Consider the following 115343-nt stretch of genomic DNA (forward strand, 5'->3'; position numbering starts at 1 on the left):
AGATTCAAATGTTCATGTTTTGTCAATTATAGGACAAGTAGAAGGACATATACAATTACCGCCACAAAATAAGACAACAAAATATGAACACTTACTTCCCCAACTCATTGCAATCGAACAAAATCCTAAAATTGAAGGGCTTGTAATTTTGCTTAATACAGTGGGGGGAGACGTGGAAGCGGGCCTTGCGCTATCCGAAATGATTGCTTCCATTTCAATACCAACAGTATCCATCGTGCTCGGTGGGGGTCATTCTATCGGTGTTCCAATTGCAGTAGCAACAGATTATTCCTATATTGTCCCTACCGCTACAATGACTATTCATCCGGTAAGGTTAACTGGAATGGTTATTGGGGTTCCTCAAACCTTTGAATACTTGGACAAAATGCAAGAAAGAGTTATCAATTTTGTTACAAATCACTCAAATATAAAAGAAGAGAAGTTTAAAGAACTTATGTTTGCGAAGGGAAATTTAACGAGAGATATTGGTACGAATGTAGTGGGGTCTGATGCGGTTGAGTACGGTCTTATTGATGATGTAGGCGGTGTTAAGGAAGCGATGAAAAAAGTAAACGAATTAATTGAAAATGATAATGACAACAACAAGACGGTGATACAATGATTTTATACACGCCATTATCACAGACAGATATTTTTCCGGATTCTAATGATTCTTTCAACAATCGCCAATGGGTTTCTTATCACGGTATGGAATTATATGTAGAGAAAAGAAAAGATGGATCTTATCAATTATTGCAGCTTCTTTCCACTGATCCCCAAGATTTTTTAAATTCCAATTTTACTCCGGGAACTATTTTATCCTAAGGTGCAAACATCTTTATGGAATATGATATAATGGATATAATTTATAATTAAGTAAACCCTTGCCAATTTTTATAGGGCAGGGGTTTCATGTTCATGCCGGAAACTGAGGTGATAGCTGTGGCAAAGAAAAAACGAAAAAAAAGAAAAAAGCACTTAAAAAAACAACTGAAAACTGAGTTATTAGGCCTTCTATTTATTTTCCTAGCTGTTTTTGGCAGTGGTGCAAGTGCTATAAGTGATGGTGCGATTCCTGGAGGATTAGAATATCTTTTTCATTTCTTTTTAGGTATATGGTATTTTATTGCATCTGTTTTTTTATTAGTTACTGGAATTTTTTTATTAGTAAAGCGCCGTTATCCTGATTTTTTTAATAGAAAATTAGTCGGTTTCTATATTAGCTTTCTGGGCATCTTGCTTTTAACGCACATTCAAACATTTGAGAGATTGCTAATGGAGGCAGACAATCCTTCTATTATCAAAGCAACATGGGATAATCTATTAGTTTATGTAAATGGACATGGTACGTCAGCACAGACGGGTGGGGGGATGCTAGGAGGAGTTTTGTTTGCTTTTTGTTATTATCTTTTTTCCTCGATAGGTGCGAAAATAGTTGCTGTTTTTTCTGTAATTATAGGATTCATCTTTATGACTGAATTTTCTTTAGGAGAGTTTTTCGCGAAGATTGGAAAAAGTATTGCCTTGATGGGAAAAAAATTCAAGTCGCGTTTAATTGAATTTCGCGATAATAGACAAGCTGCTCCTGGAGAAGAATTAGATAAACTGCTTGAAGATGATCAGGATTTACAAAATAACAGTGATGAATCTGCAATACCGGTTATTCAGGATTTCACCGATGTTGCCAGCTCCTTTGATCCACCTTCTAGTAAATCTGAAAATATAGTTTCAGAAGATAAAAATGCGGAAGATTCTTCGGATGAGGAGAGTATCCCACTTCCAATGACTGAAACGGAAAACTATGAATATATTCTTCCACCACTTGATTTGCTGACTGAGCCCGCAAACAATTCGCAGCAGCATGAAAAATCTCACATTCAATCTACTGTTCGAAAGCTGGAGCGTACATTTCATAGTTTTGGGGTAAAAGCAAAAATTACAAAAGTGCATGTTGGACCGGCCGTGACAAAATATGAAGTCTATCCTGACGCAGGTGTAAAGGTTAGTAGAATTGTCAGTTTGCACGACGATTTAGCGCTTGCTTTGGCTGCAAAGGATATTCGAATAGAAGCACCAATACCTGGTAAATCAGCAGTTGGGATTGAGGTGCCAAATCAAGAAGTTGCAATGGTTTCTTTGCGAGAGGTTCTTGAAGTTACGACAAAACAACCGTCAAAGTCAAAATTGCTATTTGCATTAGGGAGAGACATATCAGGAGAGGCTATTGTAGGAGAATTAAATAAAATGCCTCATATGTTAATCGCAGGTGCTACAGGCAGCGGAAAAAGTGTTTGTGTGAATGGTATTATTACTACCATACTTATGCGCACAAAACCACATGAAGTAAAATTGATGATGATTGATCCTAAAAAGGTGGAGTTAAACGTTTATAATGGTATACCTCACTTATTAGCCCCCGTTGTGACAGATCCAAAAAAGGCATCAAGAGCATTGAAAAAAGTAGTATCTGAGATGGAGCGACGATATGAATTATTTTCAGAGACCGGAACGAGGAACATTGAGGGCTATAATGAATATATCAGAAAGCAAAATCAGGTTACGGATGATGAGCAGCCTCATTTGCCATATATAGTAGTTTTAGTAGATGAACTAGCTGATTTAATGATGGTAGCTTCAAGTGATGTAGAAGATTCTATTACACGTCTTGCACAAATGGCGAGGGCTGCAGGAATACATTTAATTATTGCTACACAGCGTCCATCTGTAGACGTTATAACGGGTGTGATTAAAGCTAATATTCCATCCCGTATAGCTTTTAGTGTTTCTTCAGCTACAGATTCAAGGACTATTTTGGATTCCGGCGGCGCAGAAAAGCTCTTAGGTCGTGGAGATATGCTGTTTATGCCAGTAGGAGAATCCAAACCAACACGTGTACAAGGTGCATTTTTATCAGATGAAGAGGTAGAGCGCATTGTAGATCATTGTATTGATCAACAAAAAGCTTCCTATCAAGAAGAAATGATACCTGAAGAAATAGATGAGGTTACTGCTGAAGTGGATGATGAATTATACGAGGATGCTGTCAGGCTTATAACTGAAATGCAAAGTGCGAGTGTCTCCATGTTACAGAGAAGGTTCAGAATTGGTTATACAAGAGCGGCCCGTTTAATTGATGCGATGGAAGATAGAGGAATAGTAGGACCTTATGAAGGAAGTAAGCCAAGAACGGTATTAGTTTCACAGTCTTCAGATGAAAATCAACTTCACGTCAAATGATAGAAGCTTCTTTTATCTGAAGTAGATAAGTAAAAGGACAGTTTATTTCTTCATCTACCTGTCCTTTTTTAGTTGTGGTCTACTTATTCCAAACACTTTTTCATAAATTTTAAAAATAGGTAAAATCAGCTTTATTTAAATAAGTAAACATGTTATATTTAACGGTATAATAGTCTTGGGTCAAAAGTCTTGATTTTGTAAGAGGTTGAAGGAAGGGATTCTTTATAGCGATTAAAAATAATTCACGCCATTTATATTTGCAAGTTATCGATCAAATTAAACGGGATATTGAGAATGGTACCTATAAAGAGAGGGAAAAGCTGCCCTCTGAATTTCAACTATCGAAATTACTAGGGGTTTCTCGGGCTACATTACGAGAAGCGCTAAGAATACTAGAAGAAGATAATATTATTATTAGACGGCATGGGGTTGGGACTTTTGTTAATCCGAAACCAATTTTTTCATCAGGTATCGAAGAACTAAACAGTATTACGTATATGATTGAACAATCTGGAAAAGTGGCCGGAACGCGGTATTTAAGTTCAGCGTATCAAGAACCAACTGAAGAGGACCGAAAAAAATTTTCCTCAACAAAACTGGATCGTATCGCAAAAATTGAACGTGTACGTACTGCGGATAATCAGCCTGTTGTGTTTTGTATTGACAAGGTACCCAAAGGGCTAATTCCCATAGACACTGTCCATAAAGAAGATTCTTTATTCGGAGTGATGGAAGAATATGCAAACAAACAAATTGCTTATGCTGTAACATATATTGAACCAATTGGCTATCATGATCGAATTTATGATTATCTTGATTGTGACCCTGAACAGCCACTTTTATTGCTAAAACAAATGCATTACACCGCAGACGATGAAGCGGTCTTATATTCAGCTAACTATTTTCGGCCTGATATTTTTAGTTTTCATGTTTTAAGGAAACGTATGGAAAAATTATAATATTGCAAGAGCGGATTTGTTATTCATGATGATAACAAATCCGCTTTTTAATGTTTATTAACATTGGATGATAGAAATTATATCCATACGTAGCTTATAATGATTAGTAGATGGAAAAAAAGTGCAGACTATAGCAGTAATGATAATTACCTTTCATATTGCGAAAAGAACTGGAGGATTTAGGATGAATAAAATTACTGAAGAGGTATCAGAACATCATGGAGTAAAATTACATTTAGTACCTAGTAAAAAATATAAAACAATGAATATTGTTGTTAAATTTAAAGCTCCTTTAACTCGCGAGACAATCACCAAGCGAGCTCTTCTCCCTTATATTTTAAGACAAGGGACAAAGAATTATCCAAGCAGAAAAGCGATACAGTCAAAATTGGATGATTTATATGGCGCCGTCCTATCCATTGATGGAGCAAAAAAGGGAGATAACCATATTCTTAGTATGCGTATGGAATTGGCCAATCCGAAATTTATTCCAAATGAATCTTCTATTTTCGATGATGCGATCGAATTATTAACTGAAGTAATATTCCATCCAAACGTACAGGGAAATGCGTTTAATACCGATGTTTTTAAATGTGAAACAGAAACCCTAAGACAGAAGATGAATGCTATTATCGATGATAAAATGAGTTATGCTAATATGCGGCTGATTGATGAAATGTGTAAAGGAGAAGCATATCAATTACATGTACATGGTTACGAAGAGGACCTTAACTCCATAACGCCTGAAAATTTATACGATTACTATCAACAGTTAATGAGGGAGGATCACCTTGATATTTATGTATTAGGGGACTTTGATCAGGAAAAAATTAAAAAGCATATTACAACAACCATGCTGCAAAGAAAGCGAAGTGAGCCGGTCGTACAACACTCAAGTTCACTTTCTGTAGACAAACAAGAAAAGCCTAATGTAGTTATAGAAAAGCAAGATATACAACAAGCAAAACTACATATTGGATATCGAACTCATTGCACCTATCAAGATGATGATTATTTCGCATTACATGTTTTTAATGGAATTTTTGGCGGTTTTCCTAGTTCTAAATTATTTATTAATGTTCGAGAGAAAAACAGCTTAGCTTATTATGCTGCTTCCAGAATTGAAAGTCATAAAGGTTTATTGCTTGTCTTTAGTGGCATTGCCGCAGAAGATTATGAAAAAGCAAAAGAAATTATTGAATTACAAATAACTGCAATGAAAAATGGAGAATTTACAGAAGAAGAACTACAGGAAACGAAAGAGTTAATTATCAACCAATTGCTTGAAACAATGGATCATCCTCAAGGGATGATTGAACTTCTATATCAACAAGTATTAGGAAATAAAGAAATCACACCTGATCAGTTAATTAATAATATTAAGCAAGTAACTAAAGAACAGGTCATCAATATAGCTGAAAAAATCGAAGAAGATACAGTTTATTTATTAACAGGTAAGGGAGGAAAATAGATTGGATAGAAAAAAGTATGATATCATTGATGAAGTGTTGTATTTTGAAAAATTAGAAAACGGACTTACCGTTTTATTATTACCTAAACAAGAAATGGCCAAAACGTATGGCTTGTTTTCTACGAATTATGGCTCCATAGACCAAACTTTCGTACCTATTGGAGAAGAAAACCAAATAACAGTGCCTGAAGGTGTTGCTCATTTTTTGGAACATAAGCTATTTGAAAAAGAAGATCGTGATGTATTTGCAGATTTCGGGAAACAGGGAGCATCTCCAAATGCATATACTTCTTTTACAAAAACAGCTTATCTATTTTCAGCGACAAGTAATATTCAAGAAAATGTAAAAACACTATTAGATTTTGTTCAAGATCCTTTTTTCTCAGAACAATCCGTAGAAAAAGAAAAGGGAATTATTGCACAAGAAATAGAGATGTATAATGATCAGCCTGATTGGCAATCTTTTATGGGGACGCTTAGAAGTATGTTTCAAAATCATCCGGTTAACATTGATATAGCTGGTACAGTGGAGTCTATCCACTCTATAACAAAAGAAGACTTATACACATGTTATCATACATTTTATCATCCAGAGAACATGACTCTTTGTATCGCAGGGAATTTCGACGCAGAAAACATGATGGATTTCATAAAACGTAATCAAGCAGAAAAAGAATTCACTAAAATGAAAGGTCTTAAGCGCGAATTTCCAGATGAACCAGTCAATGTTGCTAAGAAAAAAAGTATAATCAACATGCCGGTTTCAATTCCTAAGTGTGCAGTAGGTATCAAAGAATCCTCAGAGGAATTTAATTCAAAAGAGTTTTTAGTAAAAGACTTATTGCAAGGGATGGTTTTGGATTATTATTTTTCAAAAGGTGGAAGATTTTATCAGGCGTTGTATAATGAAGCGCTTATAGATGAGAGTTTTTATTTTGAATCCACTTTAGAAAAAAATTTCGGTTATTCCATCATTGGCGGCAATACACATCAGCCAGAACAATTTGCACAAAAAGTAAAACAAATGCTATTAAGTACCAAAACAGCTTCCTTCACATCTGATGAATTTATGGTAATGAAGAGAAAGAAAATAGGTCAATTATTACGGGCCATGAACTCATTAGAGTATATTGCGAACCAATGTATTCACTATCATACACAGGGAATTGATTTTTTTGAGTTAATACCTTTTATTCAGTCATTGACACTTGATGATGTGAATTCCTTTGTTCAAAATTGGATAGATGAAGAGCGTCTGGCTGTTTGTGAAATAATAGCGGAATAAGGAGTACTTATGGGGAAAAATGTATTAATCATTGGAGCTAGTGGTGACATTGGAATAGCAATTGCTGACAGACTGGCAATGGACGGTTATCAATTATTGCTCCATTATAATAAAAACCGGGAAAAGATTGATGAGTTTATCAATAAACTTGATCATAATTGCGTTTTAACAACGATGCAAGCTGATCTCTTTAATAATGAAGAAATAAAGAACTTGTTAATTCAAATTGTTTATCCTGTTGACTATATTATTTTTGCAAGTGGTGCAGCTTTTTATGGGTTATTTCAAGATACATCGGAAAAAGCAATGGATGAAATGTTAACCTTGCATGTAAAGGCGCCTTGGATGATTGCACGGCATCTACTCCCAGCAATGATTCAAAAAAGAGCTGGAAAAATCATTTTAATCACATCTATCTGGGGTAGTGTTGGCGCGAGCTTTGAGGTTATTTATTCAGCGGTTAAGGGGGCGCAAAATAGTTTTGTTAAAGCATTGGCAAAAGAGGTTGCTCCATGTGGGATATCTGTAAATGCTGTTAGTCCGGGTTTTATTGATACAAAAATGAATCATAACTTATCAAAAGAAGAGAAAAAAATGGTTTTATCAGAAATCCCAATGAACCGTGCGGGAACGCCCAGTGAAATTGCACATACGATTAGCTTTTTATTAGATGAAAATGCTAATTATATCCAAGGAGAAATAATTGGTATGACTGGCGGATGGTAAACTTAAAAAACTCCTTCATCCTGTATAAATTGATTATAAATTCAAATACTATATGTGAAAAAAACTGAAGGAGGCAGATGGATGTCAGTCTTAGATAATTTTGAAACGTGGAAGGAATTTTTAGCTAATAAGCTCAATCAAGCGCAAGCACAAGGAATGAGTCAAGAAACAATTACGAATGTGGCTCATGAAGTAGGAGACTATCTTTCGCAAAGTGTTGAAGCTAAAAATGAGGAAGAAGCAGTTTTAAGAGAACTTTGGAATGCTGCTTCAGAAGATGAACAGCAAGCTCTTGCTAGTGCGATGGTGAAGCTCGTACAAAATGAAGGAAATTCACAATGATATAGGAAAAGAAGCCGGATAGCTATTACGGCTTCTTTTTCATTTTTAAAAATAAATGAAAAAAACTATCATTTAAAATCCATAATCCTTTTCACTAACTGAAAAATCATTTATTATATAATATAGATTGCTTTCATACAAATGATTGAGTATCATAAAATGAATGTATAAAATAAAGGAGTTAATTATGGAAAGAACAGAATGGTACCTTGAATATGAAATTCAATATAACCGTCCTGGTTTACTCGGGGATATCTCTTCTTTATTAGGAATGCTGTCTATAAATATTATTACCATAAATGGGGTAGAGCATTCAAAGCGGGTTATGTTGTTGCTCGCAAAACATGATGAACAAATCACCCGTTTAAAATCGGTCTTAGACATGATGGAAATTATTAAGGTGACAAAATTACGTAAGCCTAAACTGAGAGATAAATTAGCCGTTAGACATGGCAGATACATCCACAGGGATGCTGACGATCGTAAAACAGTACGTTTTGTTCGGGATGAATTAGGATTATTAGTCGATTTCATGGCTGAATTATATAAAAAAGAAGAGCATAAACTCATCGGATTACGCGGGATGCCTCGTGTGGGGAAAACAGAATCTGTTGTCGCAGCGAGTGTTTGTGCAAACAAGCGCTGGTTGTTTGTATCAAGTACCTTACTAAAACAAACAGTGAGAAGTCAGTTAATTGAAGGCGAATATGGCAATGACAATATTTATATTATCGATGGTATTGTCTCGAAAAGGCGTTCCAATGAGAAGCATTGGCAACTCATTCGGGAAATTATGCAACTTCCCGCTATCAAAGTAGTTGAGCATCCAGATATTTTTGTGCAGGCAACGGAGTATACGTTAGATGACTTTGATTATATAATTGAATTGCGCAGTCATGAGGATGAAGAAATTACATATGAACCGATTGAAAATAATCCATTCGGTCAAGGGAATAGCTTTTCTATGTTTGACTTTTAAAATGGATGGTGTTGGATATGGAAATAGGAACAAAATTAAAGGAAGCCAGAGAAGAAAAAGGGTTATCTTTAGAAAGTTTACAAGAAACAACAAAAATTCAAAAAAGATATTTAGAAGCTATAGAGAAAGGCGATTTACATATTTTGCCTGGGAAATTTTATGCTAGAGCTTTTATAAAAGAATATGCAAATGCAGTTGGTTTAAATCCGAGTGAATTACTGGAAGAACACAAAAGTGAAGTACCTTCAACAGAAGAAAATGAGATTGAATATACACGCTTGCAGCGGTCAAATCGAGAAAAACGTCGTGGAAGAAGCAACCTGTTTAATTTTTCTTTTATACCCACATTAATTGTTGTTTTACTTGTTATAGCAATTGTTTTTGCTGCGTGGGTTTTTTATCAAAAAACTACTGCAAATAGTAATCCTGACCCAGTACCGGAACAAAATGATGAAATTATTTACAGTGAAGATGCTGAAGGCGAAAGTAATGATAATCAAACAGATGTAGATGATGAAGATGAAGGAAACGATGACACAGAAGATAAAAAAAATGATTCCGAAAAACCTGAGTTTAGTGTGGTTGAAGAAGGAAGTGGAGGCTCTCCTGAATCTGAACTTGATTTAAATAACTTGAAGGACAATGTCAACATTAAGTTATCTTTAGATGGGGATACTTATATTCAAATTGATGGTGAAAGTGGCGAAAATTATTTAGAGGGCATGATTAATCCAGACGAGTCTCCAGAAGAAATAGATATTAGTGATGAAGAAAAAGTTTATTTTAATATTGGAAATGCACCTGCACTAACGATTGAAATAAATGGGACAGAGTTAGAATACCCAGTAGATCCGGAAGAATACGTACACCAAAAAATTTGGGTTAATTTAAACAAAAAAACTGAATAGAGTGCTGTATTATAAGGGTCTGACTTCCTTTTGAGGGGTCTGACCCTGTGCTATTAAGACAGCCCTTAATTAGGAGGAAAAGACATGAATATACCTAATAAGATTACATTATCACGCATATTTTTAATTCCGATTTTTATTTTACTGCTTAGCATCCCATTTGAATGGGGGCAATGGAATATTGGAAATGCCGACCTTCCGATATCCCATTTTGCATCTGGCCTGCTGTTTATCTTTGCATCTTCTACTGACTGGGTAGATGGTTATTATGCCCGCAAGTATAATCTTGTGACAAATTTAGGGAAATTTTTAGATCCGCTTGCAGATAAACTACTTGTTTCTGCTGCCTTAATTTTACTAGTTGAATTAGGATTAGCACCAGCTTGGGTTGTTATTATTATTATCAGTAGAGAATTTGCAGTGACAGGACTTCGGCTCGTGGCAGCAGGTGAAGGAATTGTGCTTGCAGCAAGTAAACTTGGAAAACTGAAAACTGTGACACAAATTGTTGCAATTGCAGCACTGTTACTTCATAATTTTCCCTTCTCTTATTTAGCATTTCCGTTTGATACAATTCTTTTATATATAGCTTTATTCTTTACAGTCTTATCAGGATATGATTATTTTGCTAAAAATTGGCATGTAATGAGGGATACAAAATGAGTAAACAATTAAAAACAGAAATTATCGCAGTGGGTACAGAATTATTGCTTGGGCAAATTGCAAATACAAATGCCCAGTGGTTATCTGAGCAATTATCATTATACGGTATTAACGTTTATTCTCACGCTGTAGTTGGCGACAATTTAATGCGTGTAGAAGAGATATTCAGCCAAGCTCACCAACGCTCAGACGTTATTATCGTAACGGGTGGACTAGGTCCGACGGAAGATGATATGACACGTGAAGCGTTTCAACGTATTAGTGAACTTGATATGGAAGAACACACGCCTTCAATGAAAAAAATCGAGAAGTTTTATGAAAAACAAGGTACTGAAATGACTCCTAATAACCGCAGGCAAGCACGTGTTTTTCAAGGAGCCCAAGTCCTTCAAAATAATGCAGGAATGGCTCCGGGAATGATTGTTTCGCATCAAAATAAATCATGGATTTTTTTACCTGGGGTTCCTCGAGAAATGAAACAAATGACAAAGGATCATGTAATACCCTATTTAAAAAAGTTGACCGGTGAAGAAATGATTATTAAATCGATGGTATTACGTTTTATAGGTATCGGTGAATCTAGGCTAGAGCATGAATTAAGTGATATTATCCAAGCACAGACAAATCCAACGATTGCTCCTTTGGCTCAAAATAATGGAGTGATTATTCGCCTTACTGCTAAAGAAAGATCAAAAGAGAAAGCAAATCTTTTATTGCAGCGAATCAAAGAGCAAATTCTTTCAAGAGTCGGTACTTATTTCTATGGCATCGATGAGGAAAGCATAGAATCGAAAGTTTTTTCTTTGCTAAAAGCTCAAAAAAAACGAATCGCAGCTGCAGAGAGTTTAACAGGAGGCATGTTTACAGAAAAGCTAATCTCAATAGAAGGTGCCTCACAAGTATGTCTTGGAGGAATTGTTTGCTATGATACCAATGTTAAAAAGAATTTACTTGGTGTTTCTTCCGAAACAATAAAAAGCAAAGGTACTGTTAGCGAGGAATGTGCAGTGGAAATGGCTCAAAATATATGTAAAAAATTAGATGCACATATTGGAATTAGTTTTACTGGGGTGGCTGGGCCTGAACCTGTTGAGGGTCACGATGCTGGAACTGTTTATATTGCTATTTGTACAGAAGACGGAGATCAAAGAGTGGAGAAGATGTCATTTCAAGGTGGTCGAAATACGATACGAAAAAGAGCAACCTTAAAGGGATTTGAATTAATATTTGAATTTCTAAAATAACAATTTTAAAGCGAGAAAAGTTTTAAAAATGAATTTTCAGGTAGAAAGATTCACATATATTTCATTTTTGATGGCCAAATGTTCTAAAAAAACAGGAACATTTATTCGTTTTATTCTTGGCAAATAGAAAAAAACAAGGTATCATAGTAGATAGTCAATTAAAGGAGGTAGTTTCGTTGAGTGATAGAAAACAAGCTTTAGATATGGCTTTGAAACAAATAGAGAAACAATTTGGCAAAGGGTCCATCATGAAATTAGGTGAACAAGCGGAAAAAAGAATTGCAACAATTCCAAGTGGATCCCTGGCATTAGATGTAGCACTTGGAATTGGTGGCTATCCCAGAGGACGTGTTGTTGAAATATATGGACCAGAATCATCTGGTAAAACGACAGTAGCACTGCATGCGATTGCAGAAGCGCAGCGACAAGGCGGTCAAGCAGCATTTATTGATGCTGAGCACGCTCTTGATCCAAATTATGCACGGGCACTAGGCGTTAATATTGAAGAACTATTGTTATCGCAGCCTGATACGGGTGAACAGGCATTAGAAATTGCTGAAGCCCTTGTACGAAGTGGTGCAGTCGATATTATTGTTGTTGATTCAGTTGCTGCATTAGTTCCTAAAGCAGAGATTGAAGGAGAGATGGGAGATTCACATGTAGGTTTGCAAGCACGTCTGATGTCTCAAGCTCTAAGGAAACTATCTGGTGTCATTAATAAATCGAAAACAATGGCTGTTTTCATCAACCAAATCAGAGAAAAAGTAGGAGTTATGTTTGGGAATCCTGAGACAACTCCAGGTGGGCGTGCGCTTAAATTTTACTCTTCTGTTCGATTAGAAGTCCGACGTGCAGAAACTCTGAAGCAAGGAAACGATATGGTAGGGAATAAAGCGAGAATAAAAGTAGTTAAAAATAAGGTGGCACCACCATTTAAGCAAGCAGAAGTGGATATTATGTATGGAGAGGGTATTTCAAAGGAAGGAGAAATACTCGATATGGCTTCTGGATTAGACATCATTAAAAAAAGCGGCTCCTGGTATTCTTATAATGAGGAGAGGCTTGGACAAGGTCGCGAAAATGCAAAACAATTTTTAAAAGAAAATGAAGATATGATGGCAGAAATTCATGATGCAATTCGTCAACATTACAATCTGGATGAAACAAAAGAAGATGAATCTGCTGAAAAAACCGAAAAACCAGAGCAGGAAAGTTTAGACTTTTAAAGGAAAAATAGAGTGATGTACTTTGGAAAACCTTTGCTACTCATGTTTCATCAGCAGAGGTTTTTTGCTGTATAATATGAAAAAGTATTTTCATTGAATGAGAACTTGTGACGTTTCCTTGACATTGGGTTTATGGACAATTAAAATTAATATGTATAATTTTATATTTCCTATTATACATTTACTATTTTTTTCATTTGAATATGGTACATGCCGACAATAATGAAGTGAAAATTTTATAGCAATAGGAGGTGAAATCATGGACAATCCTTTAATCATCTCCATTTTGCTTGCCTTAATCCTAATCGTCGGTATTGTTGTTGGTTATCTGATTCGTAAATCTATTGCAGAAGCTAAGATTTCCAGTGCAGAAACTTTAGCAAAACAAATAACTGAAGAAGCACGTCGAAATGCAGATGCCGCTAAAAAAGAGGCACTTCTTGAAGCGAAGGATGAAAATCATCAACTTCGTCAGCAGTCAGAAGAAGAATTACGTGAACGACGACTAGAAATACAAAAGCAAGAAAATCGTCTGATGCAAAAAGAAGAAAGTCTAGATAGAAAAAGTGAAATGCTTGATAAGCGTGAATTAATGTTAGAAGAAAAGGAGCAATCACTAGCAGAAAAACAACAACAAATTGAAGAAATGGAAAGCAAAGTGGAAGCTATGTTACAGAAGCAGCAAACTGAGCTTGAACGCATTTCAGGATATACAGCTGACCAAGCAAAACAGGTTATTTTAGATAAGATTGAAAAAGAAGTTTCACATGATGCCGCTCTAATGATTAAAGAAGCGGAAAATCATGCCAAGGAAGAAGCTGATAAAAAGGCAAAAAATATTCTTTCATTAGCCTTACAACGCTGTGCTGCAGATCACGTAGCTGAAACAACTGTATCTGTTGTGAATCTTCCCAATGATGAGATGAAAGGTCGTATTATTGGTCGTGAAGGTCGTAATATAAGGACGTTGGAGACGTTAACAGGTATTGATTTAATCATTGACGATACACCGGAAGCGGTGATTTTGTCCGGTTTTGATCCAATACGTAGAGAGACAGCACGTATTGCACTTGAAAAACTCGTCCAAGATGGCAGAATTCATCCAGCAAGAATCGAAGAAATGGTGGATAAAGCTAGACGTGAAGTTGATGAGTATATACGTGAAGTTGGTGAGGAAACGACGTTCGAAATTGGAATACATGGTCTACATCCAGATATGATTAAAATTCTTGGCCGTCTAAAATATCGTACAAGCTATGGTCAAAATGTGTTAAAGCATTCTACAGAGGTCGCCTACCTTGCTGGTTTGCTTGCTGCTGAACTAGGCGAAGATGAAAAATTAGCAAGAAGAGCTGGTTTACTTCATGATATTGGTAAAGCAATTGATCACGAAGTAGAAGGTAGCCACGTAGAAATAGGTAAAGAGTTAGCAATAAAATATAAAGAACCGGAAGTGGTAATTAATTCAATTGCTTCCCACCATGGTGATGAAGAGGCTACTTCTATTATTTCTGTTTTAGTTGCTGCAGCTGATGCATTATCTGCTGCTAGACCTGGAGCAAGAAGTGAGACGCTGGAAAACTACATTAAACGTTTAGAAAAACTTGAGGAAATTTCAGAATCTTTCTCAGGAGTCGAAAAATCATTTGCTATTCAGGCTGGAAGAGAAATCAGAATTATTGTAAAGCCTGATGAAATCGATGATATTGAATCTGTTCGTGTTGCTAGAGACATTCGAAAACGGATCGAGAACGAGCTCAACTACCCAGGTCATATAAAGATAACAGTCATTCGAGAAACTAGATCAGTTGAATATGCAAAATAAAGATTTAATTTTCTTAAAAAGCGGTCATTGTACCGCTTTTTATTTTTAAGGCAGGATTTTGACAATGTAAATTCCTTATGAAACACTATGAGTAATCAATGAAATAGGGTGATTAACAAAATGAAAATTTTATTTATTGGAGATGTAGTAGGTTCTCCGGGCAGAGATATGGTGCATGATTACTTACCGAAATTAAAGGAAAAGTACCGTCCAAACATTACCATTATTAATGGAGAGAATGCCGCTGCAGGAAAAGGTATTACAGAAAAAATATATAAAGAATTTCTTGAACATGGTGCCCAAGTAGTGACATTGGGAAATCATACATGGGCAAAAAAAGAAATCTTTGAGTTTATAGAAGATGCAAAGTACATGGTTCGCCCAGCTAATTTTCCACAAGATACTCCTGGTAAGGGGAGCGTTTTTATTAATGTAAACGGAACGGAAGTGGCAGTTATTAATATACAAGGCCGCAGTTTTCTCGACCCATTGGACGATCCCTTCCGTAAAGCTGATGAAATCATCAAGGAAGCAAGAAAGCGAACAAATATCATTTTTCTCGATTTTCATGCTGAAGCAACAAGTGAAAAACAAGCAATGGGAATGTATGTTGATGGGCGTATAAGTGCAATGGTTGGAACACATACACATGTGCAAACTGCAGATGAGCGTATTTTGCCAAAAGGTACAGGCTATATAACAGATGTTGGAATGACCGGACCTTATGATGCAATATTAGGTGTTGAAAAAGAAGCAGTAATGAAGCGGTTTTTGACTAGTTTACCCGTGCGTTTTGAAGTCGATAAAAAGGGAAGAGCCCAATTAAATGGTTGTTTAGTTACTATTGATAAAAATACTGGGAATACCAAAAAAATAGAACGCATATTAATTAACGACGATCATCCTTTTTTTAGTTGATGTTTACTATTTGAATTTTTAGAATTATTGATGCATAATTAGGTAATAAGCCATCATCTCCAAGAATATAGTAGCAGTAGAACTACATTAGCAAATGAAGGAGGAACTAGTAATGGACATATTAAAAGTTTCAGCAAAATCAAATCCTAATTCAGTCGCAGGTGCACTTGCAAATGTTCTACGTGAGCGTGGATCAGCAGAAATCCAAGCAATTGGAGCGGGTGCAATAAACCAATCTGTTAAAGCGGTAGCTATTGCGAGAGGGTTCGTAGCACCTAGTGGAGTTGATTTAATTTGTATTCCAGCTTTTACCGATATTATGATTGATAATGATGAACGTACTGCAATTAAATTAATTGTAGAACCTAGGTAAGTCAATCTAAATGAGGCTATCTCAAAAAAAGAGTCGTTTCCCGCAACAGAAGGAATCGGTCTCTTTAGAGATAGCCTCATTTTAATTTTGGTTTATGACAAATTTAGTACCTTTATTTAGGCTGTGTAAGTCATGTATTGTTAAATTGTTGGATAAGCTTTATACTGTATTAATGTATATTGAATTGAAGGTGAATGTAAGTTTTAGATAAAGAAAGGAGTTTCATGTATGAATGAGCAACAGCGAAAAGAAATGTCGCAAATCATTCAAGGAGATGCCGCGGACAGAAAATCCGGTCAGGACAAACCATTAAAAGAAAAAACGAGTGAAGATTTCGCGAAATATTTCGAAACAACCTATGAACCGCCGAATCTTAATAAGGCACGCAAACGTGGACGTGATGAAATAAATGTTCATTATAATTTTCAAATTCCAGAAGATATAAAAAACATCGGTAACGGGAAAAAATTTCTTATCCGTACCTATGGCTGCCAAATGAATGAACATGATACGGAAGTGATGGCAGGAATCTTAACCGAAATGGGATATGAGTCAACATCAGACACAAAGGAAGCCGACATTATCTTATTAAATACTTGTGCAATAAGAGAGAATGCTGAAAATAAGGTATTTGGTGAAATAGGCCATTTAAAACCGCTTAAACTGGAAAAACCAGACCTAATTTTAGGTGTATGTGGTTGTATGTCACAAGAAGAATCGGTAGTTAATCGGATTATGCAAAAACATCAGCATGTCGATTTAATATTTGGTACACATAACATTCATAGACTACCGCAGTTAATTAAGGAATCAATGTTTAGTAAAGAAGCGAATGTTGTTGAAGTGTGGTCTAAAGAAGGAGATATTATTGAAAACCTTCCGAAAGTGCGCCACGGTAAGATAAAAGCATGGGTGAATATTATGTATGGATGTGATAAATTCTGTACGTATTGTATTGTTCCTATGACGCGCGGAAAAGAGCGGAGCCGCAGGCCAAAAGATATAATTCAAGAAGTACGTCATCTAGCTGCACAAGGGTATAAAGAAATTACGTTACTCGGTCAAAATGTGAATGCTTATGGAAAAGATTTTGGGGATATTACGTATGGTCTGGGTGACCTTATGAATGATATTCATAAAATAGATATTCCAAGGGTTCGTTTTACAACCTCACATCCAAGAGATTTTGATGATCGTTTAATTGAAGTGCTTGCTCAAGGTGGTAATTTACTTGATCATATTCACCTACCTGTTCAATCTGGCAGCAGTGAAGTGCTTAAACGCATGAATCGCAAGTATACAAGGGAATCTTATCTAGAATTGGTGTCAAAAATACGTAAAGCAATGCCCAATGCAACACTTACAACAGATATTATTGTTGGTTTTCCGAATGAAACAGAAGAGCAATTTGAAGAAACATTGTCTCTTGTTGAAGAGGTCGGTTTTGAGTCGGCATATACATTTATATATTCACCTCGTGAAGGGACACCTGCAGCTCGCAAAAAAGATGATGTTCCAATGGAAGTGAAAAAGCAACGTCTATACCGTTTAAACGATCTTGTAAACAAACAGTCAGCAGAGGCGATGAAAGCCTATAAAGATAAAGTAGTAAAAGTGCTAGTGGAAGGGGAAAGCAAAAATAACCCAGATGTACTTGCTGGCTATACGGAAAGAAATAAACTGGTAAACTTCAAAGGCCCTAAGTCATCAATAGGTCAAATTGTTGATGTGAAAATAACGGAAGCCAAAACATGGTCTTTAGATGGTATTATGGTAGAAAATACAGTAGAGGTGAATCACAATGGCTGAATATACAAGGAAAGAAATTTTAGACGAAGCTAAAAAGCTAGCAAATATGCTCGCAAACACGGAAGAAATTGACCGTTTTAAACAAGTGGAAGCGAAGATTAACGAAAACAAAAAAGTTCAAAGTCTTATTAAAAAAATAAAAGCATTACAAAAACAAGCAGTTAACTTTCAAGCATATGAAAAAACAGAAGCATTAAAAAGAGTAGAGACAGAACTTGATCGTCTCCAGGCTGAAATTGATGCAATCCCAGTAGTACAAGAATTTAAGGAAACACAATTAGTGGTGAACGATGTATTACAACTTGTTACAGGTACAATTGCAAGGGAAGTAACGAACGAAGTAATTGAATCTACAGGTGGAGACATTCTTGCGGGTGAAACAGGATCCAAGAAACAAAATAGTTCGGCTTGTGGTCAGTGATTTCTCCATTTAAATAGATATAAATTGAAAAGCCGAGTCGGGAAAGGAACTTCTGACTTGGTTTTTCTTTTGTTTGAAGCCGAAAACCAGTATTAATATTAAAAAGTATACCTTCTTTCTGTTTTCATGGAATCATTTATGCACTTTAGGTATTTGTCTTGCATAAAATGACTATGACAAAAGAGGAGGTAAGCATAATATGAGTTTCCACGATAAAGAATATAGAGAAGTCATTACGAAAGCGGTAATTGGAAAGGGAAAAAAGTTTACAAAAGCAACCCATTCCATTTCGCCATCACATCAACCGTCAAGTATACTTGGTTGCTGGGTAATTAATCATTTGTATAATGCTAAGAAAAAATCAGAGGACACAGTAGAAATTAATGGAAGTTATGACATAAATATTTGGTATTCGTACAATGATAATACAAAAACGGAAGTAGTTACGGAAAGAATTACCTATTGCGATTATGTGCCGTTATCAGTAAAGGATGATAATTGCCTAAATGATGATTATGAAGTAATTGCGAAGGTTGTACAACAGCCAAATTGTTTAGAGTGTAAAATTGCTAAAAAAGGGCATAAGATTGAGGTAGAAGTTGAACGGGAATTCCTTGTGCAAGTGATTGGCGAGACAAAAATTTGGGTTAAAGTGGATCCGCATGGATATCATCGGAAGTACGAGGATGATGAGTGGGATTACGAATTAACAGAAGATGAACTTGATGATGTTAATCCGCATTTTATTGGCGGGAGAAGAGACTAAGAAAATTACGAGGGAACTTTCTCTCGTAATTTTTTTGGTTTTTATAAAGCTCTATGTTGCCTCATTTAAGTCGCTTCCTTTTTTCTTTTTATGTTATAATCGACAATATATTCGTTTTATGGAGGACTTTAAGCATGTCAAAACATACACCAATGATGGAACAGTATTTAAAAATAAAATCAGAACATAAAGATGCCTTTTTATTCTTTCGTCTGGGCGATTTTTATGAAATGTTTTATGATGATGCAATTATTGCTGCAAGGGAATTGGAGATAACGCTTACAAAACGGGATTCAGGTCAAAAAGAACCAATTCCTATGTGTGGTGTACCATATCACGCTGCTACAACTTACATAAAATCATTAGTAGAAAAAGGATATAAAATTGCAATTTGTGAACAAGTAGAAGATCCAAAGACAGCCAAGGGTGTAGTGAAAAGGGAAGTTGTCCAGCTTATAACACCGGGAACTGTAATGGAATCAAACATGCTTAACGAACGTGAAAACAATTATATTGCCAGTCTATCCCATTTTCAGGACGGAACCTATGTTATCGCTTATAATGATTTATCAACAGGTGAAAACAGACTAGCTGTTGTAAATAATGGATGGGACGGTGTCATTCATGAGTTATTTAACCAGCCAATAAGAGAAATTGTCATATCTTCTGATCTTAAAGAAGAAGCACAAAGGCAATTGAAAGATAAGCTTAACGTAACATTGTCCTATCAAGATGATGTGAAATTTAACGGTGAATTTCGAAACTTATGCGGTAATCTTAATAATGATGAACGCTTATTGGAAGCATTTAGCCGATTATTAAATTACATAAAAGAAACTCAAAAACGTTCACTGGACCATTTACAAGAAGCTGAAATCATTCATTTAAATGACTACTTAGCCCTTGATATGTATTCCAAGCGCAATCTTGAACTGACAGAAACGATTATTAAAAAAGGAAAACATGGCAGTTTATTATGGGTTCTTGATCAATCAGTGACAGCAATGGGCTCAAGAATGCTTAAAAAGTGGCTGGAACGCCCATTATTAAACAAAAAAGCAATTGAGAACAGACTTGAAATCGTCGAGGGTTTTTATCAAAGCTTTATGGAAAGGGATACTTTACGAGAAACATTAAAATCCGTTTACGATTTAGAACGGCTTACTGGAAGAATTGCTTTTGGAAATGTGAATGCACGTGATCTTATTCAGTTAAAACAGTCATTATCCAAAATTCCTGAGTTAAAATCTATTTTAAATCAATTTGGACGGGAACAAATAGTAGATTTAAACAATAAACTAGTCTTACCTGAAAATGTACTTATATTATTAGAATCAAGTTTAGTAAATGATCCGCCAGTATCTATTAAAGAAGGTTCGATCATTAAGGATGGATATAACGAAAAGCTGGATCAATATAGAGATGCAAGTAAGAATGGAAAGCAATGGATCGCAGCATTAGAAAAAAAGGAAAAAGAAGAAACAAAAATTAAATCGCTAAAAATAGGCTTTAACCGTGTGTTTGGATACTATATCGAAGTTACTAAAGCAAATTTGCATTTATTACCGGAAGGAAGGTATGAACGCAAGCAAACATTAACAAACGCTGAGCGATACATTACCCCTGAATTAAAAGAGAAGGAACAGCTTATATTGGAGGCTGAGGAAAAAAGTGTAGAACTAGAGTATCAGATATTTTTAAACATACGTGAGCAAATGAAAGAACATATAGCTGATATACAACAATTAGCAGAGGTTGTCAGTGAAATTGATGTTCTACAGGCTTTCGCCACAGTAAGTGAAGCGAATAACTATAAGCGTCCTCAATTTGTAGAGAAGAACTTAGTCATTACAAACGGAAGACACCCAGTTGTCGAACAGGTAATGAAAGATGGATCCTTTGTTCCGAATGATGTTTCTTTAGATCAAGATAAAAATATTTTATTAATAACCGGACCGAATATGTCTGGAAAAAGTACTTACATGCGACAGGTGGCATTAATCGCTATTATGGGACAAATAGGGTGTTTTGTGCCGTGTGATAAGGCTGATTTAATTATTTTTGATCAGATTTTCACCCGTATTGGAGCTGCTGATGATTTAGTTTCCGGACAAAGTACGTTTATGGTGGAAATGCTTGAAGCGAATCATGCTATTGCTAATGCTACCGATAAAAGCCTTATTTTATTGGATGAAATTGGCCGTGGAACAAGCACGTACGATGGGATGGCTTTAGCACAAGCAATTGTAGAGTATATTCATGATTATATTCACGCTAAAACACTCTTTTCTACCCATTATCATGAATTAACGTCTTTAGAAGAATCGTTAAAAAAATTAAAAAACATCCATGTCCGAGCCGAAGAATATGAGGACAATGTGGTCTTCTTGCACCAAATAAAAGAAGGTGCTGCGGATAAAAGCTATGGTATTCATGTAGCAAAATTAGCAGATTTACCAAATGATTTAATATACAGGGCGAATGAAATTCTTGAGCATCTGGAAAACAATACTCAATCATCATCAAATACGGATGAAATTGAATCGGCACAATTAGCTTTTTTTGTTGAGGAGCAAAGTATTGATAAAGAGAAAAGGCCAAAGAATGAAAAATTGATCAGTGATTTAAGGCATTTAAATTTGTTAGAAATGACCCCATTAGAAGCATTGAATGAACTGTATCGCTTGCAAAAAGAAGCTACCAAGACGTAAATGAAAGGATTTTTTGAATGAACATATTCCAACTGCCGGATTCACTTGCTAATAAAATTGCGGCTGGAGAAGTAGTGGAGAGACCAGCTTCCGTTGTGAAAGAATTGGTTGAAAATAGTATTGACGCGGATAGCACCTGGATTAAAATAGAAATTGTAGAAGCAGGATTGCAACAAATAAAGGTAATTGATAATGGAGAAGGTATGTCAGAAGAGGACTGTGAAACGGCTTTTCTAAGACATGCAACGAGTAAGATTAAGAATGATGCAGATCTTTTTCATGTCAGGACATTAGGCTTTCGAGGAGAAGCATTAGCAAGTATTTCTTCTGTCAGCAAGCTAACGATAAAGACTTCCCAAGGCGATGCAGCTGGAACGCTCCTAAAATTAGAAGGCGGCAAAGTAAAAGAGAAACAAAAAAGTGATGCTCGTAAAGGTACAGAGATTTCAGTAGAAGATTTATTTTACAACACTCCAGCAAGATTAAAATATATGAAAACCATTCACACGGAGTTAGGCCATATTACCGATTTGATCAATCGATTAGCACTATCACATCCACAAATACGTTTTGAAGTTATCCATAATGATAAAACATTATTTAAAACAGCTGGTACAGGAGATTTATTACATGTAGTGGCTCAAGTATATGGAATGGAAACAGCCAAAAAAATGTTGCCGATTGAAAGTGAATCACTCGATTTTTCAATTAAAGGATATATAGCGAAGCCGGAAGTAACGAGAGCATCTAAATCTTATATATCAACAATCATTAATGGACGTTATATTAAAAGTTACGTATTAAATCAAGCGATCATTCGAGCATATCATACGTTGCTTCCAATTGGCCGTTTTCCGATTGTTGTAATAGCTATTCAAATGGATCCTATCTTAGTAGATGTCAATGTGCATCCAACAAAACTTGAAGTTCGTTTTAGTAAGGAAAAGGAACTCTTTTCGATCATTGAAGAGACCATTAAGAGTAAATTTCGAGAAACTACATTAATTCCAGAAATAACAAAGCAAGAGAAGCCAAAGAATGAATCTTTTCAGCACACATTTCAGTTTGATCACTCACCAACGAGGAAGGATAACTGGAAGCACGAAGAAAGAATGAATACGGGGTCTGTCCTCCAAAATGAGAATATAAATGAAAAACAACCGGAAATATATGTTGAACCGTCTATCGATAAACCGGATGAAACATTTATTGAACAGCCAACTGAGACGTTTGATGAACCACGATCAATACCGCAGCAAGAAATAAATCAGCCTATAAATCAATCTGTTAAGGTTCGTGATCGTATTCCTCCTATGTATCCAATAGGTCAATTACAGGGAACTTACCTATTAGCACAAAATGAAAATGGTTTATATATGATTGACCAACATGCTGCCCAAGAGCGCATTAAATATGAATATTATAAAGAAAAGCTAGGAAATGCAATGAAAGAGTCACAAGAATTATTAATACCACTGACATTTGATTTTTCAAAACAGGAATCGATTTTTATTGATCGATATAAAAAGGACCTAGAGGAAGTTGGTTTATTTTTTGAGGAATTTGGTAACCAAACCTATATCATACGTTCTCATCCTACGTGGTTTCCGTCCGGTTTTGAAGAGGATATTATTCGGGAAATGGTTGAGCAAATTATGCAAAATGAAAAAATTAATATAGAATTAATAAGAGATGATGCAGCTGCATTAATGGCCTGTAAACGTTCCATTAAAGCAAATCATCACTTGAACAAGGATGATATGTTTCGCTTACTAGAAGATTTACGTCAAACGACAGACCCATTTACTTGCCCGCATGGGAGACCAATCATTGTTCACTTTTCTTCCTATGAGCTTGAAAAAATGTTTAAACGTGTAATGTAATTATGTATAAATCCATCAAGCTTTGCAGAAACTATGAAAAAAGGCGAGGTGTGTTATTCATATGGAAAACCAAAAACTTGTAAATTTTTTAAATCAATTACTGTCAAATCAATTTGTAATGTATGTAAAGCTGCATCGTTATCATTGGTTTGTACAAGGTAGGCATTTTTTTCAGTTACATGAGAAATTTGAAGAAATGTACAATGAATTTGCTTCTGACCTAGATGAAGTAGCAGAACGTATTTTAATGATCGATGGCAAGCCATTAGCAACGATGGTGAAATACTTAAAAGAAGCAACATTAGAAGAGGCAAATGCAGACGACAAAGAGAATGAGATGATAAGCAAATTAAAAGAAGATTATAAACAAATCATCAGAGAAGTACGTGATGAAGGGATGCCCCTTGCAGAAGAACAAAATGATGAACCTACGCTTGATTTGCTTATTTCCATTCAAGCCAAACTGGAGAAATATGTTTGGATGTTAACAGCATACCAGGCATATGAATAAAGAATGTAATTAGGGGAATACGAATGAAGCAAACTGTAATTGCAATTGTTGGTCCAACAGCGATAGGAAAAACAAAGCTAAGTATAGAAGTTGCCAAAAAATTTAATGGCGAAATTATTAGTGGGGATTCCATGCAAGTGTATAAAAACATGGATATAGGTACAGCCAAAGTTACCAAAGAGGAAATGCAGGGAATATCCCATTATATGATTGATACAAAGGAGCCAAGTGAAGCGTATTCCGTGGCAGACTTTCAAAGAGATGTACAAGCATCGATTAAGAAAATTGCATCTCATCAAAAAATACCTATTATTGTGGGTGGCAGTGGCCTATACATTCAAGCAGCACTCTACAATTATAACTTTTCTAATCATAAAAGAGATCAACAAATAACAGAACAGTTAGAGAAATATGTGAATAAGGAAGGAATTAATCCATTATTTGAACGCCTAAAGGAAATTGATCCCGAACAGGCAGCAAAAATTCATCCAAATAATCATCGTCGTGTCATTCGCGCACTAGAAATCTATGAAACAACCGGTACAACAATGACAGCTTATCAACAAAATCAAAATTCAGAATCACCTTATAAGGTCCTATTTATTGGGTTAGAAATGGATCGTTCTCTTTTATATAATCGCATAAATAAACGAATTGATCTTATGATGGAGAAGGGTTTATTAAAGGAAGTAAAAAGTTTATATGAGCAAGGACTTGAAAATTGCCAGTCCATGAAGGCAATAGGTTATAAGGAATTCTTGCCTTACTTTAAGGGAGAACAGGATCTTGACAGAGCGATTGAATTATTAAAACGGAATTCAAGGAGATATGCAAAAAGACAATATACTTGGTTTAAAAATAAAATGGACATTCATTGGTATACCATTGCGCCTTGTTCAATCGATGAAAGTTTTCAAACAATTTTAAAAGATCTTGCAGGATTATTAAAAGAAAAGTAGAAATTATATATACGGAATATTAACCGTGCATTCCTGCGCACGTATAGACAGAAAAGAGGAGGAATACGATGGCTCAGTCTGTAAATATTCAGGACCATTATTTAAATCAAATAAGAAAGAACCACATTCCAGTTACCATCTTTTTAACAAATGGATTTCAATTACGGGGCGTATTGAAGGCCTTTGATAATTTCACTATTTTATTAGAAACAGATGGCAAACAGCAGTTGATTTATAAGCATGCTATTTCAACATTTGCACCAATTAAAAATGTAACTCTGGATAAAGAAGAATAACGATGGCGGACACTTTTATCGGTGTCCGTTTTTCTTATAGTTAGAGGACACGTACTTTTAGGAAAAATAATACTTAGGCGTTTGTCACAACTTCTTACATATAACGTATAATAAAAATGACTAAGGGGTGATGGATTGAATACACAATTGGTTCGTAATAAAAATGGGCAGATCAATATTATTCTCCAGGATCATAAAGATGTTCAATCAGAATGTAGTACCAATTCCTATTATGTTGAAAACAATCCATTTGATCATATAGACCAAGATTTTTCATCATTTGTAGGGATGGAAAAATTAAAAAGAACAATAAAAGAAATATATGCAACGGTAGTTATTAATGACAAACGAAGGCAAATGGGGTTAACCTGTTCAAAGCAGGTGCTTCATATGCTTTTTAAAGGAAATCCAGGTACGGGTAAAACAACGGTTGCACGGAAATTAGCGAAAATGTATTTTGATATGAATATTTTATCAAAAGGTCATTTTATTGAAGCGGAAAGAGCAGATCTAGTTGGAGAATATATTGGTCAAACCGCGCAGAAAACAAGATCTATTATACAAAAAGCGATGGGTGGTATTTTATTTATTGATGAAGCATACTCGCTTGCCCGTGGCGGTGAGAAGGATTTTGGCAAGGAAGCAATCGATACACTCGTAAAACATATGGAAGATAATCATAATGATTTTGTTTTAATCCTTGCAGGATATCCTAATGAAATGGAACGATTTTTATTATTAAACCCAGGTTTGAAATCAAGATTTCCTTTTATATTGGATTTTAAAAATTATGATGTTAGCCAGTTATTAAAAATTGCAAAGCAAATGGTTACTGAAAGGGAGTACCAATTATCGAAAGAAGCTGAATGGAAGTTACGGGCACAGCTAGTGAAGCAAATACAAGAAAATCAGCGTAATTTTTCCAATGCGAGATATGTTCGTAATGTCATAGAGCATGCTATTCGTATGCATGCGGTAAGGTTAATATCCAAAAACAAAATCTCTGCTGATGAGCTAGTAAGGTTACACGAAGTCGATTTTCATTTTGAGGAATAATTGTTTGACTGTTGTTTTTGTAGTTAAATACCTTTTTTGCTATGATGAAAATAGCCACAATAGGGGAATACTGTGTATAGGCAAGTATAGAAAGAGGTATTAAAATATGGCAGATGAAAAAATATTGATCATAGCAGTGAAACAACCAAATCAAAAAGAAAAGCGATTTGAATCCTCCTTAGAAGAATTAATTTCGTTAAGTAAAACGGCAGGTGGAACGGTTGAAAAAATTATGAAACAAAATCGCAACCGCATCCACCCTGCTACTTATATTGGAGAAGGAAAAGTTAATGAGATCAAACAATATATCGATATGTTAGAAATTGATTTAGTAATATCAAATGATGAACTTTCAGCAGGACAATTAAGAAATTTAGGCAATAAATTGGGAATTCCCATTATTGATCGCAGCCAGTTAATTTTAGATATTTTTGCACAACGAGCTAAAACAAAAGAAGGGAAGCTTCAGGTAGAACTAGCACAGTTAGAATATTTATTACCTAGGCTCCATGGGCAGGGGCTGGCTATGTCTCGTCTTGGAGGAGGGATAGGGACTAGAGGGCCTGGTGAAACAAAACTAGAAACAGATCAACGTCATATAAGAAAAAGGATACATGATATAAAAAGGCGTTTAAAACTTGTCGTCCGTCAACGAGAGCAATATCGCAAACGAAGAAAAACAAATGATGCGTTTCAAATTGCTATTGTAGGTTATACAAATGCTGGAAAATCTACATTATTTAATCGGTTAACCAATAGTCATTCCTTAGAGGAAAATCAGCTGTTTGCAACATTAGATCCACTAACAAGAGAAATTCAATTACCAGCTGGATTTCATACACTGATTACTGATACAGTAGGCTTTTTACAAGACTTGCCGACAACTTTAATCGCATCGTTCAAGTCTACATTAGAGGAAGTTTCGGAAGCGGACTTTATATTACATATTGTTGATAGCTCTCATCCTGAATTGGATCAGCATCAACAAACAGTAATAGAATTGTTGGAAGACCTTCATGCTAATACCATTCCAAGACTAACTGTTTATAATAAAAAGGATTTGCTTGATAAGGATGTAATACCGATAAATCATCCTTATCTATTTATTAGTACATATGACCGAGAAGATATCCATCATTTATTGTTGAAAATAGAATCAATGTTAAAAGCAGAATGGGATCGTTATATGATAAACTTAAACCCTGATGAGGGAAAAATGCTTCATCGATTGGAATATGAAACCATTATTACGAATAAAACATTTGATGATAAAAAAAATAAATACGTCATACAAGGATATATGCAACAAGAACATCCGTTGCAAAGTTTAATAAAGGAGCATTAATTGAAATGATTGAGCAACTAGTAAAGCAGGCAGAAGTAGATTGTGAGCGGGAATACCAACATATCAATAAAATTGTGGAAGCAAATCAACGTAGCGTCCTAGAAGCCTTTAAAAACAATCGAATCAGCGAAGGTCATTTGAGTTCGACAAGTGGTTATGGCTATGATGATATGGGACGAGATGGCTTGGAAGCCGTCTATGCGGAAGTGTTTGGAGGTGAAGCTGCACTTGTTAGACCGCAAATAGTCTCGGGAACACATGCGATTTCTACTGCATTATTTGGATTACTAAGACCAGGGGATGAACTCGTTTATATTACTGGTAAACCTTATGATACGTTAGAAGAGGTAATTGGTAAACGTGGGAATAGTGCAGGGTCGTTAAAGGATTATCAAATCCATTATAATGAAGTAGATCTTAATCCGGATGGAAGCATCGATTATCTGAGAATAAAAGAAGCAATTTCATCCAAGACAAAAGTGATAGGGATACAACGTTCAAAAGGGTATGATGACAGACCTTCATTTACAATTCAAGAAATGGAGGAAATGATCACCTTTATTAAAGAAATAAGTCAAGATTTAATCGTCTTTGTTGACAATTGCTACGGTGAATTTGTGGAGGAAAAGGAACCTTCACATATTGGAGCAGATATTATTGCAGGTTCGTTAATAAAAAATCCAGGTGGAGGAATCGTCCGTGCTGGGGGATACATTGTTGGCAGGGAAGAACTAGTTGATTATTGTGCAAACCGGTTAACAGCACCAGGTTTAGGCAAAGAAACAGGAGCTACTTTAAATATGCTGCAGGAAATGTATCAAGGCTTCTTTTTAGCTCCGCATATTGTAGGTGAAGCATTAAAAGGAGCAGTCTTCACAGCTCGATTATTGGAATTGGTTGGTTTTACAACAACACCACATTATCAAGCGGAGCGTACGGATCTAATTCAGTCTGTAACGTTTAACGACCGCGATCAAATGATTGCCTTTTGTCAAGCAATTCAAGAAAATTCGCCTGTTGACTCATTTGTTATGCCGTATCCGAGTGAAATGCCCGGCTATGATGATGAAGTAATTATGGCAGCAGGAACATTCATTCAAGGTGCAAGTATAGAATTGACAGCAGATGGACCGATTAAACCGCCTTATATGGCGTTTGTACAAGGGGGATTAACCTACGCACATGTGAAGATAGCCTTAACTGAATCTGTAAAAAAGCTGATTGATAAAGGTTTTTTAAAACGTAAACAGGGTATATACTAAATAGTTGGATTATTAGGAGGAAAACAATGGGTTCGAGATTGACAAAAGAAGATATTATGAAACAAATCGAAGAAGAAAATGTACGATTTATACGCTTGCAATTTACGGATATGCTTGGCACCATCAAAAATGTTGAAATACCTCTTGGACAGTTGGATAAAGCATTAGAGAATAAAATGATGTTTGATGGATCCTCTATAGAAGGCTTTGTGCGCATCGAAGAATCAGATATGTATTTACATCCGGATTTAGATTCATTTGTTGTATTCCCATGGACTTCTGATAAGGGAAAAGTAGCACGGTTTATTTGTGATATTTATAATACAGACGGAACTCCTTTTGAAGGGTGCCCGCGTTATAATTTAAAACGAAATCTTAAAAAAATGGAGGAGGCAGGTTTTACTGCGTTTAACATAGGTACGGAACCAGAGTTTTTCTTATTTAAACTTGATGAAAAAGGAGATCCTTCGTTAGAACTAAATGATCGTGGTGGTTATTTTGACTTAGCCCCAACGGATATGGGAGAAAATTGCCGACGTGATATTGTTCTTGAATTAGAAGAAATGGGATTTGAAATCGAAGCTTCACATCATGAAGGCGCTCCCGGACAGCATGAGATTGATTTTAAATTTTCAGATGCCATTAGGCATTGCGACGATATACAAACATTCAAGCTTGTAGTAAAAACAATTGCCAGAAAGCATGGGCTCCATGCTACATTCATGCCTAAACCTCTGTTTGGAGTACAAGGATCAGGGATGCATGTAAATATGTCTTTATTTCAGAGTGACCAAAATATTTTTTTCGATCAAGACGGAGATATGCAACTCAGTGAAAAAGCTTATCAATTTACAGCAGGATTAATAAGACATGCAGCAAACTATACAGCTGTCACAAATCCTACTGTAAATTCATATAAGCGACTTGTCCCAGGATATGAAGCACCTAGTTATATCGCTTGGTCTGCACATAACCGCAGTCCTCTTGTTCGTATCCCTTTCTCAAGAGGGATAAGTACTAGAGTAGAATTAAGAAGTGTTGATCCGACAGCGAATCCTTATATGGCTGTAGCCGTCCTACTCGGTGCTGGGTTGGATGGAATTAATCATAAACTAACACCGCCAGAATCTGTGGATTGCAATATTTATGATATGAATGAAGCGGAGCGCGAAGCAAATGGTGTTAAACATTTACCGACTACCTTAATGGACGCTTTAAAGGAATTAAAGAAAGATGAGGTAATTCGGAGTGCTTTAGGTGATCATCTCTACAAAAATTTTCTTGCCACAAAAAAAATAGAGTGGGATATGTTCCGCACTACTGTACACCCATGGGAGAGGGAGCAGTATTTAACAAGCTATTAAGATTGATATATTGATGGGATAATTCTGTGGAAAAGGAATTAATTTATAAATGTATAGATGAGCAAAAGTATTGGGCTCTGTATGTTTTATCTGCTTCATAATACGAAAGTCTCTCTAAATTACGTTAACACATTTTAAGTTGTTTCTGAATGTTCTATACAATTTTAACAAGTGGCTATGTTTATTAAAAAAGTCATTTTCACAAGGAAGGAGATTATAAATGCGAAAAAATGTTTTTACAATGAAATTAGGCTAGGCGATACAGAAGAGAACGACATAGTTTCTAATAATAGAAATTACCATGATATTTATGAAGATAAAAAGATGTTGAATTTTTTGAAAAGTAAATAATTACAAAGAAAAACCCTTTTCTTTTTACAGGCAAGGGTTTTCTTCGTTCCATCTCATATACCAGTGAATGTATTAATGGAGGGATATATTGCGAGAAAAATACAACGTTCAATTTACTTGTGAAATTAACTAAAAAATAGCATTGCAAAAGAGGCTGAGCAAATGAGCGCTAGCGCTACTTCTGCACCGGTGTCCAAACTAGATATGGATGCCGCAGCGATCGCTAATAAAATTAAGATAGGAGAAATAACAAGTTATATTGCAAACAGTGTGCCTTTACATGTATTTTCTGTTTGACTGTCCATTTCAAGAGCCTCATCTAAAGCTTTTGTAAATCGGTCTTCTACCATTGCATTGATGACAGGATTGATTTGTTTAATATGATCGATATAAGCGGATACCCGCTTTTTGATGCATTCAACTGGCAAAATATAGTGATCTGTTGTATTTATTACAATACTCGTGACTTTAAGTGGCAGCCCGTTTATCATTAAGCAGTATGTTTTATATCCATTGATGACTTCCATTAACACCAGGAAGCCATTTACCAGCACAAGGTTAACGCAGGTGTTAAAATTGGCGCAAGTAAAGTTGACGACAGCAGTTACTGAACAGAAAGAGCTGTATTTTCCTTTGCTAAAAATGCCATGACATTAGATACCGTATCCCCTGGACAACAACCAATCAGTATAACTCCAATAGCTACTTTGATGGTAATTAAAAAAGTATAGCTAGTCTGAAAGTGAACAGCGGTGTAATTGTAAATTTCATATGTTGCAATGCTCACTTTGCGAGTCGAAAAAGACGAGATAAAGCAGATATTAAATGGGATTATTGAGGTTGTTTAGTTTGAAATTTAAATGATGAAGTCTGTTTTGTAAAATTAAAGGAAGCTGTCCCAAATATAAAAGGAACCGTGAAATATAGTACATCATAATGTGTTAAATTCACGGTTTTTTGAAGTTAAAAGCTACGAAAAATATATTGAAAAAGATTGCCTGATACATGTTAGGTACATTCACAATATATACATAAAATTTGTTTTTTAATTAATAATAAGTCTATCCTTATATTTTTATAGGAGGGTTTATAATGCATGATCGGAAGGTTCGTTTAACATCTGGAGAAATAGCTTCACTATGGACTGCATATATGAATAACAGTATGTCGAAATACATTTTAAAATTTATGCTTAAATATATTGAAGATCAGGACATAAAACCAATCATTCAAAAAACGTATAATAATGCAAGTAAAAGTATGGAGGATTTAGCGTCTATTTTTGAAAATGAGCAGTATGCTATTCCAAATGGATTTACAGAAAAAGATGTAAACATGAATGCTTCGTGGCTCTTTTCAGATACATTTTGTTTAACTTATGTCAATCATATGGCAAAAGTAGGGATGATCGCTTATAGTGGTTTTATTTCCATGAGCAACCGCGAAGATATTTGCGACTTTTTTTCAATCGGGTTAACCGAAACGAATAATACCTATAATGAATCACTTAAACTTGCCCTTTATAAAGGAATTAGCGCTAGGCATCCATTTATTGAAACTCCGAAGCATACAGATTATGTAGATAGCAAAAAATATTTAAGTGGTTTAAATCCATTTAGTGATAAACGGCCTGTCAATGCGGTAGAAATTTCACATTTATATATGAACATATTAACAAATGCAGTAGGTGCAAAATTATGCTTGGCTTTTGCTCAAACTTCTACAAACAAAGATGTGCAAGATTACATGCTCCGTGGAAAAGAGATTTCACAAAAACATATGAAAATTTTTGTAGATACGCTTATGAAAGATAACGTTGATGTTCCTCAAGTACCGAATGTAACAATCAGTAATTCAACAACCCCAACGTTTTCCGATAAGTTAATAATGTTTCATATGAATTTAATCATTTCTTCAGGAACTGGTAATTATTCTACCGCTGCTTCAGCGAGTCAACGAAGTGATTTAATGGTCAATTATGAACGGCTATCATTTGAAGTGATGCGACTAGCTAAAAGTGGAGCTGATATTATGATAAAGTATAGCTGGCTGGAACAGCCTCCAGGAATTAAGGATCGTGAAAAATTAGCTAAAAATAAAGAGAAAAATTAAGTCAATTCGATCAAAAGAGTAAGTCATAAACCGGTCTCAGGATAAGAAATAAATTTTACTTGACAACGCTTTCATGATCGGTTAATATAAAAAGTAAGTTAATATTTAAACAATGTGTTGAGATAAGAGACCTACATTGCAGTGTTGTGTATATATTAGTAATTTACACATCGCCAAGCCAATGTGGGTCTTTTGTATTTTGTAAAATACGGAATATTAACTTTTTTATATACAATTTCTTAAAAAGATAGGAGTGGTTGAACTTGACTGAGTTTATGGCTGAACTTTTAGGCACAATGGTCTTGATTATCTGTGGAGTTGGCGTCGTTGGCGGAGTTTTGTTAAAGTGGTCTAAAGCAGAAGGGGCAGGTTGGATTGTCATTACCATTGGATGGGGTCTCGGAGTGGTAATGGGAGTTTATGTATCCGGAACAGCATCGGAGGCACATATTAATCCTGCTGTTACACTTGGATTTGCTGTTATTGGAGAATTCCCTTGGAGCAAGGTGCCAACATACATTACTGCACAAATGATTGGCGCTATGATTGGTGCTGCGATTGTCTTTTTAAATTATTTACCTCACTGGAATGAAACAAAAGATAAAGGAGCTAAACTTGCTATTTTTTCAACTGCACCAGGTGAGTCAGTTAAGGTAAGAAGTTACGTTTCTAATTTGCTAAGTGAAATAATTGGTACATTTGTTCTCTTGCTTGGGTTATTGTTTATTGGTGCAAATACGTTTTCTGAAGGTTTAAATCCGTTAGTAGTAGGATTGCTTATTGTTGTGATAGGTATGTCTCTTGGAGGAGCAACCGGTTACGCTATTAATCCTGCACGTGATCTGGGGCCAAGAATCACACATGCATTGTTGCCGATTCCGGGGAAAGGAGGCTCAGATTGGAGCTATAGTTGGATCCCTGTTATAGGTCCAATTATTGGAGGAACATATGGAGCGGTATTTTATCAAGCAGCCTTTCAACAAGAAATTTCAGGTCTTTTTTGGGTATTAAGTATATTTCTTGGTTTATTAATCATTGTTGCAACAGTGAAAGAGTTAAAAAATGCTAAAATGGTAGAGGGAAGAACGAGTCAAAAGATTTCATAAGGAGGACATGAAAATGGATGAGAAGTATATTTTATCGATAGATCAAGGGACAACAAGTTCAAGAGCAATTCTTTTTAATCACAAAGGGCAAATTGTAGCTACCGGGCAACGGGAATTTGAACAATTTTTTCCAAAACCAGGTTGGGTGGAACATGATGCAAATGAAATATGGACATCTGTCCTAGCATGTATATCGGAAGTATTAAGAATTGCTGATATAAGTCCTATCCAGATAGAAGGTATTGGAATAAGTAATCAGCGTGAAACTGCTGTCGTATGGGATAAAAATACTGGAAAGCCAATTTACAAGGCGATTGTCTGGCAATCACGTCAAACGGAAGAGATTTGTAAGCAATTGCGTGGAGAAGGATATAATGACATATTCAGGAAAAAGACGGGGCTTCTTCTTGATCCGTATTTTTCAGGTACAAAAGTGAAATGGATTTTGGATAATGTGGAGGGTGCAAGAGCAAAGGCCGAAAATAATGAACTTTTATTTGGAACCATTGATACATGGCTTGTTTATAAGTTATCTGGAGGCAAAGCCCACGTTACGGACTATTCCAACGCTTCAAGAACACTGATGTTTAATATTTACGATTTAGAATGGGATGATGCGCTGCTTGATATTTTAAATGTACCTAAAACGATGCTGCCAGAAGTAAGACAATCTTCAGAAGTGTATGCAACAACCGTTGACTATCACTTTTTTGGCTATGAAATTCCGATTGCAGGAATTGCTGGAGATCAACAAGCCGCTTTATTTGGTCAGGCTTGTTTTGAAGAAGGAATGGCTAAAAACACATATGGTACCGGATGCTTTATGTTAATGAATACTGGAGAAAAGGGTGTATCATCTGATAATGGTTTACTTACGACCTTAGCATGGGGTTTAAATGGTAAAGTAGAATATGCGTTAGAAGGGAGTATTTTTGTAGCAGGATCGGCAGTACAATGGCTGAGGGACGGACTAAAAATTATTAATACTGCTCCAGAGAGTGAGAAATATGCAACAACCGTTGATTCGACAGAAGGGGTCTATGTTGTGCCAGCATTTGTTGGTTTAGGTACTCCTTATTGGGATAGTGATGCACGTGGGTCTATACTTGGATTAACACGAGGAACGAAAAAAGAGCATTTAATACGTGCAACACTTGAATCACTTGCTTATCAAACAAAGGATGTCCTAAACGCAATGATTACTGATTCAAAGATTGATTTAAAGACATTGCGGGTAGACGGTGGTGCAGTTAGAAATGATTTTTTAATGCAATTTCAAAGTGACATGCTTAATGTTCCAGTGGAACGCCCTGTGGTACAAGAAACAACAGCATTAGGAGCGGCTTATTTAGCTGGTTTGGCTGTTGGATATTGGAAAGATCAAGATGAAATAGCTGAGCAATGGAATATTGAGCAAACATTTACAAGCGAATGTCCAACCGAAAAACGCAGTAAATTATATGATGGTTGGAAAAAAGCTGTAGAAGCTACAAGAGTATTTAAATAATGTTATATTATAAAAAGAGATGAGACTTACTTTTTTAGTAATATCGTCTCTTTTTACTTAATAGAAGCATTATTGAATTGAAGTTATTTCAAGATGAAGGAGCTGGATTGGGATGGAGATACCTACTGGAATAATACCGGCAATTCGAAGGATGAAACACTTTGAAAAAGGATTGGAGACGAAATCTGATTGGATCATCATTTTAGATACTCGACTTTCACAACTTCGTCACTTAGTAAAATATTGTAAACAAGCGAATAAAAAGATATTAATTCATTTTGATTTGATAAAAGGATTAAAGTCAGATGAGTATGGTTTGGAATTTTTAATTCATGAGATTAAGCCGGATGGTATTTTATCGACAAGAGGAAATATTATTGAACTATCTAAAAAAAATAAATTACTAGCAATTCAACGAATATTTTTATTAGATAGCTTAGCATTGGAACAAAATTTGAAACAAATAAAAAGAGTTCAGCCTGATTTTATAGAAGTTATGCCAGGATTAATGACTGATGTGCTTAAACAAATTCAGGTTAAAACAGATATACCAATTATTGTAGGTGGATTAGTGACAACCAAAAAAGAGGTTGAACTAGCTTTAGATGCTGGGGCAGTTGGAGTTTCTACCTCCCATGTTGATTTATGGCAAATTTAAATAGAAAGAAAACAGCCATTTCTATATATAGAGGGGCTGTTTTTACTTGATGTATAAGCCTTTATGGGCATGATTCTTCATTAGGAATGCGAGTGAATGATCTTATAAAGAATCATGCCCAAGTTTCTTTATAAAGGCATCCGATCTATTATTTTTCTAATATAGTAGCCTCATCTATCGCCTTTTGTAATTCTTTCGTATAATTGACTTCTTGAGCTTTAGACCAATGTAACGATTTGCTCATATAGTTAATTACAGCTTTTTGGTGTTGGTTTACCCAATCAATATCAAAAAATAATGCACCTGTACGGCGGATGAAAAAATCAATTGGCTTATAGACAAGTTCGTACTCCATGCTATAAATAAGTTTGGTTAAAACAAACGGATCCAAGTGCTCTTTTGTTGCTTTTTCTTTGTTTGCTTGGTAAATTTTAAAGATTGTATCAATGTTTGATCCGTATACTGCGATCAGGTTATTAAGTGTATCTTCAGGTATATCAAGTGCTAATCCTTCTTCTGTTTTTTGTTGCTTGAATCGCTCAAATCCTGTTGAACCGCCAACTTCTCCACCGGAAATCGGTAAATTTCTGGTTTCTGATTTTGAATAAAGAATATTTTCTTCTTCTTTCAATTGTTTTACTACTTCATCGACAGCTTCTTCAGCCATTTTCCGATAACCGGTCAATTTTCCGCCTGCCATTGAGATCAATCCGGATTCAGAAATGAAAATTTCATCTTTACGTGAAATTTCTCCGGGCTTTTTGCTGTCGCTATCAGCGATGAGCGGTCTTAGTCCTGCCCAACTTGATTCAACATCACTAGCAGTTATATTCATGGACGGAAACATATAATGAATTGCATTCAAGATATAATCACGATCTTCTTCTGTTGTAACAGGGTGTGCTATATCACCATTATAGTCTGTATCGGTAGTACCAACATAGGTTTTATTACCACGTGGTATAGCAAAAATCATCCGGCCATCTGGTGAATCAAAGTAAACGGCTTGTTGTAGTGGAAATACATTTTTAGAAAATACGAGGTGAATACCTTTTGTCAAATGTAAAGACTTTCCTTGTTTGGAACCATCGATTTCTCGTAATTCGTCAACCCAAGGACCGCTGGCGCTAATGATCTTTTTGGCAAAAATATCATGTGTTTCTCCGCTAATTTCATCTTTGACCTTTGCACCACAAACTTTTCTGGATGAATCATAAAGAAAATCTATCACTTTTGAATAATTTATAGCATGGACGCCTCTTTCCACTGCTTTTTTCATTACTTCAATCGTTAATCGGGCATCGTCTGTTTTATATTCTACATAATATCCCGCCCCTTTTAAATTTTCTTTTTTAATAAGTGGCTCTTTTTGTAAGGCTTCTTTAGGATTTAACATTTTACGTCGTTCTTCTTTTTTTACGTTTGCAAGGAAATCATATACACGTAATCCAATGTTTGCGGTAAATGGACCTAGAGTACTTCCTTTATGAAATGGAAGCATCATCCATTCAGGTGTAGTCACATGGGGGCCGTTTTCATAAACAATTGCTCGTTCTTTTCCCACTTCTGCGACCAGTTTGATTTCAAACTGTTCCAAATATCGTAGTCCACCATGTACTAATTTTGTTGATCGACTGGAAGTACCGGCTGCAAAATCTTGCATTTCTACTACTGCTGTTTCTAATCCACGTGTTGTGGCATCCAAGGCAATTCCAGCTCCTGTGATTCCTCCGCCAATAACGAGAACATCCAGTTTTTTTTGCTGCATTTTTTTAAATATGTCATTGCGATGATGACTTGAAAAGGTCGACATCATTCATCTCTCCAATCTTTTATCTGCCTATTGCATGATCTATCCCTGTTTATAATGTGTTATGCATCTTCCACTGAAATTTGACATTTAAAAAAACCACAAAACATACTTGTGTCCTTTTGACGCAAGTGTTTGTGGTTTCTCCATCTCTCTGTCCAAAATATTAACTTATCTATAATATAGCATACCTAGTTATTCTAGGCAAGAGATAAGAACTTTAGAAGTTTATTTTCTAAATAGAAATACGAGCTTTTTTCCTCTGATTTAGTAAATGTTTCTGTACAATCCCACTACTTTGCCTAAAATCGTTACATCCTGATAGATTAATGGTTCCATCGTAGCATTTTCAGGCTGCAAGCGAATATGGTCTTTTTCCTTGAAAAATCTTTTTACAGTAGCTTCATCCTCCTCCGTCATTGCTACTACAATTTCACCATTATGTGCTGTGTTTTGCTGCTTGATAATTACCATATCTCCATCTAAAATTCCTGCTTCAATCATACTTTCCCCTTCAATGACAAGTACAAATAAATTATCGTCCGGTCCGGCACTTGAGTTCGGTAGTGGAATAAATTCTTCAATATTTTCAACCGCAGTTATTGGAAGACCAGCTGTTACTTTTCCTATGACTGGAGCATAACGTGCAGCCTCTCTTGGGATATCACTATCAGCTGATTTTTCTAAAATTTCGATTGCTCTTGGTTTGGTTGGATCTCTTCTGATATAGCCCTTTTTTTCGATACGTGCTAAATGGCCATGAACAGTAGAACTGGATGCAAGCCCCACGGCTTCTGCTATTTCACGGACTGATGGCGGATAACCCTTTTTATTTACTTCATCCTTAATAAAATCGAAGATCATTTGTTGCCTTTTAGAAAGTTTTGTCATCTAGTAGACACCTCTTGCATAGGATTTATTAATTATAGTTTATCATCTCAGATAACAATTAGCAAACATTCGTTCGAAAAACCATTGACAAGATCAAGTGTTCGTAGTAAGCTAAAAATAGAACAAAGGTTCTTGGTGAAAGGGCTGGTGTTAAAATGTTTGAAAAAATTACAAAAACAGATATATTTTATTTAGTTGCATTTGGATTTATGTTAGTATTTTTATACTTTTCCATGATAAATGCATAATCTGTCCGTTTAAATTAGGGAGTTTTTCATTTTGAGAGCTATCATATATTGTAGGGTTAGTACGGATAAAAAATCTCAGGAAACTTCACTGGAGAGGCAGAAACAAGAACTTATGAAGCTTGCTGAGAGACATGGGTTTATTATTGTTGATTGTATTGAAGAACAAGAAAGCGGATATGAAATAAATCGAGATGGTATTTTTCAAATGCTTGATTATTTTTCAACGAAGCAAGCTGATTGTCTATTAATACAGGATGAAACTAGATTGGGACGAGGAAATACTAAAATTGCTTTATTTCGTCAGTTGCAGAAATTAAATGTGTCTATCTATACTATCATCCATGATGGGCAATTGGAGTTATCGGAATCTGACTCAATGGTGTTGGACATTGTTAGCATTGTGGAGGAATACCAACGCAAGATTCACAATGCAAAAATCAAAAGAGGGATGAAAAAAGCAATAAATGAAGGATATAATCCTAGTAAAAATTTTAAAAATCGTAACCATGCACCAGGTAGGGAGAGAGTATCATTTCCAATAGAGGAAGTGATACGATTACGGCAAAAAAAATTAACTTTTGAAGAAATTACCACTATCTTAAATGGATTGGGTTATTCCGTGTCAAAGGCAACGGTACATAGACGATATAAAGAATATCAAAAGGCTTGAAAACAGTGTATAATAAGGGTAACATAAACAGACAAGAACTTAGGTTGTTCTTGTCTGTTTTTGATAAAAACTTATAATCCTTTTAGATAAATAGAGAATTTTTAGATTGGAGTTTTAGTATGATTACAAAGGAGAAATTAGCACGTATTAATCAATTGGCTAAAAAGGCAAAAGAATCAGAATTGACCAACAAGGAAAAAAAAGAACAGAAACAACTAAGACAAGAGTATTTACAAAATGTACGCAAATCCTTTAAGAATCAGTTTAAAACAATGACGGTATTAGATCCTAAAGGGAACGATGTTACACCGAAAAAAGTGAAAAAGATGCAAAAACGAAAATAAAAAATCAATCGTATTGTTCACCTATCGGACATCGTGATTTTACTTGTTACAAGTGATGTTTCAATATAGAATAACATAAGAGTAAACGTTCAATAATCGGAAGGGGAATACTATGACAAAAAATATTGAAAACTTATCAATTAATACAGTTCGAACATTAGCTATTGATGCAATTGAAAATGCTAATTCAGGTCATCCAGGACTTCCTATGGGTGCTGCTCCAATGGCGTACACGTTATGGACAGATTTTATGAACCATAACCCTAAAAATTCAAAATGGTTCAATCGAGATCGCTTTGTGCTTTCAGCTGGACATGGTTCGATGCTCTTATATGCTTTACTTCACTTATCTGGATACGATGTTCGTTTGGATGATATAAAAGCATTTCGTCAGTGGAATTCAAGAACACCCGGTCATCCTGAAGTACATTATACAGACGGTGTTGAAGCAACAACTGGTCCGTTAGGGCAAGGGATTGCAATGTCTGTCGGAATGGCAATGGCTGAAGCTCATCTTGCAGCTAAATTTAATAAAGACGATTTTTCCATTGTTGATCACTATACGTATGCACTTGTTAGTGATGGCGACTTAATGGAGGGAATTTCTCATGAAGCTGCATCTCTTGCCGGTCATTTGGGATTAGGTAAACTGATCGCACTATATGATTCGAATGATATATCTTTAGATGGGGATTTAAATCGTTCATTCTCAGATAACACCGAAGAACGTTTTAAAGCCTATGGCTGGCAAGTACTTCGTGTAGAAGATGGTAATGATGTAAATGAATTAAGAAATGCAATAAAAGAGGCGAAGGCAAATATAGATCAACCAACTCTTATAGAAGTTAAAACTGTTATCGGTTATGGTTCTCCAAATAAATCAGCTAAAGCAGATTCTCACGGGGCGCCACTCGGCGTGGATGAAGTCAAATTAACAAAGGAATTTTATAATTGGACACATGAAGATTTTCACATTCCGGAAGAAGTATATGCTGATTTCAAGGAAAAAATCGCAGATCAAGGAGAGGAGGCAGAGTCGAAATGGAATCAATTACTTGCTCAATACAAAGAAAAGTACCCTAAGATTGCAAGTGAATTTGAACGTGCAATGAATGGTGAATTACCAGTAAATTGGGATAAAGATTTACCAGGATATGAGGCTGGCAAAGACAAACTTGCAACTAGAGCCTCTTCAGGTGAAGTTCTTAATGCAATTGCTAAAGCTGTACCTAACTTTTTCGGTGGCAGTGCCGATTTAGCAGGCTCTAACAAAACAACAATTAAAAACGAAGAAGACTTTAGCCGCAAAAATTATGCGGGAAGAAATGTTTGGTTTGGTGTGAGAGAACACGCAATGGGTGCTGCTTTAAATGGAATGGCCTTACACGGTGGCTTAAAAGTTTATGCGGGTACATTCTTTGTGTTTAGCGATTACTTACGTCCGGCAATCCGACTATCATCGATTATGCATACGCCAGTTACCTATGTATTTACACATGATTCCATTGCTGTGGGTGAAGATGGACCAACACATGAACCAGTTGAACATTTGGCTTCATTGCGTGCAATGCCTGGTTTGTCTCTTATTCGCCCGGCAGACGGCAATGAAACGCAAGCAGCATGGCGTTTGGCTTTAGAATCAAAAGATCAGCCGACAGCACTTGTTCTAACAAGACAAGGTCTCCCTACTTTGGAAGGAACGAAAGAATTGGCCTATGAAGGTGTGAAAAAAGGTGGTTATGTTATCAGTAAAGGGGATAAGGAAACACCAGATGCACTCTTATTAGCTACCGGTTCGGAGGTACAATTAGCTGTTGCATCCCAGAAAGCCTTGAAAGAAAAAGGAATTGACGTGAATGTGGTGAGTATTCCTTCATGGGATCGTTTTAACGCTCAAGACGATTCATACAAAGATCAGGTTATACCACGCAACGTAAAAAAACGTGTGGCTATTGAAATGGCTTCTTCATTCGGTTGGGAACGATATGTTGGAGATAGCGGTAAAGTACTTGGTATCGATAAGTTTGGTGCGTCTGCCAAAGGTGAAAAAGTAATTGAAGAATATGGATTCACAGTAGAAAATGTTGTAAAACATGTAGAATCATTAGTAAAATAATCATATGGAAAGACGGCTCTATCATGGAGTCGTCTTTTTTTACATTTTATTCGTAGATGTGATAACGGTTCGACAAAACTAGTGTGAAAAACTACCGCAATCTGACATTCTTTTAAAGAGAATTGCGTATAATAAGTAGTAGATATACGTTTAATAGATTCTATAGGGAAAATAGATCTCTTGTGTTTTATTCTTGGCTATTTTTAGTGATAGTAGAGGAGGGGTTTTGTTGAATACGTATACTGGGTTTTGGATAAAAAAGCCGGTTGCTTATCATTATTTTCATAAAAGTGAGATTTTATATCGGTTTATAAAGAACTATCAACAAAATAAATCGAGGAAAGATTTAATCATGCAATATCACTATATTACAAAAAAGTTCTCAAAATCTACTTTGACTTCTCACTTAAAAGATCAAAATCTAAAGATAAATACCAGTGGGAATCAACTTGACATTCTTAATAACAATTATTCTTTAAGTCTACAGATACACGAGAAACAATTAGACTTTTGTTGTGAAACATTACATGATGCGGAAAAATTTCTATTCCCGGCCTTGCGATCATTCCACCCTTTCATTTTTATTATCGACACTAATATGGATAACTTCGGATGGATCTCCCCCATTACAATGAATAGGGAACACAAAAAAGAACAGGTATTGTATTCTTTTCTTTGATTTACTATACTGTATGAGAGACAACACGAAGGGGGAAAGCTTGAAATGAGCACGATTTGGGTCGTATTAATTGCTATTGTGGCATTAATTGCTGGCGTTGCTCTTGGATTTTTCATCGCTAGAAAATATATGATGAACTATCTTAAGAAAAATCCACCAATTAATGAGCAAATGTTACGTACTTTAATGATGCAAATGGGCCAAAAGCCATCACAAAAGAAAATCAATCAAATGATGCGTGCAATGAATAATCAGCAGAGTAAATAAAAATGTGATTATTAACATAAAGTGTTTTTCCGTCAGAAGGCTTTACTGATAGGGACTTGAATGTAAAATCATGTGAACATTGCACTACACCCCTTACGAATTATGATATATTCAGTAAGGGGTATTTCTTTAGAACCATATACATACCATCGATAATTTCTTTTAGCATGTTTCAGTTAATTGTCATATTTATTATCCCTATTATATCATTTTTCTGCTAAAATAGATAAAAATCATTTTAAATAGGAGGGGTATTGTGTCTGAGATCAATATATTTATTGCTTTTGGCGCAGGATTTTTATCATTTATATCTCCTTGTGTCTTACCACTTTTTCCGGCCTTTTTGTCTTATATCACCGGAATGAGTGTAAGTGAAATCAAAGATAATAAACAGTTTAACAGTAAAAGTGTTATACATACAATCTTGTTCTTACTCGGTTTTTCCAGTGTGTTTATTATGATTGGATTTTCCACCTCCTTTGTCGCAGAATTTCTTACAACTTATAAAGATTTAATTAGGCAAATAGGTGCAATTGTTATCGTATTCTTTGGGCTGGTTATTGTTGGTATACTAAATTTTCAGTTTTTAATGCAAGATAAGAAAATCACTTTTAAAAACCGTCCTACAGGATTTATAGGATCATTTCTTATTGGTATGGCTTTTTCTTTGGGCTGGACACCATGTACAGGCCCGATACTTATGGTTGTATTTTCATTAGCCGCTACCAATCCTGAAATAGGTATGGTGATGATGATTAGTTATATATTAGGTTTCTCTGTACCATTTTTAGTGTTATCATTCTTTATAGGTAAACTAGATTGGATTAAACGCCACAGTCAAAAGCTTGTGAAAATTGGCGGTTACATTATGATATTTATGGGAATTGCTTTGTTTTTTGACTGGATGACGAAATTAACATCATTTTTAGCAGGTTGGTTTGGATTCTCTGGCTTTTGATGGATTTTCTTCAAATTTTATATTATTATATTATTTACAATCGTATGAAGGGATATTTATAAATGTACAAACCAAATAATCTTGTCTTACGTACAACTACATCTTTGATTGCTTTTATTCTATTAGGGTTCGCTGTTTATTTATTGTTGGCCGGACACAACTTACCAGGTGGTGGGTTTGTTGGTGGCTTAATGACTTCAGCAGCGGTTATACTTATGTATATGTCATACGGAATAGAAACAGTAGAAAAAGTACTTCCGATTAATTTTCGTACGTTAATTCCTATTGGATTACTTATTGCTGTATTAACAGGGGTAGGTTCCTTTTTATTTGACGCACCTTTTTTAACTCAAACATTTGGTCATTTTAATTTCCCTATTTTTGGAGATATCGAGCTAGCGACAGCAATGCTTTTTGACATCGGTGTCTATTTAACAGTTTTAGGTGTAACAATTACAATTATTATGACAATTGCTACTGATCGATAATCAGGAGGCTTCCCTTTATGGATCATGAGAAAGAGTGATTAACATGTTTTGGTTAGTAACTAGTACTGTGGTGGCAGCCTTTATGGCAACAACAATGATCTTTGTTCGTTTAAAAGCCGCACAAAAGCCAGCTTCTGTAAAAAAAATTATTTTGCCACCTTTATTTATGAGTACTGGTGCACTAATGTTTCTATTTCCTGAATTTCAGGTAAAATGGACACAGGTCCTTGAGGCGGTAAGTGTTGGAATGATATTTTCAATATTACTCATCAAAACTTCAAGATTTGAGATACGAAAACAGGAAATCTATTTAATACCATCAAAGGCATTCGCATTTATCTTGTTTGGTCTTTTGCTTGTCCGTGTTATCATCAAATTGATCATTGGAGGATCTTTCTCATTGGGAGAAACAAGTGGCATGTTTTTTCTGCTCGCATTTGGGATGATTATTACTTGGCGATTTGCTATGTTATATAAATATAAAAAACTGGAAAAAGAATTAAAGGAATTAAATTATTCGTATACGAATAATTAAAAATACACCTTTCCGTACAGGATAAGGTGTATTTTTATTCATTCATTTTATGCCTTGCCCTCCAATTCTTTGAATAGTCGTCTTGCGACTGATGGAAAAATTGTTCATAAGGTGTGATATCAATGTTTTTTTGATGTAATTTTTTTCTTAAAAATTTATGATCTCTTTTGGGTGTTGCAATGATATAACCTTCAATAAGAACATCTCTTGTTATTTTGTCTTTTTTCTTTTCTAATGCTATTTCACCTATTTTGCTCGCTATTTTGTGCTTAGCTACATCCCTAAATAGCTCAGGAACTGGAGATACAAGCTCTTCTAACAGCATTTTTTCATTTTCATTCCACATATGTTGTGTTTTATCCATATAATATCTTTCCCAATCCATAATTGACTTTCCATCTTGTTTAGGCAATTGTTTTAGGAATTTACGGAACATAAAAAACCCACCAATTGCCATTAAACCTATTAATAAAAACCCCCATAATATAATTAAGTAATCAACAATAACCGACATAGCCTCACCTATTTCTAATATAATAAAATAAAGGAAAATGGTAAATGTTGTAATCCTGTTACCATAATGGATTTATTTTTAATGTTTTTTATAGTACCATTATTAGTGAAATGTTTTCTAAATAAAGAAACTATTGTACATTAATGTAATTTTATTTTATAAATCAATTATAATAGCATAACATTATGTATACAAGTAGCATATTCTAATGAATTGTGTCATATCAATTATACAAAGGAGGTTTTAGTATTGCTAAATTGGGCGAAAAGGGGTGGGATATAGTGGATAGTAGTTTTAAAGATAGATTGTACAATAAAGATCATGAACAAAATGCAGCTTCAGTAACCTTGAAGCATAAGGATCGTTTTAGTGATTTGGGATCCTTACCGAACTTCATGTTGAAATGGATTGATTCTGTAAGTAGTGATATCATCATTATTGTCAATGAAGAGGGGAATGTGCAATTTATATCTAGAAATGTAAAAGCATTGCTAGGCTATGAAGCATCAGAGATTATGGGAACAGCCTGGAAAAACAATCTTCAAGAGGAGAATATCGTCTCAATACGTAAACATTTACTTGAAGAAACTGGTGAGAATCAGCGATTTAATATTAATATCCGGAATAAATATGGAAAATATATTTCTTTTGACTGCTCCATGTTAAAGGTAAAGGATGAACAAAGTGATGACCACTACTTCCTTGCCACGCTAAAGGATATAACAAGTAAAAAAGAAGCTGAAGAAATGATGATCAGATCTGAAAAAATGTCCATAGCAGGACAACTTGCAGCTGGAATTGCGCATGAAATTCGCAACCCATTAACATCCATGAAAGGGTTTTTACAATTGTTGCAAGCGGGAATTGATCGAAAAGAAGAATATTATAACATAATGATTGATGAGATTAATAAAATTGAGACAATTACTTCTGAATTACTCTTTTTATCAAAGCCACTTACCGATAATAAACAAAATGAGTATGTCTATCAAATGGTCGAAGATGTGATCGTACTATTGAGACCACAGGCAAAGTTGAAAAATATCGAGCTTAAGTGGGAGAAAACTACGGATGAAGCAATATATTGTGATCGTTCTCAAATAAAACAGGTGCTTATTAACTTAATTAAGAATGCTATTGAAGCGACTACTGAACCCGGTGACATAGAAATTGAACTTAACGAATCATCTAATTATTTAAAAATTAATGTGATTGATGAAGGACCTGGTATATCTGAAGAACTTTTACATAAGTTGGGCGAACCTTTTTTTACAACAAAACAAAATGGAACCGGTTTAGGGTTAATGATTACAAAACAAATCTTGGAGCATCATCACGGACACTTACAAATATTTCAAAATGAAGAAAAAGGAAGTACATTTCAAGTCCTACTTCCAAAAAAGGATCAGTAATTTTGCACTCCATGCTTCTATTAGGAAAAGTAATGATAATTTATCATATAGTATAACTAAAAGTAATCACTTTAAATAACCTTTTCATATATAAGAAATAACTCTAAACATTTGTCTTATGCACTTATTTCATATACTATATATTAGTAGAGTTTAATAGTCTTTGTCTTATTTTGAAGACAAGAGCTAAATGTTTCTTAATATAATGAATCTAGACAGAAGCGTGAACGAAGGGAGTTAGCAACATGGGAGAGAACAATGCATTTCATGCAAAGAAACAATTTGAACTAAACGGAAAAACGTATAACTATTACCATTTAAAAGCTTTAGAAGAAGGAGAATTAGGCGAAGTATCTCGTTTACCTTTTTCAATCCGTGTCTTGCTAGAATCATTATTACGTCAACATGATGGGCATGTCATTAAAGATGAGCATGTTAAAGGCCTGCTGAATTGGGGAATAAAAAACGAATCAGTAGATGTACCTTTTAAACCATCTCGTGTTATTCTACAAGACTTTACAGGTGTTCCAGCAGTAGTAGATTTAGCCTCATTACGTAAAGCAATGGTTGATATGGGCGGAGAGCCTGATAAAATCAATCCGGAAGTTCCAGTTGATTTAGTAATTGACCATTCTGTGCAGGTAGATCAATACGGAACATCGAATGCGTTGCAAGCAAACATGGATTTGGAATTTCAGCGAAATGCAGAGCGCTATGAATTCTTACACTGGGCACAAAAAGCGTTTGAAAATTATCGTGCAGTTCCACCTGCAACAGGAATTGTTCACCAAGTAAACTTGGAATATTTAGCTGATGTTGTACATGGTATTAAAAATGAGGAAGGAACCTATGATGCATATCCTGATACACTTGTAGGTACAGACTCTCACACAACAATGATTAATGGTTTAGGTATCCTTGGTTGGGGTGTAGGAGGTATTGAAGCTGAAGCAGGAATGCTTGGACAACCTTCTTATTTCCCGGCTCCTGAAGTAATTGGAGTTAAATTTACAGGAAGCTTCCCACAAGGGACTACAGCAACTGATTTAGCCTTAAAAGTAACGCAAGTTTTACGTGAGAAAAATGTAGTAGGTAAATTTGTTGAGTATTTCGGTCCTGGGTTAAAAGATATGCCACTGGCAGATCGTGCAACTATTTCAAATATGGCACCAGAGTACGGAGCAACTTGTGGTTTCTTCCCAGTTGATGAAGAGTCATTAAGTTATCTGCGTTTAACAGGACGTAGTGAAGAACAAATTGAACTTGTAGAAAAATATTGTAAAGAAAACAATTTATGGTATTCTGCTGATCAAAAAGATCCAGAATATACTGAAGTAGTAGAAATTAACCTTTCTGAATTGGAACCAAATCTATCAGGACCTAAACGTCCACAAGATTTGATTTCACTATCCAATATGAAAAAGGAATTTAACAAGGCAATTACCGCTCCTGAAGGGAATCAAGGTTTAGGATTAGATAAATCAGAATTCGATAAAGAGGTAACTATTGAACATCAAAACGGCGAAAAGTCTGTTATGAGAACAGGTTCTCTTGCAATTGCTGCAATTACTTCTTGTACGAATACATCCAATCCTTACGTAATGTTAGGTGCAGGCTTACTAGCTAAAAAAGCAATTGAAAAAGGTCTGCAAGTACCAGCTTATGTTAAAACATCCTTAGCTCCTGGTTCTACTGTTGTTACTAGATATTTAGAAGACGCAGGATTGATGAAATATCTTGATCAATTAGGATTTAATTTAGTTGGTTATGGATGTACAACTTGTATCGGTAACTCTGGTCCATTGCGTGAAGAGATTGAAGAATCCATTGTTAAAAATGATCTAGTTGTATCTTCTGTATTATCAGGTAACCGTAACTTTGAAGGACGTATCCATCCACTAGTAAAAGCTAACTACTTAGCTTCACCACCACTCGTTGTTGCCTATGCATTAGCAGGAACTGTCGATATTGACTTAACAAAAGATGCCCTAGGTACAGATAAAGATGGTAAACCTGTTTACATGAAAGATATCTGGCCAACTATGGATGAAATTAAAGAGGAAGTAAACAGTGTTGTTAATCCAGAAATTTACCGAAAAGAGTACGAAAGCGTATTTGATTCGAATGAAAAATGGAACCAAATTAAAACAACGGATGAGCCTTTATTTGAATGGGATAAAGAATCAACATATATCCAAAACCCGCCATTCTTTGAAGGATTGTCAAAAGAAGCAGGTAAAGTAGAAGCTTTAACTAACTTGAGGGCAATTGGTAAATTTGGTGATTCTGTAACAACAGACCATATTTCACCAGCAGGTGCAATTGCAAAAGATATGCCTGCAGGTCAGTACTTGCAAGATAAAGATGTTTCTCCAAGAAACTTTAACTCATATGGATCACGTCGTGGAAATCATGAGGTAATGATGCGAGGAACATTTGCTAATATACGTATTCGAAACAAGCTTGCACCTGGTACTGAGGGCGGATATACAACATATTGGCCAACAGGTGAAATCATGCCTATTTATGATGCAGCTATGAAGTATCAAGAAGACAATATCGGTTTAATTGTTGTAGCTGGTAAAGATTACGGTATGGGCTCTTCTCGTGACTGGGCAGCTAAAGGAACTAATTTATTAGGTATTAAAACAGTTATTGCAGAAAGTTATGAGCGTATTCACCGTTCAAATTTAGTAATGATGGGTGTATTGCCGTTACAATTTGAAAAAGGTCAAAGTGCTGAAAAACTTGGTTTAACTGGAAAGGAAACATTTCATGTTGAAATCGATGAAAATGTTCGTCCACATGACCTTGTAAAAGTAACTGCAGTTAATGAAGAAGGAAAAACAACTGAATTTAATGCAGTTGCACGTTTTGATAGTGACGTTGAAATTGATTACTATCGTCATGGCGGAATTTTACAAATGGTTCTACGTAATAAATTAGAAGTTGTGAAAAACTAGAGATAAGAATTTAAATAAGTTCTTACACTTCATTTTAGAGTGTAAGAACTTATTTTTTCATTTTGATTTTTATCATTTCCAATGGGTATATCTATATACAATGAATAAACATAAAAATTTGATTTGTTTTAACAATTTTATTATAAAACTTGGAAAAAATGGCCATACTTCATAAAAAAGGAGTGAAGAGCCATTTCTTTAAAGAAAAGATTTACATTTGATGAACTTGTTAACGAAAATAAAAGACAAATTATGCAGGATCGTTCGCAAATCGAAGAAATTGAGAAAAGCATGGAAATGCGAATGCATAATTCATTAAAAGCGTCGTCTGCACCAAAGAAGGAATAATAAAAAAGTCTGTTTCAGCTGACTAGGATGTCAGAGGGAATAGACTTTTTATGTTTGGAGATTAAACATTAATGTTTATTAAAGGGATGTCCAACATTTTCCAGTATTTTTCACTTCGATTAGGAAAAAATACTTTTTGAGAAATATTTAATTGAAAAGAAAGGAGTATTCTAATTGGGGTACGATAATAAGCCTAATCCAGATGATCGTAGTGATAATGTAGAGAAACTACAAGACATGGTACAAGATACGATTCAAAACCTTGAAGCGGCTCATGAAACAATGAGATTTTCTTCAGGTGAAGAAAAAGAAAAAATAAAAGCTAAAAACAAAAGACGTGAAGAAGCAATTGAAGGTATGCGACAAGAAATTAAGGATGAAGCAGAACACAATAAATTGGACTAACTTAAATCCAAAGCCTCAAGACCTCATAAAGGTTTGAGGCTTTTTTAAGGCCAAACATGAAATGCTAAATTATTTCTCAAGTATGATAAAATATGAAAAGAAATAAGGAAGAACAAGGGGGATTTATATTTGAATACAGTAAGAGCACCTATTGAGGTAAGATATCAGGAAACCGATCAAATGGGGGTAGTCTACCATGCAAACTACTTAGTTTGGTTTGAAATAGGTAGAACAAAATTGATTGAATATCTAGGTTTTAAATATGCGGATATGGAAAAATATAATATTGTTTCTCCTGTAATTGATGCTCAGATCTCTTATAAGAAGCCAGTAAGATACGGAGAAAAAGTAGTCATTGATACTTGGCTCGAAAAGTATGATGGGATACGAACCGTTTATGGCTATAATGTTATCGGAGAAGATGGTCATATTGCAGTAACAGGGACAACAACACATGTAATTGTACAGAAAGACAGTTTCCGGCCTTTATCTCTCAAAAAAGCGTTTCCTGATTGGCATAAGGCATACATAAGTCAAATCAAAGGGGAATAATAATGGCATTTGGGATCACTAAAAGTGAATTGAAGCGATGGAAAAACGGGGTAAAAAATGGACAGATTACCTTTTTAACGCACTACTGGCTAGATAACCGTTTTCCTGATAGTTTTACAGTTACAAAGGTCGGTTGCGTAAATTTAAAAAAACTGAAGGAATGGGGGCATAAATATGGACTAAAATCAGAATGGATTCATTCGGATCCAGAGTTTCCGCATTTTGATCTGTTTGGGGAAAGGCAAAAGGAGATTTTAATGAGTGAAAATAAATGGGATCATATTAATAAATTTAATTTATAAATATAAAGGCGTTTTGATTAAAACGCCTTTAAACGTAATCTGATCTCACCTTTTCTTATGCATAAGTAAATTCAGGTTCACCTGTATCTTTATTTAATGTAATGTTCAAATCTTTTCCCTCAAAATACCACTCATCCTTTGATTCAATAAAAAACGTTATATCCTCTTTTTTCGTAAGAGCATCTGCTTCATTGGGTATATCGTGTTTAAGTGCCAATGAAAAACCGGGAATGTTTCCACCCACGCCGCCGTATCTTACATAGAATCGGATTTGCGCAGATTCTTCAATATCCAGTTCATTTTTATACCATGTAGCTGCTTCTTCACTTACATGTAATTTCACAAAACCAGCTCCTTTTGCAATTCATTAGTTGTCTTTTTTTCCCTCTTTTTCAGGTACTAAATCGATTCCGCCAGGGTGAAATGGATGACACTTAAGAATTCGTTTTACTGTTAAATATCCGCCTTTAAAAGCTCCAAATCGTCTTATAGCTTCCAAACCGTATTCAGAGCATGTTGGAAAAAACCTGCATGAAGGAGGTTTAAAAGGACTAATTGCCTTTCTGTAAAATTTGATTAGTCCGATAAAAATGTATTTCATAATTCGAAGCCTTTCTTGATTTATTTATTTTACAGCAGTAACGCGTTATAATAGATGCACGTTGTTTCCAATAGTAGGAATCCTATTTTAAGTATACTTAAGAGCCGCTTATTATTCAATTACTGGCTTTTGACAAAATTGCTACATCCAGGTGATTTTTGGTTCGGTTTTATTTTTGATTCGTTTAATGTTATCGGAATGTCGATAAAACACAAAAATAGTTAAGACAGAAACCACAATAATAAGACCAATATCTTTTAGAAGAACAGAAGCAATAATAGATACAATTCCAGTAACCATGGAGGAAAGAGAAACATATTTGGATAAATATAACGTAAGAATAAAAGTTACTACCATAACAATAAACAATAAAGGACTAACACCTAAAATAATACCACCTGAAGTAGCAACTGCCTTACCACCTTTAAATTTGGCAAATAAAGGATATGTATGACCTAAGACTGCAAAAAGCCCAATTACAAGGGGATAAACATCAGCATTAAATACTGTTATTGCTGGAAGCAATGTTGCAAATGTTCCCTTTAATATATCAGCCAGCATGACAATTGCACCGGCCTTTATACCTAAGACGCGAAATGTGTTCGTTGCACCGAGATTTCCACTTCCATGTTCTCTAATATCCATTTTATAGCCTAACTTTCCAACAATTAACGCTGAAGGGATAGAACCTATTATATAAGCCAAAATTGCAAATATTACGTAATTCATACTTATTCCCACTTTCGTAAATTAATAAACCGATCTCTATTCTCTATTAATTGAATCACCTATATGTATTTTACCACGAAGTATGAAAGGAAAGAACCTTAAATCAATGGGAAACTTTATTATTTATAACTGTTTCATGTTGACGAATCTCGGGTAATGAATAAAACACTAAAAAATACCTCTAAACAACAAAGGACGAAATGAAATGATTGAATTTGACAATGTGAAAAAGATGTATAATGATGGTACGCTAGCAGTATCTGATTACTCTATAACAATCAATGAGGGAGAATTAGTAACTCTTATTGGACCAAGTGGCTGTGGCAAAACGACAGTATTAAAAATGTTGAATCGATTAATAGAACCTACAGAAGGAGCAATATACATAAATGGTACTGAAATTAATAAATACAATATTCATGAATTACGTTGGAATATAGGGTATGTATTACAAGAAATTGCATTATTTCCACATCTGACGATTGAAGAAAATATATCAATTGTACCAGAAATGAAAAAGTGGAACCGTGAAACGATAAGGAAACGTACGCATGATCTATTATCCATGGTAGGGCTGGAACCTAGTACTTTTCGAAAAAGAATGCCAAGTGAGCTCTCTGGAGGACAACAACAACGAATAGGAGTGGTGCGTGCTTTAGCTGCAGATCCGGATATTATTTTAATGGATGAGCCATTTAGTGCACTGGATCCGATTAGCAGGGAACAACTACAAAAAGATATACGAAAACTACAAAGAGAAATAAAAAAGACCATCGTCTTTGTGACACATGATATGGATGAAGCAATAGCACTAGGGGATCGAGTTTGTTTAATGAAAAAAGGAAAAATTGTACAATATGATACACCGCCACGTTTAATGATGCATCCGAAAGATCAGTTTGTTAAAGATTTTATTGGTGAAAGAAAATCACCATGGCAAACATCTGTAGAAATGGTAGCCAACCAAAGCGGGGACCATGTTATATCCGTCAAAAAAGCTGAAAACGTTTTTCCAACAGCTGGAAAGTTTATTTTAAAAGACGGCCAAAATAGGTATGCAGGTGCTATTGATAATGGAAGGTCTATTCAACTTAAAACAATTAATCATGATGTGCCTTTATATAAAGCAACTGAAATGTTACAAGAGAACGACCAGCAATTACTTCCTGTATTAAAAAAGCAAAGACTCGTTGGAGTCTTAAATTATAAATCGATTGTTGACTTTTTAAAGCGTCAAACGAAGGCTAATAACGAGGAAACTATGTATGAATGAGTTTCTTTCCGTTTTTCAAAAAAGACAGGATGTATTGCTTGAAGCACTATGGGAGCATTTACAAATCTCGCTTCTTTCCTTAATTATTGCAATTGTTATAGCTGTTCCGCTGGCACTTATTTTAACAAGATATAAGAAAGTAGCGGAACCAATAATAGGAATGTCAGCTATTATGCAAACAATTCCGAGTTTAGCTGTTCTGGCTTTTCTTATTCCTTTTTTTGGAATAGGAACACCCCCGGCCATTATTGCACTCACGGCTTATGGGCTTTTACCGATTTTAAGAAATACCTATACTGGAATTAATGAAGTTAATCCATCTTTAAAAGAAGCGGCTACAGGCATGGGAATGAATTCTTTAAAAAGGCTTACAAAAATTGAATTGCCATTAGCTATGCCGGTCATTATGGCAGGAATTCGGACTTCAATGGTTTTAATCGTTGGGACCACAACAATCGCTGCTTTGATTGGGGCAGGAGGTCTCGGAGAATTAATTTTACTCGGTTTGGACCGTGGCGCAGATATCAACTTAATTTTGCTTGGGGCAATCCCAGCAGCATTATTAGCTATCGTTTTAGATTTAATTTTACGAGGTTTTGAATATATATCGAAACGTACTGGATTTAAATCATTAGTTTCGATGCTAATGATTGCTATACTTGTTGTTACCCTTCCGTTTATGTTCAATAAAGGAAAACAAGCGGATTTAGTAATTGGGGGTAAGTTAGGTGCTGAGCCTACGATTTTAATCAATATGTATAAGTTATTAATAGAACAAGAAACCGATTTAAGAGTAGAGCTCAAACCAGGGTTAGGGAAAACAGACTTTAATTTTAGTGCATTAAAACAAGGGAGTATTGATATATATCCCGAATTTACCGGGACTGCAATTGTCTCTTTATTAAATGACAAAACGTCCAGCAATGATGCTGAAGAGGTTTATAAACAGGCGAAAAAAGGATTGGAAAAAGAGTATAACATGGTGTTTTTAGAACCGATGGAATATAATAATACGTATACAGTTGCAACAACTGCAGAAGTAGCAAAAAAATATCATCTAGAAAATATCAATGACCTTAAAAAATTCGAACATCAGTTGACAGCAGGTTTCACATTGGAATTTAAAGATCGGTATGATGGTTATAAGGGAATGCAGGATCTTTATAATCTTGATCTGAAGAATATAAAAACAATGGAACCTGGAATCCGTCAAGAAGCATTAGAGAAAAATGAAGTGGATATTATCGATGGATATGCAACAGACAGCTATATGGAAGAGTTAAACTTAAAGATTCTTTCTGATCCGAAAAATTTATTTCCTCCGTATCAAGGAGCACCATTGCTTAGGAAGGAAACGCTCGATAAATATCCTGAATTAGAGATGATTTTAAACCAGCTTGGTGGAAAAATCACAGATGATGAGATGCGTAAGATGAACTATCAGGTTGACTATGAGGATAGAGCACCAAAAAAAGTTGCAGAGCAATTTTTGAAAAATAATAATTTACTTAAGTAAAGGGGCTGAAAGAAATGTCTTGGAAAAATCCAGAGAATGAACAGGTGAAATCCATTTTGGAAGAAGCGACGACGATAGCTGTAGTAGGTTTATCAAATAATCCGGAAAGAACTTCTTATCAAATATCGAAGGCTATGCAAGATAATGGCTATAAAATAATTCCGGTAAATCCCAAGGTTGATGAAGTATTAGGTGAAAAAGCATATGCATCCTTGTTGGATGTTAAAGAAAATATAGATATTATTAATGTATTCAGACGATCTGAACATCTGCCATCCATTGCAAAAGAGGCAGTACAAACAAATTGTCGTGTCTTTTGGGCTCAGCAAGGTGTTGTAAATGAAGAAGCATACCAGTATTTAAAAGAACATGATTTCACCGTGATGATGGATTTATGTATTAAAGTAGCACACGCAGTTTTAGTGAAAAAGTAATGCTGAAAAAGGATGACACAAAGAGTCATCCTTTTTATATGGATGAATAATATAGGAAATAAATAATCCAAAGCTCGCATATTCTAAACCGCTATACAAGCGATATTTAATTGTAGTATACTATTTACCACGTTTTAAGTAATAAATTAGTATGCGTACAGAAAATGAAAAATAATAATTTACAATAACAAACGTTTGTTCTATCATTATTAGTAGTAGTTCGAATCGTATAGAAGGGAGTTGACGATTGATTGGTTAAACAATCAATGCACTATACAGACGATTCTATTCAAGTATTAGAAGGTCTTGATGCAGTTAGAAAAAGACCTGCTATGTATATAGGTAGTACCGATATCCGCGGCTTGCATCACTTAGTATTTGAAATTGTCGATAATGCCGTTGATGAAGCATTAGCCGGTTATGGTGAAAAGATAAAAGTAACCATACATAAAGATAATAGCATTTCTGTAGAAGATAATGGCAGAGGTATACCAACCGGTATGCATAGTACTGGAAAACCTACAGCCGAAGTTATTCTTACTGTACTTCATGCTGGAGGAAAGTTTGGCCAAGGAGGCTATAAAACAAGTGGTGGTCTACACGGTGTTGGAGCTTCTGTTGTAAACGCACTATCGGAATGGTTAGAAATCACTATTTTTCGTGAAGGATATAAATACCATCAGCGCTTTGAAAATGGTGGTCAACCGGTAGGATCATTGGAAAGAAAGGAAAAAACAAGAAAAAAAGGAACCATTATTCACTTTAAGCCAGATACAAAAATTTTTTCTAGTGTCGTATATGATTTTGAAACATTATCTGAACGATTAAGAGAGGCTGCTTATTTATTAAAAGGTTTAAAAATAGAATTGATTGATAATAGGTATCAAATAAAGGAAGAATATCAGTTCCCTGATGGTTTGAAATCATTTGTTCATTATTTGAATGAAGAAAAGGATATATTACATGATGTCGTATCTTTTGATGGAGAAAATCAGGAGATTGAAATTGACTTCGCTTTCCAATTTAATGATGGTTATGCTGAAAATATGCTATCATTTGTAAACCATGTACGAACGAAAGATGGCGGGACACATGAAATGGGGGCGAGAGCAGCAATAACAAGAACATTTAATGACTATGCAAGGAAAATGGCTATATTAAAAGGCAAGGATAAAAATTTAGAAGGTACAGATATTCGGGAAGGACTTACCGCTATTATTTCCGTACGCATTCCTGAAGGAAAACTGCAATTTGAAGGCCAGACAAAAGGAAAACTGGGGACATCAGAAGCACGTATTGCAGTTGACGCAGTCGTTTCTGAACAGTTATCCTATTTCTTGGAGGAAAACCCTGATACTGCTAGCTTATTAATTCGTAAATCCATAAAAGCAAAAGAAGCCCGCGAAGCAGCAAGGAAGGCTCGAGAGGACGCAAGGTCAGGTAAGAAAAAAAGAAGAAAAGATGCGATGTTAAGTGGAAAATTGACACCAGCACAATCAAAAAATCCAAAACGAAATGAATTATATCTTGTGGAGGGAGACTCTGCAGGTGGCTCAGCAAAACAAGGAAGAGACCGAAAGTTTCAAGCTGTATTGCCTTTAAGAGGAAAAGTTATCAACACTGAAAAGGCCAAATTAGAAGATGTTATGAAAAATGAAGAAATTTCTACAATTATTCATACAATTGGTGCTGGCGTTGGGGGAGACTTTGATTTAGAAGATGTCCAATACGATAAAGTAATCATCATGACGGATGCCGATACTGATGGTGCACATATCCAAGTATTACTGCTTACCTTTTTCTATCGCTATATGCGACAATTAGTTGAAGCAGGGAAAATTTATATTGCATTACCACCTCTTTATAAGATTTCTAAGGGAAAAGGAAAAAAAGAGCAAATCATTTATGCTTGGAATGAGGAAGAATTACAAGAGGCAATTAAAACCCTCAAAACTGGCTATATGGTGCAACGTTACAAAGGGCTCGGTGAAATGAATGCTGAGCAATTATGGGAAACAACAATGAATCCTGAAACACGTACCTTTGTACGCGTCACTATTGATGATCTCGCCAGAGCTGAAAGACGGGTTACTACTTTAATGGGTGATAAAGTGTCGCCAAGAAGAAAATGGATTGAAAATAATGTTGAATTTGGTATGAGTGAGGACGCTAATATTTTAGATAATGATAAAATTCATATGTAATAAGGGGGGGTTAGTTTGCAAAACCCAGAAACATTTTTAGATCTTCCACTAGAAGAAGTAATTGGTGACAGATTTGGAAGATATAGTAAATATATTATCCAGGATCGTGCTTTGCCTGATGCGAGGGATGGATTAAAACCCGTACAGCGAAGAATATTATATGCAATGTATGAAGATCGAAATACGCATGATAAAAATTTTCGTAAAGCAGCAAAAACGGTCGGTACTGTAATTGGAAATTACCACCCTCATGGAGATACTTCTGTATATGACGCAATGGTTCGCTTAAGTCAAGACTGGAAAGTACGCAATGTCTTGGTACAAATGCATGGAAATAATGGGAGTATAGACGGTGATCCTCCCGCTGCCATGCGATATACAGAAGCAAGACTATCAAGTATTGCTTCTGAGTTATTGAGAGATATTGATAAAGAAACGGTAGATTTCATACCCAATTTTGACGATACCATTACAGAGCCTGTAGTATTGCCAGCCAAATTTCCTAATTTGCTAGTGAATGGATCTACAGGAATATCTGCTGGCTATGCAACAGATATTCCTCCGCATAATCTGTCTGAAGTCATTGATGCGGTTATTATGAAAATTGATAAACCAGCTGCAAGAGTAGAAGACGTGATGAAAGTTTTAAAAGGCCCTGATTTTCCAACAGGCGGAATCATTCAAGGAGTAGACGGAATAAAAAAGGCTTATGAGACTGGGAAAGGTAAAATCGTTGTTCGTGGTAAAACAGCTATAGAAAATTTACGCGGGAACCGTCAGCAAATTGTGATTGATGAAATTCCATATGATGTAAACAAAAGCAATATGGTGAAGAAAATAGACGAGTTACGCATAGATAGAAAAGTCGAAGGGATAGCTGAAGTACGTGATGAAACGGACCGGTCGGGGCTAAGAATCGTTATTGAATTGAAAAAAGATGCGAATAGTAAAGGTATCTTACATTATTTGTATAAAAATACTGACTTACAAGTTGTCTATCATTTAAATATGGTGGCAATTCAAGATAAGACTCCTAAATTATTATCTTTGCCTCAAATTCTCGATGCTTATATCGCACATCAAAAAGAAGTTGTAACAAGACAAACAACTTACGATTTAACAAAAGCAAGGGAACGTTCGCATATTGTAGAGGGGCTAATCAAAGCGATTTCCATTTTAGATGAATTAATCGCTACCATTCGAGCATCTAAAAATAAGCAAGATGCAAAACGGCGTATAATCGATAAATATGACTTTAGTGAGCAGCAAGCGGAAGCAATTGTTATGCTGCAGCTATATCGTTTAACAAACACGGATGTTTCAGCACTTAGGCAAGAGGCTGATGAATTAAAAAAGAGAATAAATGAATTAGAAGCAATTCTAGGAAGCGAAAAAAAGCTTTATCAAAAAATAAAAAAAGAATTAAGACAGATTAAAAAGACCTATAGTGATAAAAGACGTACTGCGATAGAAAATCAGATAGAAGAATTGATGATTAATATTGATGTAACCGTTGCTAGCGAGGATGTACTTGTATCTATAACGAAAGAAGGTTATGTAAAACGAACAAGTCTGCGTTCATATGCAGCATCGAATGGGGAAGATTTGGCAATGAAAGATGATGATCATTTGGTGCGTTTAATTGAATTAAATACAACTGATAAGGTCCTCTTATTTACAAATAAGGGGAAGTATTTATGCATCCCGGTACATGAGCTTCCGGATATTCGCTGGAAGGATATTGGACAGCATATTTCAAATATCGCTGCAATAGAAAAAGATGAGTTTATCATTCAATGTATTCCAGTTCGTCAATTTAAGGATGAAAACTACCTTCTATTTTTCACAAAAGAAGGCATGATTAAGCGAAGTGAATTAAAATTATATGATGCACAGCGATATTCAAAAACACTAATCGCTATCAATCTAAAAGAAGATGATGAGCTAGTAAATGTTTTTCATACAACAGGACATTCAGATGTTTTTATTGCTTCCAATAAAGGATATGGCCTATGGTTCCATGAATCAGAGGTTTCTGTTGTCGGACAGCGGGCAAGAGGTGTAAAGGCTATCCAGTTGAAAGAAAATGAATATGCTGTAAATGGACAGGTTTTTGATGATTTAGCGGAACCTTCTTTAGTTGTGATGACACAGCGTGGAGCTTGTAAACGAATGCGATTAAGCGAATTTACGATGTCAAGCCGTGCTAAGCGTGGTTCGATGATGCTGAGAGAATTAAAGAACAAACCGCACCGCATTACCGGTTTCTTTATATTAAATGATAATGAAACGGTATGTTTCCAAACGAAGGCGGATGAGATACATTCCGTAACTCCAATAAAACTACCTGCAAGTGACCGTTATAGTAATGGATCATTTATCATTGATTCGGATAATCACGGAGAAGTATTTAATGTATGGAAAAAGGCAGCGTATGAAAAAGCATTTGAACAATCAACTGAATAATAATCGGTATAAAACAGGCAGCCATTAGTGTAGTTGCCTGTTTTTATTACGAAAGGGTTGCTTTACAATAGAAAAATAGAAAAATCATAGCATTTGACGTATAATAATTAGTAGTATACATAGAAACATTTGATAAAGAAAGTTAATAAGTAAGCGTATCCATCAATTATAGGAGGATTACGATGAATTTTGAACTTACGAAAGAACAACGAATGATCCAAAAAATGGTGCGAGATTTTGCAGAAGACGTAATAAAACCTAGAGCAATTGAAACGGACATAGAAGCTAAATTCCCAGAAGATATATTTAAACAGATGGGTGAGTTAGGACTAATGGGAATTCCTTTTCCCGAAAAGTATGGTGGCTCCAGCGGTGATACAGTATCGTATGCGATTGCTGTTGAAGAGATTGGCAGAGTATGTGGCAGCACAGGGTTGAGTTATGCTGCAGCTGTCTCATTAGGAGCAAGTCCTATCTACTATTTCGGAACGGAAGAGCAAAAAGAAAAATTCTTAACCCCTTTAGCAGAAGGAACTGCTTTAGGATCATTTGGATTGACAGAACCGAATGCAGGTTCGGATGCAGGTGGAACAAAAACAACAGCAATAGAGGATGGAGATCATTATATCATTAATGGGGAGAAGTGTTTTATTACCAATGCAAGCTTTGCAAAAACAATAATTGTTACTGCTGTAACTGGTAAAAACGAAAATGGAAAAAACATTATTTCCGCAATAATTGTACCGACAGATACAAAAGGAATAACAATAAAAGGTAATTATGACAAAATGGGAGTTCGTGGCTCAGATACTGCGGAAGTTGTATTAGAGAATGTATGTGTACCGAAGGAAAATCTTTTAGGTGATCCTCAAAAGGGATTCAAGCAATTTCTGTATACATTAGATGGCGGTAGAATTTCCATTGCTGCTCTTGGTCTAGGGATAGCTCAGGCCTCATTAGATAAAGCGCTTACCTATGCGAAGGAACGTAAACAGTTTGGTAAACCTATTTCCAGTTTTCAAGCGATTCAGTTTAAATTAGCAGATATGGCAATGGAAGTAGAACTTGCAAGAAATATGGTTTATAAAGCCTCTTGGTTAAAAGATAATAATAAACCTTTTTCTAAAGAATCCGCCTACGCTAAATTATATGCAACAGAAACAGCTTTTCGAGCTGCCAATCAAGCTATACAAATCCACGGGGGCTATGGTTACATGCGCGAATATGAGGTTGAAAGGTACCTGCGGGACGCCAAGCTTTTGGAAATAGGAGAAGGAACGTCAGAAATTCAGCGATTAGTAATAGCTAGACAATTAGGTTTATAAACCACTATATTTCCAGAAAGATATTACGCACACCTATAAATCCAAGGAGTGAGTATATGATTGAAAAGATATTAATCGCAAATCGGGGAGAAATTGCATCACGTATCATTCGTACATGTAAGAAATTAAAACTCCGAACTGTTGCAGTATATTCAGAGGCAGATCAGTATGCTCCGTTTGTTTCGATGGCTGATGAAAATTATTTGCTCGGTCCTTCCCGCGTGAATGAAAGTTATTTAAATGCGGATAAAATAATCGAAGTAGCTAAAAAAGCTGAAGTAGATGCAGTACATCCAGGTTATGGATTTTTAAGTGAAAACGCAACGTTTGCAAAAAAGTGTTTTACAGAAGGACTGATTTTTATTGGACCTTCAAGCAATGTTATTGAAATGATGGGAAGTAAAATAGCTTCTAGAAAAGCGATGCAAGAAGCCGGTATTCCCGTGATTCCTGGAACGGATGAAGCTGTTGCGACCGAAGAGGAAGCAATACAGGCTGCGCAAAAAATTGGCTATCCCATTATGTTAAAAGCCTCTTCTGGAGGCGGAGGAATCGGAATGCAGGTTGTTTATTCTGATGAAGAGTTAGGAAAAGCTTTTGAAAGCAACTCTAAACGAGCTCAAATGTTCTTTGGAGATGGAGCAATGTTTTTAGAAAAGAAACTTGAAAATACGAGACATATAGAAATGCAAGTTTTAGCTGATCAATTTGGTAATGTTGTTCACTTATTTGAACGAGAATGTTCGATTCAGCGCCGTAATCAAAAAGTAATTGAAGAGGCACCTTCCCCTTTTATTTCTCAAAAAACACGAGCTGCAATGGGAGAAGCTGCAGTTAACGCGGCAAAAGCTCTTTCATATCGTAATGCAGGTACAATAGAGTTTTTAGTTGATGAGCAGGAAGAGTTTTATTTTCTGGAAATGAATACAAGAATTCAAGTAGAACACCCTGTTACCGAGGAAATAACGGGGCTGGATATTGTGGAACAACAAATTAGCATTGCTAACGGAAGAAAATTAAATATCAATCAGGATGCGCTAGAAATGAAAGGCCATGCGATTGAAGCACGTATCTATGCTGAGGACCCTGTAACATTTTTCCCTTCTCCAGGACATATTGATACATTTACTATACCACTTGGTGAAAACATTCGAAACGAAACATCTGTAACTAATAATTATGATGTTACTCCATTTTATGATCCTATGATTGCAAAATTAATTGTTAAAGGAAAAACAAGAAATGAAGCGATTTTTTTAATCGAGGATGCACTTCAAGCATATTGTGTTGACGGAATAAAAACGAATATACCAATGTTAATAAAAATTGTCGGAAGCAAACAATATAAAGCGGGGAATACAACAACTTCCTTTGTTGATAAATATTATTTACCTGCAGTGAAAAATTAATTGGGAGGAATTAGAATGCAAGAAATAAAAGCAAGTATGGCGGGAAGTGTTTGGAAAATTACAGTAAGTGTTGGTGAAGAGGTTGAAGAAGATCAAGACATTGTTATTTTAGAATCTATGAAAATGGAAATTCCGATACCTGCAGAGGAGAAAGGAACAGTCAAGGAATTAAAGGTATCTGAAGGCGACTTTGTTAATGAAGGGGATCTTATTGCTATAATAGAATGAAATAGTAAAAAGCATATTGACAAATCTATGATATGAGACTTTAAAAATACATTTAAATTAGCATATGAAAATGAAAACAATAGTAAATTTACGTTTATATGCTAGAAGCTGTACTAAAAGAAAACTCGGGTATTCAGACAAATAAGCGGGAGGGCTCATTATGTCGTATGTTGAAGAATTACAAGATAAAATTAAGAAAATAGAAAAAGGCGGAAAAGAAAAATACCATCAAAAAAATGAAGAAAAAGGAAAACTTTTTGTTCGAAAAAGACTAGAACTTTTATTTGATAAAGGTTTAGATGTAGAAGATGCCTTTTTTGCAAATTGTATAGATGATAATCTGCCATCGGACGGGGTAGTCACAGGCATAGGTCAAATAAATGGACAATCTGTATGCGTCATGGCAAATGATTCTACTGTGAAAGCAGGTTCATGGGGAAAACGAACAGTAGAAAAAATTATTCGTATTCAAGAAACAGCTAAAAAGTTAGAAATACCAATGTTATATTTAGTAGACTCGGCCGGTGCAAGAATTACAGATCAAATTGAAATGTTTCCGGGCCGTCGAGGAGCAGGTCGAATTTTTCATAATCAAATTAAATTATCAGGTCGCGTACCGCAAGTTTGTCTATTGTTTGGGCCATCGGCTGCTGGTGGTGCTTACATTCCAGCTTTTTGTGATATTGTTATAATGGTTGATGGAAATGCGTCTATGTACTTAGGTTCACCTCGAATGGCTGAAAAAGTAATTGGTGAAAAAGTAAGTTTAGAAGAAATGGGTGGCGCCAAAATGCATTGCTCCGTATCTGGATGTGGTGATGTATTAGTAAAAACGGAAGAAAAGGCAATTGAATATGCACGTAAATACCTGAGCTACTTTCCACCTAACTTCAGACAAAAGCCAGCATCAGTAGAAGCGAAAGAAATAAAGCCTTTTGAGAAAACAATTCAAGACTTAATTCCGGAAAATCAAAATGCACCATTTAATATGAAGGAGTTTATTGATCGCATTATTGACCATGATTCCTTTTGTGAGATTAAAAAGAAATTTGCACCTGAGTTAATTACAGGACTTGCTCGTATGAATGGTCAAACGATTGGAATTATTGCGAATCAGCCTCGGATGAAAGGCGGGGTTTTATTTCCTGATTCCGCTGATAAAGCTGCAAAGTTTATTCAGTTGTGTGATGCGTTTCATATTCCTTTATTATTTTTAGTAGATGTGCCCGGATTTATGATCGGTACGAAAGTAGAGCAAGCAGGCATTATTCGTCATGGGGCTAAAATGCTGGCAGCAATGAGTGAAGCGACAGTGCCTAAAATATCGGTTATCATTCGAAAGGCATATGGTGCAGGACTATATGCCATGGCAGGACCAGCTTTCGAACCAGATTGCTGTTTAGCACTACCTACAGCACAAATTGCTGTGATGGGTCCCGAAGCTGCTGTAAACGCAGTGTATGCCAATAAAATCTCTGAATTACCAGAGGAAGAACGTCCGGCATTTGTTAAAGAAAAACAGGATGAATATAAAGATGATATTGATGTCTATCGCTTAGCTTCTGAAATGGTGATTGATGCAGTGGTTGCACCTGAGAAATTACGAGATGAATTAATTAAACGTTATCGCATATATGAAACGAAAAATGTTCTCTTTACAGAAAGGAAGCATGGAGTATATCCGGTATAGATAGAAAGAAGACATAAAAAGTCATCGTTATCCAATACGATGACTTTTACTTTAAACTTATGTTTTTACTTGATTATAAGCTTATTATGTAAATTAGAAAGATAAGCATCATTTTTCCAATTAACCGATATAAATGATAGGCTATATAGGAATTGTATTTATATAATTTATATACATGGAAAGAGAGGAAACTACTATGGACGATCGACTTTTTCGTGACGCAATGGGAAAGTTTGCAACGGGGATAACTATCGTTTCCATTGATTACGGTGGCGAAATTTTGGGAATGACTGTTAATGCATTTATGTCTGTATCCTTAGATCCCAAATTAATAGCTATTTCAATCGATGAGAAGGCGAGTATGTATAATAAATTACAAGAAACCAAAAAGTTTGGGGTAAGTATTCTTGCAGAAGAACAAAAAGATATTTCTATGATCTTTGCTAAGCAGAAAGAAAAAGATAGAGAAATTCCATTTATACGATTAGATGATATACCCGTTATCAAAGATTCGATTGCTACATTATCTTGTCATGTGAAGGAAACAACAAAGGCGGGAGATCATATGATATTTATAGCAGAGGTTACTGGTCTTACCATGAGTGAAAAAAATCCGACGTTGTTTTTTGGTGGAAAGTATCGTACAATGACATCACTTTAAATCATGCCAACCATTTTATATGGTTGGTTTTTGTATATTTACCATTAATTAACAAGAAGGTGGAAATATGAAAATAAAAGATTTTATGATCAAGGATGTTATAAGCGTTCGTGAAGATACAAGCGTTAAAGATTTACTAGAAATTCTTGTAAAGCATAACATTGGAGGAGTTCCGGTTGTTTCAGAAGAGAATACGTTACTTGGGGTTATTAGTGACGGAGACGTTATTCGCTACCTGCAGCCTAAAGGAAGAACAGTGTATGATATGTTTACAGTAGTTCTTGTAAGTGAAAAAGAGGATTTAACACATAAATTGAAATATTCAATGGAGCACTCCGTTAAGAAAATGATGCGTCAAAAGGACATTTATACCGTATCCCCTGATGAAAAATTTGAGGAAGCCTTACGCATTTTCTCGAAATGCCATTTTAAAAAGATTCCTGTAGTAGATGCTAACAATATAGTTGTAGGAGTAGTTAGCCGAGGAGATATTATTCGATTTATTTCGAATAAATTAATAGCAACGATGGATGAAGAGAATTAAACAGGTAAATAGGGTAGTAATAGCCTATTAATTTTCGTATAATGGGATTATTGATTGTTAAACAAGAAGGGGATTGTATGCTTTGACAATATCGAGGACGGATCATCAGGAAATTACGCTTAATCATTTGGTAGCATATCATAAAATGTTTCGCGATAATGACGATAATATAAATGCAAATAAAATTGTTGATTTATATCAAAAACAAAAGAAGAACGAATTCGTGATCAGTTTTGCTGGTCACTTTTCTGCTGGAAAGTCTTCGATGATTAACGCCTTATTACAAAAGGATATATTGCCTAAAAGCCCGATACCTACAAGTGCGAATATCATTAAAATTACATCAGGTAAAGGTGTGGCACGTGTCTTTTTCCATCGAGAAGCCCCAGTAGAATATAAAGAGCCTTATGATATTGATATGATAAAGGAATATGGCAAAGACAAAGATACGATTAAACGTATTGAATTAAGCACTTCTGAAAATCTACTGCCTAATCGTTGTGCCATCGTGGATACACCAGGCATTGATGCAGCAGATGATGCAGATCGCTTGATAACAGAGTCTTCTCTTCATCTGGTAGATGCTCTGTTTTACGTTATGGATTATAATCATGTTCAATCGGAAGTTAATCTCTATTTTTTAAAAAACATACAAGATATGGGGATTCCTTTTTACATTATGATTAATCAGGTTGATAAGCATGATGAAATGGAACTGTCTTTTAAGGAATTTGAAACACGAGTGAAAAATACATTCCAACAATGGAATATTTTGCCAAAGGGAATTTATTTTACTTCTTTAATGGACACCGCTCATAAATATAATCAATTTGAATCAATGAAAGAAAAAATCTTTACGTTATTTCATACAGGAGGTAGGACATCAAATCGTTTATGGGGTTCCCTGAAGCAGATAATAGCTAACCATAAAACATTTTTGAAGCAAAGATTTGATGAACTAACAGCAAGTTTTGAGGGGGGATTTTCCAGTGACGACAAAACGAAACTGGAATCCATTAAAGCTCAAATAAAGTCGATTGAAAGCAAGTCACAAGAGTTAGAACAAATATTTCAAAGGGACTTGCAAACAACATTGAACAATGCTTATATAATGCCATCAGATTTACGCGACAAAGCAGCATTGTTTCTTGATTCACAGCAAAGTGATTTTAAACTTGGCTTATTTAGCACGAAGAAGAAGATAGCCAAAGAAAAAGAGAAACGAATGATCGATTTTTTAGAACCCTTGAAAAAAAATATCGAAGCAAATATACAATGGAAATTGCGGGATAAATTCATTAAAATCCTAAAAGAAAATAATATTTCTGATCCTGAAATAATAAATAAAACTGAGCAATTAAAAATTGAGTATACCTCCGAAGCTCTCTTAAAAATAATCAAAACAGGCGCTAAAGTAAATGCTGATTATGTATTAAATTATACAAAAGAGGTTAGTGCGGACATTAAGAATAAATTTAAAAGTCAAGCGCGCATATTATTAGACATGATGACACAAAGTGTAAACGAAGAGATACAAGAAAAAGTGAAAGAGTTAGAAAAGCAGCGCAAAGCTTTAGAAATGTCATCGCATCAACAAGAAGAATTAAACCATTACCAAGAAGTCCTTGATGAACAAACGAAACGAATAGATAATCAACTTCATCACCCGGATGTAAGTGAACTGGCATGGAAAAGTATGCAAGATTGTATAGACGTTCGTAATAAGCCTATCAAACAAGCAGAAAATCCAGTTCCTAATGTAAAAGAACAATCCAAAGGTCTATCGGAAGAGCTTAAAGAAGAAACTATTACTCCAAAGCGAGTGAAGGAACGCTCTATTGAAGATGTCTCAGGCGCTGTTAATCAAGCGATTCAAACCGTAGAATCATTACCAGGCTTTCAATCTATTGTGGATGATTTGAAGGATAAGCAACACCGTTTAGATAACCGGACGTTGACCATTGCTCTTTTTGGAGCATTTAGTGCCGGGAAATCATCTTTTGCCAATGCTTTGCTTGGTGAAGGATTGTTACCGTCATCTCCAAATCCTACAACTGCCGTTATCAATCGTATTAAACCAGTTACGGGGGAATATACACATGGAACGGTAGTCATCCATTTAAAAGATGAAGCGACATTAGTAAATGATTTAATCTCACTTGTTAAACAATTCTCACCCGAAAGCACTACTTTTTTTGAATTATTAAATTGGGTGCAAAGAAATAATTTGCATAAAAATGCAGATCTAAATAAATTATATCAGGCTTATTTACAAGCAATGATAGAAGGTTATGAAGAAGTTAAGAATAAAATAGGCGAAAAAGTAACGATTTCTTTAAAAGACTTTGCGTCTTTTGTGACGAATGAAACAAAAGCATGTTATATGGAATCCGTTGATCTTTATTATGACTGTTCTCTTACACGTCAAGGAATAACCTTAGTAGATACACCAGGTGCTGATTCAGTTAATGCCCGTCATACAAATGTAGCATTTGATTATATTAAATATGCTGATGCTATTTTATATGTTACTTACTATAATCACGCTTTATCACGTGCAGATAAAGATTTTTTATTGCAGTTAGGCAGAGTAAAGGAGTCCTTTCAACTAGATAAAATGTTTTTTATTATAAATGCAGCAGACTTAGCTGAAAGCGACGCTGATCTTAAACTTGTAATGCAATATGTAGAAGACCAATTATTACAATTAGGCATCCGTTTTCCAAAGATTTTCCCTGTCTCAAGTAAACAAACACTTGAAAACAAACGAAACAAACAAGTCTTAAATAGCAAAATGGATAATTTTGAAAAAGCTTTTTATCAGTTTATTCATAATGATTTAGCTCAACTATCAATGGAATCAGCTCTTTTTGATATTGAAAGGTCCTATCAAACGCTGACTCATTATATAGAATCGGCAAATTTAAACGAACAGGAAAAACAAGACTATCGAGCGACACTATTACAAAAGCAAGAAAGTTTAACAAATACAATTGGAGATATCGATGCTTCTTTATACAATAACCGAATAGAGCAAAGGATTGATAAACAATTACATTATGTAGATGAACGTTTGTCTATTCGATTCCATGATATGTTTAAAGAGATGTTTAATCCTACAACAATAACTGAATCAGGTAAGAAAGCAAAGGAACAATTGCAACGAAGTTTAGTAAATCTAATCGATTATACTGGCTATGAGCTTCTGCAGGAATTGCGTGCTGTGTCGCTAAGAATAGAAGCTTATTTATTTGAATTACAGAAAGAAGTTTACCAAGATACAAACAGCAAGGTAAACCAAATAGACAGTTACTTTATGTTACCAGCCTTAGAAAATACGGATATACAAACTCCAGAGTATCCACAAGCTTTTAAAGATGCAAATATTGAGCCATTTAACAAAGCTCTTTCATGTTTTAAAGGGGCAAAGGCCTTTTTTGTAAAAAATGAAAAAGAAGTAATGAAAGAAGCTATTTATTCCATATTAGCTCCATGGATAAGAGAATATATGAACACGAATAATGATTTAATGAAATCAGCCTATTTTGGCCAGTGGGAAAAAATCTTACAATCTATGAAAAAACATATCTTAGCATCGATAGATAATTATGTGGAGGATAATCTTTCTGTAATGTCAGATACGATCGATTTGGATCTATTGCAGGATAAACAGATTAAACTTTCAATTATTCTTGATAAGTACAAGTAAAAAGGAAGTGCAAAATTGAAAAACAAGATCTTACTGGTAGATGGTATGGCACTATTATTCCGCGGATTTTTTGCAACATCCTTTCGCGGCAACTTTATGAAAACGAAGGATGGAATCCCCACGAATGGTGTATATCAATTTTTTCGTTATTTTTTAGATGCAGTTGATACATTTCATCCTACACATATAATTTGCTGCTGGGATATGGGGAGCAAAACTTTTCGGACAGAACTTTATAGTGGATACAAAGCAAACAGATCTGAACCGCCTGAAGAACTTATTCCTCAATTTGAACTAGTCAAAGAGGTGGTTGAGGCATTTAATATGCCGAATATCGGTTTGGAAAACTATGAAGCAGATGATTGCATTGGAACACTAGCAAAATATTATTCAAAAAATGACCATGTCATCATTCTAACCGGTGATCACGATATTTTGCAGCTCATTGATGAGCAGATAAGTGTAGCAATCATGCGAAAAGGTCAAGGTAATTATGAAATGTTTGATGATGCCAATTTTTATGTCAAGAAGGGAATCACACCAAAACAAATAATTGATTTAAAAGGATTAATGGGCGATACGGCAGATAATTATCCTGGCGTTAAGGGAATTGGAGAAAAAACGGCATTAAAGTTATTAAGGGAATATGGTACGATTGAAAATATCTTAGAAAACACAGATCATTTATCTAAAGGAATTCAAACAAAATTGAAAGAAAACCTGGATATGCTCCATTTATCGAGACAACTTGCTGAAATTAAATGTGATCTTCCAGTTCGTTGTACTTTAGAAAAAGCGATATGGAGATATGATAAAAATATTGTTCTGGAAAAGTTTAAAGAACTTGAATTCAATAACTTAACTAAATTAATTAGTTGAGTGGAAATAAGTAGTTCCTGTAAGAAATAAAAATAGACGAATAAAAAAAGTTTGTAATGAAACAAGGCATATATGAACTATGCCTTGTTTTTTTGGCGTGTGAAGTTGTTTGTTAAGTGGCCAAGAGAATAATCACAACAATGTTTTATCGTTTTTTTTGTAAGGGGGTACTTTGATGAATAGCAAACATTAAACGATACTATAGATAGATGATACGCCTGCTTATCTTCATTCGGAGATGTTTCTTGAAAGAGGGGAGGAAAGATACCTTAGTGCAGGCGGTGATGTTCGTATAGCAACACTTTTTAAACAATCCTATGCAAAAAATATAAGGAGTGCTGACTTTAGATAACGGTGATACGATCCACGGTAAATATCTACGTACAAAGAAAAAAATTTAGTTTGAATGTCTCCTTGCTTAACATCCAATACTTGCAATTAATTACTATCAACTTAAACAGTATATCGAACAGAAAGGAACGGTTTTCGCTGAACGACCGGAGACTATACAATAAATATAATATGTAAACCCTATTTTTATACTGTATTAACGTTGTATACATATAGGTGTAGGTGTATTAACGTTTTAAATCATATTGGTTAGTTATATACATATATGGGTATAAGTATATACGGCCATAGTTAATTAATATAATCATTTATACCTTCTAGGGTATACCATTGAGGTTGTGGGGTATCCAACTAATACTCGCTAGAATGCATTTCTTTGATTAATACCCCTAAAATTTTAGCTTATCAAATAAAAGGAATATTTTTATTAGATGAGGGTACGGTATTTTAAAACAATAAGCTGATTGGGATAGGAGGATAGCCATGATTCATCTTAATAGCATAAAGGTTAAAGAAATAATTAAAATGAAAGAACTTACTATTAGAGAAAAGGAGGTTACATGTATAGTAGGGCAGAGTGGCAGTGGTAAATCAATCTTATTAAGATTATTGAATCATTAGACAGTCCTGATGAAGGTTGTGTTATCGAAATCAATCTTTCAGGAGGTATGATGGTGGGACAAATTATTTCTGGAACATCACCTTTAGTTGCACTGCAATATCAAATAGCTGTTCTGCTTGTAGGAGCGGGAACCGTTTCATTGACTGTTGTTATATTTTTACATTGGCATACCATATTTTTATAACAAACGAAAGCAATTTATTTTAAATAAACAATGATGCTCCAATTATAGGGGCATCACTTTTTTTGATTAAATCAGACAGCAATCAGATGCAAAATGAAATAAACATTTGGTTTAGCAGGGAAGAGAAAGTGGTGAAGAATCCTTTTTTCATGATTTTATTAAAATGGTCCATACTATAAATGTGAGGTGATGACATCGTGATTTTTCAATATTTATGGGCGCCAGTGGTCATCTTGTTAGTGGGGTACATATTATTACAGATTACCGGAAAAAAGTTCCTTGCTCAGATGACTAGTTTCGATTTATTAATTATTTTTGTTTTAGGCACAATTATAGCAGAGCCGATTGTTTCACATAGGTTGGACGTAGCTGCTTATTTTGCGGTTATTATTGCAATTGTGTATATTGCCTTTTCCATCTTAGTATTAAACAATAATAAATTTAAAAATATGTTAAAAACTACACCAACCGTTTTGATTAGGAATGGAGATATTGAGGAACAAGGATTACGCAAAGTCAAACTTACTATTAATGAATTGTTAGCACATCTCAGGCAAAAAGGTTACATGAGTCCATCAAACATTGTGCTTGCATTAATGGAAGAGAATGGCAAAATCAGCATTATACCGATGGCTGATCATCGCCCGATTCGTCCGAGTGATTTAAATATGTCCCCAAGCCCTACATTTATGCCTATTCCTATCATTATGGACGGGGAAATCATTAATCATAATCTTAAATATATACAAAAGGATTTAGAATGGCTTACAAATCAATTGAAAGCTTATAATATATCGATGGATAGTTTGGATAAAGTAACTTTAGCAACTTTAAATCAAAAAGGTTTTCTTGATGTGGATCAGAATTTCAAAGACAGAAAACAGGGGATTGATCATAACCTTGTTGATGATCAGTAACTACATCAAGAAACCATATTTTTAGTTTTTTCCAGTTAAAAGTTCAAATATAAAAATCAAAATAGGAAAATATAAGAGAGGGAGGTGATGGAGAATGACAGTAGGTACTCAAATGCAACAAACAATTGCAAACTGTGAAAGTGTTCTTGCAAGCCTAAAAGGCTTTGCTTTGGAAACGCAAGATCAAAATGCAAAGCAAATGTTCCAGAATATGACTACACAACAACAAACTGTTCTTGATAACCTAAATGCACGACTGCAATATATTCAATCAGAAGAACCGCAATTTAAACAACAATAGTACTCAATAAACAAACGAAGCATCTTTTTAATTTAAAAAGATGCTTCGTTTGTTTATTTCCCAAATTAGATTAAAAAACATATTATACAAATAGGTTGTTTTTCATAAGGAATAAATGTATTATTTACAGTAAATTACTAGGAATTATTAATATTATTTTGGAAAGGTTGGTATCCCGCATGAAGGTTGTGCAAAATATGACAGAATTAGTTGGTGAGACACCGATTGTAAGGTTAAATGAAATTGTACCTGATCATGCTGCAGAGGTTTTTGTGAAATTGGAATTTTATAATCCGAGTAAAAGTGTCAAAGACAGAGCTGCATATAATATGATTAAAGTAGCAGAAGAAGAAGGTATACTTACACCAGGAGATACTATTATTGAACCAACTAGCGGAAATACGGGAATTGGTTTAGCAATGACTGCAGCAGCTTGTGGTTATGAAGCTATTTTGGTAATGCCTGATAATAGCACAATGGAAAGAAGAAATATTTTACAGGCATATGGAGCTAAAGTAGTTTTAACCCCAAGTGAAGAAAAAATGCCAGGAGCAATAAAAAAAGCTAAAGAAATGCAACAGGAGATTCCGAGCAGTTTTATTCCTCAGCAATTTGAAAATCAAGCTAATCCCAATATTCATCGCTTCACAACCGCTAACGAAATTATTGAACAAATGAAAGGTGAGTTAGATGCTTTTGTTGCAACCTCTGGAACTGGCGGTACAATTACAGGAACAGGAGAAGTATTAAAGAAAAAAATACCAAAATTGCATATTACTGTCGTCGAGCCAAAAGGATCACCGGTTCTCTCAGGCGGTAAACCTGGAAAACATAAGCTCGTTGGAACGAGCCCTGGATTCATACCAGACATTTTAAATACTTCTGTCTATGATGAAATTATACAAATAGAGGATGAAGATGCAGTCGATATGTATAAAAAAGTTGCACGTAAAGAAGGGGTTTTTGTTGGTCTGTCAGGAGCGTCTGCTATATTTGCAGCGATTGAAGTAGCTAAACGTATTGGAAAAGGTAAAAAAGTATTATGTATTGCACCTGATACTGGAGAACGTTATTTGAGCATGAATTTATTTGATGAATAATATAAAATTGCCCACATTAAACATTAAGTGGGCAAAACTCTTATTTACTGTTTTTTATAATTTCTCTTTTAACTTCCCAATAATAAACTTGCGGAAGTCCAAGGTGTATCCAATAATCATGTAACAAAGACGCTCCAATAAATATAACCATTTGCCAATCAACGTTTTTCACTGAATCATCCTTTTTATTATTAAGTGTATTTATGTACATACTTGTTTTAGTACTTAAACGCATGAACTATTTTAGTACTAAACATGAATGGGATTCGAACTCCATTACAGGTACACGATTATAGTAAATGTAGCGCTCTGAGAGAACGATTGGACGATTTGAAAGAGTTTTGAGACGATAAAGGAATATAAAATAGGAGAAAATTTAAAACAACTGATTAAGGAATGATTGAAGTGGATCGTAAATTAGTGAAACAACAAATCAATAAATGTCCGATTGGTGAATGAAATAGGTGGAGAAAACATGCTGTAAAATGCCTGAATTATTTTTTAAAGTACAGGGATGAATTTGAGATACAGGAATGTAACTTTGTGATCTCACATATTGACAAAAGATTAAAAGAAATTGAAGGAGAAATCAAATAAACATAGAGGTAAAGGGAATGGAGAGGAAGCGATTTTACTGAAACCTTTTACTTTCTTTATCCGAGTTTACATAATATATATTATAGGAAGTTAAAGAGATATTCATCTCAGATTAAAGTATACTTGTGATAGTGAGATATTTTAGAAAAAAAGGTTTCGATTTGTATGCTTTTAATTATTTGCTGTTTTTGATTTATTATAATTTAAATATTTTTCTACCGTAAGCTAATTGCCATTTCGCATTCATAAATAAGACCTCAAATGTTGATTAAGTCATCGATTTATATGTTTCTATTTATTTTGGAATGTGATCTAATTCACATTATTATTTATTATTGATGAATGCTCAATTTCATTTTTCGTTTAATATTTTGTCAATCTCTTCAATTCACCCTATATCATATTTCTCCATTAACTGGTCTCTTCGGTCGCTTACTTTGTTATAAGCTCTTCTTTTTTCTCTTAATTTTATTTTTGCAATAAGCATAATATCAAGTTCATCTTTTTTTCGTTGGCTAAAAGCATATACGTCTTAACTTGTGCGTGGATATGGTAATTAGTGGACGGGTTCAAGGAGTTGGTTTTCGATATGCTACTCAACAGAAGGCAATAGAATATGGTTTAGATGGCTGGGTTCAAAATAACTTCGAGGGTACAGTTGAGTTAGAAATTGAAGGGACAGAAGAAAAGCTTTATGCTTTTATCGATGAAATGAAATCCGGATTTAATCCAGTTATTCGCATAGATCATATCGAAAAGCAAATAAACGAGGAAGCTAAAGGTTATAAACGCTTTTCTATTAAATAATCATTATAAATCAAGCCACTACCTTTCTAAAATAAAAGTAGTGGCTTTGTTTTATTGTTCTTCAAAAAACTTCCTATTTAAAGCAATATATTCAGTTTCTTCAGCAGGTACCTCATCTTCCATGAAGATAGCTTCAACAGGACATACTGCTTCACATGCTCCGCAATCGATACAAATATCAGGATCTATGTAAAACATGTCTTCTCCTTCTTCTATACAATCAACAGGACAAACTTCTACACATTCGCCTGACTTTTCATCTTTACAAGGTGATGTAATTACAAATGCCAAGTAAATCTCCTCCCTTTCTTAACTATCGTGATGTAATTTATACCATGTCATGGAATGAATTTATATCCTATTATAACGCATTCACATCCAGAAATGAAAGATTTTATATTAATTTTAATACTATACTATATTCCACACTTAGGCAAGACCGTTACCAAAACCGTCATAAGTGTTATTTGATTTATTCTTTTTTTGGAGTTTAGAACATACTATTTACTACTCAGTTTATTATAAGGAGGAAATTCATGGAGGTTTTAGTTCGATTAAATGATACTTTGAGGTATTACAGTCAATTGTTTGACATTCCGTTGCTATTGATCGAAAAGTCGAATCCGCAAATAGCCTCAAATCAATTAAAATCAGGCGATTCCATTCAAATTCCAGGATATGTATTAAATAAATATACAGTTAATAGAAACGATACATTACGTGAAATCGCCGTCCAGCACAACCTTTCTCTCGATTGCTTACAATTAATTAATCAATTAACAAATACAAACGATTTAAAAAAAGACCAAACGATTTACTTACCGAAACGTGTAAACGACTTTATTATTTCCGATATTGATCATTATACGTATGATAAAATGCAAAATGATCTAAAACAACTTCAACAATTATATCCTTTTATTTTTACTCAAACGATCGGATATTCTGTAATGGGAAAAAAACTTGTTGAAGTACAAATAGGAAGTGGAGATAAAAAAACGCATTTAAATGGCTCGTTTCATGCCAATGAATGGATAACAACATCTGTGATTATGAAATTTGTAAATGAATATGCTTTATCTCTTACTAATAATAAGCAAGTAAAGGGAATTTCTACGCTCCCCTTATTTCAGGATACGACGCTTTCTCTTGTCCCAATGGTCAATCCAGATGGAGTTAATCTTGTATTAAAAGGTTCGTCCGAAAGTGGTAAATACAAGAAAGAAGTATTAGCGATGAATAAGCAAAGTGAGAATTTTTCAAACTGGAAGGCAAATATAAGAGGTGTTGATTTAAATAAACAATATCCGGCGAATTGGGGAATGGAAGCAAAGCGTAAGCCTGCCTCACCGGCACCGAGAGATTTTCCTGGAATAAAGCCATTAACCGAACCTGAGGCAATTACCATGGCAAACCTGGCTAAGGAAAGAAATTTTGCTAGAATAAATGCATTTCATACACAGGGAGAAGAAATTTACTGGGGATTCAAGGGATTTGAACCATCTATATCTAAACGTATTGCAGGTGAATATGCACGTGTGAGTGGTTATAAACCTATAGGTGAATTAGACAATTATGCTGGTTATAAAGATTGGTTTGTAAAAAAATTTCAAAAACCCGGATTTACTATTGAATTGGGTAAAGGCGTGAACCCTTTACCCATTAAGCAATTTTCGGCTATTTATGAAAGGAATGTAGGAATTATGCTAGCGAATTTATACCTTTAAATAAATCTTATTGTTATATTAAAAAATAACAGGATAAATCACCTGTTATTTTTTAATTCCTTAAAATAGTCTTTAAGGTATCCACCTATTCGTTTGCTATTGTCTATAATAAAATAAAATTCATCTGTTTCATTTTTTACATCATATATTTTTCCGGGGGTTAATTTATTGTGTACGATAAATCGTTTTGCATCTGTGTGCACACATTCTATTTGTTTTATTGTTTCTGTGTTCTCCCAATTTAAATGGATCATGTTTATCTCCTTTTTTGTAGTTTACATAATATAATTATCGAAAATAATCAATCAAATAGATATAAATAGTTCTTATAGCCTTCTTCTGCCATTTTTTCTTTAGGGATAAAACGCATGGCTGCAGAATTCATACAATAGCGCAAGCCCCCCCGATCAACTGGTCCATCATTAAAAACATGACCAAGATGTGAATCGGATCTCCTGCTTCTGACTTCTGTACGAATCATACCATGGCTGGAATCTGTCTTTTCCGTTAGCTGGTATTTATCCACGGGTTTAGTAAAGCTTGGCCATCCACAATTTGCGTCAAATTTATCTTTGGAAGTGAATAAAACTTCTCCTGATATAATATCTACATAAATACCTTCTTCCTCGTTATCCCAATACTCATTGTGAAAAGGCTTTTCCGTACCGTTTTCTTGGGTTACGTGATATTGTATTGGTGTTAGTTGCTCTTTTAAATTTGCTTTATTAAATTTTGGTTGCCAATTATTTTTGAGGAAATCTTCCCGCCCGGATCCTTTTTTATATAAACGATAATGAAATGACTGTTTCTTATAATAATCTTGATGAGCTTCTTCAGCTTTGTAAAATGGTTTGGCAGGAAGAATTTTTGTTGCAATTGGATTTTTAAACTTACCACTTTTTTCCAATTTTTGTTTTGATTCTTCTGCAATCCGTTTTTGTTCTTCATTATGATAAAAAATAACTGTTTGGTAGGACTCTCCTCTATCATGAAACTGTCCACCTGGATCTGTGGGGTCGATTTGCTGCCAGAATGTATTGACCAATTCTTGATAAGGCATTGTTTTTGGATCAAAGGTAATTTGAACTGCTTCAACGTGTCCTGTCGTATTTGAACAAACTTGCTCATATGTTGGATTTTCTATTTCACCTCCTGTATATCCAGAGATGACTTCTACCACACCTGGACGCTCATCGAATGGTTCTACCATACACCAAAAACATCCACCAGCAAAAGTTGCCAATTCATGATTATTTGCCATGTTCTTTACCTCCAGTACTGTATTCTTTACTGTCTATTTTTCAGGTTATAGTTGGAAAAATCAAGTGGTGTGACTTACGATTGTTTTAAATAAATAATTTGGGTGTTGATTCACCACTTATACGTTTTTGTTGATTTGGGTACCCCTTCTCTTTTCGATATGTTGTTTGATCGTTTGTAACCTTATTACTGCTCTCCATGATTTCTTTATTATCTTCAAGGCTCTCAAGACTTTCTGCTTCAATACTTTCAGAATCTTCAACCTCTTTAAAAGCTTTTAACATTCTATACATGGCAGGAAGGTTTTTGACCATTGGCCCGTATTGTTGAACAATTGGAGCTGTTGATTGTACGACACCTAACACTTGCTGTACATTATTTAATGTTTTTGATAAGCCGCCTACTCCTTTTTGCATTAATGGCTGCATTTTGTTTTGTATATGATTCCTATTTGGCATTCTATTTAAACCGGGATTCGGTGGTATCGTATGAATAGCATTAGAGTGATAGTTTCTTGGACCTTGCATTGGATAAACCATAAGATCCTCCTTTCAAAAAGTAATGCTCTAGATAGCTTACGTTTATTAATTGAAAAGAGTGTAGGCTAAGGACATCTCTTCAATATTTCCCGGGCAACCGCAGAAATATACAAGAAACCAAGCTTTTTTCCACCTTTTTCAATATTATAACGAAATTTATCGAACAAGGCTTTCGTCTCTCCTTCTCCTGTTCAATCCGGTTTAACTTTGACCGAATGAAAAGGCAAGCTTTGATCCTTTATGAGAAGGAGTTATTTGTAATTTTGCATGGATTTCATTTTTTAAATATGGAACATGAGAAATAATTCCAAGTAATCGATTGCTGTCTTGTAAACTTTTCAAACAATCAATCGCCTGTTGTAAGGAGACTTCGTCTAATGTTCCAAACCCCTCATCAATAAATAATGTGTCCAACTGAACTCCGCCTGAATGACTTTGTACAACATCCGCAAGACCTAAAGCAAGACTTAGAGCAGCTTTAAATCCTTCACCTCCGGATAATGTTTTAACAGACCGCTTAAGCCCTGTATGGTGATCAAACACTTCAAGATCTAACCCACTTTGAGCCCCCCTCTTGGCAACCTGTCCACTGCGCATTAGCTGATATCTGTTTTCAGTCATTTGGTTTAATCGAATATTTGCCTGTAATAGAATTTCATCTAAGAATGAGGCTAATACATAACGTTCAAACGAAAGTTTTAAAGAATTATTTCCATGAGCTAATTCGGCTAACTCACCGATCATATAGTATTCCTCTTCTAATTCCTTTTGATGCTTTAATTCTCGATTAATATGTTTAAGAATACTCTCATCATTGGTCAGCTTTAATTTCAAGGCATAGAGATGGTCATTGATCGTCTGTAATTGGTTTTGTTTCGTATCAACTAATTCCGATAGTTGGTGCAGATCGGGGCGTGTCATATTGTTGGTTTGAAGCAATAATTCTTGTAAACGAAGATTAATTTGCTTCATTCTGTGCTCAAAACGCTGTATTTCTTCCTCGATAACCGATTGTTTCTCAAGAGGCATTTTTGATTTCTGATAGGCTTCGGCTGATGCAAATCCTTTAGCTTTCATAGTATCATTAAATTGCAGTTGTTGGGATTCATAATTCGTTTTTTTGTTTTTTTCAAATAAGACCAGCTGATCAACAATCGTAGTTTCTTTTTGTAATAATTCATAAGTTGCTTGGTATTTTTGTTTGGTTTCCTCCCAGCGCTTTACCATATGGTCCAATTGGTTCTCTTTATCTGCTATTTGTTGCTTAAAACGTTTAACATCATTGATATCCTGAGGAAGTTGCTTTGCTAATACGTCTAATTGTGTATTTAATTTTATAGCATCATCATTTGCCCTTTGATACTTATTAACGTATTGATCAAACGTTTGTTTAAGATCCCCTATCCGTTGTCTATACTGCATTTTTTGAGTTTTCAATGTTTGAATTCGCTCTAAATCCTGTGTGAGTTTTTTAAGGTTTATTTCATGACTGATGATAGAATTTTGAAGCTGTTTGATTAAATGGCTAATGGATTCTTGGTCAAGACTTGGCAGTGTATCTTCAAGTTCCTTATAAAGCTTATTAACCGTTGCGCGTTGACTTTGCCCTTTTGACTTACAATCACTAAAATTTTGGTGTAATGCTAAAAATGATTGCTCTTCATCTTGAAGTTTTTGCTTTAGTTGTTTTATATTTATTTGAATTGATTGATGTTCTTGTTCTGCTTTATTAGGATGTTCCATAGAACCGCAGACAGGACAAGGAGATCCATATTCTAAATGTTGTGCTATATATGCCGCATAATGGAGCTTTTGTTGGTCTTCAGCCTTTTCATACGCTTCTTTAAGCTGATTTACTATTTCTTGTTTTTCGATATATTGTTTTTTAAGTATTTGATAATTATTGCGCAACTCATTTAAGTACTGATTTTCTTTAAAGAGGTCTGTCAGCTTTTTGACCTTATCTTTGATTTTTTCCAGTACATCTTTTTCTTGATAATAGTCCTTAGTTAGATCTTGCTCTTCACCAAGCTTCTGCTCGATGCCCTCTAGTTTTTTTTCAGTTTCTTGAAGTTTTTTTTCAGCATTATCCATTTGTTTTTTGTCTTTTTCTTTTATGTTCGTAGCTTGTATTGCTTTATCTTGCAATTCCAGGTAATGATTAACTTGGTCTAATTGTTGTTTCATATTGTTGATAGCTTCTTTTAATTTCTCTCGTTTATCGCTAAGGGATTCTTCCTCTTCATGGTGTTTTCGAATATTTTCAAAATCAAGGTTTATTTGAGTTATTTTTTCTTGTTGTTTTTGTAATTCATTTTGTTGTTCGATCCATTCCTTCTTTCTTGCTCTCATTTGTTCTTCAAAAGGAATAATTTCCTGTGCTCGTTTTGCAGATTGAAGTTGTTCTTTCATTTGTTCTATTGAGTCTAATTGATCACTTAATGCCGTCTTATCTTTTTTTAGTTGTTCCTGCTCCTTAAATTTTTCTTCAACTATTCTACCTTCATTGAGTTGATTTTGAGCATTTATCAGTGCTTGTTCCTGGGTGGATTTTTGTTTTTCTTCATCTGCAATTTTTTCCTTTGTAAGACGGATTTCTTCGCGTAATTTTTCTATGATAAAATGAATAGAATTGTTTTCTAAAGAGTGCTCTTCCTCCCTATTTGAATGATACTCCCAGTTTATTTTAGCTATTTCGTGTTGAATATTATAATCTAAATGATTGATTTTCTCTTTTAATTCTTTTGATTCTAACTTTAATTCTTCTGTTATTTTTTCATAAAAATACGTATGAAAGATTTTTTGTAAAATCGATTCTCTTTCTTTGCTGTTTTCAGAGATTAACTTACGAAATTCCCCTTGAGGGATGAGCACCATTTTACAAAATTGTTCATAATCAAACCCTAATTTTGTTTCGATTGTTTCATTGACTTCTTTGATTCTGGCAGTGATCAGTTCCTTTTTGCCATCTATCATTTCGTACAGTGTTGCTTTTGCTGGTTCATCTGTATATCCATCGCCACGTTCTTTCTTTTTTAGCTGTCTTGGCTGTCTGATAATCTCATATTCTTGATTATGGAGTGAAAAGCGATACTTTACTTTGGTTGGATCATCAACACTAGCGAAATGGCTGCGCAAGGAATCTTGATCACGGTCAGATCCACTCGCCCGTCCATAAAGAGCATAGCATATCGCATCAAATATTGTTGTTTTGCCCGCACCGGTGGGCCCTGTAATAAGAAAAATGGATTCTTCTCCAAGCTCATCAAAATGAATCGTTTGTTTTTCCAAATATGGTCCAAAAGCTGTTAACTCTAAAGTAATCGCTCGCATGTTATTCCCCTCTTTCTCTTTCTAGAACTTTTGAAATGACATGGTTTATTTGTTGAATTTTTTCTTCGGAAATTGTTACACCTTTTATTTCCTCATAAAAGGAAGAAAATAATTCTGTATGTGACTGTGATTGCCTTTTTTGGATTTTCTGTAAATCTAGTAAACTAGTTTTTGAAGATAATCCTTTTCTTTCTAAGCGTAAAATATTTGGAAAAACGCTTCTTAACTTATTCATTGGATCAATGATTTCCCCAGTATCCAGCAAACGTATATGCAAAAAATCCATATGATTATCAATAGGGTGTTCCAGTAATTCCTCAAAATATCCTTCGATCACTTTCATGTCGTGTTTTGGTATTAGAGGAATCATTTCTAGCTGGCAGTTACCTTTTTTATCAAGATCAATCATTGTTACAGATTTTTTGTGGTTTGCTTCAGAAAAAGAGTATTTTAATATAGAGCCGCTATAACGTATTACATCGCTTTTAACACGCTGGGCTTGATGTAAATGCCCCATTGCTACATAAGTAAAGTCATAAAATAAAGATGCATCGATATAAGGTGTACCACCAATCATTGATAAACGTTCTTCAGACTCTGACTCCATCCCTCCAGCTAAGAATGCATGTCCAACAAAAATATGACGCTCATTCATATCATTATTTTCTTTAATATAACCTATTATTTTCTCCATTGCAGATTGATGGGAATGAATAGATTCATCTTGAAATAATACCCGAGCTTCAGAAGGTTCGATATATGGAATCAGATGAAAATAAACGGGGCCATATTCATCGTTAAGTATAATTGGCTGTAGATCTGGACGGAGTTTTGTTTCGATATATAGATTCTGCGTCCGAAAGAGCTGATTTCCAAACTCTAATCGATCAGGACTATCATGGTTACCAGCAATTGCAAGTACTGGTGTTTTTAATTCTGTTATTAATGATGTCAATATATGGTTTAAAAGTTCCACTGCTTCTTTTGGCGGAACAGCTCTATCGTATAAATCACCAGCAATAATGACTGCATCTGGTTTTTCATTTTTCACAATTTGTAAAAATTGAGTTAAAATAAATTCTTGTTCCCCTGTCATATGAACATTATTGACGATTTTGCCTAAATGCCAGTCAGCGGTATGTAATATCTTCATTTGTCTCCTCCTTGTTCCCTTATTCTAACATGGTTCAATTAAATAAAAGGCCCTGGAAATTTCCAGAGCCTTTTAATCTTCATTTGATAAATAAATATCCCACAATTCATCAAAGACGGTAAGTGCATTTGTAAAGGGGCTGTTCCACTCCAAATAATTGCTGACTTCATTATAATTCGTAGCATGTTTTGGAAAATTTTGATCCAAATAAACCCAGTCTGCCAGCCGGCTCTGATCGTCTGGCTGGACCTTGCCGCGATAAGTTAATAAAAATTGATAAAATGATCTCATAAAAATCCCCCTATTTATTGAAATTCATCGTTTTCCATAAATTCTTTATGTTTTCGCTGTTTTTTACGGTAAACGATAGCGGATAAATAAATACTAATTTCATAGAGAATAAATAATGGGATTGCTACGACAATTTGTAAAATAACATCTGGCGGAGTTACAACGGCTCCAATAATAACTAAAATAAAATAAGCATACTTTCTTGTTTTTTTCATGAAATCTGGTGTGATAATTCCTAAACTTGTTAAAAACATAGCAATGATAGGAATTTCAAATAGAACTGCAAATGGTAATGTGATCCGTATTAAAAACCTAAAGTATTTATCAACCGTAAATAATTCATTAAACATTCCATCATTCAGCGAAAGCAAGAATGGAAGAATAAGTTCAATAAAAATAAAATAACCAAAAGCTAGACCACCTATAAATAAAAAGAAAATAGCAGGTATATAAGATAAAGAAGCTTTTCTTTCGGTTGGTGTCAATCCAGGCTTTATAAATAACCATATCTGTAAGCTAAGAATAGGAAGTGTCCCAACAATAGCAATTAAACCAGCCATGGTGAAATAGACCCAAATTATATCTCCGGGACTTGTTACATTTAATTCAAATTCCAAATCATTGACGAAAAATCCATATATATCTTTTACAAAGACGAACCCAATAATAAATAGAAGGACAAAAAGAATAGCCGTTATAATAAGCCGGTTTCTTAATTCTGATATATGACCAGTTACATGCATTTCTTTCTCTTGATCAATTTTGCGAGCAGCCATTATTTTATACTCCCTTACAGTAGATATAAGCGAAAAAGAAGGTGTAAGGTAAATGCCCTTACACCTTCGGAAAATAAAATATTAGTTGTTATCTTTATTATTTGTTTTATCATCACCGACAATATCATTTGTAGCTTTTTTAAATTCCTTTAATGAGCTTCCAAATGCTTTTCCGATTTCTGGTAATTTCGCCGGGCCGAATATTATTAAGGCAAGAATAAGTATTAATATTAACCCGGGGATTCCGATATTGCTAAACATAATTATCACTCCGCAATATTATTTATTTTCTTCCCCTTTAACGATGTTTTTTGCATCTTTTATTTCATCGGTGACATCACTGGTTAAATCATGTGCTGATTTCTTAAATTCACGTAATGTTTGTCCAGCTGCTTTACCAATCTCAGGCAGCTTTTTGGGACCAAAAATAACCAAAGCAATAACTAAGATTAATATTAAACCTGGAAAACCTATATTAGTAAACATATGACACCTTCTTTATAAGATATATTTATTATAATACATTTGGTGAAAATATACATCAGAACATTGAAAAGGACATAAAATGTTCTTAAATTTAGTGTATGTATTTCGGCAAAATCTACACTTAGTTTAACATGTTTTTAGTCCATTTAACAACTTATACTTGTGTTGCTTTTTCATATTCTGCTGGACTATTCATATTAAAAAAATGCTTTTGTAATAATTCCTCAGGAAGAGTTCCGAAGTCACTTACATAATTCACCCTTATATCATCAAAGAAACCTTTTACTTTCAAGTTGTTTTTTTCTAGATGTGCTTGGATAACTGGTAAAGCCCTTCTTGTATAAATACCAGAGAGCGGATGCATGTGATTATTATAAATAGGAACAACAGCATCATCATGATCCAGCTGATTTAATAAAAAGTGATAAATGTCCTTGCTTATGAATGGCATATCACAAGCGGCAATTATATAAGCGTTGGCATCGATATGGTATAAAGCTGTCTCTAGTCCAGCTAAAGGTCCTTTATCGATATACCTGTCACTGCATAGCTTTACACCTAAAAATTCGTATAATGAAGGTTCATTTGCAACGATCATGACGTTATCACTACAATGTTGGAGCTCTTCTAGAATATGTTTAATGACAGGCTTATGATTAATTTCTAAAAGTGATTTATTTGTACCCATTCTTGAGGATTTCCCCCCTGAGAGTATAACCCCGCAAACTTCCATATTATCTCCTCACTATATTTTATTTACGGTCATATTGTAAAAAATAATAATCATACGGGTTTTTTTCATTTTTTTCGCCTTTTTCTTTTATACTTAATTTCCATTCTTCCTCTTTAAAATCGGGAAAATAAGTATCACCATTAAACGACTCATCAATCCATGTAATATACATTCGATCTGCAAATGGGAGCGCTTGTTTAAAAATATTACCCCCTCCGATAATAAAAAATTCCGTATTTGGATTTTCTTCATTCCATTGCAATACAGTTTTTAAGTCATTTATTACCTCAATACCTTCTGGGAATTGATATTGCTTACGTGTGAGCACAATATTTCTGCGATTTGGTAAAACTTTACCGATCGAATCATACGTTCTCCTTCCCATAATCACATTATGGCCTGTTGTTTTTTCTTTAAAAAATCTAAGATCTTTTGGTAAGTGCCATGGCATACCATTTTCAAACCCAATTACATGATTGCGATCCATAGCAACAAGCAATGAAATCATCTTCTAGACCTCCTTCGTTTTGATGAAGAATCAAAATTTCTTCACTGTTATACAGCAATCGGCGCTTTAATTGCTGGATGTGGATGGTAATCTGATATAGATAAATCAGACACTTCAAAGTCAAAAATAGATTCCTTATCTTTATTAATATGAAGTGTAGGTAAATTTCTTAAATCACGCTTAAGTTGAGTCTTAACTTGCCCAATGTGATTTGTATAAATGTGTGCATCCCCTAATGTATGAATAAATTCTCCTACTTCTAACTTGCATTCATGTGCAATTAAAGATATTAATAAGGCATAGCTTGCAATATTAAATGGCACACCTAAGAAAATGTCGGCACTACGCTGATATAATTGACAAGAAAGCTTCCCGTCAGCAACATAAAATTGAAACAATGTATGACATGGAGGCAGTGCCATTTGTGGAATATCAGCAGGGTTCCAAGCGGTTACAATATGTCTTCTAGAGTCAGGGTTTGAGCGAATTGAAGCTATTACTTCTTTGAGTTGGTCAATTGTTTTATTATTGGTTGTTTGCCAACTACGCCACTGTTTTCCGTATACAAACCCCAGATCACCGAATTTCTTAGCAAAATGGTCGTCTTCCAGGACCTTTTCTTTAAAGATGTTCATCTGCTGTTCGTATTTTTCTTTGAATCCGGGGTCTTGCTGACTCCGAATACCGAAATTATCCATGTTTGGTCCTTTGTATTCATCACTTTCAACCCACTTTTTAAATGCCCACTCGTTCCAAATATTATTCTTATTTTCCAATAAAAAGCGAATGTTCGTATCACCTTTAATAAACCACAAAAGTTCACTTGCTACTAACCGGAAAGGTATTTTCTTTGTCGTTAACAAAGGAAATCCTTCACTTAAATTAAAACGCATTTGATGTCCAAAAACTGAATAGGTCCCTGTATTAGTACGATCATCTTTCTTAGTTCCATTTTCTAAAATATATCTGCATAAATTTAAATAAGCTTGTTCACCTGTAGTCATACTATCCCTCCAAGTATAAATTATATTACAAGGTATATCATTCAACAATCCATTTTCTGCATAAAGTCTAACATAGTTTGACAAGAAAAAGTTTAATAATTAAAAACAAGTAAGGAGAGTGCATGCCTTACTTGTTTTTAGAATATACGGTATTCGTTAGAGGTGTTTCTCGCTAAAATAAACCGATAACTTTTCCATCATTCGTAACGTCCATGTTTAAAGCAGCTGGATTTTCAGGAAGTCCTGGCATTGTCATCATTTCACCAGTTAGTACAATAATAAACCCTGCACCGATAGAGGGGCGTAATTCTCGGATTGTAATTGTAAATCCCTTAGGTCGACCCAATAAAGAAGGGTCGTCTGATAATGAATATTGTGTTTTCGCCATACACACAGGTAGGTTTCCCCAACCTTCTTTTTCATAAAATGCTATTTGTTTTTTTGCTTGGGCAGATAATTCAATATCTCTTGCACCGTATATTTTTTGTGCAATTTTTCTTATTTTGGTTTCTAACGAATCTTCTAGCGCATAAACGTACTGAAAATTCCTTTTAGCGGAATCTATTTTATTAATTAATTTTTCAGCAAGTTCTATTCCACCTTCTCCCCCGTGCGCCCATACGTCGGTTAATGCAACATCCACATTTCTTGATTCACACCAGCTTTGAATAAAATCTGTTTCTGCCTCCGTATCAGTCGGGAATTTATTAATAGCAACGACATATGGCAGACCAAATTCCTCTATTGTTTCTATATGTTTTTTAAGATTCTCCATACCGGCTTTAAGTGCATCAACACTTTCTGCTGTTAATTGATCAACTGGTACACCACCATGCATTTTTAATGCGCGGACAGTAGCAACAATAACAACTGCCTCTGTATTTATGTTACCGGCACGAGACTTTATATCTAAAAATTTTTCCGCTCCAAGGTCAGCTCCAAATCCAGCTTCTGTAACAACATAATCCCCTAACTTGGAAGCTGTTTTTGTGGCCATGATACTGTTGCAACCGTGTGCTATATTAGCAAATGGCCCCCGTGAATAATAGCGGGTGTATTTTCAATCGTTTGTACTAAGTTAGGCTTTAAAGCATCTTTTAGTAAAACTGTTAAAGCTCCTTCTGCATTTAAATCATGAGCTGTAATTGGTTTTTCATCATATGTGAAACCAATTACGATTCGAGATAATCTTTCCTTTAAATCTGCTAAACTCGTTGACAGGCAAAGGATAGCCATTATTTCTGAGGCTACTGATATATTAAAACCATCTTCTCGGGGAACCCCGCGGGTTGGCCCCCCTAGCCCAACTACAATTTGCCTTAAAGCACGATCATTCATATCCATTACACGTTTCCATTCGATTCTTCTTGGATCAATGTTCAATTCGTTTCCCCGATGAATATGATTATCGATTATGGCAGACAAAGCATTATTTGCGCTTGTAATAGCGTGTAAATCACCAGTGAAATGCAGGTTAATATCTTCCATTGGGAGTACTTGGGAGTAGCCGCCTCCGGCTGCCCCTCCTTTCATTCCCATAACAGGGCCAAGAGAAGGTTCACGTAATGCAATTACAGTTTTTTTACCAATTTTATTTAGTGCTTGTCCAAGTCCGACCGTTACTGTGGATTTTCCTTCACCGGCTGGAGTTGGATTAATGGAGGTTACTAAAATAATTTTACCGTCTGGCCTATCTGATGAATTATCAAACAGCTTTTCTGATAATTTAGCTTTCGTATGACCAATAGGCTCCCAGTCAGTTTCGGTTAAGTTGAGTTCTTCGGCAATCTCACTAATGGGTTTCAGTTTTGCTTGTTGAGCAATTTGTATATCTGTATTCATCACTCCACCCCTTTATCCAATATATATTTATTGTAACTGATTATGGAATTTTTTACACCAATTGTGTGTGAACACGCTTACACTTTATAGTACATTTTATTAAAAATATCGATGGAATATGTGCTAGGACGGATAATTCTTGATGTTTAATCCTTGACTGACATAGTAAAATAGGCTATATTAGACACAAGCAAAGAAGATGTATGGAATCATTAAAGACAAGTAGCTTCAAGTGGAAGTGGATGTAATAGTGATCCCACCTTCTAGTTTGAGGCTGCTTTTTTGATATTCTAGTGATCTGCTTTGTATTAACACGTTTTACGTGAAAGTTTTTAGGAGGATTAAGTACATGGAAAACGGAGTAGTAAAATGGTTTAACGCAGAAAAAGGGTATGGTTTCATTCAAGTTGAAGATGGAGACGATGTATTCGTACACTATTCAGCTATTCAAGAAGAAGGCTTTAAATCTTTAGAAGAAGGCCAACAAGTTACGTTTGAAATTGTGGAAGGCGAACGTGGCCCGCAAGCAGCAAATGTAGTTAAACAATAACAAAGATTATAATAATAGCGGTAATCTTATGGATTACCGCTTTTTTTTGATGTTTCTTTTATGACCTGATAGCTAATGCCTTTTCTTCACTTGGAATTCTTATTCGTAATAAAAGCAGATGAAGTATCGGGAAGATAACGGAAGTAATATATGCGCCAAATAATAAAGGAATAACAAATAATTCAATTGCCACAATAATATAATTTGGGTGTTTTACATATTTGTATGGCCCTTTTTTTATTAATGCTACTCTTGGCAAAACGATTATTTTTGTATTCCAAAATCTGCCTAATGTTGTTATACACCATACTCTTCCTAATTGAGCTGCAATAAAAATAGAGAATAAATATACGTTTAATGAATGTGCTTGATCACTTTGAAAACCAACTTCCAGCATAATTGATAAGAAAAATAAACAATGCAATAACACAAACCATTTATAATGTTCTTCTCCGATTTTTACTCCCCCTTTTGCCATCATCCATTTTTCGTTACTGTTTGCAATTTTTATTTCTACCAGCCGTTGGGTAATAATAAATAGAATCAAACCCCACATCCATACTGCCATTCAATTCCACTCCAATAACAATAATTCTGAACTAAAACCAGGTCCTAGAGCACATAATATACTCTGTTCCTTTTGATTTACACTTTCCTTCATCCATTCAAGCAATACGTACAAGACAGTTGCTGAAGACATATTTCCGTGATTTGCTAACACGTTATGGGAATGCTTCATTTTTGTTTTAGACATATTTAAAACTTCTTCCATTGCCTCTAAAACTTTTTTACCGCCCGGATGGGCAATGATTGAATGTATTTGATGTCGGTCCAATTTAGACTTTTGAATAAAAGCGGTTATGTGATCTTTCCATAATGTTTTGACAAGCGAGGGAATACTTTTTGAAAAAATTACTTCTAACCCCCTTGTTGATATTTTCCATCCCATAATAGAAAGACTGTCTTTTTTTGTGAAAGAGCTTGTTTTAGTGATTTTTGGAGTTGTTTTTTTTCGGTGATTTAAATAAGGAGACCTTTCTCCCATAAGTAAGACTGCACCTATGCCATCTCCAAAAAGAGCTGTTCCAATTAAGTTGCTTTTTGAAAAATCATCTTTCTGAAAGGTGAGACTGCATAGTTCACAACAAACAAGAAGAACACTTTTTTCTGGGTGGGCAGTTAACCAATCAAATGCACGTGCTAATCCGATGGCTCCCCCCGCACATCCTAATCCCCAAAGCGGCATCCGGTTAATATCTTCTCGGAAAGGCCGCTCATTTAATAAATGTGCATCAAGAGAGGGTGTTGCAATTCCAGTACTTGATACAAACATAATCATATCGATAGCATTGTATGGAATATCTTCGGTTAAAAATTCCTTGTTTGCTAGGCAATGATCGATTGCGTGCAGCGAATATTCTTTAGCATATTTTTGATATAAGTTATTTTTTTCTTCGAAGGTGTGAAGTTGCTTAAACCAATTTTCTTCGACTACTAATTGTCTTTCATTGATCTCTGCCCTGTCAAAAACGGGAAGTAATCGATTAATTTCTTTTTCTGGATAAGGAAAGATGTTTTTCACTAAGTTCTTAACCTTGTCTTGAGATATAACATGTTGCGGAATTCCTAAGCCAATAGAACTGATATAAGACATATATCCCAACCTCCTCCTTAGATGTCCTCCTTGTAATTTATCTTGTTTATTCTTCACGTAATGAGATAATTTTATCCTTTATTTCAAAAAATATACATTTTATTGTCACGTATCATTCACAAACTTTTCTAACCTAATGGTTAGAAAAATCTCATGAAAACAGTATACAAGCGTTATTGAAGACTTTGTGAATTCCTGTGAATTAAGACAAATTTTGCTTTCAATTTATGTATGATGAATGTAGGGTATACAACACAAAATTAAAGGGGTGAATGTAAGTCAAGAAAGACTTTACGAATGATGCAGGAAAGAATTAAAAAAGAAAGGAGAACTATTTTATGCCTAAAGCTCAAGTTAATCAGCAATCCCTAAAAAAAGATGCAAGTGAAGATAAAACTTCTTTAAAGGGTACTTTTGTTTCAGTAATGCTTTTAGGAGGTTTCATTATATTATCTTGGCTGGGAGTATGGGGCCTCTATATATCACGTTAGCGAAAAGGAGTTAAGAACCTATGAATATGCATAAATATGAAAAGATTTGGCTATTATTTGGAACTGCTACTTTACTTATTTTTCTAATCGTAGTTGGTATAAGTGCATTTTATATGGGAAATCAACCCCCCAGTTGCGCTGTTACATTAAATCCTGAAAAGGTTCACGCAACAGCACCATTTGATGATCCAGGTCTGAAAAAAATAGGTGATAACGAATATCAGCTTACCGTCGTTGCATCTGCTTTCAATTACGATGTCGGTACAGACGATAAAATTGTTCAAATTCCTAAAGGAGCAACAGTTCATTTTAATGCAACGACTACGGATGTTGTACATGGATTTGAATTAGCTGGAACGAATGTAAACATGATGCTTGAACCAGGGTATATCAGCACTTATACAAATACATTTAATAAAGCGGGAAAACACACCCTCTTATGTAACGAATATTGTGGTACAGGGCACCATTTAATGTCTGCAACAATTGAGGTGGTGGAATAATGATGAAGGTTATGAAGGGGATTCATTCTGCGGATGCTAAGTTAACTATGGCACATATGTATGTGGCTTTTTTTGCCCTTTTAATCGGAGCAACAGCGGGTTTAATGCAAACCCTTGTCCGGTCTGGGAAAGTTACATTGCCGGCAGGTATCGGCTATTATCAAATATTGACGCTTCACGGAGTTGTACTCGGACTTGTTTTAACAACCTTTTTTATATTAGGATTTTTGGTAGCTACACAAAGTAAAACAGCGGGAAAATACAGCTCAGGAGAACGTAAATGGGCTTGGGCTGGATTTTGGATGATGACAGCTGGAGTTGTAACTACAGCTACCTTCATTTTATTAAATGAAGCTTCTGTCCTTTATACGTTTTATGCACCTTTAAAAGCACATCCGGGCTTTTATATCGGGTTAGCATTAGTTATTATTGGAAGCTGGTTTGTAGGTTTTGTTATCTTCCATCGCCATGCACGATGGAGAAAAGAGAATCGCGGAGAGCGAACACCATTATTAAGTTATATGGCCGTTATAACCATGTTAATGTGGCAAATAGCAACATTAGGTGTTGCAGCGACTGTGTTACTGCAATTTCTGCCTTGGTCACTTGGATTCACAGAAACAATTGATGTGCTTGTAAGCCGTACATTATTCTGGTATTTTGGTCATCCACTCGTCTATTTTTGGTTACTGCCTGCTTATATGGCCTGGTATGCCATTATTCCTAAAATAGTAGGCGGAAAAATTTTTTCAGATTCCTTAGCACGGTTATCGTTTATTTTGCTCTTATTATTTTCTATTCCAGTAGGATTCCATCATCAGTTAACAGAACCTGGTATTGATCCATTCTGGAAATATCTTCAGGTTGTATTAACGTTCCTAGTTGTAATCCCATCTCTGATGACTGCATTTTCTTTATTTGCTACCTTTGAAGCTAGAGGTCGTGAGTTAGGTGCAAAAGGTTTATTTGGCTGGCTTAAGAAGATGCCTTGGAAAGATGTTCGCTTTTTAGCTCCATTTATCGGTATGGTTTGGTTTATACCAGGTGGTGCTGGCGGGATTATCAACGCATCCAACCAAATGAACCAAGTTGTGCATAACACAATATGGGTAACAGGGCATTTTCATTTAACCGCGGCCACTTCTGTTATTTTAACATTTTTTGGAATAGCTTACTGGTTAATCCCTTCCATGACCGGCCGGAAATTAACTGCAAAAATGAATAAGTGGGGAATTATTCAAACTATTGTCTGGTCTGTTGGTATGGCTATAATGTCAGGGGCTATGCACTGGCAAGGTTTGCTTGGTGGCCCACGTCGTTCTGCTTATTCCGAGTATGCGGGTAATGCTGATACAGCAAGTTGGGGTGCTTATCAAATTGCACAGGCTATTGGCGGATCGATTCTTTTTATCGGTATGATTATCATGTTGGTTATTTTTGTTAATTTAGCCTTCTTTGCACCTAAAGGAAAAGAGGAATTTCCAATTGCTGTAGTTGGTGAAACTTCCGGAACTACGCCTAAGGTACTTGAAAATTGGAAGCTTTGGATCGGGGTGACAGTCGCATTAATTTTATTTGCTTATACGATTCCGTTTATTGATATTATCCAAAACGCACCTCCAGGATCTAAAGGTTTTAGACTCTGGTAATACGGGGGAATTTTTTCGTCCCCCCTTCTTTCTATTTCTTTGACATTATAGAAATGAAACATTGCTACTATCATTTTTATTATTGGAGGTAAACAGCTTGAAAAAATTATATATTATTTTCGGGGCTTTGTTGATACTGGGAATTTCATCAGGAATCTTTTATTTAAAAGTCATTAAACCGGGAAGCGCTGAATTACCTGAAGATGTTGTCATGGAGACCGCATTTAATGAAGAGTACTCTTTTGCCGATATGCCGAAAAAAGCACGCCTAATTGAATTTATGTATACAAATTGTCCTGATGTTTGTCCTACAACCACATTAGAAATGTCAAAACTTCGGCATAAGCTGATGGAAGAAGGCGTGTTTGGTGATAAAGTGGAGTTCATTACGATAACAATCAATCCAGAACACGACACGAATGAAGTATTAAGAGATTATGCAAGCAGATTTGAAGTTACTACGCCAGAAGATGGCTGGGTGTTTCTAAGAAGTTCAGAAGAGGATACAAAAAAAGTTGCTGATGCATTTGACTTTTTATATAGAGATCCAGGAACTGGTGATATTATCCATTCTACGTTTACTTACTTCCTGGATGAGAATAATAATTTAGTTGAAAAATTCACAATGGGTGATGGTTTTAATAAAGATAAAGTTTATAAAAGAATTATGAACACTATAAGTTAAAAGTATTCAGTGGAGAGCTTTGCTCCACTGAATACTTTTAATTTTTTTATTTTTTGCCAAAGTACTGATAGTAATCGGTGCGAATAAAACCATTAAATAACTTTCTCTTTTTTGTGGCTTTTTGTCCATATTCTTTTTCAAAATCTTCAAATGCAGTTAATATATATACACTCCATGTTGGATGTTTATACATAATAGAACCAAGGTCTTTATAAATTTTTGCAGCTGCTTTTTTATCCCCGATTCGTTCTCCATAAGGAGGATTTCCAATAATATATCCGTTTTCTTTACGAATAAATAAATCCTTTACTTGCATTTGTTTCCAGCTTATAAGCTCCCCTAAGCCTGCTTCTTGTGCATTGTCATTTGCTATTTTTACAACATTATGATCAATATCAGATCCAATTATATCTAAATGCTGATCGTAATTTGCCAAGTCCTCCATTTCTTCAAATGCCTCATCCCATAGCGTATTTTTAATAAAGAACCAGTCCTCTGAGGCAAATTCTCTGTTAAAACCGGGAGCAATATTTTGTCCAATTAAGGAAGCTTCAATTGGTATGGTTCCTGAACCGCAAAAAGGATCAATTAATGTGTAGTCTGGCCTCCAATTTGTCAGCATAACAAGTGCTGCAGCAAGTGTTTCTTTTAGAGGGGCTTCTCCTTGGCCAATACGATAACCTCTTTTATGTAGCCCTACTCCTGATGTATCTATGGTTAACATAGCATTGTCTTTATGTAATGCTACCTCTATTTTATATAATGGACCCGTCTCAGGCATTTTTGTTGCCAGACCGTATTTTAATTTTAATCGCTCTGCAATTGCCTTTTTGGTAATTGCTTGGCAGTCCGGAACACTATATAAAGTAGATTTTATAGATTTACCAGATACGGGAAACCTTCCGTCTTCCGGAATAAATTGTTCCCAAGGTAAAGCTTTCGTAGATTCAAAAAGCTCATCGAAAGTCTTAGCAGTAAACGAACCGACTAATAATTTTACACGATCTGCCGTACGCAACCATAAATTACAACGTGGAATAGCTGATACAGGAGCATCAAACAGGACCATACCATTTTCGATTTTCACCTCATAGCCCAGCTGTCTAACCTCTTTTGCCACAATAGATTCCAATCCCATTGCAGCGGTTGCAATTAACGTTATATGTTTATTCATTTTCCCTTTCCTTTCCTAACCATATTAAATTAGTTTTAGTTTATCATATTGTTAGGAAAAAAATAAAAAAGAAATAAAAAAATCTTTTTTACATTCGTGTTGTAAAAAAGATTTTGTACGTATATTTTGCGACCGCAGTATACTCGATAAGCCATGTTCTGTTCCATTGTACTGAAGCGGTGGTCAGCCTTGTACTCCGGTTGTAATCATCTATCTACAAGTTTATTACTTGTCCCTCTTTCGGTTGATTTCCCTAATCAAGGATGCCCCTACCATTGTTTGGGTTGCTCACTCGTGGGGTTTACCCGTTCCACCCAGCATGTTTCCATCCTGGCTACGTCACTGTGGCACTTTCAAGGAATATTCCATATCCAATGGACTTAGGAATATTTCCTGCCGTTAACCAAAAAGGTTACCTTAACTTATGAATTCGTTAAGCACGAACACTACAAACATCTCAGTTTGTGTGAGCATGGACTTTCCTCTACACTTAGTGTGCAGCGATTACATGAGTATACATACCATATTCTATTTGTTATTATACCATAAAAACTTTTATAAAGCTTTTACAAAATGTGGAAAATGATCCATCAATGGATAACTGCGTTTTTAATAACACTTAAGCTTCTGCATCTGCCTCCGCATATTTTTTACCAAAAACTGCTTTTTCCAAATTGGAGAGTCTTTTTAAAACATCATAATTTACTTGCTGATTTGAATTAGCAGTTCTTGATCTGGTTTGGTCACTGGCTTTCCTAAGCCGTTCATTTTCTTGCTGAAGTTTTTCTAGTTCTTGTTGAAAGGCATCATAATCTTGGATAATTTTATCTAAAAATTCATCTACTTCTTCCTGATTGTAACCACGCATTGCTGTTTTAAAGTCTTTTTCAAGAATATCTTTTCCACTAAGCTGAATACCTGAACTCAATTTGATCACCCCATATTTTATACAAATCATTTCTATTTTTTCAAACAACGACCCTAAAGTCAATTTTATGATGATAATCCTATATTATGCCTAGTATAGTTTATATACCATTATAGCATTAAAAAAGAAAGCTGAAAATATCAGCTTCCATTTATTATGTCGATTCGTACTTTAAATCACCTGACTGGAACGAAAATGGCAACAAATCTTCCAACGTTATTGTTTTTGTCTGCTGAGTTAGGTTTGATAAATGAATATTCATAGAGCTATCAAAGAATTCGCTCATTACTTGTCGGCAAGAACCGCAAGGAGGCACTGGTCTGTCTGTATCAGCTATGACAGCCATCTCAAGAAATTCATTTTCACCATTTGAAATAGCTTTAAATATTGCAACTCGTTCTGCACAGCAAGTGACCGGATAGGCAGCATTTTCAATATTGCAGCCTGTATATATTTTACCGGAACTAGTGCGTACTGCAGCTCCGACAGGAAATTCTGAATACGGTACATACGCTTTGCTTCTTATTGATTTAGCTTCTGCAATTAATTGATCTTTAGACATTTGTGCTACTCCTTACTTAACTATTGTTAGGAAGAATTTAGTTTTTACTCTAATTCTCTAATAAGTTGTGCCAATATATAGTGGATGGAGTGGTTTAGTTCCATGTAGCGTCTGCGTTTAACATCTATATAGTAGCTATGCATTAATAACAGCTCCATATTTTCTTTTGTGGATGAAATTTGGTGCGGATGTACATTTACTTTCCTATCTTTAATTGTTTGCAGTGCTTCTTTCTCCCACTTCTCTATGAGCCTGTATACTGGTAATGTTTCCTCTTTAACCTTTAAAAAGAATTCTTTATCGCTTTTACTTTCAGGAGGGCTATTTTTTTCATAAATTTTCATTAAATAATCAAGATGTTGCTTAAACTGTTTGGTTTGTTCGATTAATTGCATGACAAAGACCGCCTTTTAGTACAATGCTTTATTCATCTTGATTTATTTTAACATTTTTAAGAAAATATAGCATCAAATTAAGTATACGATGGTCCCCCTTTCATTCGTTCTACCATCATTTCAATAAAATGTATTTCATTTTGCTGATGTTGGAAATGAAGTAAGATGTTGTTTTCGACCTTTATTGTTAACTGTTGGTCCATTAATCGTACTTGTTCGGAAATGTGTTGAAGCGACTTTTCAAACTCAGTTTTCGGTACGCCATTTTGCATTTGATCATTCTCATTAACTGCAAAAGTCATTTTTACCTCCACCTTTTTTTGATTGCTTAAGTCGCTATATTCGCTATAAGTAATAAACCTCCTTCATGTTCGACAAAACTAGAAGGAAAAGCACAAAACAAGTGTAGAAAACTCATTTTTTTATTATAAATAGACAAACTATCTAAGAAAGGAGGTAATTTTAATGAAAAGTCAAAGCAAGCAACAGAAAATGGAAAATCATCATAAGAAGAAATCCCTTAAAACTGGTGATAAAAAATTAAACGGGCCTAATCGTCCCGCAACATAAAGGATTAAAAATTGCTATCACCTTCACCTTAAAAGAATTGTCAATAATGGCAAACGCTTTTAAGGTGAAGGTGAATGAAAGAACTTTTATATGCCCCCTCATTTACTTCATTCATTACGAATATTATCATGCCCACCATACTAAAGTTTTTTTATGCTTGTGAAATTGCATACAAATGGGAACGGTGTATTTCAAATATTTTACCTGAAATTATGCGTATTTATTGGTTTTGATATATAATAAAGTTAGTTTCGTACATTTACTCTATTATTATTCAGATTTAATAAGGAAATGCCACAGAATTTATTTATAATTATCAAGTATTCGTTTTTCTGGTATGATACTGTAATATACTTAGGGGGACATCTATATGAATTATCCAAATGGAAAAAAGGCAGTATTACATCAGGAAGCAAAAGGTCAAGGAAAACAAAACTATAGTAATCGGGGGATGACTTTAGAAGAAGATATTAATCATACGAATGCTTATTATTTGACTAGTGATAAGGCAATTATTCATAAAAAACCAACCCCAGTTCAAATTGTAAACGTTCATTACCCAAAAAGAAGCGCAGCCGTTATTACTGAGGGATATTTTAAGCAGGCATCTACCACTGATTATAATGGCATATATCGAAATAGATATATTGATTTTGAAGCAAAAGAAACGAGGAATAAGACATTGTTTCCGTTATCGAATATACACGAACATCAAATCGAACATATGGAATCTATTGTAAACCATGGTGGAATATGTTTCTTAATAGTCCGTTTTACCGCCTTCAATGAAACGTACTACATCAAAGCTGAAACACTCTTGTCTTATTGGAAAGATAAATTAAATGGGGGCAGAAAATCAATTCCATATTCTGCAATAAAACAGGAGGGCTACCAGATACCATTTCAATATCAAGCCAGGGTTGATTATTTAAAAGTCATAGATAAGCTTTACTTTTAGATTGGAGGAATATGAGCAATGGCAGATAAACGCCAAACTCGTACAGCACGAAGGAAGCAAAATAAACCAAAAAAGAAACCAATTTGGAAAAAGATATTATACACATTATTGAGCATTGTTTTAGCAATTGGAATCGGTGTTGGAGCCCTCTTTACGTATTATATTGCCACAGCACCCCCAATTGACGAAGCTAAGCTATCAGATCCATTTCCATCCGTTGTCCTGGATCAAGACGGTGAAGTAGTAGAAAGTTTAGGTAAAGAACAGCGGACGAAAATTGAATATGAGGATTTACCGCAAGTATTAATTGATGCTGTAGTAGCAACCGAAGACTCCCGATTTTTTAAACACAGTGGGATTGATATACGAAGAATTGCGGGTGCAATTAAAGCTAATATAACAGAGGGTTTCGGATCAGAAGGAGCCAGTACGATAACCCAACAAGTTGTTGAAAATTCTTTCTTAACACCTGATAAGAAAATAAAGCTTAAAGTTCAAGAGCAATGGTTGGCTCTACAATTAGAACGTAAATATTCAAAAGAAGAAATTTTAGAGATGTACTTAAATAAAATATTTTACGGTAGTGGCGCATATGGCGTAGCTAAAGCTTCAGAAGTTTATTTTGGTAAAACAGATTTAAACGAACTAACGATCCCTGAAGCAGCTATACTTGCAGGATTGCCACAGCGACCATCTGCTTATAATCCGTACGAAAATCCGGAGTTAACGAAAGAAAGAATGAATACGGTATTAAATTTAATGGTTAGACATGGGAAAATTTCTGAAAAAGAAGCAGAAGAAGCTAGGCAGGTTGATATTGAATCATTATTAGCTGGCAAACGCCCTGATCCAAATCTATATGAAGCTTTTATCCAACAAGTTGAAAAAGAAGTTGAAGAAAAAGTTGACGGGGCTAATATAAATACAGATGGTTTAAAGATTCATACGACATTGGATCAAGATGCACAGAAACATGTAGAGTCTTTATTAACGGATAGTGATGAAAACCCTATCCCCTACCCTGAAGAAGTAGTAGATGATGAAGGAAATAAGCATGACATGCAAGCCGGTATGGTTGTATTAGATACACAAACAGGAGCTATACAAGCGATCGGCGGCAGACGTAATAGTGAAAAAATTGGTGGTTATAATTACGCAATTGATGGTGGGAGACAGCCGGGTTCCACATTTAAACCGATTATAGCTTTCGGTCCGGCAATTGAGTATAATAAATGGTCCACCTATCATCAAATTAATGATGATCAGCCATATCAAATTGCGGGATCTAATAAAACAATTGATAACTGGAATAAACAGCATGAAGGATGGATGTCAGCACGTTACGCATTAAGTAAATCACTAAACGTACCGACATTAAAAACGTTTGATGAAGTAGGATACGATAAAGCACAGCAGTTTGCTAAGGGACTTGGACTAAACTTTAAAGATGACAAGCTTGCCCTTACAGATGCAATTGGTGGTTCCGGGTCGTTATTTACACCTCTTGAAGTGGCTGGTGCTTATCGAGCTTTTGGAAATGAAGGAATCTATAATGAACCATATGCTGTTACGAAAGTAGAATTTCCAGATGGTAAGACAGTTGATTTAAAACCAGAATCAGAAGCTGTTATGTCTGATTACACTGCATATATGGTTACGGATATGCTAAAAACTGTTATGAGTGAAGGGACTGGAGTTGAAGCGAATATACCCGGACTTCATGTAGCTGGAAAAACCGGTACCACGAATCGAAAAAATGTTGATGGAAGTCCTGATTCATGGTTTAGTGGGTATACGACAGATTATACAATCTCTATATGGACCGGCTACGACGATAATAATATTCCATTACCGAATACAAAGATTCCACATGCCTTATTTAAAAATACAATGACAGAGTTATCAAAGGATAAGGAAACAAAAGACTTTGTAAAACCGGATTCCGTTGTTGAGGTTGATGTGGAAAAGGGATCCAACCCAGCTAAATTACCAAGCAGTCATACACCAAGTGATAAAATTATCACTGAATTGTTTGTTAAAGGGCACGAACCAGATAAAACATCAGAGAAATTCGATAAGCTAGATCCAGTCAGTAATCTATCTGCAACATATGATGAGGATAGTAATTCCATTAAAGTAAGTTGGGATTATAATTCGAAAGATGATATTGAATTTGAGGTTAGCGCAAGTGTAAATGGTGGCGGAATGAAAGGTATTTCATCTACAGAAGATAAATCCATCGAAATATCGGAAGTTGAAAAAGATGCTGAATACGAAATTCAAGTTGTTGCAGTTAATACGGAAACCTCAAGTAAAAGTGAACCAAAGACAACGAAGGTAAAACTCTCAGACGAAGAGGATGAAGATATACCTTCTGTATCTGATTTAAGTGCAAAATATAATGAAGATAAAAAAGTGATTGATGTGACTTGGGCTTATGATGGACCATCTGCTTCATTTGAAGTAGAAGTATCACCAGGTGGGCAAACTCAAACAGTGAGTTCCAATGGTATAGAAGTCGGTGGTGCTACTCCTGGCGAAACCTATACCATTACTGTGACTTCAATAGGGAAAGATAATGATAATAAAGGTGATAGTCAAAGTACAAAAATATCGATTCCTGATGATGAAACAAGCGAAGGTGAAGAACCAGAAGACCCGAACGAGGAAGAAGAAAATGACTCTGAATCTGAGACAGACGAAAATAATGATCAAAAAGAAAGCATAGATGAAGAGGAAAACCAAAATACCGATAATGAAAATAGTCAAGATGGTCAGGAACAAGAAAATCAGCAGGAAGATCAAGATAAAGAACAAGAAGATCCACAAAGTGATCAAGGACAGGATCAGGATCAAGAACAAAATCAAGACCAAGATAAAGAACAAGAATCAAATAATCAGGAACAGCAACAGAATGATGAGGAACAAACAGATCAAAGTGATCAACAAGGAGATACGAACTCAAGTCCCTCTGATAATAATGCTGATAGAGAATAACAAAAAAGAGGCATTCCCTATGACAATTTAGGGAAGGCCTCTTTTCTATTGTAGTTAGATGTCACTTCGTTTTTTTCAACCTCTTTTTCCCTTCACGGCATAGGTCTAACAAAGGGCATGTTGGGCACTCAGGATTTCTAGCTTTACAATGGTAACGACCAAAAAAGATCATACGATGATGCGTTTCCCCCCACTCTTCCATTGGTACTTTTTTCATTAGAGTTTTTTCTACTTCTAATACGGAGTCTTTCCATCTGCAAAAGGCTAAACGTTTAGCAACCCGTTCTACATGCGTATCGACTGCGATTGCTGGTTCCTTAAATGCGACGGAAGCTACTACATTTGCAGTTTTTCTACCTACACCTGCAAGTTTCATTAGTTCTGTTTTAGAGTTAGGAACTTCTCCCCCATAATCATCTATTAAGGATTGACATAATTTGCGGATATTTTTTGCCTTATTTCGATAAAGTCCGATTGAACGGATGTCTTCTTGTAATTCTTCTAAGGGTACAGACAGATAATCCTCTGGTGTTTTATACTTTTTAAACAGATCCTTGGTTACTTTATTTACAAGTACATCTGTACATTGAGCAGATAGTAGTACAGCGATAACAAGTTCAAATGGATTCGAGTGGGTCAATTCACATTCTGCACGAGGAAACATGTCCCTCATGACATCTAAACAATGGGATATTTCTTTTTTATTTAACATATCATTCCTCGCTCTCCAACCAATTGTAATAAAATGATGTATCTCTTTTTGCATTGTTATTGGGTTTCATCACCTGTTTATCACGAAATGATTTGCTTTCTTCTCGAGCTTGTTCGACAGAATGTATTCCTTTCTTTTGCCAATCTCTTAGTATACGATCAATGTATTTGAAATTTAACTTTCCCATTAATACGGATTCTCTCAGCCCGGCTTTTATTAATGATGGGGCTATTTTATCCGCATCTAGCCATGAATTAATTGTTTCGATTTCAAAAGGTGAGAGCGGTCTCCCAAATTCTTGTTCAAATAAAATAAATATAGTTCCATCCAAATTTTCCTTTTCTATTTTTTTTTCATTAAAGAGCTTTTCCCATAGTGGATTGAGACAATACGCTTCACTTAATTGGTTTTGATTATTTTCCGTTTGTTCAATGGTAAGCAAATCTTTCTGAATAAGTCTTCGAAGTATGTTTGCACATTCTTTTTCATTTACTGTTAAGTATGACGAAAGATCAGCCGGAGTAGGAAAATCGTTATTTTCAAGCAAAAAGCGATGTAGCTGTAAAACAACCATTACTTCTTTCTCGTTCATTCCTAGGGATTTATAAGATGTGAGCAACTTTGTTGGAATTTGGATTTGATTTAATAATAATTGTTGAATCGAAAGGGATTTTGTCATTATATAACACCTCATTCTAAGTATATCATGTAAAAATAAACAGATGTCATATGAAAATCCCTTGCTAAAATTTCATGCAAGGGATTTTTAATTCCATTTAGTATTTGTCAACATTATGGATATAAACGATTTAATAAGCGTGGGAAAGGAATCGTTTCCCGCACATGGTCTATACCAGCTATCCATGCAACTGTGCGTTCAAGTCCTAGACCAAATCCCGAATGTGGAACGTTGCCGTATTTTTGTAAGTCTAAATACCATTCATATGCCTCTCCGGTTAATCCGTGTTGTTCATACCTTTCTTTCATTAATTCTAAATCATCAATACGCTGAGAACCGCCTATTATTTCTCCATATCCTTCTGGCGCTATTAAATCTGCACATAAAACCACTTCAGGGTGATCTGGATGAGGTTTCATGTAAAACGCTTTGATATCTGCAGGATAATTTGTAATAAATACTGGTTTATCAAAGTGATCAGCGATAGCTGTTTCATGAGGAGCTCCGAAATCTTCTCCCCACTCAATATCAGAAAATCCCTTTTCTTTTAATAAGTTAATTGCTTCATCATATGAAATTCTAGGAAACGGTGCTTTAATTTGTTCTAACTTAGATATATCACGATGGAGCGCAGCTAGTTCCAGCTGGCAATTTTTCAGTACAGATTGCGCAATAAAACTTACATAGTTTTCTTGTATTTCTAAACTTTCATCGTGGTCTACGAAAGCCATTTCTGGTTCGATCATCCAAAATTCGATTAGATGCCTGCGTGTTTTGGACTTTTCTGCACGGAAAGTTGGTCCGAAGGAAAACACTTTACCAAAAGCGAGAGCAGCTGCTTCTAAGTATAATTGGCCGCTTTGTGATAAATACGCCTCTTCATCAAAGTATTTCGTGTGAAATAGTTCAGTCGTTCCTTCTGCAGAAGAAGCAGTTAAAATAGGTGGATCAATTTTGACATAACCATTATCGTTAAAAAATTGATAAGTTGCACGAATAATTTCATTACGTATTTTCATTATTGCATGCTGTCTTTTTGAACGTAACCATAAGTGGCGATGATCCATTAAAAACTCAATTCCATGTTCCTTAGGTGTAATTGGATAGTCATTCGCTTCGTGAATAAGTTCAATATTCTCTACCTGCATCTCATAGCCTAAAGGAGATCTTTTATCCTCTACGATCTTCCCCGTGATATAAAAAGATGACTCTTGATGCATATTTTTAGCTAGCTGAAAAGTATTCTCACTTACATCATTTTTAGCTACAACTGCTTGCATAAAGCCAGTTCCATCACGTAGTTGTAAAAAGGAAATTTTTCCGCTTGACCGTTTATTCGTTAGCCAAGCTCCAATTGTTACTGTTTGTTCTTCATAATTAGCTGCCTGTGCTATCGTTGTTTTCAAAACAATGACCTCCATTACTCTGTATTATCCTCGATGATTTTCTACAAATCGTTTAATTCTTTTTGCTGCTTCTTTTAATAAATCAGTTGCTGCTGCATATGATAATCGTACATTATCAGGTGATCCAAAGCCAGACCCAGGTACTAGAGCTACATTTTCTTCTTCCAGTAAAGCTGTAACCCACTCATCAACATTATTATAACCATTTATGAGTGCAGCTTCTTTTACATTAGGGAATAAATAAAATGCTCCCTTAGGCTTTACGCATTTAATTCCGGGGATTTCAACAAGTAATTCATAAAGAATTTCAAGTCTTTCTGAAAACACTTTCTTCATATTTGACAATGTTTCTGTGTCGGTTTCCTCGTATGCTGCAAGTGCTGCGTATTGAGCGATTGATGTAGGGTTAGAAGTAGATTGAGAAGCAAGGCTGGTCATCGCCTTAATAATTTTCGCATCACCCGCAGCATAACCAATACGCCATCCAGTCATAGCATGTGATTTACTTACCCCGTTGATAACAATTGTTTGTTGCTTAAGCTTATCGGATAAAGATGCAATTGATACATGTTTATCTTCTGTATAAATAAGTTTTTCATATATTTCATCTGAAACAATTACTATGTTATGCTTTGCGCAGATTTCCCCGATTTTAGCTAATTCATCTCTGTTATACATCATTCCAGTTGGGTTACTTGGTGAATTTATTACAATTGCTTTTGTTTTCTCTGTAATGGCTTGCTCTAGTTGTGATGGTGTAATTTTAAATTCATTGTCTTCTGATGCATCAACAATTACAGGTTTGCCACCAGCAAGTTTTACTTGTTCTGGATAGCTGACCCAATATGGAGCAGGGATGATGACTTCATCATCATTATTTAATATAACTTGAAATAAAGTGTATAAAGCATGCTTAGCTCCTGTTGTAACCACTATTTCGTCAGCCGAGTAGCTTAATTCATTTTCGTCTTTAAATTTGTGTATAATAGCTTGTTTAAGTCCATTTATCCCACCTGATGGAGTATATTTTGTCATTCCGTCTTTCATTGCCTTCTCTGCAGCTCGAATAACATAGTCAGGAGTGTTAAAATCTGGCTCTCCTACACCTAAGCCAATGACATCATATCCTTGTTGTTTCAATTCTTTTGCTTTTGCTGAAATTGCCAATGTTGATGATGGCGTTAAAGTTTTTACCCTATTTGCTAATTCCATACTTAAAAACCACCTTTAAAAATCTATTCTTATTTTTTATTAAAACATTTTTTTAAATCGATATTGTTCATAATGAGATCCATCATAAATAGATAAATAATCCAATGCATATCGGTCTGTACTATCAATATAAGTCAATTCCCATAATGGTTTATCTTTGACCATTGCTGGTTTAATTTTAATCATTTTACAGTCTTTACATTCGGAGTTCCACTGATTTAAAATTTTTTCTTTTGGAACGATTTTTGATTTATCAATAATTTTAACTTTTTTTTCTTTTTTCTTAAGTGGGAAAAAAACGATTTTGTTTTTCCCTTCTTCTGTTTTGCCGAAAAGAATATGAAAAGCCTGTTCACCATTAAAACGCTCTATTTCATCAATCGAGACAAGGTCTGTTTCCTCTAATATTTTTTCTTTGGTTTCTGCAAATCCTGCTACTTTGCTTTTTTGAATGGAATGGTATAAATAAATACTGTATATCAAGCCTACTAAAAGAAAAAGGCATAAAATCCAAAAGCCCCATTTTAACCAACTTGGAGCGTTGGATTGCATATAATTGTTCTTCATTTATTTTCATCCTTAAAAAATCTTCATTTTTTATCAAAATTTGCTACACATACAACATTATTCTTAGTTCAAACTAAGTATCACATATTAAATATGATATTAAATTATATTTGATGTATAATAAAAAATTTCTAACCTATACCATACCACAATCGTACTGATGCATGCGTGGATGCATCAGTATTTTTTTGTTTCTTTTGCTTTCTAAAACCATTCATCTGCTTTATTCATTAACTCATACGTAGGCTGGAAGCTAACTGGAACATTGGGAATTGATTCTATGAAAAACTTACCATATCGTGTTTTCATAATCCGTGCATCACAGACGAAAACAATGCCACGGTCTTTCTTGGAACGAATTAATCTGCCAAAACCTTGTTTAAATCGAATCACGGCATTGGGTAAAGCTAATTCAAAAAATGCGTTTTTTCTTTCTTTTTTAATGTGATTTGCTCGTGCTTCATAGACAGGATGGTCAGGTGGCTGGAAAGGTAGTCTTACAATCATCAAGCATGATAAGTCCTCACCAGGAATATCAACACCTTCCCAAAATGAACTTGTCCCTAATAAAATGGCTTTGTCAAAAGTTTGAAAATTCTTCTTTAATCGGGTTCTGCTACCGCTTGAGATTCCCTGTGCAATTAAAACATATTGATTTAGATCCATTATTTCCCTCAACAAGGAATAAGATCTTTTAAGCATGTTATAGGATGTAAAAAGTACAAGCATTCTTCCTTTTGTTATTTCCGCTAAGGATAATATAGCTTCACAAGTGGAATAAATAAAATCATCCAAATTTCCATGTTTAATATCAGGGAAATCATTTGGGACCATCAATTGAACTTGGTTCGTATAATCAAAAGGAGATATTATTTTGTTTGTAATTAATTTTTCAGAGTCTAAACCTAATCTGTTAACAATAAATGAAAATGAATTCCTCATAGTTAGGGTAGCACTAGTCAGTATAATGCTCTCTTTTTTATCAAAAAAGTCTTGTGCTAATAATGCTGCTACTTCCGTTGGTTCACTGTATAAGTATATCGCATTATTAAAGCTGTGTCTTTCCATTTCTACCCATTTTACATGTGTTGCAGACGCGTTTAACAAGAAGAAAGACTCGAGATGATCAATAAAGTTTTGTAAATGCTGCAAATGTCTCTTCAAATCTTCTTTATCATATTTATCAAAGACTTCCTGTTTATCCATTTGTTGATCTAAAAAGCTGAGAATATGGATTAAATCCCTTAATAAAAAGGATAAACGATTGGCCATTTCTTTTATTAATTGCCATGCCTTTGATGCTTCCTGGTCCTCTTCTATTTTGTATTGAATCCTCCCGATGTCACTTACAGATTTTTTATTCACTCTTTGATCCATTACATACTGAAATAGCGTACGAAATAAGTCATCTACCTCATATTTTGTCCGCAGGAAGATTTCGTTCCATTTTTCTAGTGATAAAGCGTTAGGCCCTAAAGCACATTTTTCTACGATACGATTTAACCATTTTCCATCATCTGTTGTTCCAATTTGATTTAAGTTGTATTGCATATTTGAATAATCTAATTGCAAACCATAATGGCGTGATACAATATCTTCAAAATGATGAGCTTCATCGATAATTGCTTTATCATAACTTGGTAAAAATTGATAATCATTAAAAATATCTGTACATAATAATGCATGATTCGTTATGATAATATTTGCTTGTTGCGCCTTATTGCGGGCTTTTTGATAATAGGATTTAGAAAACCATGGTGAAGTTGGATCAACGTAGCTTTCTGTATCACTGGCTATTTTTTTATAGAAGAAATAGCCGTTTGAAGGTAAATGTATCTCGTCAATATCACCGGTTTCTGTCTCTGTTATCCAAACAAGAATCATCGCCTTTGTTAGTGTAATACCATAATTATCCTGTTCGCTTGAAGTTAATTCATGTTCAAATTTTTCCATGCTAAGATAATGGTGTTTTCCTTTTAACAAAGCTGCTTGAAATGGAATAGAAATTAACTTTTGAAGTAAAGGAATTTCCTCATCTAAGAGCTGCGTTTGCAATTGTGTTGTATATGTACTGATTACAAGCCTCTTATTTGAACGCAATGCTTCATAAATGGCTGTAATTAGATAAGCTAATGACTTTCCTGTCCCAGTTTCAGCTTCAATTAATCCATGTTTATGTGATTGAAATGCATCGAAAATGTCTTCAGACATCTCTCGTTGACCATCTCTTTTTTCAAAATTTTTCATTTGTTTTTGCATGCTTCCGTTCCATTCATAGATCGAATCTAAATAATCACCAAAGGACATATCCAGGTTAAGGGATTTTTCTTTTGAATTTTGAATTTGTTTAAATGCGAGACCCCGAAAAGATTCAATATTCTTTGTTTCGGTTGTAGAAAATGCTAATGCTTGCTGACGCTGCTCTAGCAGTGCATAAAGATCAGATTTTAGCATCTTTTCTAAATTGATTAAATGGGTTACTGTTTCATATGGTAAAGCATTTAGTTTTTCTTTAAGCTTTAGAAATAATTTTGCCGTGACATATGCATCTGATAAAGCTCTATGCGGGCTTTCATGAAATATCCCCAAATATTCAGCTAATTGCCCTAATTTATAACTGGGTGCCTGCGGATATAAAATTCGAGCAAGTTCCACTGTATCCAAAACAGGATTTGTAAGTTTATTTAGTCCATGGTTGCTTAATTCAGTATTTAAGAAGCTAAGGTCAAACGGCACGTTATGTGCTATTAAATAGTGATTGCCACATAACTCTATCATTTTTTTTGCTTTTTCTTTAAAAGTTGGTGCGTTTTGAACATCTTCATTTCGGATCCCCGTTAGATTGGATATGAAAGGTGGAATTTTTTTATTTGGATTGAATAAAGTAGAGTAATCATCTACGATTGTATCATTATCAACGATAACCATCCCAACTTCAATGATCTTGTCATTTTCTGTTGGAGAGTGACCTGTAGTTTCCAAATCGATTATAACATATCTCTCCACTTTTCTACCTACTCTCTTTCCATACTTTTATACGAATAAATAAAACTCTTATCATCATTCAAGTTGATAAGAGCTTTTTTAACCTTTATCTAATATCAACCACTTCCGTTAATGGTGGCTCTTGCTCTAAAAATTGCTCAATTTCATTATTTTCATTCATAATTGCAACCTTTGGCTTATGTGATGATAACTCCTCGTTAGAAAGGAGTGCATAAGATACAATAATAACAACATCATCAGGTTGTACATGACGAGCAGCTGCACCATTTAAGCAAATCATTCTGGAACCTTTAGGACCAGGGATAACGTACGTTTCTAAGCGAGCACCATTATTATTATTTACAATCTGTACCTTCTCATGCGGTAAAATGCCAACTTTTTCTAGAATATCCTGATCAATCGTAACACTGCCAACATAATTTAAATTTGCTTCTGTAACACGTGCCCGATGAATTTTTGCTTTCATCATCGTTCGAAACATACTGGTTCCTCCTATTATAAATGGTTTATGAGTTGTCCACGTTTATCAAAGATAAGATTGTCAATTAATCTAGCATGCTGAAAGTGAACTGCTAATGCTAATATAACAGGTTGATCAATTACAGTAATAGGTTGTAATTTTGGATAACTAAAGATTTCGACATAGTCAATAACCCCATTAGTTTGATTGATGATTGTATCCGAAACCTCTTTTACAATAATATCAGGATTTAATTCTCCGTCAACTACTAATTGTTGCCCCTGTAATAAAGCCTTATATAACCATGCAGCCTCTTCCCTCTCTTCATTGTTTAAATGTACATTTCTGCTGCTTTTTGCTAGTCCATCTCGTTCTCGAATAGTCGGAACACCGACTAATTCGATTGGAAAGTTCAATTCGTTGAGGAGTGCAGAAACAACAGCAAGCTGCTGTGCATCCTTCATCCCAAAATATACTTTATTGGGTTGGACAATATGGAATAATTTTGTCAATACTGTTATTACCCCTTCAAAATGTCCAGGTCGAGATTTACCACATAATACATCAATCCTACCTTTAATAGACAGTTCAATAATCCGTTTATTTGGATACATATCTTTAGCATCCGGAATAAATAAAATATCAACGCCTACTTCTTCAGCGCGTAGCTTATCTTTTTCCTCGTCACGAGGATACTGCTCATAATCTTCATTCGGTCCAAACTGAAGGGGATTTACGAATATACTTGTAACAACAATGTCATTATCTTTTTTTGCTTTTTCCATTAAATTTGTATGACCATCATGAAAAAAGCCCATTGTTGGAACAAAACCGATTTGTTTATTACTTTTTTTCAATTGATTAATTTTTTCAAGCATGTCTTCGATGGAGTGAATAATCTCCATAATATCAACCTACCATTCATTTGGTAATAATAGTTTATCATTTAAAAGAATGCGCATCTAAAGGAAATTCACCTTGTTTTACGTCTGATATATAGGATGAAATAGCTTCTTTACCCATGACATTAAAATCAGCATAAGGTTTTACGAACTTAGGTAAACGGTTTATCCCATATTTTAATATGTCGTGATAAACAAGAACTTGACCATCGCAATGAGCGCCTGCACCTATACCGATGGTTGGAATAGAAAGTTCATCCGTAACTATTTTTGCCAGATCTTGCGGTATACATTCAAGCACTAAAGCAATTGCTCCATGATCAACTACCTGTCTGGCGTCCTCAAGCAGTTTTTTAGCTGTATCTTTATCTCTTCCCTGAACTTTATATCCGCCTAATACATTAACTGTTTGCGGTGTTAATCCTAAATGTGCTACAACTGGAATCCCGGCATTAGTTAGATGTCTTGTTAGATTTAATACCCCACTGGAAGCCCCTTCTAGTTTGAGGGCTTGAGCATCTGTATGCTGAAAAATATTTCGTGCATTGGCCAGAGATTCTTCTAATGATATATGATAAGACATAAAAGGCATATCAACTACCATAAAAGTATCTTTTGCTCCTCGTTTTACAGCTTTTGCGTGATGAATCATATCATCAATCGTAACTTGAATTGTAGATGTATAGCCAAGTACAACCATTCCGAGAGAATCTCCCACTAAAATCATATCAACACCGGCTTCTTCTGCAGTTCTTGCTGATGGATAGTCATAAGCGGTGATCATCGATATTTTATCGTTCTGCTGTTTCATTTTTTGCAAATCAAGCGTGCTTAACATGTTCATTATTCCTCCTTTTGAAACCAATTGATTTCTCCAGAATATAATTGTTTAGTTTCTCCCTGCATTGTTTTTATTAATAATGCACCATCTTCCGCAATTCCTGAAAATATTGCTTTGAATTCTTCTTGTAATGTTTTAACCCAAATGGTTTTTCCGATTTTAAATCCGTAACTTTCCCATTTATTTTTAATATGTGGGAATCCATTTTTTATGTATGTATCATAACTTTGTTCAAATGTTACTAATATTTCTTGGATAAGTTTTACAATATCCCACGTTTGATTTGTTTCTATTTTTAATGATGTAGCTTTCGTTTGTATGATATCTGGGAAGTCATTCTTTGCTTGATTCACATTAATGCCCATACCTATGACAACATATTGTATTTGATCCTGTTCCGCTTGCATTTCAGTCAATATACCAGCTGTTTTTTTACTGTGCATAAGAATGTCATTTGGCCATTTAATTTGAGGTCTAATTTTGGTAACGGAATAAATGACATCTGCCAGTACTGTAGCGGTTAATAATGTTAATTGCGGAGCAAGGTAAGGTGAAATGTTAGGTCTTAAAACAAGACTTAACCAGATCCCCTTTTGTTTCGTCGAATGCCACTGCCTGCTCATTCTTCCTCTACCACTTGTTTGTTCATCCGCTATGACGACTGTTCCGTGCAGAGCATCATTTTGTGCTGCTTGATGTGCAATGATTTGAGTAGATGGTGTAGAAGTTTTGTGGATAATAGATTTACCGATCCATTGTGTATTTAATCCCCATTGAACTGTATTTTCACTTAGTTTATCCGGCAGGCGTATCATACGGTATCCTTGATTTGATTTACCTTCAATTTCATAACCATCTTTTTTTAATTTTTCCATGTGTTTCCAGATTGCACTTCGCGATATATTGAGCTTTTCTGATAGTAATTGACCAGATATATAGTCATCTTTACTAGCTGCTAAAAGTTTTATTAATTTATTTCGGGTGGATTGCATCGTATCCATTCCTTTAATGTGTATTTTGTATTTATTATTCTTCCTAAAACTACCTCTTTTTCCAGACGATTGATCGTATTTTTTAACCAAGGTCCTTTTGGTGCTTCTGGAAAAATCTCCATTAAATGATTACCATTAAGAGCTAAATCTTTTTTAGATTGTATAGGGAGTTCACGTACCAATTTTTTCATTGTTGGTTCAATCGGATAATCCTCCGGATGAAAAATACTTATTAATCGGTCAAATCCACTATAATAGACTGAATCCAATTGATAAACTAGCCATTTATCTATTTGATGTTCCTGGTAATAACGAAGCGCATCTATCAATTGTATCGCTTCCTGCTTTATTTTATTGGAGCATTTCCATGCTTTGACCCAATTTATGATAGGAACTTGTGGTTCGATATAATGGAATAAAGCTATGGTTTCTCCAAAAGAATAGAGCGGTTTTAATGATTTTGGCAGTTTGTGAATAATACCTGGGTATTGTGCTATAATAGGCAGGTTTTTATAAATTTCCGTCCTTTTTAAATAGTCAATTCCTAAGTTTAAATAGCTGCCGGCAAATAGTTTTGTAATTTCTTGTGTGATACGCTCTTTCGCAAGGTTTTTAATTTGCTTTTTAACTTGTTCCATCGCTTGCAGTGTATCATGATCAATGAAAAAACCAAGCTGACCAGAAAATCGTATAGCACGTATAATTCTTAATGGATCTTCTGTAAACCTTTCATATCCATCACCTACCGTACGTATTACTTTTTGTTGTAAATCTTTTTTTCCACCAAATAAATCAATGATTTTTCCATTCATATCCATCGCTAAAGCATTTATGGTAAAGTCTCTTCGCTCTAAATCTTTATCAACGGCACTTACGAACGTTACTTCATCAGGGTGGCGCTGATCTGTATATTTGCCGTCTACCCTAAATGTAGTAACTTCAAAAGATTGTTGTTTGTGCCTAACAATGACTGTTCCGTGTTCAATTCCAACAGGGATTACCTTATCGAAAATATTTTGAACCATTTTTGGTGCTGCAGATGTTGCTATATCAATATCCCCTATTTCACGGTTCAATAACAAATCGCGAACGCACCCGCCAACAAAGAAAGCTTGATGGTTGTGACTATTCAATTTATCAATGACTTCTTTCCCTGCAAGAAAAGCTTCTGTGAGCATATGAATCACCTTTTTCTAGGATATACCCAATACGTTATTATAAATATCGATATATTGTTTTACTATTTTTTGAGAATGAAATTGTTCTTCAGCATCTATTAGAGCATTCTCTGAAATTTGTTGTAGTAATTCATGATCACTCAGTAATCGTATTGCGTAGTGGGCCGCTTCATCGGTATCTCCTAATTCTACCAAATAGCCGGTTTTACCATGTTGAATTACTTCAGGTATTCCTCCTACATTCGTTCCTATGCATGGTACTTCACACGCCATTGCCTCGAGCAAAACAAGTCCAAAG

114 protein-coding genes, 1 other RNA gene and 1 pseudogene (2 of these 116 only partly in view) are annotated in these 115343 nt (G+C 34.9%); 74 read left to right on the forward strand and 42 right to left on the reverse strand.

Annotated elements, in window-relative coordinates; translation table 11 throughout:
- From J2Z81_RS00900 to glnA, 28 genes are all read left to right on the forward strand, one after another.
- Nucleotides 1-622: the 3' portion of a ClpP family protease gene (locus J2Z81_RS00900; RefSeq protein ID WP_029266573.1), read on the forward strand. 110 nt of this gene lie to the left of the window's left edge; only the last 622 of its 732 coding nucleotides appear in the window; its start codon lies beyond the left edge, outside the window; the stop codon is at nucleotides 620-622.
- Nucleotides 619-825 (forward strand): YlzJ-like family protein, encoded by a 207-nt coding sequence (locus J2Z81_RS00905; RefSeq protein WP_029266576.1) that lies wholly within the window; start codon nucleotides 619-621, stop codon nucleotides 823-825. Before J2Z81_RS00900 ends, J2Z81_RS00905 begins: the two co-directional genes overlap by 4 nt.
- Nucleotides 826-918: 93 nt before the next feature.
- Nucleotides 919-3237, forward strand: a complete 2319-nt coding sequence (locus J2Z81_RS00910) for an FtsK/SpoIIIE family DNA translocase (RefSeq protein ID WP_226981175.1) — start codon at nucleotides 919-921, stop codon at nucleotides 3235-3237.
- 224 nt (nucleotides 3238-3461) lie between these two features.
- A complete protein-coding gene (locus tag J2Z81_RS00915) occupies nucleotides 3462-4196 on the forward strand; it encodes a GntR family transcriptional regulator (RefSeq protein WP_029266580.1) in 735 nt (244 codons plus the stop codon).
- 184 nt (nucleotides 4197-4380) lie between these two features.
- On the forward strand, nucleotides 4381-5667 hold the full coding sequence (gene yfmF, locus J2Z81_RS00920) for an EF-P 5-aminopentanol modification-associated protein YfmF (RefSeq protein ID WP_226370526.1): 1287 nt from the start codon (nucleotides 4381-4383) through the stop codon (nucleotides 5665-5667).
- Between the two features lies 1 nt (nucleotide 5668).
- On the forward strand, nucleotides 5669-6952 hold the full coding sequence (yfmH, locus tag J2Z81_RS00925) for an EF-P 5-aminopentanol modification-associated protein YfmH (protein WP_029266584.1): 1284 nt from the start codon (nucleotides 5669-5671) through the stop codon (nucleotides 6950-6952).
- A 9-nt stretch (nucleotides 6953-6961) separates the two neighbouring features.
- Complete coding sequence (gene ymfI, locus J2Z81_RS00930) at nucleotides 6962-7678, forward strand: elongation factor P 5-aminopentanone reductase (protein WP_029266586.1); 717 nt, start codon at nucleotides 6962-6964, stop codon at nucleotides 7676-7678.
- 81 nt (nucleotides 7679-7759) lie between these two features.
- Complete coding sequence (locus tag J2Z81_RS00935) at nucleotides 7760-8020, forward strand: DUF3243 domain-containing protein (protein WP_029266588.1); 261 nt, start codon at nucleotides 7760-7762, stop codon at nucleotides 8018-8020.
- 187 nt (nucleotides 8021-8207) lie between these two features.
- Nucleotides 8208-8999, forward strand: coding sequence for a DUF3388 domain-containing protein (locus J2Z81_RS00940; protein ID WP_029266590.1), 792 nt, complete (start codon nucleotides 8208-8210; stop codon nucleotides 8997-8999).
- Between the two features lie 17 nt (nucleotides 9000-9016).
- Nucleotides 9017-9907: a helix-turn-helix domain-containing protein gene (locus J2Z81_RS00945; RefSeq protein WP_226370527.1), complete on the forward strand. Its 891-nt coding sequence runs from the start codon at nucleotides 9017-9019 to the stop codon at nucleotides 9905-9907.
- 84 nt (nucleotides 9908-9991) lie between these two features.
- Nucleotides 9992-10570: a CDP-diacylglycerol--glycerol-3-phosphate 3-phosphatidyltransferase gene (gene pgsA / locus J2Z81_RS00950; RefSeq protein ID WP_029271275.1), complete on the forward strand. Its 579-nt coding sequence runs from the start codon at nucleotides 9992-9994 to the stop codon at nucleotides 10568-10570.
- The gene (locus tag J2Z81_RS00955; protein ID WP_029271273.1) at nucleotides 10567-11814 is read left to right on the forward strand and encodes a competence/damage-inducible protein A; all 1248 of its coding nucleotides are present in this window, start codon (nucleotides 10567-10569) and stop codon (nucleotides 11812-11814) included. The genes pgsA and J2Z81_RS00955 overlap by 4 nt, the downstream gene beginning before the upstream one ends.
- 176 nt (nucleotides 11815-11990) lie before the next feature.
- Nucleotides 11991-13040 carry a recombinase RecA gene (gene recA, locus J2Z81_RS00960; protein ID WP_226370528.1) on the forward strand — a complete coding sequence of 350 codons (1050 nt, stop codon included), beginning with the start codon at nucleotides 11991-11993 and terminating at the stop codon, nucleotides 13038-13040.
- A 259-nt stretch (nucleotides 13041-13299) separates the two neighbouring features.
- Nucleotides 13300-14865, forward strand: coding sequence for a ribonuclease Y (rny, locus tag J2Z81_RS00965; RefSeq protein ID WP_029270426.1), 1566 nt, complete (start codon nucleotides 13300-13302; stop codon nucleotides 14863-14865).
- Nucleotides 14866-14985: 120 nt separating this feature from the next.
- Nucleotides 14986-15783 carry a TIGR00282 family metallophosphoesterase gene (locus J2Z81_RS00970; protein ID WP_029270424.1) on the forward strand — a complete coding sequence of 266 codons (798 nt, stop codon included), beginning with the start codon at nucleotides 14986-14988 and terminating at the stop codon, nucleotides 15781-15783.
- A 112-nt stretch (nucleotides 15784-15895) separates the two neighbouring features.
- Nucleotides 15896-16156, forward strand: a complete 261-nt coding sequence (locus J2Z81_RS00975) for a stage V sporulation protein S (protein WP_029270422.1) — start codon at nucleotides 15896-15898, stop codon at nucleotides 16154-16156.
- Nucleotides 16157-16384: 228 nt separating this feature from the next.
- Nucleotides 16385-17965, forward strand: a complete 1581-nt coding sequence (gene miaB / locus J2Z81_RS00980; RefSeq protein ID WP_029270420.1) for a tRNA (N6-isopentenyl adenosine(37)-C2)-methylthiotransferase MiaB — start codon at nucleotides 16385-16387, stop codon at nucleotides 17963-17965.
- The gene (locus tag J2Z81_RS00985; protein ID WP_029270418.1) at nucleotides 17958-18386 is read left to right on the forward strand and encodes a RicAFT regulatory complex protein RicA family protein; all 429 of its coding nucleotides are present in this window, start codon (nucleotides 17958-17960) and stop codon (nucleotides 18384-18386) included. The genes miaB and J2Z81_RS00985 overlap by 8 nt, the downstream gene beginning before the upstream one ends.
- Before the next feature lie 199 nt (nucleotides 18387-18585).
- A complete protein-coding gene (gene cotE, locus J2Z81_RS00990; protein WP_029270416.1) occupies nucleotides 18586-19152 on the forward strand; it encodes an outer spore coat protein CotE in 567 nt (188 codons plus the stop codon).
- Between the two features lie 134 nt (nucleotides 19153-19286).
- Nucleotides 19287-21863, forward strand: a complete 2577-nt coding sequence (gene mutS / locus J2Z81_RS00995; protein WP_226370529.1) for a DNA mismatch repair protein MutS — start codon at nucleotides 19287-19289, stop codon at nucleotides 21861-21863.
- A gap of 17 nt (nucleotides 21864-21880) precedes the next feature.
- Nucleotides 21881-23746: a DNA mismatch repair endonuclease MutL gene (gene mutL / locus J2Z81_RS01000; RefSeq protein WP_226370530.1), complete on the forward strand. Its 1866-nt coding sequence runs from the start codon at nucleotides 21881-21883 to the stop codon at nucleotides 23744-23746.
- 61 nt (nucleotides 23747-23807) lie between these two features.
- Nucleotides 23808-24257 (forward strand): Dps family protein, encoded by a 450-nt coding sequence (locus J2Z81_RS01005; RefSeq protein WP_029270410.1) that lies wholly within the window; start codon nucleotides 23808-23810, stop codon nucleotides 24255-24257.
- Nucleotides 24258-24280: 23 nt separating this feature from the next.
- Nucleotides 24281-25216 carry a tRNA (adenosine(37)-N6)-dimethylallyltransferase MiaA gene (gene miaA / locus J2Z81_RS01010; RefSeq protein ID WP_226370531.1) on the forward strand — a complete coding sequence of 312 codons (936 nt, stop codon included), beginning with the start codon at nucleotides 24281-24283 and terminating at the stop codon, nucleotides 25214-25216.
- 68 nt (nucleotides 25217-25284) lie between these two features.
- Nucleotides 25285-25512 (forward strand): RNA chaperone Hfq, encoded by a 228-nt coding sequence (hfq, locus tag J2Z81_RS01015; RefSeq protein ID WP_029270406.1) that lies wholly within the window; start codon nucleotides 25285-25287, stop codon nucleotides 25510-25512.
- 135 nt (nucleotides 25513-25647) lie between these two features.
- A complete protein-coding gene (gene spoVK, locus J2Z81_RS01020; protein WP_029270404.1) occupies nucleotides 25648-26568 on the forward strand; it encodes a stage V sporulation protein K in 921 nt (306 codons plus the stop codon).
- Between the two features lie 106 nt (nucleotides 26569-26674).
- Nucleotides 26675-27913 (forward strand): GTPase HflX, encoded by a 1239-nt coding sequence (gene hflX, locus J2Z81_RS01025; protein WP_226370532.1) that lies wholly within the window; start codon nucleotides 26675-26677, stop codon nucleotides 27911-27913.
- Nucleotides 27914-27918: 5 nt separating this feature from the next.
- Complete coding sequence (locus J2Z81_RS01030) at nucleotides 27919-29175, forward strand: methionine gamma-lyase family protein (RefSeq protein ID WP_226370533.1); 1257 nt, start codon at nucleotides 27919-27921, stop codon at nucleotides 29173-29175.
- Nucleotides 29176-29201: 26 nt separating this feature from the next.
- Entirely contained in the window at nucleotides 29202-30539 is a 1338-nt protein-coding gene (gene glnA / locus J2Z81_RS01035) for a type I glutamate--ammonia ligase (protein ID WP_029270398.1), read from the forward strand.
- Between the two features lie 605 nt (nucleotides 30540-31144).
- Here glnA and J2Z81_RS01040 read toward each other — a convergent pair.
- Nucleotides 31145-31417, reverse strand: a complete 273-nt coding sequence (locus J2Z81_RS01040; protein ID WP_198020942.1) for a hypothetical protein — start codon at nucleotides 31415-31417, stop codon at nucleotides 31145-31147.
- 77 nt (nucleotides 31418-31494) lie between these two features.
- Nucleotides 31495-31677 (reverse strand): hypothetical protein, encoded by a 183-nt coding sequence (locus J2Z81_RS16135; protein ID WP_390337565.1) that lies wholly within the window; start codon nucleotides 31675-31677, stop codon nucleotides 31495-31497.
- 305 nt (nucleotides 31678-31982) lie between these two features.
- On the opposite strand from J2Z81_RS16135, the gene J2Z81_RS01050 reads away from it, so the two are divergent.
- The 4 genes from J2Z81_RS01050 to J2Z81_RS01065 all read left to right on the forward strand — a co-directional run bounded on the left by J2Z81_RS01050 (nucleotide 31983) and on the right by J2Z81_RS01065 (nucleotide 36273).
- Nucleotides 31983-33002: a DUF3231 family protein gene (locus J2Z81_RS01050; protein WP_226370534.1), complete on the forward strand. Its 1020-nt coding sequence runs from the start codon at nucleotides 31983-31985 to the stop codon at nucleotides 33000-33002.
- Nucleotides 33003-33265: 263 nt separating this feature from the next.
- On the forward strand, nucleotides 33266-34108 hold the full coding sequence (locus tag J2Z81_RS01055) for an MIP/aquaporin family protein (RefSeq protein ID WP_029270392.1): 843 nt from the start codon (nucleotides 33266-33268) through the stop codon (nucleotides 34106-34108).
- Nucleotides 34109-34121: 13 nt separating this feature from the next.
- A complete protein-coding gene (gene glpK, locus J2Z81_RS01060) occupies nucleotides 34122-35615 on the forward strand; it encodes a glycerol kinase GlpK (protein WP_029270390.1) in 1494 nt (497 codons plus the stop codon).
- Between the two features lie 112 nt (nucleotides 35616-35727).
- Nucleotides 35728-36273 (forward strand): glycerol-3-phosphate responsive antiterminator, encoded by a 546-nt coding sequence (locus J2Z81_RS01065; protein ID WP_226370535.1) that lies wholly within the window; start codon nucleotides 35728-35730, stop codon nucleotides 36271-36273.
- 148 nt (nucleotides 36274-36421) lie between these two features.
- On the opposite strand, the gene J2Z81_RS01070 is transcribed toward J2Z81_RS01065, so the two are convergent.
- Complete coding sequence (locus J2Z81_RS01070; RefSeq protein ID WP_029270388.1) at nucleotides 36422-38086, reverse strand: glycerol-3-phosphate dehydrogenase/oxidase; 1665 nt, start codon at nucleotides 38084-38086, stop codon at nucleotides 36422-36424.
- A 264-nt stretch (nucleotides 38087-38350) separates the two neighbouring features.
- Nucleotides 38351-38974, reverse strand: coding sequence for a transcriptional repressor LexA (lexA, locus tag J2Z81_RS01075; protein ID WP_029270387.1), 624 nt, complete (start codon nucleotides 38972-38974; stop codon nucleotides 38351-38353).
- A 279-nt stretch (nucleotides 38975-39253) separates the two neighbouring features.
- On the opposite strand from lexA, the gene J2Z81_RS01080 reads away from it, so the two are divergent.
- The 8 genes from J2Z81_RS01080 to J2Z81_RS01115 all read left to right on the forward strand — a co-directional run bounded on the left by J2Z81_RS01080 (nucleotide 39254) and on the right by J2Z81_RS01115 (nucleotide 45279).
- Nucleotides 39254-39892, forward strand: coding sequence for a YneB family resolvase-like protein (locus J2Z81_RS01080; RefSeq protein ID WP_226370537.1), 639 nt, complete (start codon nucleotides 39254-39256; stop codon nucleotides 39890-39892).
- A gap of 119 nt (nucleotides 39893-40011) precedes the next feature.
- Nucleotides 40012-40236 (forward strand): DUF896 domain-containing protein, encoded by a 225-nt coding sequence (locus J2Z81_RS01085; protein WP_029270385.1) that lies wholly within the window; start codon nucleotides 40012-40014, stop codon nucleotides 40234-40236.
- 112 nt (nucleotides 40237-40348) lie between these two features.
- Nucleotides 40349-42352, forward strand: a complete 2004-nt coding sequence (gene tkt / locus J2Z81_RS01090; protein WP_029270383.1) for a transketolase — start codon at nucleotides 40349-40351, stop codon at nucleotides 42350-42352.
- 229 nt (nucleotides 42353-42581) lie between these two features.
- A complete protein-coding gene (gene sirA, locus J2Z81_RS16140) occupies nucleotides 42582-43031 on the forward strand; it encodes a sporulation inhibitor of replication protein SirA (protein WP_226370538.1) in 450 nt (149 codons plus the stop codon).
- Nucleotides 43032-43076: 45 nt separating this feature from the next.
- On the forward strand, nucleotides 43077-43298 hold the full coding sequence (locus J2Z81_RS01100; RefSeq protein WP_029270380.1) for a YneF family protein: 222 nt from the start codon (nucleotides 43077-43079) through the stop codon (nucleotides 43296-43298).
- A 256-nt stretch (nucleotides 43299-43554) separates the two neighbouring features.
- The gene (locus J2Z81_RS01105; RefSeq protein WP_029270379.1) at nucleotides 43555-44256 is read left to right on the forward strand and encodes a cytochrome c biogenesis CcdA family protein; all 702 of its coding nucleotides are present in this window, start codon (nucleotides 43555-43557) and stop codon (nucleotides 44254-44256) included.
- A gap of 62 nt (nucleotides 44257-44318) precedes the next feature.
- Nucleotides 44319-44744: a Na(+)/H(+) antiporter subunit B gene (locus J2Z81_RS01110; protein WP_226370539.1), complete on the forward strand. Its 426-nt coding sequence runs from the start codon at nucleotides 44319-44321 to the stop codon at nucleotides 44742-44744.
- Between the two features lie 43 nt (nucleotides 44745-44787).
- A complete protein-coding gene (locus J2Z81_RS01115) occupies nucleotides 44788-45279 on the forward strand; it encodes a CcdC family protein (protein WP_226370540.1) in 492 nt (163 codons plus the stop codon).
- 34 nt (nucleotides 45280-45313) lie between these two features.
- Here J2Z81_RS01115 and J2Z81_RS01120 read toward each other — a convergent pair whose 3' ends face one another.
- Nucleotides 45314-45793, reverse strand: coding sequence for a DUF2621 family protein (locus J2Z81_RS01120; RefSeq protein WP_226370541.1), 480 nt, complete (start codon nucleotides 45791-45793; stop codon nucleotides 45314-45316).
- Between the two features lie 281 nt (nucleotides 45794-46074).
- On the opposite strand from J2Z81_RS01120, the gene J2Z81_RS01125 reads away from it, so the two are divergent.
- The 6 genes from J2Z81_RS01125 (at nucleotide 46075) to J2Z81_RS01150 (ending at nucleotide 51775) form a co-directional block, all read left to right on the forward strand.
- Nucleotides 46075-47205 (forward strand): ATP-binding protein, encoded by a 1131-nt coding sequence (locus tag J2Z81_RS01125; protein ID WP_319023815.1) that lies wholly within the window; start codon nucleotides 46075-46077, stop codon nucleotides 47203-47205.
- A gap of 245 nt (nucleotides 47206-47450) precedes the next feature.
- Nucleotides 47451-50168 carry an aconitate hydratase AcnA gene (gene acnA / locus J2Z81_RS01130; RefSeq protein WP_226370542.1) on the forward strand — a complete coding sequence of 906 codons (2718 nt, stop codon included), beginning with the start codon at nucleotides 47451-47453 and terminating at the stop codon, nucleotides 50166-50168.
- Between the two features lie 192 nt (nucleotides 50169-50360).
- Nucleotides 50361-50516, forward strand: coding sequence for an FbpB family small basic protein (locus J2Z81_RS01135; RefSeq protein WP_226370611.1), 156 nt, complete (start codon nucleotides 50361-50363; stop codon nucleotides 50514-50516).
- A gap of 174 nt (nucleotides 50517-50690) precedes the next feature.
- Nucleotides 50691-50921, forward strand: coding sequence for a small acid-soluble spore protein Tlp (gene tlp / locus J2Z81_RS01140; protein WP_226370543.1), 231 nt, complete (start codon nucleotides 50691-50693; stop codon nucleotides 50919-50921).
- A 129-nt stretch (nucleotides 50922-51050) separates the two neighbouring features.
- Entirely contained in the window at nucleotides 51051-51473 is a 423-nt protein-coding gene (locus J2Z81_RS01145) for an acyl-CoA thioesterase (RefSeq protein WP_226370544.1), read from the forward strand.
- A gap of 2 nt (nucleotides 51474-51475) precedes the next feature.
- Entirely contained in the window at nucleotides 51476-51775 is a 300-nt protein-coding gene (locus tag J2Z81_RS01150; RefSeq protein ID WP_226370545.1) for a hypothetical protein, read from the forward strand.
- A gap of 55 nt (nucleotides 51776-51830) precedes the next feature.
- On the opposite strand, the gene J2Z81_RS01155 is transcribed toward J2Z81_RS01150, so the two are convergent.
- From J2Z81_RS01155 to plsY, 3 genes are all read right to left on the reverse strand, one after another.
- Nucleotides 51831-52118: a HesB/YadR/YfhF family protein gene (locus J2Z81_RS01155; RefSeq protein WP_226370546.1), complete on the reverse strand. Its 288-nt coding sequence runs from the start codon at nucleotides 52116-52118 to the stop codon at nucleotides 51831-51833.
- A 24-nt stretch (nucleotides 52119-52142) separates the two neighbouring features.
- On the reverse strand, nucleotides 52143-52376 hold the full coding sequence (gene yidD, locus J2Z81_RS01160; RefSeq protein WP_226370547.1) for a membrane protein insertion efficiency factor YidD: 234 nt from the start codon (nucleotides 52374-52376) through the stop codon (nucleotides 52143-52145).
- Nucleotides 52377-52517: 141 nt separating this feature from the next.
- Complete coding sequence (gene plsY, locus J2Z81_RS01165) at nucleotides 52518-53105, reverse strand: glycerol-3-phosphate 1-O-acyltransferase PlsY (protein ID WP_226370548.1); 588 nt, start codon at nucleotides 53103-53105, stop codon at nucleotides 52518-52520.
- A gap of 205 nt (nucleotides 53106-53310) precedes the next feature.
- On the opposite strand from plsY, the gene J2Z81_RS01170 reads away from it, so the two are divergent.
- The 19 genes from J2Z81_RS01170 to J2Z81_RS01260 all read left to right on the forward strand — a co-directional run bounded on the left by J2Z81_RS01170 (nucleotide 53311) and on the right by J2Z81_RS01260 (nucleotide 76322).
- Nucleotides 53311-54378: an ABC transporter ATP-binding protein gene (locus J2Z81_RS01170; protein ID WP_226370549.1), complete on the forward strand. Its 1068-nt coding sequence runs from the start codon at nucleotides 53311-53313 to the stop codon at nucleotides 54376-54378.
- Nucleotides 54371-55894, forward strand: coding sequence for an ABC transporter permease/substrate-binding protein (locus tag J2Z81_RS01175; protein WP_226370550.1), 1524 nt, complete (start codon nucleotides 54371-54373; stop codon nucleotides 55892-55894). The genes J2Z81_RS01170 and J2Z81_RS01175 overlap by 8 nt, the downstream gene beginning before the upstream one ends.
- A 14-nt stretch (nucleotides 55895-55908) precedes the next feature.
- A complete protein-coding gene (locus J2Z81_RS01180) occupies nucleotides 55909-56328 on the forward strand; it encodes a CoA-binding protein (RefSeq protein ID WP_226370551.1) in 420 nt (139 codons plus the stop codon).
- A gap of 266 nt (nucleotides 56329-56594) precedes the next feature.
- Nucleotides 56595-58532, forward strand: coding sequence for a DNA topoisomerase IV subunit B (gene parE / locus J2Z81_RS01185; RefSeq protein WP_226370612.1), 1938 nt, complete (start codon nucleotides 56595-56597; stop codon nucleotides 58530-58532).
- Nucleotides 58533-58547: 15 nt separating this feature from the next.
- On the forward strand, nucleotides 58548-60998 hold the full coding sequence (parC, locus tag J2Z81_RS01190; protein WP_226370552.1) for a DNA topoisomerase IV subunit A: 2451 nt from the start codon (nucleotides 58548-58550) through the stop codon (nucleotides 60996-60998).
- Between the two features lie 182 nt (nucleotides 60999-61180).
- Nucleotides 61181-62323 carry an acyl-CoA dehydrogenase family protein gene (locus tag J2Z81_RS01195; protein ID WP_226370553.1) on the forward strand — a complete coding sequence of 381 codons (1143 nt, stop codon included), beginning with the start codon at nucleotides 61181-61183 and terminating at the stop codon, nucleotides 62321-62323.
- 56 nt (nucleotides 62324-62379) lie between these two features.
- The gene (locus J2Z81_RS01200; protein WP_226370554.1) at nucleotides 62380-63732 is read left to right on the forward strand and encodes an acetyl-CoA carboxylase biotin carboxylase subunit; all 1353 of its coding nucleotides are present in this window, start codon (nucleotides 62380-62382) and stop codon (nucleotides 63730-63732) included.
- Between the two features lie 15 nt (nucleotides 63733-63747).
- The gene (locus J2Z81_RS01205; RefSeq protein ID WP_226370555.1) at nucleotides 63748-63960 is read left to right on the forward strand and encodes an acetyl-CoA carboxylase biotin carboxyl carrier protein subunit; all 213 of its coding nucleotides are present in this window, start codon (nucleotides 63748-63750) and stop codon (nucleotides 63958-63960) included.
- Nucleotides 63961-64120: 160 nt separating this feature from the next.
- Nucleotides 64121-65650 carry an acyl-CoA carboxylase subunit beta gene (locus J2Z81_RS01210; RefSeq protein ID WP_226370556.1) on the forward strand — a complete coding sequence of 510 codons (1530 nt, stop codon included), beginning with the start codon at nucleotides 64121-64123 and terminating at the stop codon, nucleotides 65648-65650.
- 196 nt (nucleotides 65651-65846) lie between these two features.
- Entirely contained in the window at nucleotides 65847-66311 is a 465-nt protein-coding gene (locus J2Z81_RS01215) for a flavin reductase family protein (protein WP_226370557.1), read from the forward strand.
- Between the two features lie 67 nt (nucleotides 66312-66378).
- Entirely contained in the window at nucleotides 66379-66855 is a 477-nt protein-coding gene (locus J2Z81_RS01220) for a CBS domain-containing protein (RefSeq protein ID WP_226370558.1), read from the forward strand.
- Nucleotides 66856-66937: 82 nt separating this feature from the next.
- Nucleotides 66938-70564: a dynamin family protein gene (locus J2Z81_RS01225; RefSeq protein ID WP_226370559.1), complete on the forward strand. Its 3627-nt coding sequence runs from the start codon at nucleotides 66938-66940 to the stop codon at nucleotides 70562-70564.
- Nucleotides 70565-70579: 15 nt separating this feature from the next.
- Nucleotides 70580-71443 carry a 5'-3' exonuclease gene (locus J2Z81_RS01230; RefSeq protein ID WP_226370560.1) on the forward strand — a complete coding sequence of 288 codons (864 nt, stop codon included), beginning with the start codon at nucleotides 70580-70582 and terminating at the stop codon, nucleotides 71441-71443.
- Between the two features lie 876 nt (nucleotides 71444-72319).
- Nucleotides 72320-72415 carry an ATP-binding cassette domain-containing protein gene (locus J2Z81_RS01235; RefSeq protein WP_226981187.1) on the forward strand — a complete coding sequence of 32 codons (96 nt, stop codon included), beginning with the start codon at nucleotides 72320-72322 and terminating at the stop codon, nucleotides 72413-72415.
- Nucleotides 72416-72468: 53 nt separating this feature from the next.
- Complete coding sequence (locus J2Z81_RS01240; protein WP_226370562.1) at nucleotides 72469-72600, forward strand: ABC transporter permease; 132 nt, start codon at nucleotides 72469-72471, stop codon at nucleotides 72598-72600.
- 197 nt (nucleotides 72601-72797) lie between these two features.
- Nucleotides 72798-73517 carry a DUF421 domain-containing protein gene (locus tag J2Z81_RS01245; RefSeq protein WP_226370563.1) on the forward strand — a complete coding sequence of 240 codons (720 nt, stop codon included), beginning with the start codon at nucleotides 72798-72800 and terminating at the stop codon, nucleotides 73515-73517.
- 94 nt (nucleotides 73518-73611) lie between these two features.
- Entirely contained in the window at nucleotides 73612-73818 is a 207-nt protein-coding gene (locus J2Z81_RS01250) for a DUF1657 domain-containing protein (protein WP_226370564.1), read from the forward strand.
- A gap of 179 nt (nucleotides 73819-73997) precedes the next feature.
- Nucleotides 73998-74918 carry a cysteine synthase A gene (gene cysK / locus J2Z81_RS01255; RefSeq protein WP_226370565.1) on the forward strand — a complete coding sequence of 307 codons (921 nt, stop codon included), beginning with the start codon at nucleotides 73998-74000 and terminating at the stop codon, nucleotides 74916-74918.
- 1146 nt (nucleotides 74919-76064) lie between these two features.
- The gene (locus tag J2Z81_RS01260) at nucleotides 76065-76322 is read left to right on the forward strand and encodes an acylphosphatase (RefSeq protein WP_226370566.1); all 258 of its coding nucleotides are present in this window, start codon (nucleotides 76065-76067) and stop codon (nucleotides 76320-76322) included.
- A gap of 51 nt (nucleotides 76323-76373) precedes the next feature.
- On the opposite strand, the gene J2Z81_RS01265 is transcribed toward J2Z81_RS01260, so the two are convergent.
- Nucleotides 76374-76613, reverse strand: coding sequence for an indolepyruvate ferredoxin oxidoreductase subunit alpha (locus J2Z81_RS01265; protein ID WP_029271182.1), 240 nt, complete (start codon nucleotides 76611-76613; stop codon nucleotides 76374-76376).
- 245 nt (nucleotides 76614-76858) lie between these two features.
- Between J2Z81_RS01265 and J2Z81_RS01270 the strand changes: the two genes are divergently transcribed.
- Nucleotides 76859-78049, forward strand: a complete 1191-nt coding sequence (locus J2Z81_RS01270; RefSeq protein WP_029271184.1) for a M14 family metallopeptidase — start codon at nucleotides 76859-76861, stop codon at nucleotides 78047-78049.
- A 38-nt stretch (nucleotides 78050-78087) separates the two neighbouring features.
- On the opposite strand, the gene J2Z81_RS01275 is transcribed toward J2Z81_RS01270, so the two are convergent.
- From J2Z81_RS01275 to J2Z81_RS01335, 13 genes and pseudogenes are all read right to left on the reverse strand, one after another.
- Complete coding sequence (locus J2Z81_RS01275; protein WP_029271186.1) at nucleotides 78088-78303, reverse strand: DUF6501 family protein; 216 nt, start codon at nucleotides 78301-78303, stop codon at nucleotides 78088-78090.
- Between the two features lie 47 nt (nucleotides 78304-78350).
- Complete coding sequence (gene msrB / locus J2Z81_RS01280; protein ID WP_226370567.1) at nucleotides 78351-79310, reverse strand: peptide-methionine (R)-S-oxide reductase MsrB; 960 nt, start codon at nucleotides 79308-79310, stop codon at nucleotides 78351-78353.
- An 85-nt stretch (nucleotides 79311-79395) separates the two neighbouring features.
- Entirely contained in the window at nucleotides 79396-79848 is a 453-nt protein-coding gene (vrrA, locus tag J2Z81_RS01285; RefSeq protein WP_051681522.1) for a VrrA/YqfQ family protein, read from the reverse strand.
- Between the two features lie 201 nt (nucleotides 79849-80049).
- Nucleotides 80050-83181 carry an AAA family ATPase gene (locus J2Z81_RS01290; RefSeq protein WP_226370568.1) on the reverse strand — a complete coding sequence of 1044 codons (3132 nt, stop codon included), beginning with the start codon at nucleotides 83179-83181 and terminating at the stop codon, nucleotides 80050-80052.
- Nucleotide 83182: 1 nt separating this feature from the next.
- The gene (locus J2Z81_RS01295) at nucleotides 83183-84334 is read right to left on the reverse strand and encodes an exonuclease SbcCD subunit D (protein ID WP_226370569.1); all 1152 of its coding nucleotides are present in this window, start codon (nucleotides 84332-84334) and stop codon (nucleotides 83183-83185) included.
- A 72-nt stretch (nucleotides 84335-84406) separates the two neighbouring features.
- The gene (locus J2Z81_RS01300; protein WP_029271194.1) at nucleotides 84407-84625 is read right to left on the reverse strand and encodes a YozE family protein; all 219 of its coding nucleotides are present in this window, start codon (nucleotides 84623-84625) and stop codon (nucleotides 84407-84409) included.
- 14 nt (nucleotides 84626-84639) lie between these two features.
- On the reverse strand, nucleotides 84640-85401 hold the full coding sequence (gene tatC, locus J2Z81_RS01305) for a twin-arginine translocase subunit TatC (protein ID WP_029271196.1): 762 nt from the start codon (nucleotides 85399-85401) through the stop codon (nucleotides 84640-84642).
- An 81-nt stretch (nucleotides 85402-85482) separates the two neighbouring features.
- The gene (tatA, locus tag J2Z81_RS01310) at nucleotides 85483-85662 is read right to left on the reverse strand and encodes a twin-arginine translocase TatA/TatE family subunit (RefSeq protein WP_029271198.1); all 180 of its coding nucleotides are present in this window, start codon (nucleotides 85660-85662) and stop codon (nucleotides 85483-85485) included.
- A gap of 18 nt (nucleotides 85663-85680) precedes the next feature.
- The gene (locus J2Z81_RS01315; protein WP_029271200.1) at nucleotides 85681-85887 is read right to left on the reverse strand and encodes a twin-arginine translocase TatA/TatE family subunit; all 207 of its coding nucleotides are present in this window, start codon (nucleotides 85885-85887) and stop codon (nucleotides 85681-85683) included.
- A 154-nt stretch (nucleotides 85888-86041) separates the two neighbouring features.
- A complete protein-coding gene (mobA, locus tag J2Z81_RS01320) occupies nucleotides 86042-86620 on the reverse strand; it encodes a molybdenum cofactor guanylyltransferase (RefSeq protein ID WP_029271202.1) in 579 nt (192 codons plus the stop codon).
- Between the two features lie 19 nt (nucleotides 86621-86639).
- Nucleotides 86640-87128 carry a dihydrofolate reductase gene (locus J2Z81_RS01325; protein WP_226370570.1) on the reverse strand — a complete coding sequence of 163 codons (489 nt, stop codon included), beginning with the start codon at nucleotides 87126-87128 and terminating at the stop codon, nucleotides 86640-86642.
- 47 nt (nucleotides 87129-87175) lie between these two features.
- Nucleotides 87176-88132 carry a thymidylate synthase gene (locus J2Z81_RS01330; protein ID WP_226370571.1) on the reverse strand — a complete coding sequence of 319 codons (957 nt, stop codon included), beginning with the start codon at nucleotides 88130-88132 and terminating at the stop codon, nucleotides 87176-87178.
- A 172-nt stretch (nucleotides 88133-88304) separates the two neighbouring features.
- Nucleotides 88305-89974 (reverse strand): annotated as a pseudogene (locus tag J2Z81_RS01335) (formate--tetrahydrofolate ligase).
- A gap of 349 nt (nucleotides 89975-90323) precedes the next feature.
- Here J2Z81_RS01335 and J2Z81_RS01340 point away from each other — a divergent pair.
- On the forward strand, nucleotides 90324-90524 hold the full coding sequence (locus J2Z81_RS01340; RefSeq protein ID WP_029271210.1) for a cold-shock protein: 201 nt from the start codon (nucleotides 90324-90326) through the stop codon (nucleotides 90522-90524).
- A 58-nt stretch (nucleotides 90525-90582) separates the two neighbouring features.
- Here the strand turns inward: J2Z81_RS01340 and J2Z81_RS01345 are convergent, their stop codons facing one another.
- Nucleotides 90583-91092 (reverse strand): isoprenylcysteine carboxyl methyltransferase family protein, encoded by a 510-nt coding sequence (locus J2Z81_RS01345; protein ID WP_029271212.1) that lies wholly within the window; start codon nucleotides 91090-91092, stop codon nucleotides 90583-90585.
- Entirely contained in the window at nucleotides 91093-92178 is a 1086-nt protein-coding gene (locus tag J2Z81_RS01350) for a type III polyketide synthase (RefSeq protein WP_226370572.1), read from the reverse strand.
- 338 nt (nucleotides 92179-92516) lie between these two features.
- On the opposite strand from J2Z81_RS01350, the gene J2Z81_RS01355 reads away from it, so the two are divergent.
- From J2Z81_RS01355 to J2Z81_RS01370, 4 genes are all read left to right on the forward strand, one after another.
- Complete coding sequence (locus tag J2Z81_RS01355; protein WP_084179369.1) at nucleotides 92517-92669, forward strand: subunit I/II of b(o/a)3-type cytochrome C oxidase; 153 nt, start codon at nucleotides 92517-92519, stop codon at nucleotides 92667-92669.
- Between the two features lie 20 nt (nucleotides 92670-92689).
- Nucleotides 92690-93172 carry a cytochrome c oxidase subunit II gene (locus tag J2Z81_RS01360; RefSeq protein WP_029271216.1) on the forward strand — a complete coding sequence of 161 codons (483 nt, stop codon included), beginning with the start codon at nucleotides 92690-92692 and terminating at the stop codon, nucleotides 93170-93172.
- Nucleotides 93172-94821 (forward strand): b(o/a)3-type cytochrome-c oxidase subunit 1, encoded by a 1650-nt coding sequence (locus J2Z81_RS01365; RefSeq protein ID WP_029271218.1) that lies wholly within the window; start codon nucleotides 93172-93174, stop codon nucleotides 94819-94821. Before J2Z81_RS01360 ends, J2Z81_RS01365 begins: the two co-directional genes overlap by 1 nt.
- A gap of 97 nt (nucleotides 94822-94918) precedes the next feature.
- A complete protein-coding gene (locus J2Z81_RS01370; RefSeq protein ID WP_029271220.1) occupies nucleotides 94919-95506 on the forward strand; it encodes an SCO family protein in 588 nt (195 codons plus the stop codon).
- A gap of 46 nt (nucleotides 95507-95552) precedes the next feature.
- Here the strand turns inward: J2Z81_RS01370 and J2Z81_RS01375 are convergent, their stop codons facing one another.
- From J2Z81_RS01375 to J2Z81_RS01400, 6 genes are all read right to left on the reverse strand, one after another.
- Nucleotides 95553-96680 (reverse strand): THUMP domain-containing class I SAM-dependent RNA methyltransferase, encoded by a 1128-nt coding sequence (locus J2Z81_RS01375; protein WP_226370573.1) that lies wholly within the window; start codon nucleotides 96678-96680, stop codon nucleotides 95553-95555.
- A 142-nt stretch (nucleotides 96681-96822) separates the two neighbouring features.
- Nucleotides 96823-97196: RNase P RNA component class B (gene rnpB, locus J2Z81_RS01380), an RNA gene on the reverse strand.
- A gap of 103 nt (nucleotides 97197-97299) precedes the next feature.
- A complete protein-coding gene (gpsB, locus tag J2Z81_RS01385; RefSeq protein ID WP_038221003.1) occupies nucleotides 97300-97608 on the reverse strand; it encodes a cell division regulator GpsB in 309 nt (102 codons plus the stop codon).
- A gap of 154 nt (nucleotides 97609-97762) precedes the next feature.
- Complete coding sequence (locus tag J2Z81_RS01390; RefSeq protein WP_226370574.1) at nucleotides 97763-98170, reverse strand: cytidine deaminase; 408 nt, start codon at nucleotides 98168-98170, stop codon at nucleotides 97763-97765.
- A 44-nt stretch (nucleotides 98171-98214) separates the two neighbouring features.
- Entirely contained in the window at nucleotides 98215-98565 is a 351-nt protein-coding gene (locus J2Z81_RS01395) for a DUF1798 family protein (protein WP_029267925.1), read from the reverse strand.
- 77 nt (nucleotides 98566-98642) lie between these two features.
- Nucleotides 98643-98867 (reverse strand): hypothetical protein, encoded by a 225-nt coding sequence (locus tag J2Z81_RS01400; protein ID WP_226370575.1) that lies wholly within the window; start codon nucleotides 98865-98867, stop codon nucleotides 98643-98645.
- 163 nt (nucleotides 98868-99030) lie between these two features.
- On the opposite strand from J2Z81_RS01400, the gene J2Z81_RS01405 reads away from it, so the two are divergent.
- The 3 genes from J2Z81_RS01405 to J2Z81_RS01415 all read left to right on the forward strand — a co-directional run bounded on the left by J2Z81_RS01405 (nucleotide 99031) and on the right by J2Z81_RS01415 (nucleotide 103090).
- Nucleotides 99031-99135, forward strand: a complete 105-nt coding sequence (locus J2Z81_RS01405; protein WP_198020912.1) for a spore protein — start codon at nucleotides 99031-99033, stop codon at nucleotides 99133-99135.
- A 370-nt stretch (nucleotides 99136-99505) separates the two neighbouring features.
- The gene (gene recU / locus J2Z81_RS01410; protein WP_226370576.1) at nucleotides 99506-100093 is read left to right on the forward strand and encodes a Holliday junction resolvase RecU; all 588 of its coding nucleotides are present in this window, start codon (nucleotides 99506-99508) and stop codon (nucleotides 100091-100093) included.
- 18 nt (nucleotides 100094-100111) lie between these two features.
- Nucleotides 100112-103090 carry a penicillin-binding protein 1A gene (locus J2Z81_RS01415; RefSeq protein ID WP_226370577.1) on the forward strand — a complete coding sequence of 993 codons (2979 nt, stop codon included), beginning with the start codon at nucleotides 100112-100114 and terminating at the stop codon, nucleotides 103088-103090.
- Between the two features lie 61 nt (nucleotides 103091-103151).
- On the opposite strand, the gene nth is transcribed toward J2Z81_RS01415, so the two are convergent.
- The 12 genes from nth to bshA form a co-directional block, all read right to left on the reverse strand.
- Nucleotides 103152-103802, reverse strand: coding sequence for an endonuclease III (gene nth / locus J2Z81_RS01420; RefSeq protein ID WP_226370578.1), 651 nt, complete (start codon nucleotides 103800-103802; stop codon nucleotides 103152-103154).
- Nucleotide 103803: 1 nt separating this feature from the next.
- The gene (locus tag J2Z81_RS01425) at nucleotides 103804-104481 is read right to left on the reverse strand and encodes a DnaD domain-containing protein (protein ID WP_029267916.1); all 678 of its coding nucleotides are present in this window, start codon (nucleotides 104479-104481) and stop codon (nucleotides 103804-103806) included.
- A gap of 113 nt (nucleotides 104482-104594) precedes the next feature.
- A complete protein-coding gene (asnS, locus tag J2Z81_RS01430) occupies nucleotides 104595-105887 on the reverse strand; it encodes an asparagine--tRNA ligase (protein WP_029267914.1) in 1293 nt (430 codons plus the stop codon).
- A gap of 24 nt (nucleotides 105888-105911) precedes the next feature.
- The gene (locus J2Z81_RS01435; RefSeq protein ID WP_226370579.1) at nucleotides 105912-107099 is read right to left on the reverse strand and encodes a pyridoxal phosphate-dependent aminotransferase; all 1188 of its coding nucleotides are present in this window, start codon (nucleotides 107097-107099) and stop codon (nucleotides 105912-105914) included.
- A gap of 39 nt (nucleotides 107100-107138) precedes the next feature.
- A complete protein-coding gene (locus J2Z81_RS01440; RefSeq protein ID WP_051681409.1) occupies nucleotides 107139-107666 on the reverse strand; it encodes a cell wall elongation regulator TseB-like domain-containing protein in 528 nt (175 codons plus the stop codon).
- Nucleotides 107667-107870: 204 nt separating this feature from the next.
- Nucleotides 107871-110672 (reverse strand): ATP-dependent DNA helicase DinG, encoded by a 2802-nt coding sequence (dinG, locus tag J2Z81_RS01445; RefSeq protein ID WP_226370580.1) that lies wholly within the window; start codon nucleotides 110670-110672, stop codon nucleotides 107871-107873.
- Nucleotides 110673-110757: 85 nt separating this feature from the next.
- Nucleotides 110758-111153 (reverse strand): aspartate 1-decarboxylase, encoded by a 396-nt coding sequence (panD, locus tag J2Z81_RS01450; RefSeq protein WP_029267908.1) that lies wholly within the window; start codon nucleotides 111151-111153, stop codon nucleotides 110758-110760.
- Between the two features lie 14 nt (nucleotides 111154-111167).
- Entirely contained in the window at nucleotides 111168-112037 is an 870-nt protein-coding gene (panC, locus tag J2Z81_RS01455; RefSeq protein ID WP_226370581.1) for a pantoate--beta-alanine ligase, read from the reverse strand.
- Between the two features lie 37 nt (nucleotides 112038-112074).
- Entirely contained in the window at nucleotides 112075-112872 is a 798-nt protein-coding gene (gene panB, locus J2Z81_RS01460; RefSeq protein ID WP_029267906.1) for a 3-methyl-2-oxobutanoate hydroxymethyltransferase, read from the reverse strand.
- A 5-nt stretch (nucleotides 112873-112877) separates the two neighbouring features.
- Nucleotides 112878-113867 carry a biotin--[acetyl-CoA-carboxylase] ligase gene (locus J2Z81_RS01465; RefSeq protein WP_226370582.1) on the reverse strand — a complete coding sequence of 330 codons (990 nt, stop codon included), beginning with the start codon at nucleotides 113865-113867 and terminating at the stop codon, nucleotides 112878-112880.
- Nucleotides 113843-115045, reverse strand: coding sequence for a CCA tRNA nucleotidyltransferase (locus tag J2Z81_RS01470; RefSeq protein ID WP_226370583.1), 1203 nt, complete (start codon nucleotides 115043-115045; stop codon nucleotides 113843-113845). Before J2Z81_RS01470 ends, J2Z81_RS01465 begins: the two co-directional genes overlap by 25 nt.
- 15 nt (nucleotides 115046-115060) lie before the next feature.
- Nucleotides 115061-115343: the end of an N-acetyl-alpha-D-glucosaminyl L-malate synthase BshA gene (gene bshA, locus J2Z81_RS01475; protein WP_029267903.1), read on the reverse strand. It continues 845 nt past the right edge of the window; 283 of the gene's 1128 nt are visible here — the last part of the coding sequence; the start codon falls outside the window, past its right edge; the stop codon is at nucleotides 115061-115063.

It is taken from the genome of Virgibacillus alimentarius (assembly GCF_017874635.1).
Classification (GTDB): Bacteria; Bacillota; Bacilli; order Bacillales; family Amphibacillaceae; genus Virgibacillus_B; species Virgibacillus_B alimentarius.

Excerpts from the sequence above, each read along its gene's own strand:
- J2Z81_RS01425 (WP_029267916.1), bottom strand. The coding sequence starts at position 104,481 with ATGACAAAATCCCTTTCGATTCAACAATTATTATTAAATCAAATCCAA.
- J2Z81_RS01250 (WP_226370564.1), top strand. The coding sequence starts at position 73,612 with ATGACAGTAGGTACTCAAATGCAACAAACAATTGCAAACTGTGAAAGT.
- J2Z81_RS01215 (WP_226370557.1), top strand. The coding sequence starts at position 65,847 with ATGGACGATCGACTTTTTCGTGACGCAATGGGAAAGTTTGCAACGGGG.
- J2Z81_RS01395 (WP_029267925.1), bottom strand. The coding sequence starts at position 98,565 with ATGCAATTAATCGAACAAACCAAACAGTTTAAGCAACATCTTGATTAT.
- J2Z81_RS01415 (WP_226370577.1), top strand. The coding sequence starts at position 100,112 with ATGGCAGATAAACGCCAAACTCGTACAGCACGAAGGAAGCAAAATAAA.
- glpK (WP_029270390.1), top strand. The coding sequence starts at position 34,122 with ATGGATGAGAAGTATATTTTATCGATAGATCAAGGGACAACAAGTTCA.
- miaA (WP_226370531.1), top strand. The coding sequence starts at position 24,281 with ATGAAGCAAACTGTAATTGCAATTGTTGGTCCAACAGCGATAGGAAAA.
- J2Z81_RS01290 (WP_226370568.1), bottom strand. The coding sequence starts at position 83,181 with ATGCGAGCGATTACTTTAGAGTTAACAGCTTTTGGACCATATTTGGAA.
- J2Z81_RS01325 (WP_226370570.1), bottom strand. The coding sequence starts at position 87,128 with ATGATTTCATTGCTTGTTGCTATGGATCGCAATCATGTAATTGGGTTT.
- J2Z81_RS01180 (WP_226370551.1), top strand. The coding sequence starts at position 55,909 with ATGTCTTGGAAAAATCCAGAGAATGAACAGGTGAAATCCATTTTGGAA.
- J2Z81_RS01150 (WP_226370545.1), top strand. The coding sequence starts at position 51,476 with ATGGCATTTGGGATCACTAAAAGTGAATTGAAGCGATGGAAAAACGGG.
- J2Z81_RS01315 (WP_029271200.1), bottom strand. The coding sequence starts at position 85,887 with ATGTTTACTAATATAGGTTTTCCAGGTTTAATATTAATCTTAGTTATT.
- panC (WP_226370581.1), bottom strand. The coding sequence starts at position 112,037 with ATGGAGATTATTCACTCCATCGAAGACATGCTTGAAAAAATTAATCAA.
- J2Z81_RS01210 (WP_226370556.1), top strand. The coding sequence starts at position 64,121 with ATGTCGTATGTTGAAGAATTACAAGATAAAATTAAGAAAATAGAAAAA.
- J2Z81_RS00955 (WP_029271273.1), top strand. The coding sequence starts at position 10,567 with ATGAGTAAACAATTAAAAACAGAAATTATCGCAGTGGGTACAGAATTA.
- ymfI (WP_029266586.1), top strand. The coding sequence starts at position 6,962 with ATGGGGAAAAATGTATTAATCATTGGAGCTAGTGGTGACATTGGAATA.
- J2Z81_RS00935 (WP_029266588.1), top strand. The coding sequence starts at position 7,760 with ATGTCAGTCTTAGATAATTTTGAAACGTGGAAGGAATTTTTAGCTAAT.
- J2Z81_RS01195 (WP_226370553.1), top strand. The coding sequence starts at position 61,181 with ATGAATTTTGAACTTACGAAAGAACAACGAATGATCCAAAAAATGGTG.
- acnA (WP_226370542.1), top strand. The coding sequence starts at position 47,451 with ATGGGAGAGAACAATGCATTTCATGCAAAGAAACAATTTGAACTAAAC.
- J2Z81_RS00910 (WP_226981175.1), top strand. The coding sequence starts at position 919 with ATGCCGGAAACTGAGGTGATAGCTGTGGCAAAGAAAAAACGAAAAAAA.
- J2Z81_RS01030 (WP_226370533.1), top strand. The coding sequence starts at position 27,919 with ATGATTGAGCAACTAGTAAAGCAGGCAGAAGTAGATTGTGAGCGGGAA.
- J2Z81_RS01435 (WP_226370579.1), bottom strand. The coding sequence starts at position 107,099 with ATGGAATTAGCAAATAGGGTAAAAACTTTAACGCCATCATCAACATTG.
- J2Z81_RS01375 (WP_226370573.1), bottom strand. The coding sequence starts at position 96,680 with ATGAATAAACATATAACGTTAATTGCAACCGCTGCAATGGGATTGGAA.
- J2Z81_RS01220 (WP_226370558.1), top strand. The coding sequence starts at position 66,379 with ATGAAAATAAAAGATTTTATGATCAAGGATGTTATAAGCGTTCGTGAA.
- yidD (WP_226370547.1), bottom strand. The coding sequence starts at position 52,376 with ATGAAATACATTTTTATCGGACTAATCAAATTTTACAGAAAGGCAATT.
- J2Z81_RS01440 (WP_051681409.1), bottom strand. The coding sequence starts at position 107,666 with ATGAAGAACAATTATATGCAATCCAACGCTCCAAGTTGGTTAAAATGG.
- J2Z81_RS01360 (WP_029271216.1), top strand. The coding sequence starts at position 92,690 with ATGAATATGCATAAATATGAAAAGATTTGGCTATTATTTGGAACTGCT.
- J2Z81_RS01115 (WP_226370540.1), top strand. The coding sequence starts at position 44,788 with ATGTTTTGGTTAGTAACTAGTACTGTGGTGGCAGCCTTTATGGCAACA.
- J2Z81_RS01365 (WP_029271218.1), top strand. The coding sequence starts at position 93,172 with ATGATGAAGGTTATGAAGGGGATTCATTCTGCGGATGCTAAGTTAACT.
- J2Z81_RS00905 (WP_029266576.1), top strand. The coding sequence starts at position 619 with ATGATTTTATACACGCCATTATCACAGACAGATATTTTTCCGGATTCT.
- J2Z81_RS01355 (WP_084179369.1), top strand. The coding sequence starts at position 92,517 with ATGCCTAAAGCTCAAGTTAATCAGCAATCCCTAAAAAAAGATGCAAGT.
- J2Z81_RS01470 (WP_226370583.1), bottom strand. The coding sequence starts at position 115,045 with ATGCTCACAGAAGCTTTTCTTGCAGGGAAAGAAGTCATTGATAAATTG.
- mutS (WP_226370529.1), top strand. The coding sequence starts at position 19,287 with ATGTCAAAACATACACCAATGATGGAACAGTATTTAAAAATAAAATCA.
- rny (WP_029270426.1), top strand. The coding sequence starts at position 13,300 with ATGGACAATCCTTTAATCATCTCCATTTTGCTTGCCTTAATCCTAATC.
- glnA (WP_029270398.1), top strand. The coding sequence starts at position 29,202 with ATGGGTTCGAGATTGACAAAAGAAGATATTATGAAACAAATCGAAGAA.
- J2Z81_RS01175 (WP_226370550.1), top strand. The coding sequence starts at position 54,371 with ATGAATGAGTTTCTTTCCGTTTTTCAAAAAAGACAGGATGTATTGCTT.
- plsY (WP_226370548.1), bottom strand. The coding sequence starts at position 53,105 with ATGAATTACGTAATATTTGCAATTTTGGCTTATATAATAGGTTCTATC.
- J2Z81_RS00970 (WP_029270424.1), top strand. The coding sequence starts at position 14,986 with ATGAAAATTTTATTTATTGGAGATGTAGTAGGTTCTCCGGGCAGAGAT.
- J2Z81_RS01295 (WP_226370569.1), bottom strand. The coding sequence starts at position 84,334 with ATGAAGATATTACATACCGCTGACTGGCATTTAGGCAAAATCGTCAAT.
- J2Z81_RS01350 (WP_226370572.1), bottom strand. The coding sequence starts at position 92,178 with ATGTCTTATATCAGTTCTATTGGCTTAGGAATTCCGCAACATGTTATA.
- J2Z81_RS00985 (WP_029270418.1), top strand. The coding sequence starts at position 17,958 with ATGGCTGAATATACAAGGAAAGAAATTTTAGACGAAGCTAAAAAGCTA.
- panB (WP_029267906.1), bottom strand. The coding sequence starts at position 112,872 with ATGTTAAGCACGCTTGATTTGCAAAAAATGAAACAGCAGAACGATAAA.
- J2Z81_RS01405 (WP_198020912.1), top strand. The coding sequence starts at position 99,031 with ATGAAAAGTCAAAGCAAGCAACAGAAAATGGAAAATCATCATAAGAAG.
- mutL (WP_226370530.1), top strand. The coding sequence starts at position 21,881 with ATGAACATATTCCAACTGCCGGATTCACTTGCTAATAAAATTGCGGCT.
- pgsA (WP_029271275.1), top strand. The coding sequence starts at position 9,992 with ATGAATATACCTAATAAGATTACATTATCACGCATATTTTTAATTCCG.
- J2Z81_RS01275 (WP_029271186.1), bottom strand. The coding sequence starts at position 78,303 with ATGATCCATTTAAATTGGGAGAACACAGAAACAATAAAACAAATAGAA.
- J2Z81_RS01260 (WP_226370566.1), top strand. The coding sequence starts at position 76,065 with ATGGTAATTAGTGGACGGGTTCAAGGAGTTGGTTTTCGATATGCTACT.
- miaB (WP_029270420.1), top strand. The coding sequence starts at position 16,385 with ATGAATGAGCAACAGCGAAAAGAAATGTCGCAAATCATTCAAGGAGAT.
- J2Z81_RS00940 (WP_029266590.1), top strand. The coding sequence starts at position 8,208 with ATGGAAAGAACAGAATGGTACCTTGAATATGAAATTCAATATAACCGT.
- panD (WP_029267908.1), bottom strand. The coding sequence starts at position 111,153 with ATGTTTCGAACGATGATGAAAGCAAAAATTCATCGGGCACGTGTTACA.
- J2Z81_RS01205 (WP_226370555.1), top strand. The coding sequence starts at position 63,748 with ATGCAAGAAATAAAAGCAAGTATGGCGGGAAGTGTTTGGAAAATTACA.
- tatC (WP_029271196.1), bottom strand. The coding sequence starts at position 85,401 with ATGGCTGCTCGCAAAATTGATCAAGAGAAAGAAATGCATGTAACTGGT.
- J2Z81_RS01040 (WP_198020942.1), bottom strand. The coding sequence starts at position 31,417 with ATGGAAGTCATCAATGGATATAAAACATACTGCTTAATGATAAACGGG.
- cysK (WP_226370565.1), top strand. The coding sequence starts at position 73,998 with ATGAAGGTTGTGCAAAATATGACAGAATTAGTTGGTGAGACACCGATT.
- yfmF (WP_226370526.1), top strand. The coding sequence starts at position 4,381 with ATGAATAAAATTACTGAAGAGGTATCAGAACATCATGGAGTAAAATTA.
- J2Z81_RS01345 (WP_029271212.1), bottom strand. The coding sequence starts at position 91,092 with ATGGCAGTATGGATGTGGGGTTTGATTCTATTTATTATTACCCAACGG.
- J2Z81_RS01390 (WP_226370574.1), bottom strand. The coding sequence starts at position 98,170 with ATGTCTAAAGATCAATTAATTGCAGAAGCTAAATCAATAAGAAGCAAA.
- J2Z81_RS01330 (WP_226370571.1), bottom strand. The coding sequence starts at position 88,132 with ATGACTACAGGTGAACAAGCTTATTTAAATTTATGCAGATATATTTTA.
- J2Z81_RS01200 (WP_226370554.1), top strand. The coding sequence starts at position 62,380 with ATGATTGAAAAGATATTAATCGCAAATCGGGGAGAAATTGCATCACGT.
- J2Z81_RS01070 (WP_029270388.1), bottom strand. The coding sequence starts at position 38,086 with ATGTCGACCTTTTCAAGTCATCATCGCAATGACATATTTAAAAAAATG.
- J2Z81_RS01270 (WP_029271184.1), top strand. The coding sequence starts at position 76,859 with ATGGAGGTTTTAGTTCGATTAAATGATACTTTGAGGTATTACAGTCAA.
- recU (WP_226370576.1), top strand. The coding sequence starts at position 99,506 with ATGAATTATCCAAATGGAAAAAAGGCAGTATTACATCAGGAAGCAAAA.
- tatA (WP_029271198.1), bottom strand. The coding sequence starts at position 85,662 with ATGTTTAGCAATATCGGAATCCCCGGGTTAATATTAATACTTATTCTT.
- parE (WP_226370612.1), top strand. The coding sequence starts at position 56,595 with ATGCACTATACAGACGATTCTATTCAAGTATTAGAAGGTCTTGATGCA.
- cotE (WP_029270416.1), top strand. The coding sequence starts at position 18,586 with ATGAGTTTCCACGATAAAGAATATAGAGAAGTCATTACGAAAGCGGTA.
- J2Z81_RS01465 (WP_226370582.1), bottom strand. The coding sequence starts at position 113,867 with ATGCAATCCACCCGAAATAAATTAATAAAACTTTTAGCAGCTAGTAAA.
- J2Z81_RS00945 (WP_226370527.1), top strand. The coding sequence starts at position 9,017 with ATGGAAATAGGAACAAAATTAAAGGAAGCCAGAGAAGAAAAAGGGTTA.
- J2Z81_RS01400 (WP_226370575.1), bottom strand. The coding sequence starts at position 98,867 with ATGACTTTTGCAGTTAATGAGAATGATCAAATGCAAAATGGCGTACCG.
- J2Z81_RS01100 (WP_029270380.1), top strand. The coding sequence starts at position 43,077 with ATGAGCACGATTTGGGTCGTATTAATTGCTATTGTGGCATTAATTGCT.
- J2Z81_RS01235 (WP_226981187.1), top strand. The coding sequence starts at position 72,320 with ATGAAAGAACTTACTATTAGAGAAAAGGAGGTTACATGTATAGTAGGG.
- J2Z81_RS01340 (WP_029271210.1), top strand. The coding sequence starts at position 90,324 with ATGGAAAACGGAGTAGTAAAATGGTTTAACGCAGAAAAAGGGTATGGT.
- J2Z81_RS01065 (WP_226370535.1), top strand. The coding sequence starts at position 35,728 with ATGGAGATACCTACTGGAATAATACCGGCAATTCGAAGGATGAAACAC.
- J2Z81_RS01005 (WP_029270410.1), top strand. The coding sequence starts at position 23,808 with ATGGAAAACCAAAAACTTGTAAATTTTTTAAATCAATTACTGTCAAAT.
- J2Z81_RS00975 (WP_029270422.1), top strand. The coding sequence starts at position 15,896 with ATGGACATATTAAAAGTTTCAGCAAAATCAAATCCTAATTCAGTCGCA.
- mobA (WP_029271202.1), bottom strand. The coding sequence starts at position 86,620 with ATGGAAGTTTGCGGGGTTATACTCTCAGGGGGGAAATCCTCAAGAATG.
- hfq (WP_029270406.1), top strand. The coding sequence starts at position 25,285 with ATGGCTCAGTCTGTAAATATTCAGGACCATTATTTAAATCAAATAAGA.
- vrrA (WP_051681522.1), bottom strand. The coding sequence starts at position 79,848 with ATGGTTTATCCAATGCAAGGTCCAAGAAACTATCACTCTAATGCTATT.
- tkt (WP_029270383.1), top strand. The coding sequence starts at position 40,349 with ATGACAAAAAATATTGAAAACTTATCAATTAATACAGTTCGAACATTA.
- lexA (WP_029270387.1), bottom strand. The coding sequence starts at position 38,974 with ATGACAAAACTTTCTAAAAGGCAACAAATGATCTTCGATTTTATTAAG.
- J2Z81_RS01050 (WP_226370534.1), top strand. The coding sequence starts at position 31,983 with ATGCATGATCGGAAGGTTCGTTTAACATCTGGAGAAATAGCTTCACTA.
- hflX (WP_226370532.1), top strand. The coding sequence starts at position 26,675 with ATGGCAGATGAAAAAATATTGATCATAGCAGTGAAACAACCAAATCAA.
- J2Z81_RS01110 (WP_226370539.1), top strand. The coding sequence starts at position 44,319 with ATGTACAAACCAAATAATCTTGTCTTACGTACAACTACATCTTTGATT.
- msrB (WP_226370567.1), bottom strand. The coding sequence starts at position 79,310 with ATGGCAAATAATCATGAATTGGCAACTTTTGCTGGTGGATGTTTTTGG.
- J2Z81_RS01170 (WP_226370549.1), top strand. The coding sequence starts at position 53,311 with ATGATTGAATTTGACAATGTGAAAAAGATGTATAATGATGGTACGCTA.
- nth (WP_226370578.1), bottom strand. The coding sequence starts at position 103,802 with ATGTTAAATAAAAAAGAAATATCCCATTGTTTAGATGTCATGAGGGAC.
- J2Z81_RS01120 (WP_226370541.1), bottom strand. The coding sequence starts at position 45,793 with ATGTCGGTTATTGTTGATTACTTAATTATATTATGGGGGTTTTTATTA.
- J2Z81_RS01300 (WP_029271194.1), bottom strand. The coding sequence starts at position 84,625 with ATGAGATCATTTTATCAATTTTTATTAACTTATCGCGGCAAGGTCCAG.
- J2Z81_RS01085 (WP_029270385.1), top strand. The coding sequence starts at position 40,012 with ATGATTACAAAGGAGAAATTAGCACGTATTAATCAATTGGCTAAAAAG.